Origin of the sequence: Streptomyces sp. KLMMK, assembly GCF_036961605.1 — a bacterium.
Classification (GTDB): domain Bacteria; phylum Actinomycetota; class Actinomycetes; order Streptomycetales; family Streptomycetaceae; genus Streptomyces; species Streptomyces telluris.
In genome coordinates, this window is the sequence record NZ_JBAMDC010000004.1 from 1 (window position 1) to 93543 (window position 93543).

At 72.2% G+C, this 93543-nt stretch carries 90 protein-coding genes and 1 pseudogene; 38 read left to right on the forward strand and 53 right to left on the reverse strand.

The features are described 5' to 3' along the window. From V7793_RS01415 to V7793_RS01425, 3 genes are all read left to right on the forward strand, one after another. The coding region (locus tag V7793_RS01415) for an acetyl-CoA carboxylase biotin carboxyl carrier protein subunit (protein ID WP_335581004.1) at window positions 1–310 on the forward strand (310 nt) is incomplete at its 5' end. A gap of 95 nt (window positions 311–405) precedes the next feature. Then, window positions 406–1380, forward strand: a complete 975-nt coding sequence (locus tag V7793_RS01420; RefSeq protein WP_335581005.1) for an alpha/beta hydrolase — start codon at window positions 406–408, stop codon at window positions 1378–1380. Between the two features lie 95 nt (window positions 1381–1475). Continuing rightward, window positions 1476–2240 carry a DUF6796 family protein gene (locus tag V7793_RS01425; protein ID WP_335581006.1) on the forward strand — a complete coding sequence of 255 codons (765 nt, stop codon included), beginning with the start codon at window positions 1476–1478 and terminating at the stop codon, window positions 2238–2240. A gap of 30 nt (window positions 2241–2270) precedes the next feature. Here the strand turns inward: V7793_RS01425 and V7793_RS01430 are convergent, their stop codons facing one another. Beyond that, complete coding sequence (locus V7793_RS01430) at window positions 2271–2711, reverse strand: SRPBCC domain-containing protein (protein WP_335581007.1); 441 nt, start codon at window positions 2709–2711, stop codon at window positions 2271–2273. A 237-nt stretch (window positions 2712–2948) separates the two neighbouring features. Between V7793_RS01430 and V7793_RS01435 the strand changes: the two genes are divergently transcribed. After that, on the forward strand, window positions 2949–4043 hold the full coding sequence (locus V7793_RS01435; protein ID WP_335581008.1) for a carboxylate-amine ligase: 1095 nt from the start codon (window positions 2949–2951) through the stop codon (window positions 4041–4043). 230 nt (window positions 4044–4273) lie between these two features. After that, window positions 4274–4846: a hypothetical protein gene (locus V7793_RS01440; RefSeq protein ID WP_335581009.1), complete on the forward strand. Its 573-nt coding sequence runs from the start codon at window positions 4274–4276 to the stop codon at window positions 4844–4846. Between the two features lie 18 nt (window positions 4847–4864). Here the strand turns inward: V7793_RS01440 and V7793_RS01445 are convergent, their stop codons facing one another. Further along, complete coding sequence (locus V7793_RS01445; RefSeq protein WP_335581010.1) at window positions 4865–5398, reverse strand: DM13 domain-containing protein; 534 nt, start codon at window positions 5396–5398, stop codon at window positions 4865–4867. Between the two features lie 198 nt (window positions 5399–5596). Here V7793_RS01445 and V7793_RS01450 point away from each other — a divergent pair, with 198 nt between their 5' ends. After that, window positions 5597–6724, forward strand: coding sequence for a baeRF3 domain-containing protein (locus V7793_RS01450; RefSeq protein WP_335581011.1), 1128 nt, complete (start codon window positions 5597–5599; stop codon window positions 6722–6724). Here the strand turns inward: V7793_RS01450 and V7793_RS01455 are convergent. From V7793_RS01455 to V7793_RS01465, 3 genes are all read right to left on the reverse strand, one after another. Continuing rightward, entirely contained in the window at window positions 6718–7392 is a 675-nt protein-coding gene (locus tag V7793_RS01455; protein WP_335581012.1) for an AAA family ATPase, read from the reverse strand. The genes V7793_RS01450 and V7793_RS01455 overlap by 7 nt on opposite strands. A 387-nt stretch (window positions 7393–7779) precedes the next feature. Then, window positions 7780–8649 (reverse strand): isocitrate lyase/PEP mutase family protein, encoded by an 870-nt coding sequence (locus V7793_RS01460; RefSeq protein ID WP_335581013.1) that lies wholly within the window; start codon window positions 8647–8649, stop codon window positions 7780–7782. Between the two features lie 439 nt (window positions 8650–9088). Beyond that, window positions 9089–9337: a DUF1876 domain-containing protein gene (locus V7793_RS01465; protein WP_058043407.1), complete on the reverse strand. Its 249-nt coding sequence runs from the start codon at window positions 9335–9337 to the stop codon at window positions 9089–9091. A gap of 859 nt (window positions 9338–10196) precedes the next feature. On the opposite strand from V7793_RS01465, the gene V7793_RS01470 reads away from it, so the two are divergent. After that, window positions 10197–11684, forward strand: a complete 1488-nt coding sequence (locus V7793_RS01470; protein WP_335581014.1) for an amino acid permease — start codon at window positions 10197–10199, stop codon at window positions 11682–11684. 97 nt (window positions 11685–11781) lie between these two features. On the opposite strand, the gene V7793_RS01475 is transcribed toward V7793_RS01470, so the two are convergent. Continuing rightward, window positions 11782–13323, reverse strand: a complete 1542-nt coding sequence (locus V7793_RS01475; RefSeq protein WP_335581015.1) for a Gfo/Idh/MocA family protein — start codon at window positions 13321–13323, stop codon at window positions 11782–11784. 179 nt (window positions 13324–13502) lie between these two features. On the opposite strand from V7793_RS01475, the gene V7793_RS01480 reads away from it, so the two are divergent. Continuing rightward, entirely contained in the window at window positions 13503–14039 is a 537-nt protein-coding gene (locus tag V7793_RS01480) for a hypothetical protein (RefSeq protein WP_335581016.1), read from the forward strand. 28 nt (window positions 14040–14067) lie between these two features. On the opposite strand, the gene V7793_RS01485 is transcribed toward V7793_RS01480, so the two are convergent. Both V7793_RS01485 and V7793_RS01490 read right to left on the reverse strand, forming a co-directional pair. Next, window positions 14068–14415: a hypothetical protein gene (locus V7793_RS01485; RefSeq protein WP_335581017.1), complete on the reverse strand. Its 348-nt coding sequence runs from the start codon at window positions 14413–14415 to the stop codon at window positions 14068–14070. Between the two features lie 294 nt (window positions 14416–14709). Further along, window positions 14710–14964, reverse strand: a complete 255-nt coding sequence (locus tag V7793_RS01490) for a hypothetical protein (protein ID WP_335581018.1) — start codon at window positions 14962–14964, stop codon at window positions 14710–14712. 376 nt (window positions 14965–15340) lie between these two features. Here V7793_RS01490 and V7793_RS01495 point away from each other — a divergent pair, with 376 nt between their 5' ends. The 3 genes from V7793_RS01495 to V7793_RS01505 all read left to right on the forward strand — a co-directional run bounded on the left by V7793_RS01495 (window position 15341) and on the right by V7793_RS01505 (window position 17221). Beyond that, window positions 15341–16072, forward strand: a complete 732-nt coding sequence (locus V7793_RS01495; protein ID WP_335581019.1) for a class I SAM-dependent methyltransferase — start codon at window positions 15341–15343, stop codon at window positions 16070–16072. A gap of 313 nt (window positions 16073–16385) precedes the next feature. Then, complete coding sequence (locus tag V7793_RS01500) at window positions 16386–16589, forward strand: cold-shock protein (RefSeq protein ID WP_030365760.1); 204 nt, start codon at window positions 16386–16388, stop codon at window positions 16587–16589. A gap of 326 nt (window positions 16590–16915) precedes the next feature. Next, entirely contained in the window at window positions 16916–17221 is a 306-nt protein-coding gene (locus tag V7793_RS01505; RefSeq protein ID WP_335581020.1) for an SCO5918 family protein, read from the forward strand. Window positions 17222–17289: 68 nt separating this feature from the next. Here V7793_RS01505 and V7793_RS01510 read toward each other — a convergent pair whose 3' ends face one another. Continuing rightward, complete coding sequence (locus tag V7793_RS01510) at window positions 17290–17526, reverse strand: hypothetical protein (RefSeq protein ID WP_058043414.1); 237 nt, start codon at window positions 17524–17526, stop codon at window positions 17290–17292. Between the two features lie 355 nt (window positions 17527–17881). On the opposite strand from V7793_RS01510, the gene V7793_RS01515 reads away from it, so the two are divergent. Then, window positions 17882–18412, forward strand: a complete 531-nt coding sequence (locus V7793_RS01515; RefSeq protein WP_335581021.1) for a hypothetical protein — start codon at window positions 17882–17884, stop codon at window positions 18410–18412. 36 nt (window positions 18413–18448) lie between these two features. Here the strand turns inward: V7793_RS01515 and V7793_RS01520 are convergent, their stop codons facing one another. After that, the gene (locus tag V7793_RS01520; protein WP_335581022.1) at window positions 18449–19105 is read right to left on the reverse strand and encodes a TetR/AcrR family transcriptional regulator; all 657 of its coding nucleotides are present in this window, start codon (window positions 19103–19105) and stop codon (window positions 18449–18451) included. Between the two features lie 115 nt (window positions 19106–19220). Here V7793_RS01520 and V7793_RS01525 point away from each other — a divergent pair, with 115 nt between their 5' ends. After that, window positions 19221–19775: an NAD(P)H-dependent oxidoreductase gene (locus tag V7793_RS01525; protein WP_335581023.1), complete on the forward strand. Its 555-nt coding sequence runs from the start codon at window positions 19221–19223 to the stop codon at window positions 19773–19775. A gap of 16 nt (window positions 19776–19791) precedes the next feature. Here the strand turns inward: V7793_RS01525 and V7793_RS01530 are convergent, their stop codons facing one another. The 5 genes from V7793_RS01530 to V7793_RS01550 all read right to left on the reverse strand — a co-directional run bounded on the left by V7793_RS01530 (window position 19792) and on the right by V7793_RS01550 (window position 24431). Then, window positions 19792–20037, reverse strand: a complete 246-nt coding sequence (locus V7793_RS01530; RefSeq protein WP_335581024.1) for a hypothetical protein — start codon at window positions 20035–20037, stop codon at window positions 19792–19794. Window positions 20038–20256: 219 nt separating this feature from the next. Then, complete coding sequence (locus V7793_RS01535; RefSeq protein WP_335581025.1) at window positions 20257–20730, reverse strand: hypothetical protein; 474 nt, start codon at window positions 20728–20730, stop codon at window positions 20257–20259. Between the two features lie 267 nt (window positions 20731–20997). Further along, on the reverse strand, window positions 20998–21642 hold the full coding sequence (locus V7793_RS01540) for a response regulator transcription factor (RefSeq protein WP_335581026.1): 645 nt from the start codon (window positions 21640–21642) through the stop codon (window positions 20998–21000). Then, window positions 21633–23453, reverse strand: a complete 1821-nt coding sequence (locus V7793_RS01545; protein WP_335581027.1) for a sensor histidine kinase — start codon at window positions 23451–23453, stop codon at window positions 21633–21635. Before V7793_RS01545 ends, V7793_RS01540 begins: the two co-directional genes overlap by 10 nt. Window positions 23454–23606: 153 nt before the next feature. Then, on the reverse strand, window positions 23607–24431 hold the full coding sequence (locus tag V7793_RS01550; RefSeq protein WP_335581028.1) for a serine/threonine protein kinase: 825 nt from the start codon (window positions 24429–24431) through the stop codon (window positions 23607–23609). A 140-nt stretch (window positions 24432–24571) separates the two neighbouring features. On the opposite strand from V7793_RS01550, the gene V7793_RS01555 reads away from it, so the two are divergent. Then, a complete protein-coding gene (locus V7793_RS01555; RefSeq protein ID WP_443057824.1) occupies window positions 24572–26890 on the forward strand; it encodes an MMPL family transporter in 2319 nt (772 codons plus the stop codon). A 39-nt stretch (window positions 26891–26929) separates the two neighbouring features. On the opposite strand, the gene V7793_RS01560 is transcribed toward V7793_RS01555, so the two are convergent. Next, entirely contained in the window at window positions 26930–35512 is an 8583-nt protein-coding gene (locus V7793_RS01560; RefSeq protein ID WP_335581029.1) for a type I polyketide synthase, read from the reverse strand. 154 nt (window positions 35513–35666) lie between these two features. On the opposite strand from V7793_RS01560, the gene V7793_RS01565 reads away from it, so the two are divergent. From V7793_RS01565 to V7793_RS01575, 3 genes are all read left to right on the forward strand, one after another. Beyond that, window positions 35667–36776 (forward strand): ABC transporter permease, encoded by a 1110-nt coding sequence (locus tag V7793_RS01565; RefSeq protein WP_335581030.1) that lies wholly within the window; start codon window positions 35667–35669, stop codon window positions 36774–36776. Window positions 36777–37096: 320 nt separating this feature from the next. Continuing rightward, window positions 37097–37846: a transglycosylase SLT domain-containing protein gene (locus V7793_RS01570; protein ID WP_335581031.1), complete on the forward strand. Its 750-nt coding sequence runs from the start codon at window positions 37097–37099 to the stop codon at window positions 37844–37846. A 186-nt stretch (window positions 37847–38032) separates the two neighbouring features. Beyond that, the gene (locus V7793_RS01575) at window positions 38033–38581 is read left to right on the forward strand and encodes a DUF4232 domain-containing protein (protein WP_335581032.1); all 549 of its coding nucleotides are present in this window, start codon (window positions 38033–38035) and stop codon (window positions 38579–38581) included. A gap of 89 nt (window positions 38582–38670) precedes the next feature. Here the strand turns inward: V7793_RS01575 and V7793_RS01580 are convergent, their stop codons facing one another. Next, window positions 38671–40458, reverse strand: a complete 1788-nt coding sequence (locus tag V7793_RS01580; protein ID WP_335581033.1) for a protein-arginine deiminase family protein — start codon at window positions 40456–40458, stop codon at window positions 38671–38673. Between the two features lie 177 nt (window positions 40459–40635). Then, window positions 40636–40992 (reverse strand): LppU/SCO3897 family protein, encoded by a 357-nt coding sequence (locus V7793_RS01585; protein ID WP_335581034.1) that lies wholly within the window; start codon window positions 40990–40992, stop codon window positions 40636–40638. A 397-nt stretch (window positions 40993–41389) separates the two neighbouring features. Here V7793_RS01585 and V7793_RS01590 point away from each other — a divergent pair, with 397 nt between their 5' ends. Further along, window positions 41390–42154 (forward strand): HNH endonuclease family protein, encoded by a 765-nt coding sequence (locus V7793_RS01590; RefSeq protein ID WP_335581035.1) that lies wholly within the window; start codon window positions 41390–41392, stop codon window positions 42152–42154. 120 nt (window positions 42155–42274) lie between these two features. On the opposite strand, the gene V7793_RS01595 is transcribed toward V7793_RS01590, so the two are convergent. The 7 genes from V7793_RS01595 to V7793_RS01625 form a co-directional block, all read right to left on the reverse strand. Then, complete coding sequence (locus V7793_RS01595) at window positions 42275–42790, reverse strand: GNAT family N-acetyltransferase (RefSeq protein WP_335581036.1); 516 nt, start codon at window positions 42788–42790, stop codon at window positions 42275–42277. A 238-nt stretch (window positions 42791–43028) separates the two neighbouring features. After that, window positions 43029–43661 (reverse strand): GNAT family N-acetyltransferase, encoded by a 633-nt coding sequence (locus tag V7793_RS01600; protein ID WP_335581037.1) that lies wholly within the window; start codon window positions 43659–43661, stop codon window positions 43029–43031. Window positions 43662–43739: 78 nt separating this feature from the next. After that, window positions 43740–45065 (reverse strand): glycosyltransferase, encoded by a 1326-nt coding sequence (locus tag V7793_RS01605; RefSeq protein ID WP_335581038.1) that lies wholly within the window; start codon window positions 45063–45065, stop codon window positions 43740–43742. After that, a complete protein-coding gene (locus tag V7793_RS01610; RefSeq protein WP_335581039.1) occupies window positions 45062–45838 on the reverse strand; it encodes a MerR family transcriptional regulator in 777 nt (258 codons plus the stop codon). Before V7793_RS01610 ends, V7793_RS01605 begins: the two co-directional genes overlap by 4 nt. A gap of 145 nt (window positions 45839–45983) precedes the next feature. Continuing rightward, window positions 45984–46265 carry a hypothetical protein gene (locus V7793_RS01615; RefSeq protein WP_335581040.1) on the reverse strand — a complete coding sequence of 94 codons (282 nt, stop codon included), beginning with the start codon at window positions 46263–46265 and terminating at the stop codon, window positions 45984–45986. Window positions 46266–46338: 73 nt separating this feature from the next. After that, window positions 46339–46845, reverse strand: a complete 507-nt coding sequence (locus tag V7793_RS01620; protein ID WP_335581041.1) for a DNA-binding protein — start codon at window positions 46843–46845, stop codon at window positions 46339–46341. Between the two features lie 136 nt (window positions 46846–46981). Then, entirely contained in the window at window positions 46982–47548 is a 567-nt protein-coding gene (locus V7793_RS01625; protein ID WP_335581042.1) for a GNAT family N-acetyltransferase, read from the reverse strand. Window positions 47549–47826: 278 nt separating this feature from the next. Between V7793_RS01625 and V7793_RS01630 the strand changes: the two genes are divergently transcribed. Together V7793_RS01630 and V7793_RS01635 are read left to right on the forward strand one after the other, a co-directional pair. Beyond that, window positions 47827–48006, forward strand: a complete 180-nt coding sequence (locus V7793_RS01630) for a hypothetical protein (protein WP_335581043.1) — start codon at window positions 47827–47829, stop codon at window positions 48004–48006. Then, on the forward strand, window positions 47970–48545 hold the full coding sequence (locus V7793_RS01635; RefSeq protein WP_335581044.1) for a hypothetical protein: 576 nt from the start codon (window positions 47970–47972) through the stop codon (window positions 48543–48545). Before V7793_RS01630 ends, V7793_RS01635 begins: the two co-directional genes overlap by 37 nt. Before the next feature lie 110 nt (window positions 48546–48655). Here V7793_RS01635 and V7793_RS01640 read toward each other — a convergent pair whose 3' ends face one another. After that, window positions 48656–49417 (reverse strand): class I SAM-dependent methyltransferase, encoded by a 762-nt coding sequence (locus V7793_RS01640; RefSeq protein WP_335581045.1) that lies wholly within the window; start codon window positions 49415–49417, stop codon window positions 48656–48658. A 289-nt stretch (window positions 49418–49706) separates the two neighbouring features. Between V7793_RS01640 and V7793_RS01645 the strand changes: the two genes are divergently transcribed. The 3 genes from V7793_RS01645 (at window position 49707) to V7793_RS01655 (ending at window position 51612) form a co-directional block, all read left to right on the forward strand. After that, window positions 49707–50423, forward strand: a complete 717-nt coding sequence (locus V7793_RS01645; RefSeq protein WP_335581046.1) for a TNT domain-containing protein — start codon at window positions 49707–49709, stop codon at window positions 50421–50423. Next, a complete protein-coding gene (locus tag V7793_RS01650; protein WP_335581047.1) occupies window positions 50420–50677 on the forward strand; it encodes a hypothetical protein in 258 nt (85 codons plus the stop codon). The genes V7793_RS01645 and V7793_RS01650 overlap by 4 nt, the downstream gene beginning before the upstream one ends. 77 nt (window positions 50678–50754) lie before the next feature. After that, the gene (locus V7793_RS01655; RefSeq protein WP_335581048.1) at window positions 50755–51612 is read left to right on the forward strand and encodes a maleylpyruvate isomerase N-terminal domain-containing protein; all 858 of its coding nucleotides are present in this window, start codon (window positions 50755–50757) and stop codon (window positions 51610–51612) included. A 36-nt stretch (window positions 51613–51648) separates the two neighbouring features. On the opposite strand, the gene V7793_RS01660 is transcribed toward V7793_RS01655, so the two are convergent. Then, window positions 51649–52836: a multidrug effflux MFS transporter gene (locus tag V7793_RS01660; protein WP_335581049.1), complete on the reverse strand. Its 1188-nt coding sequence runs from the start codon at window positions 52834–52836 to the stop codon at window positions 51649–51651. A 359-nt stretch (window positions 52837–53195) separates the two neighbouring features. On the opposite strand from V7793_RS01660, the gene V7793_RS01665 reads away from it, so the two are divergent. Continuing rightward, complete coding sequence (locus V7793_RS01665) at window positions 53196–53756, forward strand: GNAT family N-acetyltransferase (protein WP_335581050.1); 561 nt, start codon at window positions 53196–53198, stop codon at window positions 53754–53756. A gap of 149 nt (window positions 53757–53905) precedes the next feature. Here the strand turns inward: V7793_RS01665 and V7793_RS01670 are convergent, their stop codons facing one another. From V7793_RS01670 to V7793_RS01680, 3 genes are all read right to left on the reverse strand, one after another. Next, window positions 53906–55009 (reverse strand): PP2C family protein-serine/threonine phosphatase, encoded by a 1104-nt coding sequence (locus V7793_RS01670; RefSeq protein ID WP_335581051.1) that lies wholly within the window; start codon window positions 55007–55009, stop codon window positions 53906–53908. Between the two features lie 221 nt (window positions 55010–55230). Next, complete coding sequence (locus tag V7793_RS01675) at window positions 55231–56454, reverse strand: beta-ketoacyl-[acyl-carrier-protein] synthase family protein (protein WP_335581052.1); 1224 nt, start codon at window positions 56452–56454, stop codon at window positions 55231–55233. A gap of 99 nt (window positions 56455–56553) precedes the next feature. Further along, on the reverse strand, window positions 56554–57039 hold the full coding sequence (locus tag V7793_RS01680; RefSeq protein WP_335581053.1) for a hypothetical protein: 486 nt from the start codon (window positions 57037–57039) through the stop codon (window positions 56554–56556). Window positions 57040–57055: 16 nt separating this feature from the next. On the opposite strand from V7793_RS01680, the gene V7793_RS01685 reads away from it, so the two are divergent. Next, on the forward strand, window positions 57056–57493 hold the full coding sequence (locus tag V7793_RS01685; RefSeq protein ID WP_335581054.1) for a hypothetical protein: 438 nt from the start codon (window positions 57056–57058) through the stop codon (window positions 57491–57493). 142 nt (window positions 57494–57635) lie between these two features. Here V7793_RS01685 and V7793_RS01690 read toward each other — a convergent pair whose 3' ends face one another. Continuing rightward, entirely contained in the window at window positions 57636–58073 is a 438-nt protein-coding gene (locus tag V7793_RS01690) for an ATP-binding protein (protein ID WP_335581055.1), read from the reverse strand. 139 nt (window positions 58074–58212) lie between these two features. Between V7793_RS01690 and V7793_RS01695 the strand changes: the two genes are divergently transcribed. Together V7793_RS01695 and V7793_RS01700 are read left to right on the forward strand one after the other, a co-directional pair. Beyond that, complete coding sequence (locus V7793_RS01695) at window positions 58213–58866, forward strand: HemK2/MTQ2 family protein methyltransferase (protein ID WP_335581056.1); 654 nt, start codon at window positions 58213–58215, stop codon at window positions 58864–58866. A gap of 169 nt (window positions 58867–59035) precedes the next feature. Continuing rightward, the gene (locus tag V7793_RS01700) at window positions 59036–59227 is read left to right on the forward strand and encodes a CDGSH iron-sulfur domain-containing protein (RefSeq protein ID WP_443057825.1); all 192 of its coding nucleotides are present in this window, start codon (window positions 59036–59038) and stop codon (window positions 59225–59227) included. A gap of 48 nt (window positions 59228–59275) precedes the next feature. Here the strand turns inward: V7793_RS01700 and V7793_RS01705 are convergent, their stop codons facing one another. From V7793_RS01705 to V7793_RS01725, 5 genes are all read right to left on the reverse strand, one after another. Next, a complete protein-coding gene (locus V7793_RS01705) occupies window positions 59276–60277 on the reverse strand; it encodes an iron-containing redox enzyme family protein (protein ID WP_335581057.1) in 1002 nt (333 codons plus the stop codon). A gap of 115 nt (window positions 60278–60392) precedes the next feature. Further along, on the reverse strand, window positions 60393–60548 hold the full coding sequence (locus V7793_RS01710; protein WP_168095689.1) for a DUF6131 family protein: 156 nt from the start codon (window positions 60546–60548) through the stop codon (window positions 60393–60395). A 234-nt stretch (window positions 60549–60782) separates the two neighbouring features. Then, window positions 60783–61220 carry a hypothetical protein gene (locus V7793_RS01715; RefSeq protein ID WP_335581058.1) on the reverse strand — a complete coding sequence of 146 codons (438 nt, stop codon included), beginning with the start codon at window positions 61218–61220 and terminating at the stop codon, window positions 60783–60785. 125 nt (window positions 61221–61345) lie between these two features. After that, entirely contained in the window at window positions 61346–61870 is a 525-nt protein-coding gene (locus V7793_RS01720) for a GNAT family N-acetyltransferase (RefSeq protein ID WP_335581059.1), read from the reverse strand. Between the two features lie 245 nt (window positions 61871–62115). Beyond that, window positions 62116–62784, reverse strand: a complete 669-nt coding sequence (locus V7793_RS01725; protein ID WP_335581060.1) for a maltokinase N-terminal cap-like domain-containing protein — start codon at window positions 62782–62784, stop codon at window positions 62116–62118. Between the two features lie 181 nt (window positions 62785–62965). On the opposite strand from V7793_RS01725, the gene V7793_RS01730 reads away from it, so the two are divergent. Further along, the gene (locus V7793_RS01730) at window positions 62966–63508 is read left to right on the forward strand and encodes a DUF1707 and FHA domain-containing protein (RefSeq protein WP_335581061.1); all 543 of its coding nucleotides are present in this window, start codon (window positions 62966–62968) and stop codon (window positions 63506–63508) included. A 40-nt stretch (window positions 63509–63548) separates the two neighbouring features. Here V7793_RS01730 and V7793_RS01735 read toward each other — a convergent pair. Together V7793_RS01735 and V7793_RS01740 are read right to left on the reverse strand one after the other, a co-directional pair. Next, a pseudogene (locus V7793_RS01735) lies at window positions 63549–64250 on the reverse strand (dioxygenase family protein); the annotation flags it as partial. A gap of 36 nt (window positions 64251–64286) precedes the next feature. Then, a complete protein-coding gene (locus tag V7793_RS01740) occupies window positions 64287–65282 on the reverse strand; it encodes an AraC family transcriptional regulator (protein WP_335581062.1) in 996 nt (331 codons plus the stop codon). Window positions 65283–65640: 358 nt separating this feature from the next. Between V7793_RS01740 and V7793_RS01745 the strand changes: the two genes are divergently transcribed. Further along, on the forward strand, window positions 65641–65919 hold the full coding sequence (locus tag V7793_RS01745; protein WP_335581085.1) for a DUF1540 domain-containing protein: 279 nt from the start codon (window positions 65641–65643) through the stop codon (window positions 65917–65919). Between the two features lie 106 nt (window positions 65920–66025). Further along, window positions 66026–66565, forward strand: coding sequence for a hypothetical protein (locus V7793_RS01750; protein ID WP_335581063.1), 540 nt, complete (start codon window positions 66026–66028; stop codon window positions 66563–66565). Between the two features lie 372 nt (window positions 66566–66937). On the opposite strand, the gene V7793_RS01755 is transcribed toward V7793_RS01750, so the two are convergent. The 10 genes from V7793_RS01755 to V7793_RS01800 form a co-directional block, all read right to left on the reverse strand. Next, window positions 66938–67453: an NUDIX hydrolase gene (locus tag V7793_RS01755; protein ID WP_335581064.1), complete on the reverse strand. Its 516-nt coding sequence runs from the start codon at window positions 67451–67453 to the stop codon at window positions 66938–66940. Window positions 67454–67526: 73 nt separating this feature from the next. Next, window positions 67527–68318, reverse strand: a complete 792-nt coding sequence (locus tag V7793_RS01760) for an ABC transporter ATP-binding protein (RefSeq protein ID WP_335581065.1) — start codon at window positions 68316–68318, stop codon at window positions 67527–67529. 10 nt (window positions 68319–68328) lie between these two features. Next, window positions 68329–70536, reverse strand: a complete 2208-nt coding sequence (locus V7793_RS01765) for a prolyl oligopeptidase family serine peptidase (protein ID WP_335581066.1) — start codon at window positions 70534–70536, stop codon at window positions 68329–68331. Beyond that, a complete protein-coding gene (locus tag V7793_RS01770; protein WP_335581067.1) occupies window positions 70529–71899 on the reverse strand; it encodes an MFS transporter in 1371 nt (456 codons plus the stop codon). The genes V7793_RS01765 and V7793_RS01770 overlap by 8 nt, the downstream gene beginning before the upstream one ends. Further along, on the reverse strand, window positions 71896–73797 hold the full coding sequence (locus tag V7793_RS01775; RefSeq protein WP_335581068.1) for an FtsX-like permease family protein: 1902 nt from the start codon (window positions 73795–73797) through the stop codon (window positions 71896–71898). Before V7793_RS01775 ends, V7793_RS01770 begins: the two co-directional genes overlap by 4 nt. Window positions 73798–73955: 158 nt before the next feature. Continuing rightward, window positions 73956–74045 (reverse strand): class III lanthipeptide, encoded by a 90-nt coding sequence (locus V7793_RS01780; protein ID WP_206329932.1) that lies wholly within the window; start codon window positions 74043–74045, stop codon window positions 73956–73958. 66 nt (window positions 74046–74111) lie between these two features. Continuing rightward, window positions 74112–74201, reverse strand: coding sequence for a class III lanthipeptide (locus V7793_RS01785; protein WP_193564165.1), 90 nt, complete (start codon window positions 74199–74201; stop codon window positions 74112–74114). Window positions 74202–74280: 79 nt separating this feature from the next. After that, entirely contained in the window at window positions 74281–74370 is a 90-nt protein-coding gene (locus V7793_RS01790) for a class III lanthipeptide (protein ID WP_256791683.1), read from the reverse strand. A gap of 6 nt (window positions 74371–74376) precedes the next feature. Beyond that, window positions 74377–77043, reverse strand: a complete 2667-nt coding sequence (gene lanKC, locus V7793_RS01795; RefSeq protein ID WP_335581069.1) for a class III lanthionine synthetase LanKC — start codon at window positions 77041–77043, stop codon at window positions 74377–74379. A gap of 367 nt (window positions 77044–77410) precedes the next feature. Further along, the gene (locus tag V7793_RS01800; RefSeq protein ID WP_335581070.1) at window positions 77411–78571 is read right to left on the reverse strand and encodes an ArsR/SmtB family transcription factor; all 1161 of its coding nucleotides are present in this window, start codon (window positions 78569–78571) and stop codon (window positions 77411–77413) included. 673 nt (window positions 78572–79244) lie between these two features. On the opposite strand from V7793_RS01800, the gene V7793_RS01805 reads away from it, so the two are divergent. Both V7793_RS01805 and V7793_RS01810 read left to right on the forward strand, forming a co-directional pair. Continuing rightward, complete coding sequence (locus V7793_RS01805; RefSeq protein WP_335581071.1) at window positions 79245–80333, forward strand: mechanosensitive ion channel family protein; 1089 nt, start codon at window positions 79245–79247, stop codon at window positions 80331–80333. Window positions 80334–80662: 329 nt separating this feature from the next. After that, on the forward strand, window positions 80663–81400 hold the full coding sequence (locus tag V7793_RS01810; protein WP_335581072.1) for a transglycosylase SLT domain-containing protein: 738 nt from the start codon (window positions 80663–80665) through the stop codon (window positions 81398–81400). A gap of 128 nt (window positions 81401–81528) precedes the next feature. Here V7793_RS01810 and V7793_RS01815 read toward each other — a convergent pair whose 3' ends face one another. The 3 genes from V7793_RS01815 to V7793_RS01825 all read right to left on the reverse strand — a co-directional run bounded on the left by V7793_RS01815 (window position 81529) and on the right by V7793_RS01825 (window position 84088). After that, complete coding sequence (locus V7793_RS01815) at window positions 81529–82635, reverse strand: PP2C family protein-serine/threonine phosphatase (RefSeq protein ID WP_335581073.1); 1107 nt, start codon at window positions 82633–82635, stop codon at window positions 81529–81531. A gap of 193 nt (window positions 82636–82828) precedes the next feature. Beyond that, window positions 82829–83296: a hypothetical protein gene (locus V7793_RS01820; RefSeq protein WP_335581074.1), complete on the reverse strand. Its 468-nt coding sequence runs from the start codon at window positions 83294–83296 to the stop codon at window positions 82829–82831. Between the two features lie 159 nt (window positions 83297–83455). Then, the gene (locus tag V7793_RS01825; protein ID WP_335581075.1) at window positions 83456–84088 is read right to left on the reverse strand and encodes a TetR/AcrR family transcriptional regulator; all 633 of its coding nucleotides are present in this window, start codon (window positions 84086–84088) and stop codon (window positions 83456–83458) included. A gap of 139 nt (window positions 84089–84227) precedes the next feature. Here V7793_RS01825 and V7793_RS01830 point away from each other — a divergent pair, with 139 nt between their 5' ends. Beyond that, window positions 84228–85292: an aldo/keto reductase gene (locus V7793_RS01830; RefSeq protein WP_335581076.1), complete on the forward strand. Its 1065-nt coding sequence runs from the start codon at window positions 84228–84230 to the stop codon at window positions 85290–85292. A 109-nt stretch (window positions 85293–85401) separates the two neighbouring features. Here V7793_RS01830 and V7793_RS01835 read toward each other — a convergent pair whose 3' ends face one another. After that, window positions 85402–85890 carry a glutathione peroxidase gene (locus tag V7793_RS01835; RefSeq protein ID WP_335581077.1) on the reverse strand — a complete coding sequence of 163 codons (489 nt, stop codon included), beginning with the start codon at window positions 85888–85890 and terminating at the stop codon, window positions 85402–85404. Between the two features lie 330 nt (window positions 85891–86220). Between V7793_RS01835 and V7793_RS01840 the strand changes: the two genes are divergently transcribed. The 3 genes from V7793_RS01840 (at window position 86221) to V7793_RS01850 (ending at window position 89765) form a co-directional block, all read left to right on the forward strand. After that, window positions 86221–87693 (forward strand): tetratricopeptide repeat protein, encoded by a 1473-nt coding sequence (locus tag V7793_RS01840; RefSeq protein ID WP_335581078.1) that lies wholly within the window; start codon window positions 86221–86223, stop codon window positions 87691–87693. A 12-nt stretch (window positions 87694–87705) separates the two neighbouring features. Continuing rightward, window positions 87706–88761, forward strand: a complete 1056-nt coding sequence (locus tag V7793_RS01845) for a sulfotransferase family protein (RefSeq protein ID WP_335581079.1) — start codon at window positions 87706–87708, stop codon at window positions 88759–88761. A gap of 113 nt (window positions 88762–88874) precedes the next feature. After that, window positions 88875–89765 carry a TIGR03619 family F420-dependent LLM class oxidoreductase gene (locus V7793_RS01850; RefSeq protein WP_335581080.1) on the forward strand — a complete coding sequence of 297 codons (891 nt, stop codon included), beginning with the start codon at window positions 88875–88877 and terminating at the stop codon, window positions 89763–89765. Window positions 89766–89775: 10 nt separating this feature from the next. Here the strand turns inward: V7793_RS01850 and V7793_RS01855 are convergent, their stop codons facing one another. After that, window positions 89776–90867 carry a hypothetical protein gene (locus V7793_RS01855; RefSeq protein ID WP_335581081.1) on the reverse strand — a complete coding sequence of 364 codons (1092 nt, stop codon included), beginning with the start codon at window positions 90865–90867 and terminating at the stop codon, window positions 89776–89778. A 152-nt stretch (window positions 90868–91019) separates the two neighbouring features. Between V7793_RS01855 and V7793_RS01860 the strand changes: the two genes are divergently transcribed. Next, window positions 91020–91718: a hypothetical protein gene (locus V7793_RS01860; RefSeq protein WP_335581082.1), complete on the forward strand. Its 699-nt coding sequence runs from the start codon at window positions 91020–91022 to the stop codon at window positions 91716–91718. A gap of 284 nt (window positions 91719–92002) precedes the next feature. Continuing rightward, a complete protein-coding gene (locus V7793_RS01865) occupies window positions 92003–93514 on the forward strand; it encodes an ADP-ribosylating toxin (RefSeq protein WP_335581086.1) in 1512 nt (503 codons plus the stop codon). The last annotated feature ends 29 nt before the right edge of the window (window positions 93515–93543 follow it).

Sequence of the window (93543 nt, forward strand, 5' to 3'; positions counted from 1 at the left end):
CGCTTCCCTCGGGGCGGCCATCACCCGCACCGGCGCGTCCGGTGGGGCCAAGCCGAAGCGGCGCGCTGCCAAGAAGTCAGGCTTCACGGTCTCCGGCGACACCCTCGCCTCGCCGATGCAGGGCACCATCGTCAAGGTGGCCGTCGAGGACGGCCAGGAGGTCGCCGAGGGTGATCTCATCGTGGTTCTGGAGGCCATGAAGATGGAGCAGCCCCTGAACGCGCACCGCGCGGGCACGGTCAAGGACCTCGCCGCCGAGGTCGGCGCCTCCGTCTCCTCCGGCGCCGTCATCTGCGAGATCAAGGACTGAACTCCTGCAGCCCGGCCCGTCCCGGACGCGGCGACCCCTGCGGGCCGCCGCACCGGGCCCGGACCGCCACACCGACTACCGGTTCTGGAGACCTCATGAGCACCGAGACAGCCGAACCCGCCATCGCCGCCGCTGCTTTCCCCGATCCGGCCCGCTCCGATCCGGCCGGTCCGGCGGGACCGGGCGAGCAGCAGGAGTTGTACCCCGTGGTCCCGGACGTCCGCGTCCGGGACGTCGTGCTGGATGCCGAGGGGGTCGAGCTGTCGGCCCTGATCGCCACTCCGCCGCCGGGGATTCCGCCGCGCGCCACCGTCTTCGCCGTCCACGGCGGCGGCATGCGTGCCGGCTACTTCGACGCCCGTGTCCACCCCGGGCAGTCGCTGCTCACGCTGGGGGCGAGCCTCGGCTTCACGGTCGTGGCGGTCGACCGCCCCGGTTACGGTCTGTCCGCCGAGCGCTTCCCCACGGGCACCACGCTGGCCGAGCAGTCGGGTCTGCTGCACGCGGCGCTTGCCCGATACGCGCTCCGCCACGACACCGGCGCGGGCGTGTTCCTCCTCGCGCACTCCTACGGCGGCAAACTGGCCCTGCACGCTCTGGCCGACGACCGCGGCGCCGCATTCCTGGGAGCGGACATCTCCGGGATCAGCCACCGCTATGCCGTCGACATCCAGGATCCGCAGGCCTTCCACAGCCGCAGGACCTGGAGCCGGCACTGGGGGCGCCTGGACCTCTACCCGCCGGGCGCCTTCCGCGCGGTCAAGCCCCTGGTGACGCCGATGCCGCTGCGCGAAGCGGCCGAAGCCCTGCGCTGGGGCGAGGAGTTCCCCGGGCTGGCCGCCCGGGTCCGTGTTCCCGTGCGCTTCACCTTCGCCGAGCACGAGGGCTGGTGGCGTCATGACGAGGAGACGACCGACTCGATGCGTACGGCCTTCCCGGCCGGCGCGCAGGTCCTCTTCGACCGTCAGCCGGCCGCCGGGCACAACATCAGCCTCGGCTGGGCGGCTCGTTCGTATCACCTGCGCGCACTGGCCTTCTTCGAGGACTGCCTGCTGCCGCACACGATCTGACGGTCAGTCAGCAGGGGCCGGTCGGCCGGGGGCTGGGCCTTCGGGGGAGATCGAGATAGGTTAGCCTCACCTAAGTTGATTGGGGAGGTCGTCTCATGACGTCGAGCACCACGGCCGAGCCGCCGTCCGTCGCGCCGTCACCGCTCGCAGGCCGCCGAGCGGGCGGCGGATGGATGCGCATCGCCGGGCTCTCGGGAGTACTGGCCTCGATCGCCTGGCTCGCCGGGGACGTCCTCCTGCTGGGCAAACCCATGGGGACCGCCGACCACTACCCCCTGCTGGACGCGTACGACGGCACGGCCCGGGACTCGCTGGCGGCCATGCTGCCCGCCTCCACGACGCGGCTGGCCTGGGGGGCGCTGCTCGGCGTCCTCACCGGTCCGCTCTATCTGGTGGCGTGCCGGCACCTGCGGTACGGCCTGCGCCCCGCCCCGCGCCGGTGGTCCCTGCCGCCGTACCTGCTGCTGACCGCGGGCTTCGCGCTGGCCCCGTTCGCCCACGGCTCCTTCTACTACTGGGGGCAGGCCGCCAAGGCGGTCCACGAGTCCGGAGCCCGTTCCGAGGCCCTCACCGCGCTGCCGGGCGACATGGCCACGGTGCTGTTCGTCCCCTACATGGTGCTCCTGGCGTGCTGGGCGGCCGGGTCCGTGTGGATGTCCGCCTGCATCCTGCGCGGGGGAACGGCCTTCCCCCGGTGGATGTGCGTGGCGAACCCCCTGATCCTCATCCCCGTAGGCATGCTCCTGACCAAGGCGCTGCCCGGGGTCGCGGGAACCGCGGTGCAGGGCGCGGCGCTCAGCGTCGGGAACCTGCTGCTCTTCACCCTCTCGACCGCCGTCCTGTGGAAGCGCCGGGGGTGACCGGCGCCGAGGCCGGGGGAGGACCTCGCCTCAGGGGCTGTGCGCCGTCTCCGCCCGCTTCTTCAAGGCCTTGTTGAGGGACTCGAAGTCCGTGACGGTGGCGGTGATGCTCCGGCGCAGGAACGGCACCAGCAGGCCGGTGAACTTCTCGCTCTGCACCACGCGGGTGCCGCCCCCGTCCAGATCCGTGAGGACGAAGCGGTGTTCGCCGCTGAAGAGGCCGGGCAGCACGGTCCGGCCGAGCCAGCGCAGCTCCTCGGCGGAGGCGGCGGCCTTGACTTTCGGACGGAAGGTCATCGGCCGCCGGCCGGTGGGGAACACCCTCAGCTTCAGCCGCCGACCGGGGGCGGCCGTTCCCGAGGCGTGCCGGATGAAGGGATTCCACTCCTCGTAGCGCGGCAGGTCCGTCAGGACCTGCCAGACCCGCTCGGGTGTGGCGGCGATGTCGATCACGGTGGCTATCTCCCGCACCGGCGTCTCCCTTGCTCCGTGCCGCAGGTATCTCCCACAAGGCTCAGTATTGGCCGGATCGGGGCCGTCGGCCTGCCCGGACCGGCGGGGCCGGGTCGTCGCACCGGGCCGTCGCGCATCTGGAGCAGCCGCTGTTACCGGCCGCGGCCACCGGGCACACCTGCAGCAGCGGGCCCCCTCCCGTACCGGGGATCCGGGGTTCCGGCGCGGCCGTGCGGACGAGAGGGCGATGGACGCATGATCACGATGGGGGTGGAGGAGGAGTACCTGCTCCTGGACCCCGTCACGGCGCTGCCGGTGCCGCTGGCGGGCGAAGTGCGTGCGGCGTCCGGCATGCAGGCGATGACCGAGGCGCGGGAGGTCCAGACCGAACTGCTGCAGGCCCAGTTGGAGGCCGCCACTCCGGTCTGTACCGGCCTGGCCGAGGTCGGCGGGCACCTGCTGCGGCTGCGCCGTGCGATCGGCACGGCCGCGCAGAAGGCGGGGTGCCGGCTCGTGGCCTGCGGCACCGCGCCGCTGGCCGGAGGAGCGCCGGTCCCGGTCACCGAGGGGGAGCGGTACCAGGCGCTCCAGGCGCAGGGGGCGCGCCTGGTCGACGAGCAGCTCGTCAACGGCATGCACGTGCACGTGGGGGTGCCGGACCGCGCCCAGGCGGTGGGGGCGCTGAACCGGTTGCGGCCCTGGCTGCCGGTGCTGGTGGCCATGGGGGCGAACTCCCCGCTGTGGCGGGGGAGGGACACCGGGTTCGCCAGCTGGCGGACGGTGGTCTTCGGCCGCTGGCCGGTCAGCGGCCCGCCGCCGCAGTTCGAGGGTCCCGGCGACTACGACCGGCGCGTCGGCGCCCTGCTCGGAGCCGGGGCGATCCTGGACACGGGGCAGCTCTACTGGCAGGCGCGGGTCTCCGAGCGCTACCCCACCCTCGAAGTGCGGGCCCTTGACGTACAGCTCACCGTCGAGGACGCGGTCCTCTTCGCCGGGATCGTCCGCGCCCTCGTGGCCACGGCCCTGCGCGAGGAGCGGGAGGGCGTGCCGCTCGCGCCGTGCCCGCCGGAAATGCTGCACGCGGCCAACTGGCACGCCGCCCGGTACGGGCTGCACCGCGGCCTGATCGACGCCCACGGCCGGCGCCGCGGCCCCGGCGAGGCGGTCGGCGGCCTTCTCGCGCACATCACTCCCGCCCTGGACGAGACCGGGGACACGCGCGAGGTCAACCGCCTGCTGAGGCTCTTCCTCGGCCGTGGCGGCCCGGCCGACCGCCAGCGCCGCGCTCTGGCCTCCGGCGGGCTGGCGGCGCTGGTCGCGCTGGCGGCGACGGAGAGCACGGAGCCCTAGGCCGCACCGGAAGGGCCCGTCAGCCCGTCCCGCTTCGGCCCGGCGGGCACGACGTCCGCCGGTTGCCGCCGTGCGCCCGGCCGCTTCCCGCGCCCCGGCGGTCCCTGCGTGTGTTGACTTCTCCACCACCCTGTGTCACACAGACGGGGATGACGTGTCCACGTCAGTCTTTTCCGTCCTCGCCCCCGGCCCGGCCGGCCGATGCCGTGCCGGACGGAAGGAGCACGGCGATGAATATCCCGAACACACCCGCGAAGTCTGCCCGGCCTTCCCGGCCTTCCTGGCCTTCCCGCCGGCGGACGGCGGCGGCCGCGGCCCTGGCCGCCGTACTGGCAGGAGCGGGCACCGTGCTGGGCGCCCCGCCCGCCGCTGCCGCCGAAGCCGTCACCGTCGCGTACACCTGCACCGGGCCGGGCGCCCCCAGTGGCGTCCAGTCCCTCCTCGTCACCGTGACCGCCCCCGCCACCGTGCCCCGGGGCTCGGCCGCCGACCTGTCCGTTGAGGTCACCACCGCCCTGAACGTCCCCGTCGACGTACCGGCCCGTGCCGCGACGGGGGAGATGGCGTTCCAGCTGGGCGGCGCCGGGTCCGGGTCGGTCACGGCCACCGGGTTCACCAATACCGCGGCGATACCCGCCGGCTCGCCCGTCACGCTCACCGGCGGCGCCGTCTCGGCCCGCCTCGACGCCGCCGGAGCCACGACCTTCACGCCCGGCACGGCCACCGTGCACGTCTTCGGCGTCACCGTCACGTGCGAGGTCTCCGGGACCGCCCCGGTGGCCGCCACCGTCGACGTCACCTGACGGTCAGGCACCTGACGGTCAGGCCCGGGTGAGGGCGGTCGCCCCGAACGAGACGTCGAAGCGGTCGCACCAGATGCTGACGCTGGTGTAGCGGTTCAGGTCCACGTCCGCGGGCAGTGCGTAGTTCTGGTCGCCCTTGTTCCCCTTGAGCGAGCCCAGGCTGACGTGCGCGCCGTCGTCGAAGACGTGCCAGCCGTCGCGCCCGGGCTTCACGGGGGCGTCGCTCAGCAGGACCTTGAGGGCGGGGCCGTTGCTGGTGTCGAGGTTCTCCAGGCGCAGGGTGCGCGTCCCGTCGGGCAGTTGGAGGATGCGCACCTTCCCGCTGGTGCTGTGCTCGTGGCTGATCAGCTCACCGGTGGCCAGCGTCCGCACGCCACCGGCGCCCTCCGGCCGCCCGGTGCCGGTGGCCGCCGGGACGGACTCCCGGACCGTCTCGTCCACCCACAGCTTCCACGGCTGGAACCACACCATGCCCGCGGCTACCGCGAGTGCCCCCGCGATCAGCACTCCGATGACGGCCGGCTTGCGCAGCACCCGTCGTACACGTCCCATTCTCTGCCTCCGAAAAGCCGGCGTATCCACTCACTCCTTACAACGGTTTCCGGCCGTCCGGCGCTCCGGGAAACCCATGACGAAAGTCTTACGGCATCCGTCGGAAGTGGTTCGTTTGGTGGCGCTGGAGTGGCTGGGATACGGCATTTCTGCTGATCTGTAATGGTCCCCGAGGCTGCAGGCGGTAGGAGAACACCCATGGACATCGGCGACCTGACCGACGAGATCCTCCGCGATCTGCGGGGACCGCGTGCCTACCCGGCGGTGTCGCTGCTCGTGCCGACGACCCGGCGCGATCCCTTCAGCCCCGAGGATCCGGTCCGGCTGCGGAACACCGTCGCGGAGGCCAAGCGCCGGCTGGCCGACGACGCGGGCGTCTCCCGGGCCGCCCGGATGGACGTCGAGTCGCACCTGGACGCAGCCGTCGCCGAAGTGGACCTGACGCACGCCAGCGACGGGCTGCTCATCCTCGTGGCCCCCGGCGAGCACCACGTCTGGTACGTGCCGCGTGCGGTGCCCCAGCGCGTGGTGATCGCCAAGACGTTCCTCACCCGCAACCTCGTGTCCGCCGTCCGCGTGGAGGAGCCCTACTGGGCCCTCGCCCTCTCCAAGGGCGAGGCCCGGCTGTGGGACGGCGCCGGCGACGCCCTCACCGAGGCCACCGCGAACGGCTTCCCCGTGCAGCCCGCCCTGCCCGATCACCAGGACGCCATGCCGGGCCGGCACTTCGACATGCCCGTCCGCGAGGAGGGCCACGTCGAGCGCGAGCGGCAGTACCTGCGCACGGTCGCCGCCGCGCTCGCCCGCGTCCTCGAACAGCACCCCCGCCCGCTGTACGTGGTGGGCCTGCGCGAGCTCACCTCGCACTTCAGGGAGGCGCTCCCCAACCGGGCGATCACCGCCGAGGTCGAGAGCGGCGGCGCCCCCGGCAAGAGGGGACACGACCTCCTGGAACTGCTCCGCCCGGCCTTCGCGGAGCGCCGCCAGGCCCGCCGGGACGACGTGCTGCAGCGGCTGAGCGACGCGCGCGGTTCACGCCGCTTCACCTCGGGCCTCGACGAGATCTGGCAGACGGTGCGACAGGGCCGGGTGGCCCTCCTCGCGGTCGAGGACCACTACCAGGCGACCGTCCGCACGGACGGCAACGGCGGGCATCCCCAGCTGGTGGAGGCCCCCGTCGAGCCCCTCAGCGCGGACCCCTCCCTCCACGAGGACGCCGTGGACGAGATCGTGGAGAGCGCGCTCGACAGCGGAGCGGACGTCGAGTTCCTCCCGGACGACACGCTCGCCGGGGAGGACCGCCTCGCCGCGGTCCTGCGCTACTGAGCCACGGAGCGGTCCGGCCGCGGCTCCCGGGAGACCCGGGGCCCCCGGAATTCCAGCGCGGAGACGTGCTCGCGGGTGCCTGCACCCAGGAGCACCAGGGACGCGGCCTCCGCGACCTCCGCCGGCACCGCTCCCTCGCCCTCGCCGCGCCCGGGCGCGGCGACGGAGCGCAGCAGCTTGCGAAGACCCCGGTCGTGCCGGGTGAAGACGCGCTCGCGGACCCAGCGGCCCCGCGCCCGCTGCCCTTCCAGCGCCTGCGCCGTCCCCACGTCCAGCAGCACCAGGTGCAGCTCGTGGCCGCGGAGCCCGGCCTCCCGGGCCAGCCAGCGCCGCATCCAGGGGCGGCTGCCGCAGTCGTGCACCAGAACCGGCCGCCCGCTGCGTACCGCCGCACGGATCCGGAAGAAGTGCTCCAGGCGGGCGCAGGGACGGTAGAGCGCGTACGGCAACCGGTCGGGCATGCGCGCCTCCCACCTCTCGTGGGCGGTGCGCGGGTCGACGGCGGGAGCCGCGGGCGACCAGCGCCGCAGCAAGGTGCTCTTGCCGCTGCCGGGCAGTCCCGACACCACGACGACCGACCCCGCCGGGTACGACAGCACCGCCGGGGCCCGGCTGCCCGGGGCCCGCAGGTCGACCACGCCCTCGGGGCGCAGCCCGGCGACGGGCACGGGTGGGGATGCGGGTGCAAGGGGGGATACGGGGGCGGGCACGGCCCCCCGGCGTATCCCCGAAGGATCCGCCGCCGCGCTGTCTGTGGTCCCGGTCCGGCTCACGGTCTGTCGTCCCCTGCCCATTGCCTGCTGTGTCCGCAGCTCGAACGTACCGCCGAACGGGCGGTACGCGGCCCCGGCGGCCAGAAGCAGGGGCAGTCCTTCAGACGCCGCCGCGCCCCCCGCCGGTTCACCGGAGGCCCTTACCGGTTCACCGGGAGGGCAGCGGCACGGCGGCGGGGCGGCGGCAGGCGCGGCGGCCGTGCCGGACGGAGGCGGTCACAGGGCGGAGCCCGGGGCCGGGCCGAGGGGAAAGGTCCCGGCCCCGGGCAGGCCCCGGGCCGGTCAGCGGGCGGTCGCCGCGGTGATCAAGGACCGGTCGTGGTGGCGGCTGATGTTCTTCTCCAGCAGCGCCAGGCACTCGGCGACGCCGATGCTGGAGGCGGTGTGCTCGGGCAGCCGTCCGTCCCGGGTCCTGAGCTCCGTCAGCGCCCGGTCCATGGCCGACTGCGCGGCGAAGAGGCAGGGGGTGCTGTAGATCGCCACGTCGACGCCGAGGCCGGTCAGCTCCGGCAGTGACAACCGGGGCGACTTGCCGCCCGCGATCTGGTTGAACAGCAGCGGCTTGTCGCCGATGACGTCGCGGACCTTGCGGATCCAGTCGACGCTGCGGACGCCGTCGACGAGCAGGACGTCCGCGTCGGTGGCGGCCAGGGCCTTGGCACGGCGCAGGATCTCGTCCTCCTCCGTGGCGTCGGTACGCGCGACGACGACGAGGTCGCGGCGGGAGTCGAGGACCATGTCGAGCTTGTCCAGGTACTCCTGCAGGGGAAGGATCTGCTTGCCGTCGACGTGACCGCAGCGCCGCGGGCGCTGCTGGTCCTCGAGGATCACGCCCGAGGCGCCGGCGGCCTCGAGCTGCTGGACGGCGTGGCAGGCGGTCTCGGGGTCGACGTAACCGTCGTCGATGTCGACGAGCAGGTGCTGGGCGGGGAAGGCGAGGCGCAGCCGCTGCACGAAGGCGACGATGTCGGGCCAGGCTATGAAACCTATGTCGGGCAGCCCGTAGTGGGAGGCGGCGAATCCGAATCCGGAGACGAACATGCCGTCGTAGTGCTGGGCCGCCACGGAGGCGGAGAACATGTCGAAGATGCCGATGAGCGGGGTGGTGCCGTCCGAGGCGATGGCGTCGCGTAGCCGGGCAGGGTGGTTCACGGTACCCTCCGAGGACTGGGTTGGCGTGTGTTGGCCCCGTTGCGGCCGTTGTCTTTGACGGAAGCCCGCGGCGGCAACGGGAACGTGCGCTGACCGGAGGTCCCTGGGGGCATGCCGTCGCATGGCGCGCCCCCAGGGCCTTTTTGCTGTGGATCCCTGTGCGTACGGCTGCTGTTGATGTGCCGTCAGGTGCCATCGGGAGATTAGGTCAAGAGATAGTCATGCGGCAATATATGCAAGGTAAAGGCGCGTGGGCGGCGATGCATTCACGCCGACCGCACGCGCCCCCGGATGCCTTGCGACCGGCCCCGCCCGAGGTCGCTCCGCAGCTGAACCAACCCTTCCGGACCCGGCCTCGCCCGCCCGCATATGCCGGTGGATCGGCCGGATCTCGCGGGTCGTCTCCCGCCCCGGGGCGCTTCGCCGGGCGCCGCCGGGGCTACTGCTTGGTGAGGTTCCTGGCCTCGGCGCGGCCCTTGAGCTCGAGTTGCTCGGCGAGGTCGCGGAGCGCGCGGGCGCCGGCGATCTCTTCGCCGATGCGGGGCTCGTTCGGGTCCTGAGGGTCGCGGGTGGAGGAGGTGCGCGCCCGGAGCTCGGTTCCGTCGCGCAGCCGGAGGAGGGCGGCGGCCCGGGTGTGGGACTCGTCCTCGTCGAATTCGATTTCTACGTGCCAGCCGGCGACCTGCATGAGTGGACACCTCCGCCGTTCGAGCTTCTGGGGCGGCCAATGTAAGTCGCCGCCGCGCCGCCGCCGCGTCCCGCGCGCCCGGGTGCTCCCAGGTCCACCCGTCCGGCTGCCCGGCCGTCCCCGTGTCGGCTCCCTCCGTATTCCTCCCGCTTTCGCCCGGGGTAGGCGCCCGCCCCTGCTCCGTGTAGCCAGCACGTTTTGCCTGGGGCAAGTAATGCAAGATCACGGACATGTGGCCTTGATCACATCGGTCAGGGGTGTGGCGCGAAAACGGTCATGTACCGGCGTGCCATGCGTGCCGCGCGAATCCCTTTGTATGTCTGGAAAATGCCCGTCCTGCGCACTCTGACCAGCGCAGACCGAGCGCTTACCGGCGGAAATATCAATTCCCTGTGAACTCTTGACGCCGCCCTTACACGCCTCACACCATTCACGGCATGGAGTCCAACGACAGCCGGCCGAGCACCGAGGCGCAGCAGCGCCCCGGCGCCATGCCGTGCCACGGGGCGCACGCGCCCCACGGCAGGCCGGCCCGTCACGCGACGACACCCGGCCGGCGGCGGCCCTTAGAGGGCTGACCTCCCCGCGCCACCCGCAGCGCCCAGGGCGACGGAAGCACCGTCCTCCCCGGGCCCTGCACCCCCCCCACGCCCGCACCTAACGGCCTGCCCTCCGGCAGACCCCTCCCCGGGGCTGCCCCAGGCAGCCTGAGGCACTCCGGCCACAGGCCGGCGGGCATCGCTTCACCCCTCGGAGAAGACCGGCGTCGCCAGCCGGCCCTCCGGGTAACCGGGCCGCTCCCCCTCAGAGCACCACCGCGACCCGGTCCTGCCCCTCTCCAGCGAAGGCGAAGAACCACATGAGTGACCGCACCCTCACTGCGGCCGAACCCCAGCCCGCCGCCACGGCGGCGCCGACGGCCTCCACACACGTGGACGCCGGCGATGCCGGGTACAGCAAGGACCTCAAGTCCCGCCACGTCAACATGATCGCCATTGGTGGAGCGATCGGCACCGGACTCTTCCTCGGTGCCGGTGGCCGTCTCCACAGCGCCGGTCCGTCCCTCTTCATCGCCTACGCGGTGTGCGGCCTCTTCGCCTTCTTCGTCGTGCGTGCGCTCGGCGAGCTCGTGCTCTACCGCCCCTCCTCCGGAGCCTTCGTCTCCTACGCCCGTGAGTTCATGGGCGAGAAGGGCGCCTTCACCGCCGGCTGGCTCTACTTCCTGAACTGGGCCACCACCGGCATCGCGGACATCACCGCCGTGGCCACCTACACCCACTACTGGGGAATGTTCAGCGACATCCCGCAGTGGGTCCTCGCGCTGATCGCCCTCGCGGTCGTACTCACCGTGAACCTGATCTCGGTGAAGTACTTCGGCGAGATGGAGTTCTGGTTCGCGATCATCAAGGTCGCCGCGATCACCCTCTTCATGGTCGTCGGCATCTTCCTGCTGGCCAGCCAGCACAGCGTCGGCGACTCGACCCCGGGCCTGGCGAACATCACCGACCACGGCGGCATCTTCCCGACCGGCGTCATGCCGATGCTGCTCGTCATCCAGGGCGTCGTCTTCGCCTACGCCTCCGTCGAGCTGTGCGGTGTGGCCGCGGGTGAGACCAAGAACCCCGAGAAGATCATGCCGAAGGCGATCAACTCGATCATGTGGCGTGTCGGCCTCTTCTACGTCGGCTCGGTCGTCCTGCTCGCGCTGCTGCTCCCGTTCACCGAGTACGTCGCCGGCGAGAGCCCGTTCGTCACCGTCCTGGGCAAGATCGGCGTGCCGTACGCGGCCGGTGTCATGAACCTCGTGGTCCTCACCGCGGCCCTCTCCAGCCTGAACTCGGGCCTGTACTCCACCGGCCGCATCCTGCGCTCGATGGCGATGTCCGGCTCGGCGCCGAAGTTCACCGGCCTGATGAACAAGGGCCAGGTGCCCTACGGCGGCATCCTGCTCACCGCGTTCTTCTGCGTCCTCGGTGTCGGCCTGAACTTCGTCGTCCCCGCCGACGCCTTCGAGATCGTGCTGAACTTCGCCGCGATCGGCATCATCGGCACCTGGGGCATGATCATGGTCTGCTCCCTGCTGTTCTACCGCCGCTCCAAGGAGGGCCGGGTCACCCGCCCCGGCTACAAGCTCCCCTGGGCCCCGTACACCCAGATCGTCACCCTGGTCTTCCTGGCCGGTGTGCTCGGCCTGATGGCGTCCGAGCCCGGCGCCGGCCGCACCACGGTGCTGTGCCTGCCGATCATCGTCGCGATGCTGGTCGGCGGCTGGTTCCTCGTCCGCGGCCGGGTCGCGGAGACCGAGCGTGCCAACGAGCTCGCCCGTGCGGAGGCCGGTCAGTCCTGACCGGTTGAAGCCGAGCCGGTCCCGACCGGCTGAGAACGACGAGAGGCGCCCGACCCGGGAGACCGGGGCGGGCGCCTCTTCGCGTGCCGGCCGGCCGCTAGGGCTTCGCCGAGTCCACGCCCGGCCGCCCTCCGCGCCACAGCCCCCGAGTGAAGTCCGGGATCTCCTGCGGCGCGCCCTTCGCCCTGATGGAGGCGTGGCTCAGCGGCACCGGCGCGCTCCACGTGGCCGCGTCGTAGACGTCGAAGTCGGGCACCAGCCCCTGCTGCATGCACTGCATCAGCCGGAAGATCATGATGTAGTCCATGCCGCCGTGCCCGCCCGGCGGGTTCGCGTGCTCCTTCCACAGCCAGTGGTCCCACTCCGCGTACGTCCCGAAGTCGCCCCACTCGTCCCCGGACATCTCCGGCTCCAGGTAGATCCGCGGCGGGTAGTCCTCGAAGGCCCCCTTCGTGCCGCCCAGCGCATTCACGCGGCTGTAGGGGTGGGGGTTGCTGACCGCGTGCTCCAGGCGGATCACGCGCCCCCGGGCCGTCTGCACGAGGCTGACCGACATGTCGCTGCCGACGTACGTCTCCTTCCAGCTCGCGTCGCCGGGCGGTATGTGCTGCGCGCGGTAGGCGGCCAGACCCGCGGCGGGGGAGCCGAACGTCGTGATCCGCACGGCCCGGTCCCCGCGGTTGACGTCCATGTAATTGGCGACCGGCGCGAAGCCGTGCGTGGGGTAGACGTCCCCTCTCAGCCGGGTGTGCCACAGCCGCCGCCACGGCCCCTCGTAGTACGTCGGCGAGAACATCAGCTCCCGCAGGTCGTGGATGTAGGCCCCCGCCCCGTGCAGCAGCTCGCCGAACTTCCCCGCGTGCGCCATCCGCAGCACGCGCATCTCGTTCCGGCCGTAGCAGCAGTTCTCCAGCTGCATGCAGTGCCGCCGCGTGCGCTCGGACAGGTCCACCAGGCGCCACAGCTGATCGAGCTCCATGGCGGCCGGACACTCCACCCCGACGTGCTTGCCCGCGGTCAGGGCCGCCTCGGCCATCGGGAAGTGCCACTCCCACGGCGTCGCCACGTACACGAAGTCGACGTCGCCGCGCCCGCACAGCTGCCGGAAGTCGTCCTCGCCCTTGGTGTAGAGCGCGGGCGCCGGCTGACCGGCCGACCGGACCTTGGCCGCGACCTTCTCCGCCTTGGCCCGCACCATGTCGCACAGCGCCACCACCCGCACCCCGGGCACCGCCAGGAACAGCTCCGTCATCGCACTGCCGCGGTTCCCCAGCCCGACGATCCCGACCCGCACCGTGCCGCGCCGCTCGAACGGTACTCCGATCATGGTCGCGCCCTGGCGCCGCGGTGCCGCCGCAGCGGCGGGGGAGGCCGCCGCCGAGGCCGCCCCGAGGCCCAGGCCCACACCGGCGCTCGCCGCGCCCGCGGACTTCAGGACGAGGCGGCGGCTGACGTCGGGGGTCTGCTGCCTGCCTTCCACGGAGGTGTGGGGACCGGGATCCTCGACGCGGTCGACGCGGTCGACGCGGTCGACGCGGTCGACGCGGTCGACGCGGTCGACGCGGTCGACGCGGTCGACGCGATCAGGGTGATCGGGGTGACCGGGGTGCCTGGGGTTCTGCGGGGCTGACTCGTGCATCGGTCCTCCTGGACACAAGGGGCTGATGTGAGTTGCGGCGCGTACGTGAACCTCTCTGACTTCGGTTAGTGACCCTGACGGGTGTGGTGCGTGCTACGCAAGAGGGCTCGCACGACGAGATGCAGCCGGACAGCCGGACGGCCTGAGGGGCTCCGGAACGCCATGCCTAGGGTGGTGGCATGGGTAACGTGTTCGACGGGGCGGGGGACGGCCTCTCCATGTCCAACGGCGGGACGGCTGTCTTCGTCGAGGTGCTGTGGCTGGCGGTATCGGAGCTGGCGAGCCGCCCCTGGGACTTCCGCTTCGCCTCGCTGCTGGCTCTGCAGGACCAGAACGTGATGGGGCGGGGCGTGGTCGGCTTCGACCTGCAGGACATCGACTGGGGGGACACCCCGTCCGAGCAGGCCGAGGCCAAAGGCTTTGTGCTGCGGGTCGTCGACCTTGCACTGCGGCGGCACCGCTGGGACGAGCTGGGATACGAGCCGCCCTACGCGCCCACGTACCTGAAGCACTTCCGGGACATGGTCGAGGCCTTCGTCCCCGGTCCGCGCCCCGCCCGCGGCGGAGACGACGTCTTCCCCGGCCCGGACATGGCCGTGACGGCCTCGTGCGTGCCCCACCGGGTCCTGAACGCCCTGCCGCATTGGGACGGCTGCGTCTTCTGCACCACGGGAAGCGTGCTTCCGCCCCCACCCCCGGCGGCCGCGAACGGGTGAGGGCGGGAGGACGGGCATCCGGCCCCGTTCAGTCTTCGGAGTCCGAGGACGCGTCGTCCTCGAAGAACTGGGTCTCGTAGTAGTCCATCAGCTGCTCGGCGGTGTGCCCGTTCGTCCGGGCGAAGTCCTGGGCGATGGCGGCCGCCCAGTTCCCCAGGGACAACGCGAGCGCCACCACCCCGTCCGTGCCGTGCTCGGCCTCGATGCTCTTGATGGTGGCCAGGTTCACCCACGGCACCACCCCGGGCTCCGACTCCGGCACCGTCCGGCGCAGCAGCTGGATCACGGTGCGCGTCATCTGCGGTTGCAGCGGGCGCAGCCGCTCGCGCTCCTCCTGGATCCTGGCGACGATGCGGGCGCGCTCTTCCCTGTCCACGGTGTTCCCCATTCCCCCCGTCCGGCAGTGGCGAGGGCCCACCGTAGGGCCGGTGCAGGGGACCGGGTGGCGGGATTCGAGGATTGAACACGATCTGTACCCCCCGGTACCCGCGGCTCAGCGGGCGGGCGGGCCGGGCCGGCCGGGCGGGGCGTACGGGACCGGTGTGGACGAGGCGCAGCTCCACCGGCCGGTCAACTGCTCGTCGAGAAAGGTCACCCGGAGACTAATGCTGCACCGCGTGCCGCGGCGCCGGGGGCTCCGGCACCGCGGGCGGCGGCGATGCGTGGCTGGTCACCGGAGGGCGATACGGCTGGAAGCCTCCCTGGGGAGCTTTTCGTTGACGAAGGAGACGGTGTCGCCGAGGGGGCTGTCCTCGACGTTGGCGATACGGGTGACATTGGAGAGACGGTGCATCAGCGGCCGGGGGCTGATCCCACCCCCGCCCCCACCGCCACCGGCCGCCTCGGCGGTGCCGGATGCGGAGACGGCGCCGCACACCAGAAGGGTCGATCCCACAGCAATACGCGTCACGATGCGGTTCTTCATGCTTTGCCAAACGACACATGGGATCAATCGACACGCACTGCATCATTGAGTCTTCTAAGACACATCAGACACATGAAACGCATTATGGATAAAGGGTGGTTGATGCGTCCCGGCCGCAGGCCCGATCCCGCTCGTGAGGCCTTTGGCCGGCGGGTCGGCGAGATCGTCGGGAAACCCGGTCCGGCGCGGCCGGAATCGGCCCCTGAGAGGCCTTCGCCGGGGGTGCGCACGGCCGTTCGCCTCCCTCCTCGGGTGGCACCCTTCCTCTCCGTCCCCGGCCCCCTCACGCGGCTGCCCGCGGCTTCCCCGGAAGGCCTCTGACCTGGGCTTTCATGGCATTCCCGCCTACGATCGAGGCAATGGGAAGGGGGTCCGGATGGACCGGAACATCCGTACGGTGGACGACGTCCTGAGGCTGCTGGACGGCCTGTTCGCGCCGGAGGCCGACCGCTGGACGGCCGGCGCGGCGTCCTGGTGGGACGGCTTCTACGAGGACCGCTCCAGGCCGGTGCCGTTCTTCGTGGACAAGCCCGACGAGAGCCTGGTCTCGTACCTCGACCGCGGCCTGATCGCCCCGGGCCGCGCCCTCGATCTGGGCTGCGGCCCGGGCCGCAACGCGATCCACCTCGCCTCTCGGGGCTTCGAGGTCGACGCCGTCGACCTCTCTCCGGCGGCGATCGCCTGGGCCGAGGACCGCGCCCGGGAGGCCGGGGCCGCGGTGCGGTTCCGGTGCGCCGACGCCTTCGCCCTCGTCGGCGAGGAGCTCGACGGCCGGTACGACCTGATCTACGACTCCGGCTGCTTCCACCACCTGCCGCCGCACCGCCGGATCAGCTACCTCGCCCTCCTCGACCGCGCCCTCGCGCCCGGCGGCCGGTTCGCCCTCACCTGCTTCGCGGCCGGCGGGATGGGCTCCGAGATCCCCGACGCGGACTTCTACCGCCAGGCGCGCCTCCACGGCGGCCTCGCCTATGCGCCCGAGTCGCTGCGCCGGATCTTCTGCGACCTCGAGGAGGTCGACCTGCGCCGCATGCGCGACGAGCCGTCCGAGTCGCCCTCGTTCGGCGAACCCTTCCTCTGGGCGGCGCTCTTCCGTCGTGCGGCGTGACGCGGCATGACGCAGGGTGCCGGGCAGTGAACATCTGCCGTCGTAGCTGCAGAAATAGCCCGGCGGGGGCCCGAATTTTTCACCCGATGGTGGTGCGGAAAAAAATTTCTGCCCACCTGGCGGCGGTTCCGTGCTACTGTCTTTTCAGTTGCAGTTGTGGTTCCCAAAGACTTGCAAGTGTGTCCGGTCGGCCTCCAGCCGACGGAAGCACTTATTTGTATTTCCGGCTTTTCTTTTCCGGACGGGCAATCATCTCGGCGATGCGGGGCCCGCGCAGTGTGGTCCCCGGGTAACGCCCCGAAGGAGATTTATTATGGCTACTGGCACCGTGAAGTGGTTCAACGCGGAAAAGGGCTTCGGCTTCATCGAGCAGGACGGTGGCGGCGCTGACGTCTTCGCCCACTACTCGAACATTGCCACCCAGGGCTTCCGTGAGCTTCAGGAAGGCCAGAAGGTGACCTTCGACGTCACGCAGGGCCAGAAGGGCCCGCAGGCGGAGAACATCCTTCCCGCCTGACGCCTGTGCCTGACGCCCGGCGTCTGACGCGTTGACGTAGCTGGGGCCCGCACTTTGGGTGCGGGCCCCGGCTCGTTGCGTTTCCGGGCAGTTTTTCTGCAGTGGTCCCGGCCCGGGCCGGCCCCCGCCGTCCCGTGGCTCGCTTTTTCTTCGGCTCGTGTGCCGGTGATGTGATTCCTGGACGCGGCCCGTGCCGCAGAGAATTTCTCGATATGTGCTGCACCGGGGAATAAGGTCTGTGCTGTCCGGCGTTTTCCCGCCGGGTGCCGCACGATCCCCCGGCCGGCAGCCCTGCCCCGGATCCCCTCCCACCCCGTTGAGGCACTATGCGCTGTGTCATTGCCCGCTTCCCCTTCGACTTCGTCAAGAGCGAGGTCGAACAGATGATGAAGGGCATCGCGCCCGAGCCCGTCGACGGCGCGTGCGTGGTCATCGGCCGCCGCACCTACCCCGTCAAGCAGGTGGGACAGGTGATCACCAAGCAGGACCGGCGTGATTTCACCGCCGGTGAAGTGACCCGGGCGCTGACGCGCCTCGGCTTCACCTGTCACCCCACGGCCCCCGTCCCGGCCCGCACGTCGCTTCAGGCGACGTCACCGCTGCCCCTGCCCGGGAGCCTGCCGCAGCTCTGAGGGCCGCCTCACGGCCTTGTCGGCCCTGCCGGGAGTCGCGCGAAGCCGCCCTCTCCCGGCCGGCCCGGTCACACCCTGTCCACAATCCCCACCTTTCCCTCGGAGCGGGCGCAGTGGGCACCGCAGTACCAGTGGCCGCCCGCCTCCACCCCCTGGCCGACGATCGGGACCCGGCAGTGTTCGCAGATGGGCGCCATGCGGTGGATGGCGCACGCGAACGAATCGAACGCGTGACGTGAACCGTCCTGGGTCTCCACGAAGAACGCCAGGTCGTAGTCGTTTCCGCATACCTCGCAACGTGCCATGGGCCGCATGGTCCGGAGCGGGGAGGGCCGGGGCAAGGCTATGACGGGCGGGTCGGCGCGGCTGTACCCGACCGGCGGAATCGCGCGGGCCCGCAGAGGGAACGGGAAGAGCCCGCAGAGGGAACAGCAAGGGCCCGGCCGGACGGCCGGGCCCTTCCCGTAGGGGTACGCAGCCTGCCGCAGTTCGGTGGGCAAGTTCGGTGGGCAAGTGCCGGGTCCCGGGCCGGTCGTGGGCGGGTGTCAGGTGCCTGTGCTGCGAGGGAAAAGGGGTTCCTGCGGTGGTGGAGCAGCCTGTTAGGTTGGCTTGTTCTGTTCGGCCGTAGAGGGGAAATTCGTGCGTAAGGTGGCACAAACCGTGGGCGCCGCGCTGATTGCAGCAGTGCTGATGACGGGTTGCGGCAGCGGATCGGACGGCGAGGGCGGGAAGGACGCCGCCAAGACCGGCGACAAGTCCGCGGCGAAGCCTTCGGCGAGCGGTTCCGGGAAGCCCGGGGAGGACGGCGCCAAGAAGCCGGAGCAGGGTGACCCCAAGAAGCCGGCCCCGGGCGGTGGCGAAGCCGACCTGGACGGCATATGGAACCAGCAGAAGGGCTACAACATCGTCCGAGTGACGATTTTCGGGGACCGCGGCATCTCCGACTCCGACAAGGGCGTGTGCAGCGGCCCCGCACAACGCTCCGGCACGACGGTGAAGTTCGACCTGAAGTGCCCCAGCCCCGGCAACCCGCGCACCAAGGGCACCGCGACCCTGGTGGACGGCGGTAAGACCCTGTCGGTCAGCTGGGAGGGAGGCCTGACGGAGACGTTCACCAAGGACCCGATCAAGGTCGAGATGCCCAAGATCGAGGTGCCCAAGATCGAGGTGCCCAAGGTCGACGTCCCGTAGCGGCCCGGGCGGGCCGGTCGCCCGCGGCGCCCGCCGTCAGCGCTCCGCCCCCAGTCGCGTGACGAGGTCGTGCCAGGCGGCCTCCAGGCGGTCGGGCGGCATGCCGCGCTCGACGCCCAGGTGGTGGACGAGGGCGGTGTCGAGGCAGCCCAGCAGCGTGTGCGCGAGGACCTCGGTGTCGCCTGCCACACCCGCCTCGCGCAGCAGCATGGCGATGTGGGCGACGCGCAGGCCGTACGCCGGGACGCCGTAGGTGCGCAGGGGGTCGGCCCGGGTGGCCAGGATCAGTTCGTGGTGGTCGTGCTCGTGGCGGATGACGGCGGGCCCGAAGGCGTGCAGGCGCTGCGCCGCGGGGGCGCCGGGGCCCAGGGGCGGGGGGCCGGAGAGGAAGGCGGCCTGGAGCTGCTGCTCGCGGTGGTCCAGGAGGGCCAGCAGCAGTCCGGTGCGGTCGCCGAAGCGCCGGAAGACGGTGCCTTTGCCGACTCCCGCGGCCGAGGCCACCGCTTCCATGGTCAGGTTCGCGGCTCCGCGCTCGACCAGCAGGCGGGATGCCGCCTCCAGAAGCCGTGTGCGGTTGCGCGCCGCGTCGGCTCGGAGCTGCTGCGGGGGCTCGCCCGCCGGGAGGAGAGTGAGGTCCTTCCGGCCGTCCGGGGCGCCGGACGGCGGCGGCGAGGGGGGAACGGAGCCGGTCATGGGTCCAGCGTAACGTCCCGCCGAAATAACTGGACCGTGGTCCGGATAAGTGCCACAATCCTAAAACAGGACCACGGTCCGGTTTGCTTCCGTCATTATTTTCCTGGAGTTCCTCATGTCTGTTCGCATCCTTGCGCTCGTCGGCAGCCTCCGCGCCGGGTCCCACAACCGCCAGCTCGCCGAGGCCGCGGTCAAGCTCGCCCCCGAGGGCACCGAGGTCGAGATCTACGAGGGCCTGGCCGACGTGCCCTTCTACAACGAGGACCTCGACGCCGAAGGGGTCGTCCCGGAGGCCGCCGCCCGCCTGCGCGAGGCGGCCGCCTCCGCCGACGCCTTCCTGCTGTTCACCCCCGAGTACAACGGCACCATCCCCGCCGTGCTGAAGAACGCCATCGACTGGCTGTCGCGCCCGTACGGCATGGGCGCCATCGTCGGCAAGCGGATCGCCGTGGCCGGCACCGCCGCCGGGCAGTACGGCGGTGTCTGGGCGCAGGACGAGACCCGCAAGGCCGCGGGCATCGCCGGCGGCAAGGTGCTGGAGGACGTCAAGCTGGCGGTTCCCGGCTCCGTGACGCGTTTCGCCGAGACCCACCCGATCGACGACACCGAGGTCGCCATCGCGCTGACCGAGGTCGTCCGGACCCTGGCCGACGCACCCGTCGCGGCCTGAACCGAGGTGGGCGGGGTCAGCGCTTCGGGTGCCTGACCCAGCCCTTCTTGACCAGTTGGTCGCAGTGCCACTTGCTGTAGCGCGCGCTCTCCCCGTGCTTCTTGGCCGCCTTGAGGCAGTCCTCGTACGAGAAGGGCGGCTTGGCGGAGATCGCGTGCACGGCGGAGGGCGGTGCCGGGACGGGTTGGGCGACCGCCACCGGTGCGGCCCATACGCCCGCCATGACGACCGCGGCCAGCACGAAGTTCATCCGACGACGCACAGCGCCCTCCGCTTCTCGCTCTCCTGGTGATTCCTGTGCCAGAGGCACTTGTCACCACCCAACGAGAGCGCGGGCCAAGGGAAGCGCTTCTCCGCTGTCATTCACCCTGAGGTATGAGGTCCGGTCGCGGGCCTCATACCTCAGGGATGCCCCCCGTCGGGCCGGGCCGCCCGTCATGCATCCCCCGTCGGACGGCCCGGCGGCTCGGACGGCCGCGCCTCACACCTTGTGGTAGGCGCGGGCCTCGATCGTGTGCGGCTTACCGCTCAGGGAGATCCGCATGTAGTGCTTCTGGTTGGGCGAGGCGCGGAAGGTGTCCACGTTCATCCAGTCGCCCGTGCAGTAGCCCCAGCCGCCCTTGGCGATGACCTTCTTGTCGCTGCTGCGCACGATGTCGATCTTGAGCTTGGTGCCGTCGCCGCCGTTCCAGCAGCGGGCGTGCGCGCCGAGCGCGTTGCTGCGCGGGACGAAGTCGGCGGTCGCCCAGTACTTGGTGGGGGAGTGCTTGTACGGGCCCCAGATCCGCTTCCAGCTCGCCTGGATGCTGTGGCCGACGCCGGTATCGAGGTCGGCGGTCTGCGTGACGACGCTCCGCGCGGCCGGCTCCGCCTGGGCCGAGGGGGCGGTCACCGCCAGCCCCGCCCCGAGGGCCACCGTGGCCGTTGCGACAGCAAGGCTCTTGCCTGCCTTCATGGCTTCCTCCCGTTGAACGTGCTCTCCGTAGGAGCGGGGAGTGCGGCACCGGGCCCCGGGTCCAGGGCTGCGACCGGCCGTTTCGCGCCGGTCTCCGGACCCTTCGGCCCGTCCCCGCGCTCCCCTTTCGGTGCTCACCATTCAAGGCCCGGACCGCCGTGCACACATCAGGGCCAGCCCTGAAATGCGCGCCCGGCCCCTGCGGACCCGCGGCCGGCGGGGCCGGCAACCGCCTGCCGGCCCTTGCTCCTTGTGCGGCGGCGCACGTCACCCCCGCAGGTACGACAGGACGGCCAGCACGCGCCGGTGGTCGGTCAGGCTCGGCTCCAGGCCGAGCTTGGCGAAGATGTTGCGTACGTGCGTCTCGACGGTCTTGCCGCCCACCACCAGCTGCTCGGCGATCGCCTCGTTGGAGCGCCCCTCGGCCATCAGCGCCAGCACGTCCCGCTCCCGGGGCGTCAGCTCCTCCAGCGCGCTGCCCGCCCGCCGGCGGTGCAGCAGCCGGGACACCACCATCGGGTCGATCACCGACTCGCCCGCCCCCACCCGCTTGATGGCACCGGTCAGCTCCTCGACGTCCGCGACCCGGTCCTTGAGCAGATACCCGAACCCTCGCGCGCGGCGCGCCATCACCTGCACCGCGCTGCCGGCCTCCACGTACTGCGACAGCAGCAGCACCCCGACCTCCGGGCGGCGCCCGCGGATCGCGCACGCCGCCCGTACGCCCTCGTCGGTGTGGGTCGGCGGCAGGCGGATGTCGAGCAGGGCCACGTCCGGCCTTACCTTCTCCACCAGTTGCAGCAGGTCCCCGGCGTCCCCGGTCTGCCCGACCACCTGCACGCCCGCCTCGGTCAGCAGCCGCACCAGGCCCTCGCGCAGCAGGACGGAGTCCTCGGTCACCGTCACGCGCACGGCAGCTCCACCCGCACCCGGGTCCCGCCGCCCGGGGGACTGTGCACCTGCAGGATGCCGCCGACCGCGGCCAGCCGGTCCGCGAGCCCCTGCAGCCCCGAGCCGCGCGCGGGATCCGCCCCGCCCACCCCGTCGTCGGCCGCCTCCACCACCAGCACTCCCTCGCACTGCCGTGCCGACACGCTGACCGCCCGCGCCTGCGCGTACTTCGCCGCGTTCGACAGCGCCTCGCACACCGTGAAGTACGCCGTCGACTCCACCAGCGGCGGGTAGCGCCGGTCCTCCACCGAGACCACCACGGGGACTTGGGCCTGTTCCGCGAGCGCGGTCACCGCCGGGCCGAGCCCCTCCCGGGTCAGCACGGCCGGGTGGATGCCGCGGGCGATGCCCCGCAGGTCCTCCAGGGCCATCCGCAGCGTGCGGTCGGTCTCGGCGACCGTGTGCCGGAGCCCGCCGTCCCCGGCGTCCGCGAGGCGGGCGTCCAGGCGCCGCAGCGACATCAGGGCGAAGACCAGCCGGGTCTGTGCGCCGTCGTGCAAGTCCCGCTCCAGGCGCCGGCGTTCGCGGTCCGCCGCTTCCAGGATGCGTGAGCCGACCGCGCGGGACTCCCGTCCGCGGGCCGCGGCCTGCGACCGCAGCCGGACGTTCTCCAGGCACAGCCGGACCGACGCGCCCACCGCGGCCAGCAGCTGGGGGTCCTCGCCCAGGGCCGCGTCGTGCACCAGCACCGCCGAGGGCCTCTCCCGGTCGTCCAGCGCGGTGACGCTCTTGCCCGATCCCGGGTACGGGCCGCGCAACGCCCGGCCGGCCGGGTCGAGGTAGCCGCCGGCCGCCTCCGACCACAGGCCCAGCCGCAGCGAGGGATCGCCGAGCAGGTGCGCCAGGACGTCCTGCAGCCGCCGCGGCGTCGGATCGCCGCCCACCTCGATCACCACACTGCCCACCGCAGCCCGCCGAAGCCGCATCCGTAACAGCCCCACCACGAACGTCACCGGGACGGCCATCTCGCTCAGGTCCGACAGCAGCGTGGGCGTCGACGCGGTGGGCCCCAGCAGCCGCGGCGCGGCCACGTGCAGCACTTCCCAGCCCACCAGCGCCAGGGCGACCAGGATCGCGATCCACGCCGGCAGCAGGGCCCGGCGCCTCGCGACGCTGCTCGCCCGCCAGTTGCGCACCAGCGCGACGACGACCACCACGGTCAGCAACGCACCCGTCCACCGGTAGCCGAGGTCGATGCCCGGGAACAGCTCCCGGCCGGGCCGGAACAGCAGGGCGTTGGGGCCGCAGTCGAGGCAGCTGAGGTAGGTCGCCTCGCTCTCGGCCGACGGGTCGTAGGTGAGGACGCGCAGCAGCCCGCCCACCGCGACGAGCAGGTAGGCGCAGGCGACCACGCGCCGGGCGAAGACGGTGGTGAGGCGGCCGTCGGGGAAGACCAGCAGCAGATGGGCCAGCACGGCCAGGTTCAGCGCCTCCCACCAGGCGCCGAGTGCGAACAGCGCCGGCACGGTGGTGCCTTGCAGGTTGCCCAGGAACCATGTCACGCCCTCGGCCACCATCAGCCGCCCCGTGCGGTTGGCCGGGCGCCGCCACCAGGCGATCAGCCCGGCCCCGGCGAACGTCCAGCCCACCGCCAGATCGCGGAGGATGTCCTCCTGCGTGGCGCCCGCGCGCCCGTAGGCCCAGGAGCCCGTACAGCCCGCCGCAACGGCCAGGGCCGCCGCACCCGCGACCGCCCGCCCGGGCCTGCCGCCGAGTCCGACCCCCGCACTCCCGCTCCCACAGGAGCCGGCTCTGCCCAGAACCCCACCCACGGGCACCACCATAGGGCAGGCGCCCCGCAGGCCGACGTAAACGCGGGCGCGTGTCCTGCGGTCGAACGCTCTTTTGTCGAGGGGTTGTTCAGAATCTCAGGAGATGCGGACGCCCGGTGCGTACGCCGTGGCCGCCGCCGGGCACGCCCGGGGTCATGACCGGCACCGGCCGGCGGCACGCCACGCCGCGGCGAACCGGCGGACCGAAGCGAAACGCTGCCCGGGGTCGGCCCGGGTGGCGCGGTGGAGCACACGGAGCCGAGCCGGGCTGCCGCGCCAGGCGCCTTCGTCGTCTCCTGCGTCGAGCAGCAGCCGGGCGGCGCGACCGAGCGCGAAGACGGTGGTGCGCACGTCGATGGTCGCGCCGCGCTCGTACTCCTCCGGTGCCATGAACCGCCGTGACCCCGGCAGCCGGTCCTCCTCCAGGACGAAGGGTCCCGGGCGGTACTCGTCCAGGTCGACCAGGCGCATGACGTTGCCGGTAAAGTCGTACAGCAGCGCGCCGTCGTAGAAGTCGACGGCCACGTAACCGGCTGCCTCCACGGCGAGGTGCGCGCTCAGGACCCGTTCCCACGCGCGCGTGGCCAGAGGGAGCGGCAGCGCGCGGAAACGCGCCATGGCACTGCCCGGGGCGATGCGGTCCGCGGGGCCGCCGGCAGCGGGGTGGTAGAGGACCTCGCCCTCGTGCCACGGCATGACCACCGCCCAGTTGCTGCGCACGGCGATCCGGTGCACCTGCGGGACGATCACCGGGTGTCTCACGGCCCGGTGAAAGGACCACGCCCGGCGGAGCGAGATCCTCGCGCCGTCCGTGGTGCCTTCCTTGACGAACCACCGTTCTCCGCCGGGGAGCCGGACGCCGTAGGACACGCATCCCGAGTCCTGATCCCGGAAGGCGGTGAAGACCGTGCCGGCTCGTTCGAGATGCGCCTCCACGGAGGAGAGTTCGGTGACGTCCAGTAACGGGTGAAGGGCCATGAGGTCATCGTTTCACCGGCAGGATGCCCCTCCCTGCCGCGCCGGACGGGAGCCGGCCATTCGACCGGGCACCGTTCGTCGTTCACCCGTTCTTCTCCGAGAACGTGCCGATTCCTGCCGGCTGGTTTCCCATGGCAGGTGTGTCCCCGCGCCAGCCCCCGGCCGCTCCGCACGACGGCGCCGCGACGAAACGCCGGCAGCCGCCGCCCCCGCGGGGGCTGCTGGGGCGGCTCGGGCACTGGTGTGCGCGGCACTTCGTCGTCGTCATCGTGCTGTGGCTCGCCGCGCTCGGCGGAGTGCAGGTGCTGGAGCGGTCCTTCGGCGGGGACTACTCCGACGACTTCGCGCTGCCCTCGGCCCAGTCCCAGGACGGCCTCGACGTCCTGAAGGCCCACGATCCGGCCGCAGGCGGCTACAGCGGGCAAGTGGTCCTCCACGATGCCGCGAAACCCCTGACGGCCGTCAGCGGTCAGATCAACCAGACGGTCGCCGACCTGCAAAAACTCCCGCACGTACTGTCCGCGCAGAACCCCCTGCCGCCGCCCGGCGCACCCCCCGCGCGACCGCCCGGCACCCCCAACACCGGACCGCTGTCCGACGACGGCAAGACCGCCTACGTCACCGTACGGTTCGACTCGCCGCCCACCACCCTCGGAGCCCCGTACCTGGACGGCGTCGACGACGCCGTGAAACCGCTGCGCACGGCCGGGGTGCAGGTGGAGTACGGCGGGCCGCTCGGCGAGCTCGCCCGGCCCGAGCCCGACGACAGGAGCAGCGAGCTCATCGGCTTCGGCGTGGCGATCGTGGTCCTGCTGGTCGGCTTCGGCAGCGTCATCGCAGCGGGCGTGCCGCTGGTGACCGCGCTCGCCGGCGTCGTCACCGGCCTGGGCGTGCTGTCCCTGCTGGCCGCGGCCTTCACGTTCGCCACGGTCTCCCCGACGCTCGCCACGATGATCGGTCTGGGGGTGGGCATCGACTACGCCCTGTTCCTGCTCACCCGCCACCGCCAGAACCTCATGGACGGCATGGACCCGGCCGGAGCCGCGGCCCGCGCGGTGGCCACCAGCGGCCGGGCCGTCCTGGTCTCCGGATGCACCGTCATCATCGCGCTGGGCGGCTTGACCGTCTCGGGCGTGTCGTTCATGGGCAAACTGGGTGCGGCGGCCGCCGTGACGGTGGTGTCCGCCGTCGTGGGGGCGCTCACGCTCGTCCCCGCCCTGCTCGGCCTGACCGGCTCGCGCATCGACAAGCTGCGCGTACGCACCCCCGTCGCGGAAGGCACCACCGGCGAGGGGACGGACGGCGCCCGGGAAGCGCACGGCACCTGGCACCGCTACGCGCAGCGCGTCGAGCGCCGGCCCTGGTGGTTCCTGGCAGCCGGCGTCGTCACCGTCGCGGTCCTTGCCATCCCCGTGTTCTCCATCCAGCTCGGCCACATCGGCGACGGCGCCGACCCCACGAGCTTCACCGACCGGCGCGCCTACGACCTGACGGCCGAGGCCTTCGGCCCCGGCGCCAACGGCCCGCTGACCGTCGTCATCGACCAGAGCGGTGTACCGGCCGCCGACCGGCCCGCCCTGGCGAGCAACGCCGCGAAGGCCCTGACGGACGTCCCCGGCGCGGCCACCGTCACCCCGCTCAAGCCGACGCCCGACGGCGATGTGCTCGTCGCCACCGCCTTCTCCGCCACCGCGCCGCAGGACGCCTCGACGACCGGCCTCGTGAACCGCCTCAAGGACGAGACACTGCCCGAGGCGGTGTCCGGCACCGCCGCGCACGGCTACGTGACCGGCACGACCGCCGCCCAGGTCGACTTCCTCGACATCCTGTCCGCCCGGCTCCCACTGATCATCGCCACCGTCGTCGCCCTGGCCTTCCTCATCATCCTCATCGTCTTCCGCGGCATCCTGGTGGCCCTCAAGGCGGCCGCCCTGAACGTCCTGTCCATCGCCGCCTCCTACGGCGTGGTCGTCGCCGTCTTCCAATGGGGCTGGGGCGGCCCGGCCCTGGGCGTGTCGGGCACCGTGCCCATCGAGAGCTACGTGCCGATGATGATGTTCGCCATCGTCTTCGGACTGAGCATGGACTACGAGATCTTCCTGCTCTCCCGCGTCCACGAGGCGTGGCTGCGCACGGCCGACGCGAAGGGCAGCGTCGCGCACGCGCTCGAGATCACCGCCCGGGTCATCACGTGCGCCGCCCTCATCATGGTCAGCGTCTTCGCCGCCTTCATCGCCAGCAACAATGTCGTGATCAAGATGCTCGGCCTGGGCCTGGCCGTGAGCGTCCTCATCGACGCCACCGTCGTCCGCCTCCTCCTCGTACCCGCCGTGATGACCCTCCTCGGTCACCGCGCCTGGTGGACGCCGCGATGGCTCGACCGGGCCCTTCCCCACCTGGACGTCGAAGGCGAAGGCGAGGACACGCCGGATTCCGGGCGGCGCAGCGGCGCGCCGTGACGGCTCCCGGCGTCACCCATGGCGGGACGGCTCCCGGTGTCACCCCATGGCGCGGCCCGGGGTGCTGCCGAGCCAGGACCGGATCGCGTCGGCCGTCGTGCGGGCGTGTTCCTCGAAGAGGGTCCAGTGGTCGCCGGGAACCTCCACGGCGGTGTGCGGCGCCGGCCAGGACGGCTTCGCGGGGCCGCCGCCCCGCGTCCCGCTCGCGGCGCCCGGATGCACCGGAGGGAGCGGCTCCCTGGCGCGGATCAGCAGCGTGGGTACCTCCGTAGGTTCGGGTCGCCAGCCGCGGGCCATACGGGTGTAGGCGCCCAGGGCGGCGATCGCCATGTCGTCCACGACGGTGTCGAACCGCTCGCCCAGCTGGAGGGGGAGACGGGCGGGCATGGCGAGCAGCCACGGCTCCTGCTCGCGGTCCGGGGTGACGTGGTAGGTGTCGGCGATGACGAGGCCGGCCGGCGGCGTGCCCGTCGCCGCGAGCCGCGCGGCGACCGAATGGGCCGGGTAGCCGCCCATCGAGTAGCCGAGGACGGCGAACGGGCGGTCGCCCAAGTGCTCGCGCACGGTGGCGGCATGCAGGTCCACCAGGGTCTGCCAGTCGCGCGGGACAGCGTCGCCGTGGGCGGTGCCGGGGTGGCGGATCTCGACGACGTCCCGCTCGCCGGCGAAAGAAGCGGCCAGCGCGGCGTACCACGGCCTCCCGAGATGGGGGGAGAAGCCGGGGAAGCACACGAGTGCGGGGCCGCCGGCGCCTTCGGCCAGGGTGACCGGGGCGAGCTCGTGCCGGGAGGCCTCGGCGGGGCCGAAGGAGGGCAGGGCGAGCGAGGCGGTCACCAGCAGGTGCATCGCCGAGACGACGTCGCCCGTTCCGCACACCCGTCGGTAGAGGGAGGCGAGGGTCTGCGGCGGCCGTGTCCCTCCGCTGGGGGCGGGTCCCCTGGTGGGTCCCGTGGCGGCGACGGCGGCTTCGGGCGGGGGTGCCGGGGTGCCGCCCAACTCCTCGTGCAGATGACCGTCCAGCTCTGCGTACAGATGACCGGCCAGCTCCGCGACGCTGGGCCGGTCGAACGTGACGGTGGCGGGCAGCGGCAGGCCGGTGAGCATCCCGAGGCGGTTGCGCAGCAGCACCCCGGTCAGCGAGTCGAAGCCCAGCTCGGTGAACGGGCGTCCGGGCGCCACAGCCGCCGCGTCCGGGTGCCCGAGCACCGCGGCTACCTCTGCACGAACGAGATCCAGCAGCGTGGGCGCCCGGTCGGCTTCCGGCAGTGCCGCGAGCCGTCCCCGCCAGGAACCGGCCGCGTCATCGGGGCCGGTGGCCGCTCCTGCCGCGGAGCCGGTGCCGTCCGCGCCGTCCCCGGACCCGGCGGTCGGGCGAGCCGGGCGAGCCGGGTGGACCGGGCGCACCAGCCCGCGTAGGGGAGGTGGGAGGGGCTGCGTGGCGGGACCTGCGGGACGGGAACGGGCCGGCAGCAGCGGAGCGAGCACAGGCTCGCCCCTGCCCAGCGCGGCGTCGAACAGGGCCAGCCCCCGCCCGGGAGAGACCGCGCGCAGCACGCCGCCCATGGCCCGCTCGGCACCCTCGGTGCGCGCCGCCATCCCCTCCCCGCCCGCCCACGGACCCCACACGAGGGAGAGCGCGGGCAGGCCGAGGGCGGTGCGGTAGTGGGCGAGCGCGTCCAGGAAGGCGTTGGCGGCCGCGTAGTTGGCCTGGCCGGGATTGCCCAGCAGCCCGGCCGCCGAGGAGAACAGGACGAAGTGCGACAAGTGCAGATGCCGCGTCAGCTCGTGCAGGTGCCAGGCGGCATCCGCCTTCGGCCGCAGCACCGCCGCCAGCCGCGCGGGCGTCAGTGCCTCCAGCACGCCGTCGTCCAGCGCTCCGGCCGTGTGTACGACGCCGCTCAGGCGGTGCGCGTACTTCTCGACGACGGCCGCCAGCCGGGCACGGTCCGCCACGTCGCACGCGATCACGTCCACGCGGGCGCCTGCCTCCTCCAGCGCGTTCTGCAACTGCCGCGCCCCGGCCGACTGCAAGCCCCGGCGGCTGACGAGCACCAGGTGCCGGACCCCGTGCCGGGCGACCAGGTGCCGTGCCAGCAGACCGCCGAGGGCTCCGGTGCCGCCGGTGAGCAGGACGGTGCCGCCGCCTCCGCCTGCGAACCCGTCGGCCGTAGGCGATCCGGTGGGGGAGCCGGAGGAGGAATCGGAGGGGGAGTCGGTGGGGGAGCCGGAGGCGGAGAGGACGTCAGAGGCTGTCAGGCGTGGGACGCGGACCACGCCGTCGACGAGGGAGAGCTGGGGCTCGCCGGTGGCGACGGCGGCGTGCAGCATGCGCAGCGACTCGGGCCTGCCGTCGGTGTCGACGACCGTCAGGCGCCCGGGATACTCCGCCTGCGCGGAACGCAGCAGGCCCCAGACGGCGGCGGCCGGCAGGTCCGGTACGGGGGAGGTGGCGCCACAGGTCACCACCACGAGGCGTGCGCGGGGTGCCGCCGGAGCGGACAGGTGCGTCTGCAACAAGTCCAGGGCGCGGGCCGTCAGACGGTGCGTCTCCGCGGCGGGGTCCGTGGCCGGGGAATCGCTGTCCGATGACGGAGCGAGGGAGACCACGACGGCTTCGTTCCCTCTCCCGGTGAACGCGGCAGGTGTGGCTGGCGTGGCAGGCGTGGCAGGCGTGGCAGGCAACGCGGAACGCAGGCCCAGGTCGTCCGGTGCCGCCACCGACAGGGAGATTCCCTCGCCGTCGGCCGGAACAACGGCCCACCGCAGGCTGTACAACCCTCCGTCACCGTTCGCCCCCGCGGCCGCGGCACTGGTGGACTCCGGCAGCGGGCGGGTGGTCAAGGACTCCACCCGGGCCACGGGCTTCCCGGCGGGGTCGGCCAGGTCCACGGCGACGGTGTCCGTGCCGGTGGCCCGTAGGCGCACGCGCAGGGTCGTGGCCCCGACGGCGTGTACGGTCAGGCCGCGCCAGGCGAAGGGCAGCCGGGCGGGACCGGCGGACGGCGCGGCGAGGAGTGCCGTGTGCAGCGCGGCGTCGAGCAGGGCGGGGTGGATGCCGTAACGGCCTGCGTCGGCGCCCGCCGCTTCGGGCAGCCGCACCTCGGCGTACACCTCCTCGCCCGGCCCCTGCCAGGCGGCCGTGACGCCCTGGAAGGCGGGGCCGTACGCGTGCCCGGTGCCGGCCAGACGCTCGTAGGCACCGGTCAGGTCCACCGGCACGGCGCCCGGGGGCGGCCATGCGGAGGCCCGGTCCCGGCGCTCGCCGCCCGTCTCGGAGGCCGGGCCGAGCCGCCCGGTCGCATGGTGTGTCCAGGCGCCCAGCGGCCCCGAGTCCTGCGGGCGGGAGTGGACGTCGGCGGTACGCCGTCCGGAGGCGTCCGGCTCGCCGAGGACCACCTGTACCTGGACGCGGTCGCCGGAGCCGGGCAGGGCCAGCGGGGTCGTCAGCACGAAGTCCTCCGCGGTGTCCAGACCGCAGGCGTCGCCCGCGTGGAGCACCATCTCGGCGAACGCGGCCGCGGGTACCAGGACGTGCCCGGCGACGACGTGGTCGCGCAGCCACGGGTGGGCCGCGGTGGAGAGGTCGCCGGTGCAGAGGAGTCGCTCCGTGCCCGGGACGGTGGTCATCCGGGGCAGCAGGGGGTGGTCGTCCCGGGCCGCCGGGTCCGGGACGGGGGAGGGGGCGGTGGGGGCGTCCAGCCAGTAGCGCCGCCGCTGGAAGGGGTACGTCGGCAGGTCCACCCGCCGGGCGCCGCTGCCCGCGTACACCCGGTGCCAGTCCACGGGCAGACCGTGGACGTGCAACCGGCCGAGCGCGGCGAGGACCGCCTCCGCCTCACGGGCGCCGTCCCGTGCGGTGGTGATGAACACCGGCCGCTCGGCCCGCTTCCCGGCCCGCTTCCCGGCCCGCTCCTCGGTCCGCCCCTCGGCCGGTTCCTCGCCGGCCGCGGCCAGTCCGGCCATGGCGGCAGCGGTCAGCTGTGCACCGGGCCCGACTTCGGCGAAGGCCGTCACCCGTTCGTCGTGGGCGAGCCGGTGCACGGCGTCCCCGAAGCGCACGGTTTCGCGGGCGTGGCGCACCCAGTACGCGGCGGAGCGCAAGTCGTCCCCGGCGGCCTGGCGCCCCGTCAGCGTCGACACCACCGGGATCCGCGGCGCGTGATACGTCAGCCGGGCCGCCACTCGTCCGAACGCATCCAGCATCGGCTGCATCAAGGGCGAGTGGAAGGCGTGGCCGGCCCGCAGGCGCGTGGTGCGACGCCCCCGCGCGGCGAAGCGGGCCGCGACGGCGAGCACGGCGTCCTCCTCGCCGGAGAGGACGACCGAGCGGGGGCCGTTCACCGCGGCGACCGCCACGCGGTCCGTCCGGCCCGTCTCCTGCCGGCCTGTCCGGCGCTGCCGGTCGGTCAGCTCCTGCAGCTCCTGCAGCTCCTGCATGGCCTCGTGTTCGGAGGCTTCCAGGGCCACCATGGCGCCGTTGCCGGGCAGCTGCCGCATCAGCCGGCCCCGGGCCGCGACCAGTTCCACGGCGTCCGGCTCCGACAGGACCCCTGCAACGTGAGCCGCCGCCAGCTCCCCGAGGGAGTGGCCGGAGAGGACGTCCGGCCGCACTCCCCAGGACTCCAGCAGCCGGAAGAGCGCCACCTCGAAGACGAACAACCCGGTCTGCGCGAAGTCGGTCCGGTCGAGCAGAGCGGAGTCGTCGGTGCCCTCCTCCGCCCACAGCACGGAGCGCAGGGGCCGCTCCAGGCCTTCGGCGTCGAACCGGTCGCACAAGGCGTCGAAGGCGGCGGCGAACGCGGGGAAGGCGCCGTGCAGTTCCCGGCCCATGCCCGGCCGCTGCGAGCCCTGGCCGGAGAACAGCAGGGCCAGTCGCCCGGTGGAGGTGGCAAGCATCGCCTCGGTGCCGGTGCCGGTGCCAGGGCTGCCGTCAGTGCCAGGGCCGGTGTCGCCGGCTCCGGCTGCCGACTGTGCGTCCAGAGCACTCAGCAGTGCCTCGCGGTCCGCTCCGGTCACCGCCGCCCGGTGGGTGAGCGCGGTGCGGGTCGTGGCCAGGGAGAACGCGACGTCCAGCAGGGCCGGCCGGGATTGCTTCCGCAGCAGAGCCGCCACCTGGGCGGCCCGTGCGCGCAGAGCTTGCGGGTCTGCGCCGGAGAGCAGCAAGGGCGGCACAGGCCTCGGGCGCCCGGGGGCGGTGGCGGCTGCGTGGCCTTCCGTTCCCGCGCTCGTTCCGCCCCTCGTTCCGCCTCCCGTTCCGGCTTCCGGTCCTTCCTGCTCGGCGGCGCTCCGGGGGGCCTCTTCGAGGATGACGTGGGCGTTGGTCCCGCCGATGCCGAACGCGGACACCCCCGCCCGGCGCGGACTGCCGGGCGCCGGATGCCATTCCTCGTGCTGCGCCAGCAGCCGTACGGTGCCCGACGACCAGTCCACACGGGGGGACGGCTCTTCGCAGTGCAGGATGCGCGGCAGGCGTCCGTGGTGCATCGCAAGGACGGTCTTGATGACCCCGCCGACACCGGCCGCGGCCTGGGTGTGCCCGATGCTGGACTTCAGCGCACCGAGCCACAGCGGGCGGCCGGGAGGCCGCTCCTGCCCGTACGCGGCCAGCAGCGCCCGGGCCTCGACGGGGTCGCCGAGCGCGGTACCGGTGCCGTGCGTCTCGACGGTGTCGATGTCGGCCGGGCTCAGCCCGGCGTCGGCCAGTGCCTGACGGATCACCTGCTGCTGGGCCGGGCCGCTGGGGGCGGTGAGGCCGTTGGAGGCGCCGTCGGAGCCGACGGCCGAGCCACGCAGCAGGGCCAGGACCGGATGGCCGTTGCGCCGGGCGTCGGAGAGGCGCTCCAGCAGGACCACTCCGGCGCCCTCCGCCCAGCCGGTGCCGTCGGCCGCGGCCGAGAACGGTTTGCACCGGCCGTCCGGCGCCAGGCCGCGCAGCCTGCTGAACGCCACGAAAGGCGCCGGGGTGGCCATCACCGTGACGCCGCCGGCCACCGCCAGCGAGCACTCGCCCGACCGCAGCGCCTGCGCCGCCCAGTGCATCGCCACCAGGGACGACGAACAGGCGGTGTCGACCGTGACGGCGGGCCCGTGCAGCCCCAGGGCGTACGCGATACGGCCCGACGCCACGCTGCCGGTCGAACCCAGCGCCAGGTGCGCCTCGAGCGCGTGCGGGCCCCGGTGCAGGAGACGGCCTGCGTAGTCGTCGTGCATCACGCCGACGAAGACGCCGGTGTCGCTGCCGCGCAGCTCCGCAGGGTCGATGCCCGCCCGCTCACAGAGCTCCCAGGCGGTCTCCAGCAGCAGCCGCTGCTGCGGATCGGTGGCCGTCGCCTCCCGCGGGGACATCCCGAAGAACGCCGCGTCGAAGTCGGCCGCCCGGCGCAGGAAGCCGCCGCGGCGCGTGACGGACGTGCCGAGCCGGTCCGGATCGGGGTCGAAGAGCTCCGCCGGGTCCCAGCCGCGGTCACCGGGGAGGTCCGAGGTCGCGTCGACCCCGTCCACGAGCAACTGCCACAGCTCCTCCGGGGATTCCGCGTCGTCGCGGGCTCCCGGGAACCGGCACGCCATGGAGACGATGGCCACCGGATCCTCGGGCGCCCTGCGCGTCTTTCCGCCGGGTGTACGGGCTGCCGCCGGGGCACGGCCGTCGAGCAGTACGGAGTGCAGGAACTCCGCCACGGCGCCGGGCGTCGGGTGGTCGAACACCAGGGTCGCGGGGAGCTCCAGTCCCGTGTCCGCGCCGAGCCGGTCGCGCAGCAGGACGCCTCCGAGGGAGGTGATGCCGGAGGCGCTGAAGGGACGCCCTGGGTCCAATTCCTGCTCGTGCCCGGGCTCGTGTGCCTGTGCCCGTTCTTGTGCCTGTGCCTGTTCCGGCACGCCGGCGGCGTCCGCCGCCCGGGCGAGGACGAGGCGCAGCAGGGTGTCGTGACGGTCGGACGCAGGCAAGGAGAGCAGCCGCCGGCGCAGGGCGGACGCGGCGTCCTCACGCGCCGCAGCGAGCCGTTCGGCCAACTGCCGGGCCAGCGCCGGGCGGTCGGTCTTGCCGGAGGGGGTACGGGGGACGGAGCCGGTCCCGTACACCTCGTCGGGCACCTTGAAACCCGACAGCCGCTCCCGGCACACGGCGCGAACCCGGTCGGTGTCGACGCCGTGCGGCCCGGGGACCACGAAGGCGACCGGCACTTCGCCCAGCACGTCGTGCGGCCTGGCGACGACTGCGGCGTCCGCGACGCCGGGGCAGCCGAGCAGCACATGCTCGACCTCGACGGGGTTGACGTTCTCGCCTCCGCGGATGATCAGCTCCTTCACCCGGCCGGTGACCAGCAACCGGCCCCCGCGCACGTGGCGTCCGAGATCCCCGGTGCGGTACCAGCCGTTCCTGAACGCCCGTGCGGTGTCGTCCGGGCGGTTGTGATACCCGATCATCAGGTTCGGACCGCGGACCCAGATCTCCCCTTCCGCCCCGTCGGGGACCTCCTCGCCACCGCCGGGATCACCGCGGGTATCTACGTCCGGATCAACGTCGGGTTCGAGTCCGGGATCCCCACCGGGGCAGGTCAGCCTCACCTCAACGCCGGGTACAGGCAGAGCGCCGGGGCCGTCGTCCCGGGGGTCGCCGCCCGGCCTGTCGACCGCGATCTTCCCGCACGTCTCGGTGCTGCCGTAGCCGTCGAGCAACGGGGCACCCAGCAGTTCCTCGACGTCTGCCCGCAGCGCCGGGGGACACGGCGCGCCCGCGGTGACGCACAGCCGTATGCCGGACGGCAGCTGCGGCACGCTGCGCAACGCCTCCGTGAGCAGGTGGTAAGTCGCCGGTACTCCCGCCACGACCGTGCACGGCTGCTCGGCGAGCGCCTGCGCGACGCTCGCGCCCCGGTCGAGGAGGCGGGCGCTCGCCCCCACGGAGAGGACCCCGAGCAGGCACAGCGAGTGCGCGTAGGCGTGGAACATCGGCAGCGGCCACAGCAGCCGGTCTTCCCGCTCCAGACCCCACAGCGGGACGTAGGCCGCCGCCACCGACCACAGTGCGGCGCGCTGGCTGGAGACGACGCCCTTGCTGCGCCCGGTGGTGCCCGAGGTGTAGAGGATCCAGGCGGGCTCGTCCAGGCCGAGGTCGTCCCGGGGCGCCCGTCCCGGATCCGTCGCGGCCAGCCGTTCGAAGGCGTACGTGCCTGCGGGCTCCCCGTCCGGCACGGTGTCCGTGCCTGTCACCACGATCCGTGTGCGCGGGCGTGGTCGGGCGGATGCCTCCGGCCCGGGTATCGGGGACCGTCCGCCCTGCTCGGTGATCACCGCGACCGCCCCGCTGTCGTCGAGGAAGTGCGCCAGCTCCGCGTCCGCCGCCCCGGGATCCAGCAGAACGCCTACGGCCCCCGCCCGCAGGACCGCGAGGAATCCCTCCACCACCTCCACCCGGCTGCTCAGCCGGAGGGCCACTCGGTCGCCCCGCCGCACCCCTGACCGCGCGAGGTGACCCGCCAGCCGCGCGGTCCGCTCCTCCAGCTCCCCGTAGGTGACGCTCCGCCGTGCGTCCTGGAATGCGGTCTTGTCCGCCATCTGCGCCGCATGCGCCTTGAGCGCCTCAGGCAGTGCACGGATCAACTCGTCCCGGATCTCCGCCATCCCCCACCCCTCCGGCCACCACGGGGCGAAGGACACAGCGCGCCCGCTCGCACACCGTACCGAGTGCTGAGGCCAAACTCCGGGGTGATCGGCCCCATCCCCCGGGCGGACCACGGGCCGTGCCGTGTCCGGATGACCTGCATATCGTGACCGCATGGGTCGCGACCCCATGGGCGAAGAGAGCGGCGGCGGCACTCCCCACGGCCCCGCCCGCCCCGCCGACCCCACCGGCGGGCGGGAGCGCGCCCGCCACTGCTGGTCGGCGTTCCGTCACTCGCCGTTCTTCCCCGCCACCGTGCTCGTGCTCATCGTGGCCGCGGCCGCCGGGCTCTTCGCGGGCTCCTACACCTACGCCATGGCCAATCCGACCCCGCACAACATCCCCACCGCCGTCACCGGGGTTCCCGTGTCCGAGATCAAACGGGCCGAATTCGTCCAGGGCATGGAAAGGGCGCTGGGAGCCGAGCTCCGGTTGCGTCACTTCGCCACCTACGAGGAGGCCTGGAACGCGGTCGAGGACCAGCGGGTATACGCCATCCTCCAAGACCGCCACCACGCGGCCGAGCTGGACGTCTCGGGGGCCTCCGGCGCCACCGTCGCCCAGCTGCTGACCGAGACCGCGCCCCAGGTCGGAGAGGAGATCGGCATCCCCGTGGTCGTGCGGGACGTCAACCCCCTCCAGAAGGGCGACCCGCGCGGCCTCGCGCTCTTCTACATCACCCTGGCGTCCGTCATCGTCGGCTTCGTCGGGGCCATCCAGCTGAGCGTCCACGCCCGCGAGCTCAATCCGGCCGAACGCATCGCCTTCACCGCCGCCTATTCCGTACTGGGCGGCTTCACCATCGCCGCGATCGTGGACTGGGGGCTGGATGCGGTGCGGCTGCCGTTCGCGGAGTCCTGGCTGATCCTGGCGCTGACCATGTTCACCTCGGCCATGGTCTTCACCATGTTCAACGCGCTCATCGGACGGTGGGCCATGCTGCCCACCTGGGGGCTGATGGTCCTGCTGGGCAACCCGTCCTCCGGCGGCGCCGTCTCCTGGCCCCTGCTGCCCTCGCTCCTCGGCGAGATCGGCCGCTGGCTGCCGCCGGGAGCCTCGGTGAACGCTCAGCACACGGCCGTCTACTTTCGGCAGCACCAGCACTTCCTCCCGTTCGCCGTGCTCATCGCCTGGGCCGCCGTTTCCTGCACGGTCTTCTGGATCCGGCGGCACCGCCACCCCGGCGGGCGGGAGACGGCGGGAGCAGCCGCAGCCACGAGCTGAAACGGCCCGCCTTCCTGCTGACGCTGTGCGTCTTCGTGCTCGCTTTGTGTTGTTTCGGGGGTGGTGGCGTGTGAGGCCGCCCATGAGGCCCGGATCACTTACGAATCCCGGTAGTGAACAGCCGCGGGTGAATACGGGGACAGGGCGGGTAATCGCGCGCCGGCAATGAAGGAGCGTAGTAGGTCACAGCCCTTGTCAGGCGTTTTCGCCGCCGCTAACAATTACGGGGTCGCTGGGCGCCGTCGACCGAGAAACGGCGCTTGATTTCTGCGCCGCTTCAGGGCCGGGCGACATCCGCGATTGGAAGGTTCAGCTCAGTTATGCGCTCCACCGTCTCCGCTTATGCCCGTCTGCCGAAGGTTCACAAGTTCTCCGTTGCCGGTATTGCCGCGACCGGTGCTGCTGTCGTTGCGGTGGCTGTCGCGCCGCATGCTTTCGCCGCTGATGCCGCTCCGGCTGCTGCTGCGGTGAAGCCGGTGGCGTGGAGTGCTGAGGCTTTCGGTGAGACGCAGCAGGGTGAGCTGGAGAAGCAGGCCGACGCTGCTGCCAAGGCTGCTGCCAAGGCCGGCGCGGACGCTGCGGCGAAGGTGAAGGTGGCCGAGGAGCGTGCTGCCGAGCAGGCTGCCAACCGTTCCACTGAGCGCAAGGCGATTGCCGCCAAGCCCGCCGCCAAGCCGGCTGCCAAGCCCGCTGCCCCGGCGAAGCCTGCTGCCCCGGCCGCTCCGGCCGCTCCGGCGAAGAAGGCTTACGCCGACAATCTTGAGGGCTGGATCAATGAGTCCCTGGAGATTCTGCGGGCGAAGGATATTCCGGCTTCGTATGACGGCATCAAGCGGAATGTGCTGCGTGAGTCGACCGGTAACCCGCGTGCGATCAACGACTGGGACATCAACGCGGTGAACGGTGTTCCGTCGAAGGGTCTGCTGCAGATGATCGACCCGACGTTCAAGGCGTACCACGTCGAGGGCACGTCCTGGGACATCTACGACCCGGTCGCCAACATCACCGCTGCCTGCAACTACGCCGCTGACAAGTACGGCTCGATGGACAACGTCAACTCCGCCTACTGATCAGCACCGATCAGCGCACAGCTTTCAGCACCACCCCGCACTCCGCCGAGGGCGGTGGCACCCCCGCACCGACCCGGGGCGCCACCGCCCTCGCCGCATATCCGGGGTTCCCGTGACCCGGGAGGAATGGACGGGCCAGGATGAGGTAGCCGGAAAGCAAAGACGTTCGAACGCTGGAGGGACCCGATGTTACGGAGCAGCCTGCGCAGGACAGCGGCCACGGCCGTGGCGATAGCGGCGACGGCCGCGACCGCCGCCGCCCTCGGCGGTGCGGCGACCGCCTCGGCCGCCCCGGCCGCCGGGCGGACCCCGACCTGCGACGTATCCGCCCTGCGAGCCTCACTGTCCGACAAGGGAGGTCATCAGCACGGCATGTCCCACGAAGGCACCGTGCTGGTGCTCACGAACACCTCCGACCGTAACTGCGCACTGCGCGGCTACCCCGGCCTGCAGCTCGAGAACAGCCGGCACAAGGCCGTCGACACGAGCACCTCCTGGGGGAGCACCTACTTCGTCCCCGACCCCGGCAAGAGCACCCTGCTCCTGCAGCCCGGCGGTTCCGCGGAAGCCGCTCTGGCATGGGCCCATGCCGACGCCCCGCGGATGGTGAAGGCCGGCTACCTGCGCATCACGCCTCCGGCGTCCCGTGACCATCTGACGATCCCGTTCGACAAGACGGTGACCAACGGCGACCTCTCCGTCACCGCCTTCACGCGCAGCATCACCGTCTCCTGACGCTTCCCGGCGGACTTGCCGGTCCCGCTGCCCGGACGGAACCGGGCAGCGGGCCGCCGGCGGCGGCCGGCCACGGGCGCCCGCAGCCGTTACGTGATCTCGCGGAGGGCGTTCGTGGCGCAGTGCACTTCGCCGCCGCCGAGGTGCGCCCAGGAGAAGTTCTCCACCCAGTGCACCCGCACGCCGCCTCCGGCCAGGGCGCGTTCGGCCTCGGCGCGGAAGAGGTCACGGCCGGCGACGCGCGGGCCGTGCGGGGTGGGGGCGGCGAAGTCGCGGGCGGTCAGGGACAGCCCGTTGGCGAGGGCGGGGGAGAGGGCTAGGTGGCGACGCGGCTGTCCCGCGCCCGAATCGACCCTGTAGTAGAGGACCGGGAGCCGGACGATCTCCTGTGGCTTCAGCCCGGTCTCCCGCAGCAGGACGGCGAGTTGTCCGTCGATACGCCGGGCAGCGTCCTCGTTGTCACCGGCGTGCTGCTCGTAGCGCAGGAACTCGTCGACGGTCGGTTTGGCCTCCGCGACCGTGTCGGCGAAAAGGTGCTGACCGCCCTCGCCCGCCCGCCGGGCCTGTTCGAGCAGGGCCACGGCCTTGCGGGGGTCGGAGACGGCGAGCGTCCAGCCGCGCGCATTGTCCGCCCGCACGACGTGGACGGTCTCGTCGACGTGGCCGACCAGCAGCCAGGAGGTGTCCAGCACCACCGCGGGCTGCTGTCCCTGGGCGTTCAGCATGCCGACGAACGACGGGTCGGGACGGCGGTCGGCGCTGCTGCCGTAGAGAACCCGGCCCTGCGGATGCCCGGCGTACGGCGGCAGGGACTCGAAGTTGCCCGTGAAGTTCAGCAGTTCGTCGACGTTCTTCTCGCGCCGGGATGTGGGTGTGTACTGCTGGACGACGCCCACACCGGGACCGCGCAGGTCACGGTAGAGGAGCCGTCCGGCGCGGCGGAGGCTCGCGGTGCGGCCGTCGGCGGACGTCCAGTAGTTGGGGGAGCGCAGCAGGATGCGCAGCGTCTGCCGGCCGTGGGACGTCATCTTGGTGACGTAACCGGGCTCGGCGATGTCCTGGCGCCAGATGTCCTTCCACCACTGCGCGGTGCCGGGCTGGAAGCGCACGCCGCTCTCGGGAAGGCCGGACTCCTTCGCGGCTTTGCGCAGGGAGTCCGCGAATTCCCGCCACTGGCCGGGAGGCCGCGTCGCGGCAGGGACCTCCACGGGCTGCCCCTCGCCCGGGCCCGGAGCGGCGGCGAAGACGTGCTGGGCGCGCTGCAGGTCGTGCTGCAGAAGCACCGGCGCCACGTGCAGGGCGGCCCGGGCCGTGCGGGTGATGCCGCGCTGCGTGACGGTCAGGGTCACCTCGATCCGGCCGTCCCACCGCTTGCCGTCCCGCACGATGTCACGGCCCTCAACCGCCAGCTGCACCCCGCGCCGCAGTTCCCCGGCGCTCAGCCGTCCGTCGGCGCCCAGCGATACGTACTTCCCGTCGCGCACCACGAAGATGCGCGCGTAGGGGCGTTGTGCGGCGGGCAGCGAGACCCGGCCGCCGTCGGCATGGCCGCTCGTGGTTATGGGCGTCACTCTCAGCGGGGTGAGGTCTTCGGCATCGGCGGCGCCGTTGACCACCTCATCCTCGGCGTCGTTGCAGGCGGCGAGCCGCTCGTCGACGGCCACGTCCAGCCGGTCCAGATCGCCGGCGTGCACGGTGCAGCGCCGGGCGTCGTCGTCGAGATTCGGCAGCACGGTCGTGCCCTCGGGCGTGCGCAGCTCGGGTCGGGCGGTCACGGCGGAGGCCTGGGCGCCGGCAGGAGAGGTGAGCGTGGAGACGACGGCCGCACAGGCCAGCATTCCGGCCACGGACGCCCGCCTGGTCAGGGGACTTTTCATGCCTTCACTGTCGCGTCGCCGGGCCTCGTCCCACATCGGCCACCGGGTGGAACTCCGGTTGCATCCTTGTGTCCAGCCCAGGGGGGAGCTTCTCCACTCAGGGGTGGAGATCTGCACCATGGAGCCCCGGGAGACGACCGGGGCTCCATGCAATCGCGGTGCTGGAAGGCCGTTGCCTCAGACCTTGTTGAAGCACAGCGTGTAGTCGACGCCACGACTGACGGAGTACTGGATGCCGTAGTCGAATGCCGGGCCGCATTTCTTGTCGGGCCCGTACAGCTTCTCGCCCATCTTGTACTCGGCCTGGCCGGAGCCGCAGTCGACGATTTCGGGAACCGGCTTGCCCTTGGGGTCCTGGATCTTGACGCAGTCGCCGATGTTCGGGCTGTGCTTCTTGTTCTCCTCGGCCTGTGCGGCCTGTGAGGCCTCCTTCTTGGCCTTACCGCCGTTGGGGTTGGTGTTGTAATCCCACACGTACCAGGCTCCGCCGCCGAATATCGCCAGGACGACGACGGCGGCGATCGCTCCCTGCAACGGACTCCCCTGCCGCTGCCGGGGTCCCCGCTGCGGTTGCGGCTGCGGGTATCCGTGAGGCGCCTGCGGATACCCCTGCGGCGGCTGGTTCTGATAGGGCGGCGGTGGTGCGGACATGGTGGAGCTTCCCCGTCGTCGACTGCAAAGAGCGAAGATCAACGTGATGTTGACCGGTGAAGGTTACCTTCCGGAACCTCATCGTCAATCGGCAGTGCCGACCCGTGGCGCCGGTCCGGTCCTGCCTGTTGCCTCCGATGCCGGTGATGCAGGCAGGTATGCCGCATGCCGGATTTGCCGTATAGAGACTTCAGTGGCATTTTCGTTCTGTTTGTGGATCTGTCTGGCGGGCAGCTTGGCAGCGGAACCTTCCGGCGATGGGCGGGGGATGACGGTAGTGATGAAGTATCAGGTGCGGGTCGGTGCAGGGGTGGCGCTGGTGTGCGCGGCCGGGATGGTGCTCGCAGGCTGCGGCACGGACAGCAAGGACAGCAAGGGGGGTGCGGACGGGGCGAAGTCCCCCGGCCGCAGTACGCCCCCTGCCGCTTCGGTTTCGCCCCCGGGGCAAGGATCCGGAGACGGGAAGCCCGGCGGTGCCGGCGGCGATGGCGGGATTCCCGCCCTGCCGTCGTCAGGGGACGCGAAGAAGCAGCTGAACGGGCTGACGGTGGCCAAGCCCCGGCCGATGACCGGCTACAGCCGCGACAAGTTCCCGCACTGGGCCCAGCAGGGCAACAAGTGCGACACCCGCGAGACGATCCTCGGGCGCGACGGCAAGGACGTGAAGCGCGATGCGGAGTGCCGGGCGGTCTCCGGCACCTGGCAGAGCCTGTACGACGGCAAGACCTTCACCGCGGCCTCCCAGGTCGACATCGACCACATCGTGCCGCTGGCCAACGCCTGGCGGTCGGGCGCCGACCAGTGGAACACGGACCGGCGCAAGGCCCTCGCCAACGACCTCACGCACCCGCAGCTGCTGACCGTCTCCGCGGCGACGAACCGCAGCAAGGGCGACCAGAGCCCCGACCAGTGGCAGCCCCCGGCGAAGACCGCCTGGTGCGCCTACGGCCGCGCCTGGACCTCGGTGAAGTCCACCTACGGCCTGACCGTCACCGAGGACGAGAAGAAGATGCTCACGACGATGCTGGGCACCTGCACCTCGTGATCGGGTGACCGACTGCCGTCTGCCGTCGGCCCGTCCCCGGGAGAGGCAGCCGCCGGGCGGGACGTCTTGACGCCCCGCCCGGCGGCCCCGGTCAGGCGGTCGGCTCGGATCGGATTCGGATCAGATGCCGAACGGCGCCGCGTAGCGGACGGTACCGGCCGGCAGCGGGTGGCCGGCGTCGAGGGCGAGGGCCATCATGGCCTCGTCCGGGACGTCGATGGTCAGCCCGATGCCGTGGGCCGAGGCCCGGGTGAAGCCGAACCGCGGGTAGTACGCCGGGTGCCCGAGGACGGTGACGAAGCGCTCACCCATGCCCTTCGCGGCCTCCAGCGCAGCGCGAATGGCTGCGGAACCGGCGCCGGTGCTCTGGTGCTCGGGGAGCACCGAGACGGGAGCCAGGCACAGGGCCGGGACGTCGTCGATGTGGCAGCGGGTGAGCAGCGCGTGGCCGACCGGCTTGTCGTCGCTGCCGGTGGCGACGATCGACAGGCCCTCGATCCACGAGGAATCGGTGCGCAGGGTGTCGACGAGGTCGGCTTCCATCGGGGTGTCGAACGCGGCGAGGACGATGTCGCGGACGGCGGCGATGTCGGCGCCGGTCTCGGCGCGCGTGATCCAGTCAATGCGATGAGTCATGACGGTACGGAGATCCGTTCCATGGTGATGTTCGTATGGGTGTCGCCCCGCGAGCTCACGCTCCCGGCAGGGCAGGACAGGATGCGGTCAGACCGTCGCCCGGGACGTGAGGATGGTCCGGGCGCTGTGCACGACAGTGGCCTTGAGTACGGTCATCAACCTCACCTCCCGAAATCTCCCGCTATCGGATACGAACGTCGAAAACTCTACCACCCGTGGGTGGGTGCCGGCTCGCGGATTACGGCCTGTAGACGCACGCCGCGAGCCGGGCGTGCGCCTTCCAGCCGAGCGTCTCGTACAGCGCGCGCCCCTCGTCCGTCGCTCCCAGGACGCCCACGGACGCGCCCCCGGCCACGGCGTGGCCGGCGAGCGAGCGCATCACGAAGGCGCCGAGGCCGCGGCGGCGGTGGGTCTCCTCGGTCACCACGCGGTCGACGACCGCCTCGTGGCCGAGCAGGGCGACCTGGCCCTTGGCGGCGAGTTCGCCCGCGGCGTCGTGCACCCGGACGTAGGCGACGCCGTCGCTCGTCTCCAGGGACGCGGTGTAGCCCTCGGGCGGGACGGGTTCCGTGGCCGACAGGTCCACGGCCATCAGATGGCCGGTCTCCTCCTCGTCGACAACCCAGCCCCGAGGCAGCCACGGCCTGACGTCCTCGGGCTCCGCGGGCGCCTTGAGCCAGGTGTGCGGCACGCCGACCGATGCCGCGGCCGCGCGCACCGCCGACTCGTGGGCCTCGAAGAGCACGTGGCGCCCCGTCTGCTCGGCCTGCCCCACCTCGATGTAGGCCCCCCAGGGCTGCTCGACGGGCCGCGGCGTCCGCCGCGAAAGGGCCCAGCCCGACGCCCACGCCCTGACAAGATCCGAAACCACGACGCCTCCCGAAGTAACCGTCACTCACCAGGAGTGCACATTACGCGGCGCCATGAATCACAGCACTTTCTTTTCCTCTCACGTCCTCCACGCCGTGCCCCGCAGCCGCCCGATCTCTTTGACGACCCTCGCCGCGCCGTCCTCCGCTTCCATGTGGCGTGCGGCCTCTGCAGCCCGCTTGCGGTACTGCGGTTCGCCGACAGCCCGCTTCACCGCTTCCGCCAGCCGGTCGGCGGTGAGTTCCTTGTACGGGACGGGGGCGGTCCCCGCGCCCAGGGAGGCGATCCGCCCTGCCCAGAACGGCTGGTCGGCCGTGACGGGAACGGGGACCGCGGGCACTCCCGCGCGGAGGGCGGCCGCTGCCGTTCCCGCGCCTGCGTGGTGCACGACCGCGGCGGTGCGCGGGAAGAGCAGAGTGTGCGGTACGTCCCCGACGGCCAGCACGTCGTCGTCCCCCGCAGCGGACAGTCCCGCCCACCCGGCCTGGAGGACACCGCGGACCTTGGCCTTGCGGAGGGCCTCCACGGCGATCTCGCTCAGCCGCTCGCCCTCGCCGGCGCCCATGCTGCCGAACCCGATGAAGACCGGGGGAGGTCCCGACCGGAGGAAGTCGTCGAGTTCCGTGGGGAGCTGCCGGTGGTCGGGACAGTGGGGCCACCAGTTCCCGACCACCTCCAGCCCCTCGCGCCAGTCCCGCGGGCGGGGGACGAGCAGTGTGCTGAAGCCGTGCAGGACCGGCCAGTTCGCCGCCTCCTGCCGTCGGCGCACCGCACGGGGGCAGGCGGGCGGCAGGCCCAGCCGGGCCCGTAGATCGGCCACCGCCGTCGCGTGGAGCCTGTCGACGACCCGCAGGGAGACGCGCCCCGCCGCCCTGTTGCCCCAGCGGCCCAGTGAGCGGCTCCCGCCCACGACCGGCCCGAATGCGCCCGTAGGTGTCACCGGCTGCAAGTACACGCCGATGCTGGGGATGCCCAACGATTCCGCGACGTGCCAGCCCAGCGGAGCTGTGGTGGTCGAGAGCAGCAGCAGGTCCGCACCTGCCGCGGCGACGTCGGCGATGCCCGGCCCCAGCTCCTGGATGAAGGCCGCCGCCCTGCGCATGAGACCGGCGTTGCCGCCGCCCGCCTTCCCGCCGTCCGCTTGCCGGCCTGCTGTCCCGTCTCCATCTCCGTCCGCCTCCCCGCCCGTAGCTCCTCCCGATCCGCGGGTTCCGGAGGCCCGGGCCGGGGCCCGCGGATCCGCGGGCAGGCCGCGGAACTCCAGCCCGCTGTCCGCCACCAGGCCGGCGAAGGAGCCGGGCGCGGCGAGGGCGACCTCGTGGCCGGCTTCCCGCAGACGGACACCGAGCCCGGTGTAGGGCGCCACGTCGCCGCGGGACCCGGCGGCCAGGATGAGGATCTTCACCGGTCCCGGCTCCCCTCGGCGTTGGCGTGGATCGCCGCGCGGAGGAACCGGTCCAGGCCGGGGCGCTGCTCGGACGCGGGCACGACGAGCGCGAAGGCGCGGGAGTCCTCGACGTAGTCGTCGGCGATGCGGCAGTGCATCTCGGGCGGGCACGGAGTGAACCAGCGGCCTATGTGCAGGCGGTGCTCCTCGGCCAGCTGCAGGACGCGGTCGCCGTCCGGGGCCTCCTCCGCGTCGAAGGCGGCGATCAGCCGCTTCCGCCAGGCGGCCGCCTCGGCCATGATCTGTCGCCAGTCCTCCTTGGTGTGGGCCGCGGCCCGCGCCATCGACTGCCGGTGGCCTTCGCTGTGGCCCCACTTGAGGTGCGCGTCCGTCGCGTAACTCAGGTCGAAGGCGACTTCGCCGAACACCTCGAACCGTTCCCCGGGCGTCAGCTCCACGCCCGTCCGCTGCACCTCCATGGCACGCTCGGCCACCTCGACCAGCCGGTGCAGCCTGTCGATCTGCTCGTGCAGCGTCCGGTGACGCTCCCGCAAGTGGTCCAGCGCATCGGCCGCCGGATCCGCCATGATCGCGCCTATCTCCTCGAGGGAGAAGCCGAGCTCCCGGTAGAAGAGGATCTGCTGGAGCCGCGCCAGGTCCGCGTCGCTGTAGAGCCGGTAGCCGGCGGGGCTGCGCTCGCCGGGGCACAGCAGCCCCGCCTTGTCGTAGTGGTGCAGCGTACGGATCGTGACCCCCGTGAACCCGGAGACCTGCCCGACCGAATAACTCATGGACCTGCCCTTTCTCTCGGGCGCCATGCTGCGGCCTGACGTGGGGTGAGGGTCAACCGGAGTACGGTCGTGCCGCGCTACGCCCGGGAGTCCTCGGACGCCGCGCGCGGGGTATTCCCGAGCACGAGCAGCGAAGCGTCGGCGGTCAGCTCCGCGGCTGTTTGGGGACGACCAGTTCGCGGCGCAGGGACATCACCAGCGTGCCGTGCTGGTTGCGTCCCCGGGTCTCCACGGCCACCTGCCCCCGGCCCTCCCGCTCGGGGATGTCGGCCGTGGCGAGCACCTCGCTCTCCGCGTAGAGCGTGTCCCCGTGCATGACCGGCGCGTGGTGCTCGACCTTCTCGAAACCCCGGTGCGTGATGGCGCGTCCGGCGACGTCCGCCTCGGACAGGCCCAGGAGCAGCGAGAAGATGTAACTGCCGATCACCAGGGGCTGCCCATGCGCGGCATGTCAGTCCCCCTGCTGCTTCCGCCGCAGGCCATTGGAGCACGTCTTCTTCTTACTGTTCCTTCTGTCCCTTCGGGCCCGGCTCCGTGTCGTACGTGGTGGTGCGGCCGACCAGGCGCTCGTACCGCTGGCGGGCGGCTTGCGGGGTGCTGAGCCCCAGGCCGAAGGCGATCTCCTGCCAGGTCATGCCGCGCCCCCGCGCCATCTGCAGGAGACCGGCCTCCAGCTCGTCCATCTCGCCCCGGGCCGACGGAACGAGGCTCAGGGCGGCGGTGATGTCGGTGCGGTCCACCTCCGGCTCACCGTCGACGGTCTGTGCGGCCCCGCTGAGCAGGAACGACACGAGCCGGACGGCTTCGTGCGGCCCGAGGACGGACGGGTGGGTCTGGCGGCGGCGCTGTTCGTCGGTGGCCGCGTGCCGCTCGGCGATACGGAACAGGGACGCGTAGACGCGCTGTGCTCGCGCCTGGTCCGCGTGCGGGGGCGCGAAGGGGTCGGTGGGCTGGTCGGTCGGTTGGTCGGTCGGCTGGCCTGCGGGCTGATCGGGAATCGACGGCATGTGATCAGGATGCGGACGCACGTGAGGTGTTGTCAACTAGACGTTGTAAACAACTTGTTCAAATGCGTCGACGGTGTCACCAGCCCTCTCTCGGCAGAGCCGGCCCGGCCTGCCCCCGCTACGGCTACGGCTACGACTACGACTCGGTTCGCGGTCGACCGCCGGTAGTAGCAGCGCCTGCCTGGAGGCGGTAGACCACGTTCTTGCGGAGCGGCCCCTCGGGCACGGTCAGGTCGTCGAAGTCGTCGGCGGGGTCGTACGTCATGCCGATGCGGCGCATCACCGCCCGCGAGCGGAGGTTGGTGGCCGTCGTCACTGCGAGGATTTCCGTCAGGCCGAGCTCGCCGAAGCCGAATTCCACGACGGCGAGTGCGGCCTCGGTGGCGTAACCGTGGCCCCACACCGGGCGGGCCAGGCGCCAGCCGGCCTCCACTCCGGTGAACGGCATGTCCTCCTCCACCGGGTCCAGTCCGGCGAACCCGATGAACTCTCCGGTGGCCACGACCTCCACCGCCCACCATCCCCAGCCGCGCCGCTCGAGGTCGGCCCGGAAGTGGGCGACGGACGCCTCGCTCTCCTCCCGGGTGAGTACCTCGGGGAAGTACCGGCGCACTTCGGGATCGGCATTCATGGCCGCCCAGGGGGCGAGGTCGGACTCCTGCCACGCACGGAGCACAAGCCGGTCAGTTCGCAGTCGGGACATCTCGCCAACGTAATGCGGCCACGGTCGCCGGGCCATCGAATATGCAGGCGGTACGGGCCCCTTAAGGGGGCGCACCCTTCTGGGGGACCGGAAGGCCGTCTTTTCTGTCCTTCCTTGGACGGAGGCTTCGCTGGTCTTTGCGGACGATGCCCCGCCGTGCACCTGCCCCCGATCGTGGAAGGGAGAGTTCACCTCCGTATACGGAAGCCGGCGACCTGCGGCTCCAGTCGCTGACGCATCGCGGGTGCAACGCTCGCTTCGTCGGCACACCCGACTACGTGCGCGTGGTCAGCTCGACCGAACAGGTCGTCGATGCCGTGCAGCAAGCCGTACGCCAGGGCAAGCGCATCGCCGTCCGCAGCGGCGGGCACATCCTGGGCGGCGGATACAGCGCGCTCTGTCCCGCCGCCACGGCCTGGGCGTGGACCACCTTGAGGCCGTCGAGGTCGTGGTGGTGAACAAGGACGGCGAGGCGCGCAGCGTGGTGGCCTCCAGGGACCCCGCCGATCCCCACCGCGACCTGTGGTGGGCGCACACCGGCTGCGGGGGCGGCAACTTCGGCATCGTCACCCGCTACTGGTTCCGGTCCCCCGGCGCGAAGGGCTCCGACCCCTCACGCTTGCTGCCCCGGGCCCCGGAGTCCGCGCTCACCTTCAGCGCCTCATGGTCCTGGAAGGACCTCGACCGGAGCTCCTTCACCCGGCTGGTGCGCAACCACGGCAGCCGGCACGAGCGCAACAGCGCCCCCGACTCTCCCTACGCCGGGCTGTTCAGCGTCCTGATGCTCAACAACCGCAAGTCAGGCACCGTCGACCTGGTCGGGCACCTGGACTCCACCGGATCCGGCGCCCGGCGGCTGATCGACGACTACGTGGCAGCCGTCGGCCGCGGGGCCGGGGCGCAGCCCACCCGGAGCCACGTGGAACGGTCGTGGCTGCAGGCCGCCGCGAGCGTGGAGGAGAGCCAGGCGGGATTCTTCAAGGCGAAGGCCGCCTAGGATCCGTCTGCCCCGGTGACGCCCCGGACGGTTGTTCCGATGCCCCCTTCCAGCACCGCCGGTTGGACAGCGGATCCGCGCCCTTCCCGCGGCGCGAGCCCGGCAGGTGCTCAGGGCCGCGTGGCCACGAGGAGGTCGACGAGGTAGCTCTCCTCCACGGTTCCGTCCGGGAAGTCCTCACGGAGGCGGGTGTGCTCGTCGGCGAGGAAAGTCCGGGACCTGGCCCGGCCGAGGACGAGCAACGCCGAGTGACTGCCGATGTTGGCCAGGTGCGTCTCCAGGGGAACGGTACGGCTCCAGCGCACCTGGCGACGCGCGACCCGTAGGCCGGAGAGGCCCGCGATCTGCACGGCGCGGGCGTCGTCGGGGCGCGTTGCGGGTGACGGTTCCGCTCCGCAGAAGCGCGCAAGGCGCTCGTCCTGGGCGGCTATCCAGGGCACGTCCAGGGCACTGATGTTCCACCAGAGGGCGAGCGCGCCGCCCGGGCGCAGGACCCGCAGGGCCTCGGGAACGGAGCGTTCGGTGTCGGTCCAGTGCCAGGACTGCGCGTACGTGATGAGGTCGCGGGAGGCGTCGGCAAGGGGCAGGGCGTTGCCGTCGCCGCGGACGAGCGGCACGCCGGGCAGCGCGCGGCGGAACTGGGCGGCCATGCCGCCGCCGGGCTCGACGGCGACGACGTCGGCGCCGCGCTCGCGGAGCAGGACGGTGGCGATTCCGGTGCCCGCGCCGACATCGGCGACACGGGAGCCGGCCAGGGGGCGCCCCGTGAGCTCTTCGACGGCGTCGAGGAGGGCGGGCGGGTAGGAAGGGCGGTTGGCTGCGTACTGGGCGGCGGCCGAGTTGAACGACTCGGAGCGTGAGACGGCAGACATCCGCTCAGGCTAGCCATCCGCCCGGGCCGACGACGACCACCGCGCGTGCGGAACAGGAACGCCCCCTTCACTTGGCTGATCTTGGTCTGCCTCACGGGCCGCGGTCCGGGAGAGCATGTGTGAAGGGTGAGGGGTGAGGGGTGAGGTTTTCGATGCGTTCGTGCCTGGTGCCTGGTGCCTGGTGCCTGGTGCCTGGTGCCTGGTGCCTGGTGCCTCGTGCCTCGTGCCTCGTGCCTCGTGTTCGTGCCTCTCACCTTCCTACGAGTCCCATGTGCAGAGGGGAAATTGAATGAGTGACAGAAGCCGTCTCCTGGCGGCGGTCACCGGCGCCGTCCTCGCCGGCTCGCTGCTGACCGGCCCGGCCTACGCGGCGCAGGACGCGGGAGACCGGGAACGAATATCCGCGGCCACCCAGGAGCCGGCCGGCGCCACGAAGGCCGCCGACCTCCGGGCCAAGCTGTGCACGGGCGCCCTGGATCCGAAGAACCCGCAGCTCGGCCCGGCCACCAACACCCTGCCGGGCCCGTCGGAGAAGCCCGTCGGCCCCCTGCTCAGCGGCTACGACAGGACCGGCGGCCTCAAGCCCGACAAGTTCCTGAGCAAGTACTGGACGGGAAAGCCCACCTGGAACTACCCGCCCGACGACGGTTTCGCCACGCGCGGCGGGAAGCTCGACAAGAACAGGACCGCCCTCAAGCCGGGCCAGAAGCTGGACCGGTTCGGCCACGAAGGCGGCAGTTTCCTGGCCCCGGCCGGCGCCCGCTACTCGCAGCGCGCCCTCCCGCCGGACAGCCTGCAGACCATCGACGAGAAGTACCCCTGCAACTACCACGTCTACACCGTGGCGAAGTCCTTCACCGTCTGGCAGGGCGGCATCGCCCCCTGGTTCGAGCAGGCCGGGGGCGGACAGCAGATCCAGCTCGACCCGGAACTGGTCCCCGGCGCGCCCAAGCCCAAGCTCAATGTGAAGTGGCTGGTCGACAACGGCTACCTCAAGCGGACGTGACGGAGCCCGCCGGCCGGCGGACGGCACTCGCGGCCCTGCGCGCGGCCGGAGTGCCCGGCCGGCTCTACCGCATCGAAGGGGTTCACGAGCCCGAAGTCCTGCTGCCGGACTTCCACTTCCTGCGGTTGCGCGACGGGAGCTGGGAGACCGGGCTCTTCGAGCGCGGGGAGTACGTCGTCACTGCGCGCTTCCCGGAGGCCGAAGAGGCGGCCGCCTGCCGGCAACTGCTGCTTCAGCTGCTCCCGGACGGCTGATTCCAGGGATCCTCTATCGCGAGCGGCAGGCCGGGAGTAGCCTGCGGGCGTTTGTCCGCCGTCAGGGGGTGTGTGCCGTGGGTGCCGTCGCGAGCGTCGATCCCGTCGCCGAGCACGAGAAGGCCCGCGCAGCCCTGCGCGCCGTCATCCCGCGCCTGGCCCGTCTCCTGCGCGCCGCCCCCGACCTGGACGCACCCTCCGGTGTACCGCTGTGGACGGTGGGCGACACCGGAGCTCACCTCTGCGCCGTGTACCTGGCGTTCTGCTCCGCCTTCACCCATGAGTTCGCGGGCTGGGACGGCGTGCTGCCACCGGGCGACGGCCCGTTCGCCGAGCGGATCACGGCGGTGAACGCCAAGTCGATCGGGCTCCTGGACGCGGACGAGCGCAGGCACCTCGGCGACCTCGTCACCGAGCGGGGGGAGAGGTTCCTGCAGGTCACCCGGGATCTCGTCCCCGGCACACCCGTCGCAGCCCCCTGGTACGGGCAGCAGGTCGTCCTGACACTGGCGAACGCGACCGGGCTGATGCTCAGTGAGAGCCTCCTCCACGGTCTCGACGTCGCGCGCGGTGCTCGCATCGCTTGGGCGATCGGAGCGGACGAGGCACGCCTGGTGATCGGCCAGGCGATGCCGGCGGTGATGCCGCTCGCCCTGGACGAGGCGAAGGCGCGAGGGGTTCGCATCGCGTTCGGCGTCGTCATCAAGGGCGGTCCGCGCCTTGCGGTCGTCGTCGACGACGGAACGGCGACGGTGACCCGCGATGCGCCGCCCCGGGCCTACGACTGCAGGATCACGGCGGAACCGACCGCGTTCCTGCTGATCGGCTTCCGGCGCACGCCGCTGTGGTCGGCGATCGCCCGCGGCCGGATACGAGCCGGCGGACGCAGACCGTGGCTGGCCCTGCGCCTCGGCGAACTGATCGCCGGCCCTTGAGCCCGGTTGCACTCGCCGGCACCCGGGAGACGGCCGTCAACGACCGTCCGGCAGGACGGGACTTGCCCTCCGGGTGAGGGCCAAGGCGGCGGAAGCGAGGGCGGCCGAGACGGTCATGCCCAGGAACATGGGGAACGCGGTGTGCTCGCCGCCCAGCCCGACCAGCGGAGCGGCCACCGCTCCCAGCAGCCCCTGCCCGGCCCCGAGTACGGCGGAGCCGGCACCGGCCGCGTGGGGAACGCGGTCCAGGGCGAGCGCGGTCGCGTTGACGGACACCAGGCAGATGCCGGCGAGCGCCACGTACACCAGCCCCAGTGTGAACGTCAGGGTGAGGGCGTCGGCCAGGGCGAGCACGGTGAGCGCGCCGGAGGCGGTGACCATGATGTACAGGCCGGTGCGCAGGAGCGCTGCGGGGCTGAAGCGGCCGACCAGCTTGGTGACGGCCACGGTGGCCAGGGCACCGGCGACTCCGGTGGAGGCGAAGGCCGCGGACGTCTGCCCGACGCTCAGGCCGAGCAGGTTCTGGAAGAGGAACGACGCGCCGCCGAGGTAGCAGAAGAGCACGGCGAGGGAGAGACCGAAGGAGAGGGCGTAGCCCAGGTAGGCCCGGTTCCCCAGCACCTCGCGCACCGCGCGCGCCGTCGCGGCCGCGCCTCCCCTACGGCGCCGGTCCCTGGGCAGGCTCTCGGGCACGGCGACGGCCGCGGTCACGACCGCGAGGACCGTCGCGGCGGCCAGGACCCAGAACACCGTCCGCCACCCGCCGCTCTCGATCACCACGCCACCCGCGACGGGCGCGACGACCGGGGCGAGACCGGTGAGAGCCATCACGATGCCGAACAGGCGCGCCGCGGTCTCGCCCCGGGCCACGTCGGCTATCACGGCCCGGCCGATCACGACGCCGGCGGCACCGCTGAAGCCCTGGACGAAGCGCAGGACGACCAGCCATTCCAGCGACGGCGCGAGCGCGCAGAAGGCCGTGGTCACCACGCATGCGACACCGCCCGCCAGCAGCGGCAGCCGCCGGCCGCAGCGGTCGGAGAGCGGGCCGAGGACCAGCTGGCCGAGCCCCATGCCGATCAGGAAGGCGGTCAGGGTGAGCTGGACGCCCGATGCGTCGGTGTGAAGATCGCCCGTCATCTGCGGCAGCGCGGGCAAGTACATGTCCGTCGCCAAAGGCATGACGAAGGCGAGCAGCCCAAGGGCCGCGATCAGGACGGGCATCCGATATCTCCAGACAGGTCGGGCGAGTGTGCTGTGCCGGACAGCAGGCCGCCGCCGGTGGCTCCGGAAGGGCCACCGGCCGAGCGGGGGGTGAGCGTCATCGAGCGCTATCGCTGTCCGGGATCCCGACCGTAGAATCGGAGACCTCTACTCCGCTTCCTTCGCAGGACCGGAACTGCAGCGTCCGCTGGTCCTACTTCCCGGGCACCGGGCTCCGTCGGACCGGCGCGCCGGGTTCACGGGCGACGGGCGCCCGGAGTCCTAGGGCCGTGGTGGATCCGTTGCCGCGCACGGCCCGTGACACTCTCATGCGAAGATCCTTTCGAAGGTGTGCCGGTTCCGGACCGCGGAAGGTGACGATGTACGCGATATCCCTGGGCGACGACGGTGCGGAGCTGCGCCCGGTCGAGCCGTGGCAGGCCGGGGAGTTCCTGGCCCACATGGACCGGGGGCGGGAGTTCATCGGACAGCACAACGGACTTCCCGACGTCGTCACGGACCTGGAGTCGAGCCGGGCGTTCCTCCGGACGTACGCGGAGAGGGCCGCGGCCGACACCGGACGCCTCTACGGCATCTGGTCGGACGGCAGGCTGGTCGGCGGTTTCCTGCTGCGGAGGCTGGACTTCGCGCAGGGCGTCGCCGAGGCGGGCTGCTGGCTGGAGCCGGCGGCGGCGGGCAGGGGCCTGGTGACCCGGGCCGCGCGCGTGGTCATCGACTGGGCCGTCGAGGAGCGCGGCATCCACCGCGTGGAGTGGTGGGTGTCGACGGAGAACGCGCCCAGCATCGCCGTGGCCCGGCGGCTCGGGATGACGAAGGACGGCGTGCTGCGGGAGAGCTTCCTGTACCGGGGGAAGCGCCACGATGAGGAGATCTGGTCGGTGCTCGCGCCGGAGTGGCGGGCGGCCAAGCAGGCGTCTTGAGCCGTGAGCCGTGAGCCGTGAGCCGTGAGCCGTGAGCCGTGAGCCCTGACGCCCGAGAGTCCTCAGATTCGAGAGCCCTGAAGTTCGAGAGCCCGGGGCCTGACGGCTCGCCCCCGCCCGCGGCCGGTCGGCCGAGGCGCGTCAGAGGCTCACGTCCCCGCGCTCCGGTTGACGGCGAGCAGTACCAGGTCATCGGTGATGCAGCCACCGGTGTGACGGCGCACATCGGCCAGGACGGCGTCGAGCAGCGCGTCCGGAGAGGGAAAGCCGCGCCCGGTCAGCCGGGCGACCGGGTCGTAGAACGTGTCGGACCGGTCGCGTGCCTCGCTCAGGCCGTCGGTGTACAGGAACAGGGTGGTCCCCGGCGGGAAGGGCACGGTATCGGTCCGGTCCTCGACGGCGCCCAGCTCCGTGAGGCCCAGGGGCAGGGCCGGCTCGGACGGTTCCACGCCGCGGACCGCGTCGCCGTGCAGGAGCAACGGCGGCGGGTGCCCGCGGTTGATCAGCCGCAGTTCGCCGCCCGAGGGCGGGATCTCGGCCAGGACGCAGGTGACGAACCCCTCGGTGCGCTCGGGCCCCGGCCGCCGCTTCGCTTCCCGCAGCAGCGCCCGGTCCAGCCTGGCCGCGATCCGTACGAGCGTGGGTTCGTCGTCGGCGGCCTCCCGGAACACGCCGAGCGCCACGTCCACCGCCTTGACCGCTTCCATGCCCTTTCCCCGCACGTCGCCGACCAGGCAGCGTACGCCGTACGGGGTGTCCTGAACGCCGTAGAGGTCACCGCCGATCTGCGCGTCCTTCACGGCGGACTGATAGCGCACGGCGATCTTGTAGGGCCCGATCGAGACCGGTGGCCGCGGCAGGATGGCGTCCTGTACGGCGAGGGCGATCCTCCGCGCGGACTGCAGCCGCACGTTGCTGTAGTGCATGAGGCGGTTGACGACGACGGCGATCGCCGAGACGGTCGCGACCGCCGTCAGCTCGCTGCGGCCGCCGGAATCTCCGATGAAGCCGAAGTGCGTGAGCATCGCGAAGTCGGCGGCGCAGGCGGCGACGGCTGCCAGGATCGTCGCGCGCAGTGACAGCAGTGCGGCCGCCGCCATCGGCGCGGCGGTGTAGAAGGCCTCGGCGCTGAAGCGCGGAGGGGTGTTGTAGTCGAGGACGACCCCTCCGACGAGCAGGGCCACCGGCAGCAACTGGAGGTGGCGCAGGAACCAGCGCCTCTCCACGATGCGCCCTGCTTTCGGTGCCCTCACGCGCCTGCTCCTGCTCGGTCGTGCCGTAGGACCGGACCCGTACGACACGCTCAAGCATCCTCGGGCCCGATTGCCGCTGCCAGTCATCGTGGGGCCGTATGGGTACGTGCCGGAACCCCCCCCGGCTGCGCCGTCACGACCGCTCCGGACGGACCGGCGGTCCCTCGCTCCGGCCCCGGCAGCTTTGACGTCGGCCGGAGCGGAGGACCGGCCGGTACGGGTCAGGGCGCGGGCGTGAACACCAGGGAGGCGTTGTGCCCGCCGAAGCCGAAGGAGTTGGTGAGCGCGGCCGTCAGCTTGCCGTGCCGCGGCTGTCCTGCGACGACGTCGAGTTTCACCTCCGGGTCGAGGGTCTCGAGGTTCTGCGTCGCGGGGATGACGCCGTCGCGTACGGCGAGGAGCGCCGCGAGGGCGCCGATCGCGCCGGCGGCGCCGAACAGGTGGCCGGTCATCGACTTGGTCGCGGTGACGGCCGGGTGCGTGCCGATGGCCTCGGTGATCGACCGGGCCTCGACGAGATCGCCCTTGGGGGTGGATGTCGCATGGGCGTGGACGTGCTCGACGGCCAGGGGATCCAGCCCCGCGGAGGTCAGGGCCATGCGCATCGCGCGGACCTGGCCGTCGGGATGCGCGGCAGTGATGTGGTGGGCGTCCGAGGTGACGCCGGCGCCGGCGAGCGTCGCGTGGGCCCGGGCCCCCCGCGAGGCCGCGGACCGGGCGCGCTCCAGGACGACCACGACCGCGCCCTCGCCGATGACGAATCCGTCGCGGTCGGTGTCGAAGGGGCGGGACGCCTGCCCGGGCGCGTCGTTGCGCGTCGAGTGAGCCTTGGCCTGGGCGAAGCCGGCCAGCGGCAGCGGGTGGATGCAGGCTTCCGTACCGCCTGCCACGACCACGTCGGCGCGGCCGAGCCGGATCAGGTCCAGGCCCATCGCGATGGCCTCGGCCCCGGACGCACAGGCGCTGACGGGGGTGTGCGCACCGCCGCGGGCCCCGAGGTCGATGCTGACCCATGCGGCCGGGCCGTTCGCCATCAGCATCGGGACGGTATGGGGCGACACGCGCCGCACTCCGGAGGCTTCGAGGATGTCGTCCTGGCCGAGCATGGTCAGGGCGCCACCGGTGGCCGTGCCGATCACGACGGCGAGCCGCTCCGGATCGACGTCGGGCCTGCCCGCGTCGGCCCAGGCCTCGCGGGCGGCGACGAGCGCGATCTGCTCGCAGCGGTCCATGCGGCGGGCCTGTACGCGGTCCAGGACCTCGGTGGGCTCGGTCCTCAGCCTGCCGGCGATCTTCACGGGCAGGTCGGCCGCCCACTCCTCCTCGATCGCGCTGATCCCCGACTGCCCGGCCAGCATCCCCGACCAGGTTGAGGCGACGTCCCCGCCGAGCGGAGTCGTGGCTCCCAGGCCCGTGACGACCACATCATCGGTGTGCGTGCTCACTGAGCGAACCCCCTTTGTAGTAGAGATACAACTCCCTGCAGAGCCGGCTGCGGGAAGTGATCGACTTGATGGTCACTCTGCCAAGGGGGTAACGGGCAATTAGATGTCGTGGCCAACGGAGTTCGGCGTCCGGGATTTGTAGGAAACGATCATTCCCAGCCTTGGGGTCTCACCCGTACGGCGGAGTCGCGTGTACGGCCGGAGGACCAGCGAGCGGTTCCGGATTCCGGCCGCCCGGTGGGCGGGTCCGGTACGGGCGACGGACGCCCGGGGTCGGCCCCGTTGGAAAAGATCGGAGGCGGCGCGCCCCACCACTCCACTCCCGAGCTGCGCTCCAGATCGGAGAACCTCCATGCAGAAGAAGGCCCTTCGTACCGTCGCGCTCCTCTCCCTCGCCGTCGCCTTGACCATTCCGGCCGGTGCCGCGGTGGCGACCACCTCTGCGCCCGACCCCGGCCCGAAGCGGACGACGGTCGATTCGGCGACGGTCGATTCGGCGACGGTCGATTCGGCGACGGTCAATTCGACGCCGGTCGATTCGGCGGCCGTCGGGTCCGTGGCCGCAGAGACGACCTCTTCCTCCATCCAAGGGGAAGCGCGCATGGGCTATCCCGTCGACGGCCACGACATCCGGGTCTCGGTCGACGCCCGCAGCACCTTCGCCCAGGGCAACAAGCCCCTGCAGTCCGGGGGAACGTTCCGCATCTTCCACAAGGTGGAGCATCCGGGCGGCGAGCCGGAGGTCTACTGGGGTGACTTCAAGGTCGACTGCCTCACCACGGGCGGCCCCACCGCAACGGTGACCGGCACCCTTGAGCGCACCAGCCCCGGACACCCCTGGCGGACCCACCTCGAACCGCACGTCCGGATGGGGGTGAGCTTCTACGTCCCGGAAGGCGAGGGCGGCGGGCCCGCCCGGATCGGGCTGTCCGGGGCCTCTTTGAAGAAGGAGAAGAAGCCGCCGCTCACGCCGTGCATGGCGCCGGCTGCCGACTCGCCCGTCGTGGCCGGCGGCTACACCCTCAAGGACAGGAAGTAGGCGCTCCGGCACGGTGGCCGGAGCGGGTTCGCTGCACCGGTTCCACGGGTCTCCGGCTTCTACGGCATCTCAGGCTTCTACGGGATCTACGGGATCTACGGGATCTACGGGATCTGCGGGATCTGCGGTTTCCGGGGCCGCGTCACCTCAGCGGCACCTTCTTCAGGGGGAGCGAGCCGGTCGGCCGCGCATGGGCCGGTTGTCCGCCCCGGGCGGCCGACTTCGCCGTCTCGCCCACGAGGGACCCTGCTGATCCCGCCATCCGGCCGACGGTCCGCTGGGCCGCAGCCGTCGTGTGCTTCACGGTCCCGCCGGCCGCCTTGCCCGCCGCAGGAACCGCCTTCTTCACGGCCTTGCTCCCGACGTCCCCGGCGATGCGCGTCGCCTTCTGCACCGCGCCGTCCACGGTGTTGCCCAGACTGCCCGGGTCGATCGTCGTCAGCCCGCCGAGGTCCGGGGAGGGCGCCGAACCGGCAGCCTGGGCGGCGGTGGCCGATCCGAACGTCAGAGCGGCTGCGGCCATGGCGACGGTGGTGAGGACTCGGCGCATCGACTCTCCTGCAGAGATACGAGTGGGCATGTCATGACTTGTAACGACCGGCCGGTCTTCCGGGACACGCGGCAGCCCGCACGGACGCCCTCCGGCCCCTGTGCTCACCCAGCGGCCCGAAGGGCCTACGGTCCGCTTACCGGCCCTCCCGCCGGGGTACCCGAGGGAAATGCGTTTCTTCCGGCTTCCCGGGGTCTATGTGCCCCAGGAGGACACAGCACTGCTCCTGGAAGCCTTCTCCCGGGAGCGGGTGGATCGCGGCGCGGCGGTGCTGGACGTGGGGACCGGCTGCGGCGTACTGGCCGTGGCGGCGGCACGGCGCCGCGCCCGGGCCGTCGCCGTCGACGCCTCGTGCCGTGCCGTGCTCACGACCCGCCTGAACGCGCTGCGAGCAGGCGTGCGCGTGCGGGCCGTCCGGGGTGACCTGCTGACGCCCGTGTCCGGCGGGCGCTTCGATCTGATCCTGGCCAACCCTCCGTACGTGCCGGTGCGGGGCGGCCGGAGGCCGCTGCGCGGCCCCAGGCGGAACTGGGCCGCGGGAGCGGACGGCCGAGCCCTCCTGGACCGGCTGTGCAGGGGAGTGCCGGGGCTGCTCCGACCCGGCGGAGTGGTGCTGATGGTGCACTCGTCCGTGTGCGGGCCGGAACGCACCGTGAAGGCGCTCGAGAAGGGCGGGCTGACCGCGGAAGTGACCGCCCGGCGCACCGTGGCGTACGGCCCGGTCATGCGCGGTCAGACCCCGTGGATGCGGGAGCAAGGGCTGATCGGTGCCGGCGACGTCCGGGACGAACTGGTGGTGGTCCGTGGCGAGCACCTCGCTTGAAGGACCGGCCGGATCTCAGGAACCGGCGGGACCTGAGGAACCGGCCGGATCTGAGGAACCGGCCGGACCTGGGCAGTCAGCCGGACCTGAGGAGCCGGCCGGCCCCGGCCCAGGACCCCGGCGCGGCCCTCCCGGGCGGGCGGATACGGGCCGCGGCGAGGCGCGGCGGGTGTGGCAGGAACCGGGCGGGCCGATGCTGATCGAGGGGCCGGTGGAGTTCGTGACGGAGGACGGCAAGGTCGTCCGCTCGGACCGGCCGGTGGTCGCCGTGTGCACCTGCCGTCGGAGCCGTCTCTACCCGTTCTGCGACACCAGTCACCGCCGTCGCCACCGGCCGGACGGGTCTTCCCGGGAGCCGTGACGCGCACGGAATCCGACGAACCTGGCAGTCTCGGCGTGCGCGCAGCCGTCAGAGAGGACGGCGCACCGCGGAACCACCGTCGTTCCACGCCCCGAGAATGTGGTCTTCGAGACGGTCCTCGAGCCAGACGGTGGCGTCGATCCCGAAGACGATGTCGTTCGTCAGCCCGGGATCGTCCGCCTGCAGGCCGCCGATGACCTCATGACGTACCAACTGCTCGTGCACGGCGTCCGCTTCGACGTGTTCGGCGTAGAAGTGACGGGCCGCGGGGCCCGCGCCGAGCCTGTCGATCGCCTGGACCAGGCGCCGGGACGAGGGGGACGACGTGATCTCCACGGCCGCGAAGTGCCCGGCCAGCGCACCGCGCAGCGACCGGTGCAGCCCCAGCAGGGACATCAGATTCACCACGGCCAGTGCGGGTGCCGTGGCTGCTTCCAGGTAGCGGCCGTACGCCGGGTCGAGGCCGAGCTCGCTCATCGCGGCGGCGAAGAGGCCCGCGTGGATGCGGTCGGCCCGCCCCGCGCCGAACTCGTCGTACTCCACGGCCACCAGCCCCGCCTTGGCCCTCCCGGTCAGCCGCGGGATGGCCCAGGCGTGCGGGTCCGCTTCCTTGAGCTGGTACAGGGAGCGCAGGACCACGTACTCGCGCAGGTGCTGCACCGTGCCCCCGTCCCGCAGGAAGTGCGAGACTCCTTCGCCTTCGGCGGGCTCCAGGAGCAGGTCCCGCAGCGCGGAAGCGACGTCCGGATGGACCGGGACGTCACCGCGCAGGGCGAAGAGAAACGCCCGTTCCAGTGCTGCGCGCAGGCGGAGCAGCTCCGGGTCCCATTCCCATGCGTCGTCCACGCCGTCGAAGCCTCTGTAGTGGAGCTCGTAGCAGAGGTAGAGGGCGAGGTGGAGGTCGTCTCCGTACGGGTCGGAGCTGCGAACAGCGCCGTCGGGAGCAAGGCCTGGCCGCCCTCCGGGCTCGCCGCCGAGCGCACCGATCACCGCCTCGGACAAGGTTCCGCGTGCGTCGGGCAGGCTCGGCACCCTGCTCCCTTCCGTCACGGCTCGCCGGCGTTCGCCGGCAGGCACAGCGTGACCTGACCGCCCGCCCTGGTACAGGCGACGGCCGGAGACCGGCTGTTGCGCTTACCGCTGTTGCACCTGCCGGCAGCACCGGCTACCAGTAGTGCTTACGTCCGCCGACCGCGTGCCCCACTGCTCCGAGGACCCACAGGATCAGGCCGATGACCAGCAGGATGATGCCGATGGTCCACAGGATCGAGATTCCGGCCAGGAATCCGATGATGAGGAGAATGACTCCGAGGACGATCATGGTGTCCTCCGATGTGACGGATATCCCCTGCTTCCTACTATCTTCCCCGGTCGGCCTACGCGCCACTTCTTCCTGTTCTCCAGGACTTGCCCGACGGCCGTCCTTGAGAGCGCGTACCCACCCGGGCCTCGCCCAGACCGCGTACCCGCCCTCGGCGGCCCGGCACGAAGACCGCGAAGCTGACCGGGAAGCGCTCGCGGGCGCTGGACAGGGGCGTGCCGGGCGGGACCGGCTTCACTCCGGCAGGCCGAGCACCATGAGGACGACCGTCACCGGCGGAAGCAGCGCACACCACGCGAGGTACCTGCGTGCCGTGGCGTAGCGCATGCGGCGCGGAAGGAGCCAGGACGTCAGAAGCAGTGCCGGCGTACCGATGATCGTGGTGAAAAGGCTGCACTCGACCAGGGCAAGGGCGCCGTCGAGCGCCCGGGAGCAGTTGTCCGGCCCGCAGCTGTCGGTGGCCATGGGAGCGAGCGAGCCGAACAACACGGCCACAGGAATGACCAGCACTGCGAGCACCGTGGCCCACAGGGGTGCACTCGAGGCGTTGTCGTCACGATCGGCGGGGCCGCCGGTACGGGCTTCCCGTATCTGCTCGGCGGCGTCCTCGGCATTGGCGTCGGCCCACGCCCGCCGCAGCTCGACGTCCTCGTGCGTTCCCTGGTTGTTCATGGGGCCAGTGAACCCTCCGCACAGGCCGCTGCGCCTCGGTGCAGCTACTCAAAGTACGCAGGTGCGCGTACTCATCCGCCGGGTGCGGGGGAGCTGGGGAGAGGGGGGAGAAGACGGGGCCTGCGTCAGCGGAGTTCGCCCTCCAGGAGCCCCATGACGATCATGTCGTGCCACTTGCCGTCCCGGCGGAAGCACTCCCGCTGGCGGCCCTCCTCGACGAAGCCGACCTTCTCGTAGACACGCCGGGCCGAGACGTTGTCCGCGACGACGGTCAGGGCGATCCGGTGCAGGCGCATCTCGTCGAAGCCGTACCGGCAGATCACCCGCATGGTGTCGGTCGCGTAGCCGCGGCCCCAGTAGTCCTTGTCGCCGATCCGCAGATCCAGCTCGGCCGCGCCGGTCTCGGGGGCGGCATCGCGCAGCCGTACCGACCCGATCAGCCGCGGTGCGTCGAGCGGCTCTATGCCGAGGAACGTGCTGGCGTAGGAGTTCCGCGGCAGCTTCTCGAAGCGCTCGGCGATCCGGGCGGCGGACTCCGGATATCCGCCGAACATCCAGCGCCCGACCTCGGGGTCGTTGTTCCACCGCCATATGAGCTCGGCATCGGAAGGCTCGAAAGCGCGAAGCCGTACAAGATCTCCGGTCAGCATGACGGCAAGGCTAGCCACCCCCGGAGCTGCGCCATAGCCATTTCTCCCTCCGTCGAGGCCCTCGCCCCTTCCCGCCTCGGAGGAGGCCTTGGCGCGCCCGTGAAGGGCCTGGAGTCGGACCAGCGCGATGTCGGCGGCCCCGCCGGCCTTCGGGGCAGCCCGGGTGGCGGGACCCGGTGGCGGCTGACCGCTGCGAAAGGCGCCGGACCGCCGGCTCGGCGCCCCGCGAAGCGTGCTTCTGCGGCTCAGGCCTGCGGGAGGTTCCGCAGTACGGCGAACAGTCCTCGGGCACGGGTGCCGTCCGGGAGCTGCCAGGAGCCGCCGACGTGGCCCGCCCCTTCGGGGAGGGCGTCGGGGGCGTCGGGGCCGGGCTGCAGGACCCGGTGCAGGCGCAGTACCGCGCCGTGCAGGGCGGACAGTTCGGTGGCCTCTGCGCCTTCGGCCGTGGCAGTGACGGTGAAGTCCGCCGGGGCCGGTCCGGCAGCGGTGAAGGAGCGGGTGACCTCCCGGTCGGGGGTGTCGCTGACGCTCTGGTCCTGGGCCTGCACCCGGCCCTCGACGAGGGCGAGCAACTGGGCGACCAGCACCGGGTCATGGCAGCCGTCGTAGACCCAGCGCCGCCCCAGCACCCCGTGTTCCATGGTGCCGACGAGGGCGTCGTCGCCCACCCCCTCCAGCGGGGCACCGCGGTAGGTGAGCGGCGCCAGGTAGGCGACCGGGGCGGTCCCGGAGGTGTCGGTGACGACGATGAACTCGATCCCGACCTCACCTTGCGGGTCGTCGAGCCGGAAGCCACCGGACCTGGTCAACTGCGGTTCGCCTGCGCCGCCCCGGTACCAGGTGCGGGAAGGGAGCCAGGCGGTCAGCAGCTCTCCCTTGGTCGGCTTGAGGGTGGTCTGGTGGATGACGGCCATGCTGTGCTCTCTCCTCCGTCGGACGGCGTGCCGGCCCTGACACCTTCCCATCCCCGCCCGGTGCGCCCCGTGCCGGGTGCTCCCCGGCGACGACACGGCCGGATCCGCTGATTGCCCCTCAGTGTCGTGCGTCTGTTTGATTTTGTGGACAGGGCGGGGCCGAAAGCCGAGAATCACCTCCATGACGTCTCCTGAGTTCCGTACGCGCGTGACACGGCCTTCCGAGGCCGATCGGGAGCGGGCCCTGGCGGTCCTGCGTGACGGCACCGGCGACGGCAGGCTGTCCCACGACACGTTCATGCGCCGCATGGACCTCGTCCTGACCGCCCGCACCAGTGCCGAGATCGAGCTGGCCATGGCGGATCTCCCCACCCGCGGACGCTTCTCGGACTTCATCCTGCGTACGGTGAGCCGTCTGTCCGCCTTCGGGGCCCACGTGCGCGGAGCCTGGCGCGGTGCGCGGCTCCCCGGCCTCCGGCTCCCCGAGCCCGGTACGAAGCCGCTCACCATCGGCCGGGCCCCGGTCTCCGACCTGCGCCTGGAGGACGACACGGTCTCCCGCCGCCACGCGGAGCTGCGCTGGCTCGACCACGGCTGGCGCCTGACGGACCTCGGCTCCCGCAACGGCACCTACGTCAACGGCCTGCGCATCGCCGGGTCCGTCCGGGTCGGCCCCGGCGATCACGTCGCATTCGGCGACCTCGGCTTCCGGCTGTCGGTCTGACGGCCGGGGCCCGTCCCGGCCGCCGACCGCGCCGCTACTTCCCGGGCCCGCCCGTGTTCACCACGAAGTCGAAGGTCGCCTGCTTCGCCGGGCCGGCCTGGCGGACGTTCATGAGCAGGGCGGCGTCGAAGAGCGGGTCGGTGTTGTTGCGGGGCTCTCCGGGGAAATAGAGCTGCGTGGTGAGGAGAGGGCCGCCGGGTGCCTGCACCTTGACGTGGAGGTGGCGCGTACGGCCCGGATAGAGGCCCGGCACGATGGTCGTCAGCTTGAACGCGCCCCGGGCGTCCGTGTACTGGTGCCCCCTCATCCGGAAGCCGCGGTTGTCGTACGCGCCCGCGTCGTCCGCCTGCCAGAAGTCCAGCAGGGCGTGCGCGACGGGGCGGCAGGTCAGCCCGAAGACGAAGCCCTCGACCGTGAGGCGCGTGCCCCGCGTCCCCGGCTCCAGCAGCGAAGCGCGCTCGGGCGAGTCGGGCTTGAAATAGGGGCCTTCGATCTGCGGCGGTGTCGGGTCGTCCCCGTCGTCGCAGAAGGGGGTCGGCCGGAGGGGTGCGTCCGAGGGCCGGTGGTCCCGGGCGAGGGCCACGCCGCCGCCGAGCAGCGCGGGCAGGGGCACCGCCACGAGTGCCGCCTTGAGCAGGGTCTTGCGGCTGACCGTGCGCCGGCCTATGGCCTCCGCGTCCCCGGTGCCTCCGGTGATGCCGGTGCCGCTGGTGTCGCCGGGCCGGGCGTGATCGTCCGTCATGGTCCGCCTCCTGGGGTGAATGGCTCACCGACGAACCTAGGGAGGCGGGCCCTGCGGATCGATGGACTCCGCTGGGCAAACATGGTGATTCCTCAGGCTTACCCGGGGCCCTGCCTCCTCCGACTCCTCCGGCTCCTCCGTCACCGCCCTGCGGCGGAAGTCCCCCGGGCTGAGGCCGGTCTCGCGCCGGAAGAAGCGGCAGAAGTACGCGGGGTCGCTGAAGCCCACGCGCCGGGCGACCTGGCCGACCCCCAGAGAGGAACCGGCCAGCAGCCGCTTCGCCTCCAGGGTCCGGGCCGCGCGGATCAGCTCGCCGGGCGTACGGCCGGTGGTTTGTTTGACGGTCTCGTTCAGATAGCCGACGGAGACGCCGATGCGCGCCGCGTACGCCCCGACCGACCGCTCGGCACCCGCGGTGCCGGTGAGCAGCAGGCCGAATTCCCGCGCGACTTCCGCGGCCCGGCCGGCCGCCGCGTCGGGTCTTCGCGCGCCGGGCAGGCGCAGGGCGCGCACGAGAAGGATGTGCAGGTACGCCTCCAGCACGGAGGCGTAGCCGTCGGCCTTCGCGGCGAACTCCGCTGCCATGGCCCGGATGAGCGAGCCGATGCCCGCGGCGTCGCCGTCCCCTTCCGAGGGCGCGGCGGGGAGCCGGAGCCAGTGCTGCTCCGCGAGCGTGCGCAGCAGCTGCCGGTCGCCGGGGCGTGCCAGCAGGAAGTCCTCGGTGAACAGCGTCAGGACGCCGCGCAGTCCCGACACCTGCTCCCAGTAGTGCACCTGTCCGGGCAGGATGACGCACAGGTGGGGAGGGCTGAGGGGCCTGCGGACGAGATCGATGACGTGGGCTCCCGAGCCGCCGGTCACGTAGACGATCTCGTAGAAGGTGTGCCGGTGCGGGTAGCCCGCCCGGGAGTCGGGGCCGAGGGCGTCGAAGGAGCCCATGGCGAACGGCGGTACCTGCGGCGGTGCGACCTGCAGACGGTGCAGGGGAAGGGGGTCGGGGTGCTGTACCCGCTCGCGTGCCGGTGTGGTCATGTCGCTCCGCCTCCGTCCTGTACGGCCCGCCGGCGTTGCGGCCGGCCTGCCCGCTCCGGTCGTCGTCCGGTCCCGGCTGCGCCTCGGTGCCGGCCCCCGCGCCGCGCGTGCTGCCGGACCGGGTCCACGGTCAGCTGACCCCGTGGCGTGCGGCCCGGTCAAGGGGCCGGGGAGGAGGCCGTATCGGGGGTGTCCCTTGCGGCGGCGGGCGCTCGTCCCGGGCTCCGGCGGGAGGGCTCCCGCTTCCGGGTGAACGGAGCGGATCACCGGTGTCGCCGTCCGGTGCCCGAGGAAGGCGTCGTGGGAACGGACCAGGGGGCGCCGTGCCGGACGTCATGCCGAGGAGAACGCCGTGGAAATGCCGCAGGTGAGCCTATGTCAGGTGGACGAGTGCGCGTACAACCAGGACAGCGCCTGCCACGCTCTGGCCATCACGGTGGGCGACGCGACGCACGCCCACTGCGACACGTACTTCGTCTTCCCGTCCAAGGGCGGCGACGCCTCCGCCGTCGGCCGGGTCGGCGCCTGCAAGATGTCCGGGTGCCTGCACAACGTCGGCCTCGAATGCCAGGCGCCCGGCATCACCGTGGCGTCCTTGGGGCCCTCGGCGGACTGCCTGACGTACACGGCGAGATAGCCCTCCCGGGCGGTGTCCGGTTCCGCCCTTGGAGGTTCTGTGAAGAGCGTGGAGAATCCCCACCGTTACGCCATCGCATCTCATGTCACATCAGTGAGGAGAAGCCATGCGCTCGGTGAAGACGGCCCTCGCTCTCGGTGTTGCGGCCCTGGCCGCGGCAGCAGGGAGCGTCGTGACCCCGGCTGCAGCCGCGACGCCCTCCGGGGACGCCAACGGCAAGGCCATGACCTGGACCCTGCTCGCGGACGGCCCCAGCGGAACCGTGCAGGTGGGCGGCGGCCCCCTGAGCAATCCGTACCAGGGTGACACCGCCACGACCACGGCCCTGCCCGTCCTCTGCCTGAGAGTCGACGGCTCGCCGGCCCCCGCCGGCATCACGCCCGGCTTCTACGCGGGCTGGGCGCGCGGAGCGGTCGCGGCCACCAATCCGATCCGCGGCACCCGCCTGACCAGCCGCGCGGTCGCCGACGGAGTCTGCGCGAACAACTTCGGAACGGGCTGGCGCATGGCCGAGTTCCACGACGGCAGATACGGGCCCAACCTGGAGAGCTCGGGCGGCTGGAGCTACTGGGCCTACGGGGACGTCCCGGCCGGGACCCGCTTCTGGACGGCCATCAATGACCAGCCGGCCAACCCCTGGAACTGACGCACCACGCGCCTGCTCAGTCCGCGCCGGGCGAATCCGCGGCAACTGCTCACTGCTCACCGCTCACCGCCCGGCGCGGACGGCTCCCGTTCGCCGCGTCCGTCAGAGCCGCGCCCCAGTTTGCGGAGCATCGCGCGCCTTCTGTGCGAGCACCATCCGGCACCGCCGCCGGAACTCATGTGGCGGATCCTCATCGAGTGGGACGGCTGCACGCGATGGCTGCTGCTGGACAAGCCCGGCTTCCCCCTGCACCGCCTGGCCGCTCTCGCGGACCGCTCGCCGACCCCGCAGACGCGCGGTACGCGGCACAGAACCCCCGGCCCTCTCGTCGGCCGACATGCGCCGGCTCCTCGACGAGGCCGGCGTCGTCGTCTAGCGGTCCCGGCCCGCCAGGTGCGCCCGGCCGTCGACGAGATAGGCGGTGTGCGCGCCGCGTTCGGCCTCCAGGGCGGCCGCGACCCGGCGCCGCAGAGGTTCCGGGAACCGCCCCAGCGCCGTCTCGTCCGGAACGAACTCGGCCGCCCGGATCTCCTCCTGCTGCAGGACCAGATCGCCGGCCCGCACCTCCGGCTCGCCGGGGCGTGCCGCGAAGATGAACACGATCACCGGGCGGCCCGGTCCTGCCGCCGGCACGTTGTCCACCGCCAGCAGCCGGCCGATGCGCAGCCCGCGCAGGCCGACCTCCTCCTCCGCTTCCCTGGCGAGCGCGGACAGCAGTTCCTCGTGCTCCACGAGGCCGCCGACGATGTCCCACCCCGGCTTGTACGTGGGCTCGACGACCAGCAGCCGGTCACCGTCGTCCCGCACGAGCGCGTCGACCGCCACCAGCGGCGCGGGATGCTCACGCAGCCACCGGAACGGATCAGGGTCCCGCTGCGCCGTGTCCATGCGCCTATCCTGCCCGCGGAGCGGGCCCCGTGACGGCTGTTCGGCGCAGATCGCCGCGGGGCCGGCGGTCCGGTCACAGGTTGTCGAAGCGCTTCATCCGGTCCAGGATCTGGTCGGCGTTCGGGCGGTGGAGTTCGTCGGTGATGCGGCCGTCGGCCAGGAAGACGACGCGGTCGGTGTAGGCGGCGGCCGCCGGGTCGTGGGTGACCATGATGATGGTCTGCCCCATGTGGTGGGTCAGGTGGGCGAGGAGGGAGAGGACTTCGGCGCTGGTGGGGGTGTCGAGGTTGCCGGTGGGTTCGTCGGCGAAGACGATGTCGGGCCGGCCGGCGAGGGCCCGGGCGCAGGCGACGCGTTGCTGCTGCCCGCCGGACAGCTCTCCGGGGCGGTGTCCGAGCCGGTCCGTGAGGCCGAGCGTGGTGACGACCTGATCGAGCCACTGCCGGTCCGGGCGGCTGCCGGTGATGGCCAGGGGGAGGGTGATGTTCTCCGCCACGGTCAGGGCGGGCAGGAGGTGGAACGCCTGGAAGATGAACCCGATCCGTTCCCGGCGGAGGCGCGTCAGCTGACGCTCGGAGAGGCCGGCCAGATCGGTGTCGCCGATGAGGGCCCTTCCGGACGTGGGCGTGTCCAGTCCTGCGAGGCACTGCATGAGCGTGGATTTGCCCGACCCGGAAGGGCCCATGATGGCGGTGAAGTGCCCCTGCTGGAACGCCACGCTCACGCCGTCGAGGGCTGCGACGCGGCGTGCTCCGCTGCCGTACACCTTGGTGAGGTCCACCGCGGAAGCGGCCGGCGGGGCTGCCGGCGGATGGTGTGCGTAGGGCTGGTGTGCCGGGCCGTGGCGCAGGTGTGCCCAGGTCATGCGGTGCTCCTCAGGACGGTGCGGGTGCGGTCGGCTGCCGGTGCGCCCGGAGCGGGGAGGGCGCGTTCACGTCGGTGGCTGGCGAGGGGGGCTCCGGTCCCGTGGGTGCGGCGAGGCCGGTGCGGGTGGCGAGGAGGGCCAGGACACGGGCGCTGAGGGTCGTGGCGGCGGTGCCGGTGCGCCCGTGGTGGCCGGTGCCGGGCTGGTGGTCCAGGAGGACGGGCTGCCGGCCGGAGTTCGCCTCCTGGAGCCCGGCGCAGAGTTTCCAGGCGTGCCAGGGAGGGACCCGTGCGTCGTTCCCCCCGGTGATCAGGAGCGTGGCCGGGTAGGACTCGCCCTGCCGTACGTGGTGGTAGGGCGAGTACGCCAGGAGCGCCGCGAGCGCGGCCGGGTCATCGGGATCCCCGTACTCGTCGTGCCACAGGCGGCCCAGGCCACCGCCGGAGGTGTAGCGGGCCATGTCGGTGAGGGGCGCGGCGCAGGCGACGGCGGAGAAGAGGCGAGGGACGCGGAGCGCGGCCGCGGCCAGCACCAGGCCGCCGTTGCTCGCGGCCAGGCCGGCGAGCTGTCCCGGCGCGGCCTCGCCCTGGTCGACGAGGGCGCGCGCGGCTGCGCACAGGTCGTCGACGGTGCGCGACTTGCCCGCGCCCCGCCCCGCCGCCGCCCACTCCGGGCCGAATTCGCCGCCGCCCCGGGCGTGCACCCAGGCCACGCGCCCTCCGGCGGCGAGCCAGGCGGCGAGGACGGGGTCAAAGGAGGGTTCGAGGGGGACACCGAAGCCGCCGTAGACGGTGACCAGGACCGGGGCCGGGCCGGTCCCGGTGGAGGGCGGGTCGCAGACGGTGACGGGGAGGGAGGTTCCGTCGCTGCTGACGGCGGTCGAGGTGCGGAGGGGAGAGCGGCCTGCCGGCGGGGTGACGGGTGGTGTGCCGGGGGTGAGGCGGTGGCTCCAGCAGCCGTCCCGCGGGTCGTCGGCCAGGATCCACAGTGCGTCGCCGGGACGGCCGTCATCACCGTACGAAGAGGGTCCGATGCGCAGCCGGGCGTGCCAGGTCAGGACCGTGGTGCCCCGGCCGTCCGCTTCGGTCCTCGGCTCGGCAGGAACTGTGTCCTCGGCGCGCATGCCGTCCGTGGGCGGCAGGCCGGGCAGGCCGGGCAGGCGGGGCAGGCGGGGCAGGCTGAGCAGGCCGATACGCCGGGTGGTGCCGTGCTGCCTCAGGACGGCCAGGCAGGGAGCCGGCCCCGGCCCCAGGACGCGCAAAGCCTTGACCTCTCCCGGCGTCGGCCCGGCATCGGCGGTGCGGGGGAGCGGGGCGGGCGCTGTGATGTGCCCGCGGGCCACGTCCGGCAGGGCAAGTGCCGAAACGTCCGGGCCTGTGGCGAGGTAGAGACGGTCCGTGCCGAGGGCGAACGCGGTGATACGGAGGTCGTCCAGGGGAAGGGGCTGCCAGCCGGGCGTGCCGTGGCCGTCCCAGAGGGTGCACCACCACTGTGCCGAGGGCGCCTTCGCCGTCCGGGTGCGCAGCAGCAGATGGCCGCCCGGCCCGCAGCGCAAAGTGATCCTCACCGGTCCGGGTACGGGAAGCTCCACGGTCCGGTCCGGATGCCGGGCCGCGCTCCGGGCCGGGTCATCGCCTAAGGGGCGGGCGCGCAGGGTGTGTTCGGTCCGGGTGCCGGCGCTGTAGAGCAGGAGGTCACCGGCGTAGGCCACGGCGGGGTGGGGCGAGGCGTCGGGAAGGTACGCCGCGGGTGTGCCGCCGTCGGTGGGGATCAGGTGCAGGCCGCCGTTCTCGTGCCCGTCGTGGTGGAGCTGGACGAGCAGGGCGCGGCCGCGGGGGTCGGGGTGCCGGCCCGCCGTCCTGGTGGGCGAGGGCTGGTCACCGGTGTCCAGGAGGATGCGCTCGCGGCCATGCCGGTCGGTCGCGCTGAGGAGCTCGCTGCCGGAGGCGCTCAGCCGCTGCCGGAACAGCATCCCTCCGGCTTCCACCGGTGGGCTCAGGAGACGGCCCGCGGTGGCGGTCTCGATCCTGCGCAGGAGCGCTTGCCAGCCGCGGTCATCGGTGCCTTCACGGTGGCCCTCGAGCAAGTGCTGCTGTGCCGTCAGCCACGCGCGCGTGCGTGATGAGTCCTCTTCCAGCCAGCGGTAGGGATCGGCTGGTTCTCCGGTCCGCCCGTCCGGCCGGGTACCGTCACAGGCCACCGGTACGCCGTCAGCCACGACCGGCCTCCACCGCTGGAGCTTGCGCTGCCGGAGCTTGCGCCGCCGGAACCTCCCCGACGCGGGCCTTCTGCGCATCTGTGGACACCTGCGCATCCGTGGACATCTGCGCATCCGTGGACATCTGCGAGTCCGTGGACACCTGAGCGTCCAGAGACTGCTGCGCCTCCGCCGTCACCGTACGGCGGGCGGTGGTGAACCAGCCCACCACGGCCAGGAGGACGACCAGGGCGGCCGCTGCCGTGACCGTCGGCCCCAGGCCGAAGGCGTGCGCGCTCGCACCGGCGAGCGTGGGCCCGAGCGGAGCGACGGCCTGGGAGAGGAAGCCGCTGGCACTGTGGACGCGCCCCTGCAGCCGGGGCGGTGTGATGCGCATCTGCATCGAGGAGAGCACCACCGTGATCACGGGGCCGCCGGCGGTGGCGAGCGCCAGCATGAGGGCCGCGCCCCACGTGCTGCGGACCGTGGCGAAGCCGAGCAGCGCGAGGGCGATGACGGCGGTGGCCAGGGCGATGCCCCGGCCCGCGGGGAGTCTGCGCGCCACCGGGGCGGCGATCAGGGAACCGGCCACCGCGCCCGCGCCGAAGCAGGCTGTCTGCACGCCCACGGCCACCGAGCCCGCGCCGGTCCTGTCGCACGAAGCGATGACGACGATCAGCAGGCCGTTGAAGACGAGGTTGAGGACGGTGGCGTTGAGCGCGCCGTAGCGCAGGAAGGGGGACCGCCACAGGAAGCGCAGGCCCTCTGTGACGGCCCGGAGCGCAGGCTGCTGCTTGCCGGTGGGGCCTGCTTCGGCGGGAAGAAGGAAGGCGCAGCAGGCCGCGGTGAGGTAGGTCAGGGCGTCGGCGGCGAAGACCCAGGCAGCGTTGGCCCTGAGCAGCACGCCCGCCACGAGGGGGCCGACGATCAGTGCGAGTGCGGCACGGCTCTGGACCAGGGCCAGGGCGCGGGGCAGGAGGTCGGCCTGGACGAAGGTGCGTACGGCCACGTTCTCGACGGGGGCCAGGGTGCTGCCCACGGCGCCGAGGAGGAAGGCGGCGGTCAGGAGCGCGCCCGGGTGGACGGAGCCCGCCGCCCGGAGCACGGCCAGGGCGCCCAGCACCAGGGCGCCGACGGCGTTGCCCAGGAGGAGGAGCGTGCGGCGTTCGTAGCGGTCGGCGAGCACCCCGGCGGGCAGCCGGGCCGCCACGATCCCCAGGGACAGCGCGGTACTGGTGAATCCGGCGTGCCGGACGTCGCCGCTCACCTGGTAGGCGACCATGGGCAGGGCGATGACCGAGGCCGCCGTGCCCACGGCGGAGGCGGCCTCCCCGCTGAACAGCAGCCAGAACCGCCTGCCCAGCTTCTGCTTCGGCTGCTTCACGCCGCTCTCCTTGCGAACTGTTGCCGGACGGTGGACATCGGGTGGGCGGTCATCACCGAGGGCAGGGCGACCGCCAGGACGGCGGCGGCCAGGACCGCCGCGGTCCACGGCACGTCCAGGGCGGGCAGCGCCCCGGTGCCCAGGGCGGCGGCGAAGGGGACCAGGCAGGCCAGTGCCGTGGCGGCCGCCAGCGCCGCCCCGACGGCGGCCGCGCCGAGCGCTTCGTAGAGCACGCAGCGCAGTAGCTGGCCTCTGCCCAGCCCGAGGGCGCGCAGGTGGGCGCGCTGGGCGCGGCGGTCGCGCTGGGCCAGGGACGCGGTGTTGGCCGCGGCCAGCAGCGCATAGCCGCTGACGACGGAGACGATCAGGCGCGAGGCGAGGTCGTCGGCGGGGTTGCGGGGCTTGAGGTCGTCGAGGTACTGCGCACGGGAGGCGACGGTCTGACCGGTTTCCTTCGGCCAGGAGCGGTACGCACCGCTGAGCAGGATCCGGTCGGCGTACGGTTCCCGGGTGTGCTGCAGGGCCGTGGTGCGGGCGATGACGAACGCCGGGAAGGCGAGGTCGCGTTCGTAGACGGCGACGAGGGTCAGCTCGGGGCGGGACCCGTCCGCCAGGGCGAGCCGGACCTTCTGGCCGAGCCGCCAGTGATGGGCCTCGGCCTGGCCGACGCCGGCGGCGAAGGACCCCTCCCGCAGCGCCGACAGCCGGCCTTCGCGTTCCTTGAGGTCCAGGGACTTCACGAGCGCGGAACCGTCGGCCCCCCAGGCGTCCACGGGAGAGGGCTGGTCGTCGAGAGACGTGGCGGGGGCGGTGATCCGCGTGGACACCAGCACCGTGGCGGTGACGCCGGAGGGCGCGGCGGGCCGTGCGGGAAGCCGGTGCCCGGGGCGGGCGGTGACCACGCCGTCGGCGCGCAGCCCGTCGCCCGTCTGGCGCGCGACGGCCTCTCCCATGGTGGCGCCGGTGCCCATCAGGCAGACGGCGATCCCCACCGCGAGCAGGACGGGTACCGCCATGGCGGTCGTCCGCGCGGGAGCCGCCCGCAGCCCTGCGGCGGCGATGCGTCCCACCCGCCGGTCCGCGATCCGCAGGACGGTGCACACCGGCCGGGTCAGCAGGGGCACGATCCACGGCGCGAGGACGGCGAGCGTGGGGATGAGCACCAGGGCGAGACCGGGGGCGACGGCGGCCCGTACCGTTGAGGGGAGTCGGGTGAAGGCCATGACGTACAGCAGCGGAACGCACAGCATCACGGCCATCGTCAGGCCGGTCAGCAGCCGCGCCCGGCTGCGGCGGGACGCCAGGGACCCTTCCGTGTCCTTCATGAGCGCGCCGGGGCTGACGCGCCCGGCGGCGAAGACGCTGGCCATCGCGGCCAGGACGGCCACGGCCCCGGTGGCGACGCACACGCCTACGGCCGTGCCCCAGACCTGGCCCGAGGAGGGCAGGGAGGCCGCTTCGGGGAAGAGCTCGCGGTTCACCGGAAGACGTCGCCCCGCGTGTGCCAGGGGCAGCATGCCCAGGGCTCCCACGGCGGCCGCGGCGACCGCGAGCCGGGCCACGTCACCGGCGACCAGGCGCCGCAGCCGCCCGGCCGTGACGCCGAGCGCGCGCAGGACGGCGAACTGCCCGAGCCGCTGCCCCGTCCACAGCGACACGGTCGAGCCGATCACCAGCACGGCGCACATCAGCAGCATGGAGAGCAGCAGGGAGAGCAGATCGCGGGCGTCCTGGGCCTGGGCCGCCGCCACGGAGCGGGCGGGGAAGTCCGCGCGGCCCGCACCGATCAGGAGCAGCGTGCAGGCGCCCACTCCCGCCGCCGTCATGGCACAGGCCACCGCGGCTCCGGCCAGGCGGCCGGGGTGGGCGCGCGCTTCGGCGAGGAAGAGGCGGCGCATGCGCATCGGTCCGGCGAGGGGGCGAGAGGGACGGGACGCCTCGGACACTGTCTTCTGCCCTCCACAGTGCGTAAGCTGGAAGCAGCGCAGGGGAGGCCACCCACATTGTGGCCTCCCCGCGCTCATTTACGGCCGGTGCGACCGTTCATGACCAAGCGTCAGTGGCACACGACGACGCTGACGGAGCTCAGGGGAGCGTCGAGGACAGTCTCCTCGTCGAGCTCCTGCAGAGCGAGAATGTTCAGCATTCCTTGTCACCTCCTTCGGGGGCGCGGTGGGGAAGGGTCGGTCCCGGTCTGCGCCGGGGCGGTCTCTCAGTGGCAGCCGCCGAGGCTGATGGTGCTGATGGGGGCGTCGACGATCGTCTCCTCGTCGAGCTCCTGCAGGGCCAGAATGTTCAGCATGTCCGTACACCTCCTTCAGGGGTGTGGTGGTGCGGTGGGAGAGGGTCCGGTCCGGTCCCGGGCTGCGCCGGCCGCGGTGTCAGTGGCACACCACGACGCTGACGGAGCTCAGGGGAGCGTCGAGGACGGTCTCCTCGTCGAGCTCCTGCAGAGCGAGAATGTTCTGCATGTCTTCTCACCTCCTCTCGCAGGCTTGTGGGGCCGGGTGGTCCGGAGCGTCGCTCCCGGCGGCCGGCCACCCGCAGGTGGGGTGAGCGCCGGGGAGCAGACGGCTGCCGGGGTTCTGGGCGGCGACGAGCGCGATCACCGCGCCGGCGGAGCCGGTCGCCAGGTCCGTCGAGAGACGGACCAGCTGGTCGCCGTGCAGGACGTGAGCGTCCTCGTACGGCGCCAAGTGCAGGGAAAGGGCCCGCAGATGGCTGTCCAGCTCGGCTCGCCACCGCCCCGTACGGGCCGGGGCGTGCGAGAGCAGGTACGCCAGTCCGGAGCGGCCGTTGAACAGCCCGCCCTGCAGGACGATTTCCACTGCGCCGGCCCGGGCGGCGCCGGCCACGATGCCGTCGGCACCGGCTGCGGCCGCCTGGGGCGGGGGAAGCGCGAGGGCGGCCATTGCGACGCCGGCGGAGCCTTCCGCCAGGTAGGGCAGCAGCCGGCTCGAACTGTGCATCTGCAGCATGCCGTCCACGTCGCGGGCGTGCACCAGGTCGCAGCGTACGGCGCGTTCGGCCGCCGCCGCCCACTGCAGGTCTCCGGTCACTTCCGCGCAGCGGGCGAACAGCACCGCCGGTCCCGACCAGCCGTACATCAGCCCCGGCCGGTCCAGCAGTCCCTTGACCCCCACCTGTGCACGTACCCGCAGGGCGAGGGCGAGCGCTTCGTCCTTGAGTCCGGAGTCCAGGAAGAGATGGGCAATTCCCGTCAGTCCGCCGAACAGACCCGGTGAGGCGGGCAGGGGGCCGGCCAGAAGGCGGTCGACCAGGTTCGCGCCCTGCGGGTGTCCCAGGCGGTGCAGGATCCACGCGGCACCTGCCAGCCCGTCGTAGAGACCGGGCGGCGCGTCCAGGGGAGCCCGGCGCGCGGCATCGACCAGCCACTCCACGTCCTCTCCGGAAACTGTGCTTCCGGCGGCACGTTGTGCCCACAGCACGCCGGGCGTGCCGTACGCGAGTCCCAGTGAGGCGCCCGGACGGTACCCGGTCACGTCGCAGGGGTAGCGCCGGTCCTTACGGCCGGGGTCGGCGGAGCGGGAGATGCCTTGCAGCAACGTTTCCGCGGTCGGAGCGGTCGGAGCGGTCGGACCGGTCTGAGCGGTCTGAGCGGTCGGCTTCGGCGGGTCGCCGATGCCGCCCGGCGTTCCTGCAGCTGTTCTTGCGGGCGTTTCTGCGGGCGTTCTTGCGGGCGTTCCGGAAGGTGGCAAGTGGGGGCGCAGCGTGGGGGACAGCGCCAGGCGTTCGGTCATCTGCCGAAGGAACTCCGCCGGCAGGGAAGGGAAGGAAGCGCGGGCCAGCTCGATCAGTGAGCCCACGGCGCGGGGGTTGCGCAAGGTCAGCACGGTGAGGGGGACGAGGGCGGCGAGCTGGCAGCAGCCCAGGGCGAACAGATCCGCCTCGCGCGGATCGGTGAGGGCGGGGTCGGCGAAGCCGGGCGCCCCCAGCGCGGCACTGCGGACCGAGCCGACCGAGGTGGCGAGCTCGAAGTCCACGAGCGCCACGGTGCCGTCGGGCCGGATCAGGATGTTGCGGTGGTGGAGGTCGCCGAAGGCCACTCCGGCCTCGTGCAGCGCCCGTACGCATTCCGCGACCTGTTCCATCCGCTCGACGACGGAGGCGGCGAAGCGGTGACGGGCCGCCGCGGTGGGCCGGTGGCGGGTGAGCGGGTGCTCGCGCCCCAGCCAGGCGCTGACGGTCTCCCCTTCGACGTACTCCATGGCGAGGTAGTGGTGTTCCCAGGCCGTGAAGGAGCCGTACCGGCGCGGGACGAACGGCAGGTGCCCGAGTCTGCCGAGGACCTCGTCCTCGGTGCGCAGTCTGGCGACCGCGTCCAGGCCGTTGGCGTCGAGGCCGGCGTACGGCCGGGCCTCCTTGAGGACGACTTGTCCGCCGTCGCTGCCGGCCGCGAGGTACACGCCCCCGCCGTTGGAGAAGTGGAGCGCCTTGCGGACCTCGTAGCCGCCGAGCGAGGCCGATGCTCCATCGGCTGCCGGCTGCTCCGCGAGGAAGTCCGGGACGCCGGCCCACGGGGGGACGGTGAAGACCGGGCGGCGGGGGTCGGGCACGAGCTGCCCCTGAGGGGTGCGCATCGCGGGGACGCGGGTGCCGTCGGCGAGCTCGCACCACATCAGCGTGAAGGCCCCGTAGCGGACCGACACCGGGCCGTCGTTCCAGCGCCGGTCGGACAGTACGTACGGCCCGGGCCGCCCGTGCATCGCCGTGCCGAGCTCCTCCAGGGCCGTGCGCAGCTCGTCCGTGGTCCGGGGGTAGACGGTCACCGCCTTGCCGCTTGCGGCCCGGTGGGCGTACTTGGTGTTCATCGCGGCGACGATCTGCCGGCTGCGCAGGAACTTCCACGGAAGCCCCAGCCGCCGGCAGACGTCCCAGGCCGCCTCCACCGTCTCCTCGGCGGCGCCGGGCGTCGCACTCACGTGGATCTTCCAGCCCTGCTCCGGCAGCCGTGCGGCGTCACCGGGCGTCAGGAATTCCCATACGCCCTGGTGTTCCCGCCGCCATCCGGAGGGAATTTCCCGCACCGAGAGGGAGAACAGGGAATCCGAATCCTGGCAGCGGTCCAGCGGCTCGTACCACGTGGAATCTGCGATGGTGTACGCCTCGTACCTCGGATCCATGGTGCCCTCCCGCCGTGCTGCAGGCGGCATCTTCTTATGCCGTCGTCAAAGTATGAAAAGGGTTACCGGATACCGGAGTTCTTCGTGCGGTGCTTCCGGTGCTTCCGGTGGGCGGAACGCTTTTCCGTTCCGCTACGAGAATCCTCCACCCACTCACCGTCGCCCGGCAATCGGCGTAAGTTCACGCTTAACCGGAGATCTACCATCCGGTAATGCCGGGGGCGAGCGGCCCGGATCCGTATCGTCAAGCGATTTCCCTTGAATTCCTGAGAGTTGTCGCGGGTGGCCGACCGGACAGGCGCGCGGTATCCACAACGCACGTGTTCGCCGAGCAGCCGGGGAATGCCGGCGTCCCGGAGACGAGCCGTCACAGGGCCACCGCTGCTGCCGCGGGCGCCCGTCTGTCCCGGACCTGCGGCAACGCCGCCCCGCGCAGTGCGGGTTCTGTCAGGTGTCGTTCCGTCGGGTGCCGCTCAGCCGGGCGCCGTTCGGCCGGATGCGGCTCGGCCGGGTGCCGCTCCGCCGCCTCGCCTCGTAACAGGAGGTGGCCGAGACGGGTGACGGTGTGGATCGCATGGCTGCGGTTGCGACGCGTCGAGACCAGGCCGGCGGCCCGCAGGACGGCCATGTGCTGACTCACCGCGGCCGCGGACACGCCGAGCCGTTCCGCCAGCTCGGCGTTGGTACAGCCCTCGCGCAGGGCACGCAGTGCGGCCGCTCTGGTCCGCCCGACCAGGGCCGCGAGGCTGTCCGGCCCGCACTGCGGACCGGCTGCCCGTCCGCCGCCCAGCAACCGCGTCAGCTCCTCCGGTCCCGGGCGGTCGGGAAACACCAGGACGGGGGCGCGGTGCGCGCCCTGCCGAGCCGGCGGGAGCACATGCCCTGCGCGCTGCAGGAACAAGGACGGAGCCAGCACCAGCCCGCTGCCGTCCAGTTCCCTCTCTCCGGAACGTACGCCTGCGATCTCCAAGGCCGGTGCGTTCCAGCGGATTCCCGGACCCAGCGAGTCCAGCAGCACTTCCACGCCGTCACGGCACATGATGTCCCGCAGGGTGTCCCGGACCTCGCCCAGATAGGCGCGGATCCGTCCCCAGTGCGGAGCGACGGCCATCTGCTGGAAGTCCTGGACCGCGGAACGCACGGACACGGCGGGAACCCCGGCCCCGTTCGGGGGAAGCACGGTGTGCCGTCCCCCGCCGGTACATAATTCCAGCAACTTTCCCGGCCCGCCCGGAACCCGGATCAGCGTCGCGACCCGCTCCATTCTCGGATCGGCCCGGCGGCCGCCTCCGCACACTCCTTGCCGCCATGCGCGAAAGCCCTCTCCACGGCCTTCCCGGAGCGCCTCCAGGGCGAACAGCGCCTCCATGGAGAGGAGATCCGATTCACTGATCCTCACGCGTGCCAGGTCGTCGACCGACAAAATGATGCGATACATGAAGCGGCCCCCGCAGCGATCGGCTCCGCCTGGATGCGCGGCGACGTCCCGGTGCCGGCGGACGGAGCGTTGGCCAATGCTGATGTGCATGGTTCCCGGCTCCCGGACCGCACGGGGGATGGATAATCGAGTCCGTCACCTCAGCAGACAGGCGCCGGAAGCGACACGGTGACCTCCTGCCGCCGCTTGCGCACCCGTTCGTCTCCGCTGTCACGCCTGTCCCGTCGTCCGTCCGCTCAGTCGCTGTCGGCTCAGTCGCTTTCCGGTCAGCCGCTGTTCGGTCAGCCGCCGTCCGGCGGGCAATCGGCCCCGCCCGCGCGATCCGCATAGGACCCGACGGCCGGGAGGCCACCGCCCCGGACCCGCACACGCTCACGCGGCAAGCACCCTCCGGGCAGGGGTCCACCGGGCGCGACGCCGGCCTGGTCCGCGCCCGGCTCGCCCTCACCGCATGGCGGCTGCTCGACGACTGACACCTTGTCACCCGCCCCACCCGCCCCACTCGCGCGTCCGTGAGCTGCGCCTTCCGTCGGCGGGGCGCGGTTCACTGACGGAGCGTCGGAACTGCCACCCGGGCGTGCAGGTGTGAAACGGGCGTGGTGCAGGATGACTTCTCGCGCCGGGTCGAGCGGAACTGCCGTACCCCTGCGCGAGCACGATCCGTCGGGACAGACAGGTACAAGGTGACGAATCATTACTCCGACCTTCCGGCGACAGCGCACGACGCCGCCGCTCCCTCCTCCGCAGGGCGGGGAGGACACCGGTGAACCGGGATCTGACACTGCATGACATCATCGTCGCCGGCATCGCCATCGCCGCGGGCCTGGCCGTCGCCCTCGTGCTGCGGGTGGTCCTGCGCTGGCTCGGCGTGCGCGCCCTCAGAACCCGCTGGCAGGGCGACGACATCATCGTCGACGTGCTGCGCACGCTCGCACCCGGCTGCGCGGTCGCGGCCGGTGTGGCCGCGGCCGCCGGAGCCCTCCCGCTGACCCGCCAGGTCGGTCACGTCGTCGACGAGGTGCTGATGGGCATCATCGTCCTCATCGCGACGTTCACCGCCGCCCGGGTCATCAGCGGACTGGTGCGCTCCATGGCGCAGTCCAGGTCGGGTGTGGCCGGATCGGCCACGATATTCGTGAACATCACGCGCATCGCGGTCCTGGCGATGGGCTTCCTCGTCATGCTGGAAACCCTCGGCATATCCATCGCCCCGCTGCTCACCGCCCTCGGCGTCGGTGGCCTGGCGATCGCCCTGGCGCTGAAGGACACCTTGGCCAACCTCTTCGCGGGCGTGCACATCCTCGTCTCGAAGACGGTCCAGCCGGGCGACTACATACGACTCAGCAGCGGTGAAGAAGGCTACGTCCGCGACATCAACTGGCGCATCACGGTGGTCGAGCAGCTCAACAACAACCTGGTCATCATCCCGAACGCCAAGCTGGCCGGCACGAACATGACCAACTTCAGCCGGCCCGAACAGAAGCTGTCCGTCACGGTGCAGGTGGGCGTCGGCTACGAAAGCGACCTGGAACGCGTGGAGCGGATCACCGTCGAGGTTGCCGAGAGCGTGATGAAGGACGTCGAGGGCGCCGTCCCGGACCACGAGTCTGTCGTGCGGTTCCACACCTTCGGGGACTCCCGGATCGGCTTCACGGTGATCCTCGGGGTCGGCGAGTTCAGCGACAAGTACCGCATTAAACATGAGTTCATCAAGCGCCTGCACCAGCGCTACCGCACCGAGGGCATCCGCATCCCCGCTCCGGCCCGGACCGTCTCCCTGCAGCAGGCCACGGAGACGCCCACGGAAACCACGATCCCGCACCCCCGCGCGTCCCTCGACCAGGCTTCCTGAGCGGCCCTGGAGCCCCCGGAAATCCGCTGACGCTGTGCGTCTTCGTGCTCGCTTTGTGTTGTTTCGGGGGTGGTGGCGTGTGAGGACGCCCATGAGGCCCGGATCACTTACGAATCCCGGTAGTGAACAGCCGCGGGTGAATACGGGGACAGGGCGGGTAATCGCGCGCCGGCAATGAAGGAGCGTAGTAGGTCACAGCCCTTGTCAGGCGTTTTCGCCGCCGCTAACAATTACGGGGTCGCTGGGCGCCGTCGACCGAGAAACGGCGCTTGATTTCTGCGCCGCTTCAGGGCCGGGCGACATCCGCGATTGGAAGGTTCAGCTCAGTTATGCGCTCCACCGTCTCCGCTTATGCCCGTCTGCCGAAGGTTCACAAGTTCTCCGTCGCCGGTATTGCCGCGACCGGTGCTGCTGTCGTTGCGGTGGCTGTCGCGCCGCATGCTTTCGCCGCTGATGCCGCTCCGGCTGCTGCTGCGGTGAAGCCGGTGGCGTGGAGTGCTGAGGCTTTCGGTGAGACGCAGCAGGGCGAGCTGGAGAAGCAGGCCGACGCTGCTGCCAAGGCTGCTGCCAAGGCCGGCGCGGACACTGCGGCGAAGGTGAAGGTCGCCGAGGAGCGTGCCGCCGAGCAGGCTGCCAACCGTTCCACTGAGCGCAAGGCGATTGCCGCCAAGCCGGCTGCCAAGCCCGCTGCCCCGGCGAAGCCTGCCGCCCCGGCCGCCCCGGCCGCTCCGGCGAAGAAGGCTTACGCCGACAATCTTGAGGGCTGGATCAATGAGTCCCTGGAGATTCTGCGGGCGAAGGGTATTCCGGCTTCGTACGACGGCATCAAGCGCAATGTGCTGCGTGAGTCGACCGGTAACCCGCGTGCGATCAACGACTGGGACATCAACGCGGTGAACGGTGTTCCGTCGAAGGGTCTGCTGCAGATGATCGACCCGACGTTCAAGGCGTACCACGTCGAGGGCACGTCCTGGGACATCTACGACCCGGTCGCCAACATCACCGCTGCCTGCAACTACGCCGCTGACAAGTACGGCTCGATGGACAACGTCAATTCCGCCTACTGATCAGCACCGATCAGCACCGATCAGCGCACAGCCTTTTAGCACCACCCCGCACTCCGCCGAGGGCGGTGGCACCCCCGCACCGACCCGGGGCGCCACCGCCCTCGCCGCATACCCGGGGCCCGGGGCAGTCACAGAGGGCTGCGGCGGATGGCGACCAGTGCGACGTCGTCGTTGAGGGCCCCACCGGCGTGGGCGAGCAGGTCCTGGCGGATGCGCTGGATCAGGCGCCGCGGTTCGCGTTCGTTCCAGGAGGCGAGGCGCTCGGCGAGGGGGTAGAAGGCGCCGTGGGCGCCGCGGGCCTCGATGACCCCGTCGGTGTAGAGCAGGAGGAGGTCGCCGTCGCGAAAGGCGAAGTCCTCGGGTTCGTAGTCGGCCTCCGTCGTGGGTGTGCCCAGGCCGAAGGGCAGATTGGGGTCGGCGACCGCCAGGGTGACGACCTCCCCGTCGCGGACGATCAGCGGCGGCGGATGGCCGCAGCTGATGACGTGGACCAGGGGCCGGTCGTCGGGGATCTCCAGCACGGCCGCGGTCACGAAGCTCTCGCCCGCCGCGAGCTCGTCGGCGGGCTCCTCCGCGTCCCAGTAGACGGTGTTGTGGAGGTGGGCGACGAGGCGGGGGAGGGGCGGGAAACGGTGGGCGGCGGCGCGGAAGGCGCCCAGGAGGAGGGCGGCGTCCCCGACGGCGTCCAGTCCCTTGCCGCGGCAGTCCCCGATCATGACGCGGGTCGCGTCGCGGGCGCGCACGGCCGCGTAGAGGTCGCCGCCGATCTGCGCCTCGGCCTCGGCCGCCGTGTACGCCGAGGCGAGCTCCAGGGGGCCGATGCGGGAGGGCAGGGGCTTGAGCAGGACTTTCTGTGCGACGTCGGCGATCCACCGGGCCCGGTCCAGTGCCTCTTCGTGGCGCTCGCGCAGGGCGCGGAAGGCGACGATGAAGCAGACGGCCAGGAACAGGGCTCCGGTCTGCGTCTGGTGATCGGCGGTCGTGGTCCGGCCGAAGATGAACCCGAGGGCGATCTGGGCGCCCACGGCCAGGGCGCCGATGAAGGCGGTCAGCCGCTTGCCGCCGAAGGTCGCGGTGAGTGCGGGGGCGGCTACCAGCAGGGGGCCTAGGTGGATGTCGGGGCCGGTCACCAGGTCGGTCCCCATGATGACGGCGATGAGCACCAGCGGGGCGGCAATCAGCGCGCGCCGGCGTCCCGCGGAGCCGGGGTCTGCCGGGAGGAACCGAATGCGCATGTCCCTTGCTTACCTCCCCACCCCCTCTGCGCAGCTCCTGCGACACGGGCCGATGCGCAGCGGTCCACCGGGAGCGACCGGGACCGGTCCCGGAGTCCGGTCCCGGTGATCATGCCCCCGAGAGGCCGTATCCGCAGCGCATCCGGGCCCGGCTGACCCGGATGCGCGACGGATGCGCGACAGATGCGTGGGATCAGTGGTTCGTGCCGGAGGCCCAGATCGCCTGGCTGCCGTCGTAGATGACGACATTGCCGTCGTCCTGCACGACCAGGCGCGAGCCCGGGTGTCCGGCCGTCCTGGACGACCAGACGGCCTTGCCCGAGCGGGTGTACACCACGAAGTTGCCGTCCTCCTGGAAGGCGGCTCTCCACCCCTTGCCCACGGTTCTGGAGGCCCAGCGGGCTCTGCCGAACTCGTCGTATATGACGAGGTTGCCGTCGGACTGCATGACCAGATTGGCGGTGTCCGAGGCCAGGGACTGGTTCTGCTCCAGGGTGAACGGGGCGTGGACGGTACGGGTGGCCTGGGCGCCCGGCCCGGCCGCTGCACTCGCTGCGGCCGGGGCGGCGTGGCCCGAGGTCTCCGCGGCGCCCGCCTGCCCGGCGAGGGCGACGACGGTGAGTGCGGCGGCTGCCAGCAGTGTGGTGGTCCTCTTACTCACGAAAGGTCCTTTCGTCGAGTGGTGCGTTCACCGGCCCCACCGGCCCCGGCGGCCCCGGATGAGGCGCCTGGGCAGGGGACCTGAGTGGGGGACTGCACCGGACTTTTTCACCCGCCGTGTGCCGGATGCCGCCGTTCGCCTCGCGATGACGCATTCGTTTCACTGTTTGGCCGGAGCCTCGGCCGTGACGAAGGCTCCCGCCTGCGCGGCTGCTACCGCGACCGCCGCTGCCCGGTCCGCCGCCGCTTCGTCGAGTACCTCGCCCGTGGTCAGCAGGCGGTAGTAGAGGGGAGCGGAGACGGCCCGGACGACCTCGCGGGTGTCGGTCCCCCCGGGCAGTTCGCCCCGCTCGACGGCTTCCCGGACGCAGGGCTCCCACTCCGTGACGCGGGTGGCGTAGAAGAGGCGGAGGGCCGACGCCGCTTCGTCGTTGCAGGTCGCGGCGGCGATCACCGCCTTGAAGAGCGGTCCCTGGCGCGGGTCGGCCAGCGTGCGCTGCACGAGGCGGGCATTGGCGCGCAGGTCGCCTTGCAGGGTGCCCGTGCGGGCGCGCGGGAGGGACTGCTCGGCCATGTCCGCGAGCAGGTCGGCGACCAGGGCCGCTGGCGTTCCCCAGCGGCGGTACACGGTCGTCCTGCCGACGTCCGCGCGCCGCGCCACGTCGGCGAGATCGAGGCCGGACAGCCCGCCCTCGGCCAGGGCGTCTCCGGCGGCCTGCAGGACTGCGGCTCGCACGCGGGCGGTGCGCCCGCCGGGGCGCACGGTTCCCGGATCGGCACTCCTGGACTCCATAACGGGACTCCTATTCCATTAGGGGCTCGGTCTCTGCTACGGTGAACCCATCTTAACGGGACGCCGATCCCGGTAGTGCTGCCGCCCGGGCCTGCACGGCGCAGGCGGGGCACGAGGGGACAAGGGGAAGGGAACCGCTGTGGAATTCCGACGACTGGGCGCTTCAGGACTGATGGTTCCGGCGCTGAGCATGGGCGCGGGCACGTTCGGCGGGCGCGGAGAGCTCTTCGGCGCCTGGGGCGACACCGACGCCGATGAGGCACGCCGCCTCATCGACATCTGCCTCGAGGCGGGTCTCAACATGTTCGACACCGCCGACGTCTACTCCGCCGGCGCTTCGGAAGAGGTGCTCGGCGCCGCGCTCAAGGGCCGCCGCGACGAGGTCATCATCTCCACCAAGGCGGGGCTGCCGATGGGCGACGGCCCGGCGGACGCGGGCACCTCCCGCTCACGCCTGGTCAAGGCCGTCGAGGACGCCCTGCGCCGCCTCGGCACCGACTACATCGACCTCTTCCAGCTCCACGCCTTCGACGCGGGCACCCCCGTGGAGGAAGCCCTCTCCACCCTCGACGACCTCGTACGGGCCGGGAAGATCCGCTACACCGGCGTCTCGAACTTCGCCGGCTGGCAGCTGATGAAATCCCTCGGCGCCGCCGACAAGCACGGCTACCAGCGCTACGCCGCGCACCAGGTCTACTACTCCCTCATAGGCCGGGACTACGAGTGGGAGCTGATGCCGCTCGGCCTCGACCAGGGCGTCGGCGCCGTCGTCTGGAGCCCCCTGGGCTGGGGACGCCTCACCGGCAAGATCCGCCGGGACCGGCCGCTGCCGGCCGGCAGCCGTCTGCACGCCACCGCGGACTACGGCCCTCCCGTGGACGACGAACTGCTGTTCCGGGTGGTCGACGCCCTCGACGAGATCGCCCTCGAAACCGGCAGGACCGTGCCGCAGATCGCCCTCAACTGGCTGCTGCAGCGCCCGACGGTCTCCTCCGTCATCATCGGCGCCCGCAACGAGGCGCAACTGCGGCAGAACCTGGGCGCGGTGGGGTGGAACCTGACCGCCGATCAGGTGGCGAGGCTCGACGCCGCGAGCACCACGACCGCGCCGTACCCGTACTTCCCCTACGAGCGCCAGGAAGGCTTCGCCCGGCTCAACCCGCACCCGGTCCGGCGCGGGGTGAGCGCCGCCGGTGAGGCGTAGGCGGCGGAAGGGCGGGGGACGGCCGCGGGGCCGCCCGCGGCAGATCACCGTTGACGGCCGAGGGCCGACGGTGATCTGCCGCGCCGTGCGGCGACGGTGAGGAAAGGCGTCAGGCGGGCAGGGCCGCTTCGATGGCCGAGACGACCTCGGGGGCGTCGGGCTCGGTCTGCGGGCTGAAGCGGGCGGCGACGCTGCCGTCCCGGGCGATGAGGAACTTCTCGAAGTTCCAGCGGATGTCGCCGGTGTGACCCTCGGCGTCCGCGGTGCCCACGAGGGCGGTGTACAGGGGGTGCCGCTGTTCGCCGTTGACGTCGGTCTTCTCCGTCATCGGGAAGGTCACGCCGTAGGTGGCCGAGCAGAAGGAGGCGATCTCCTCGGCGGATCCGGGCTCCTGACCCATGAACTGGTTGCACGGGACGCCCAGCACCGTGAAGCCGCGCGGCGCGTAGGTCTCGTGCAGCTTCTCCAGCGCCGCGTACTGCGGGGTCAGGCCGCACTTCGAGGCGACGTTGACGACCAGGACGGCCTTGCCGCGGTACTGCGCGAGATTCGCGGGGCCGCCCCGGAGGGCGCCGATCTCCACGTCGTGGATGGACACGATGGCTCCTTGGCTCTTCTGCTCGGCTGCTGCATGATCAGGTCGACTTGCCTGTGGGCCAGTATGCCCCCAGCCGGCCGGCACTCCGGGGTCCGGTCGTCCACCCCCGCCTGGTCATCCGGAATGCTCGTCCGGCCTCCGGCCTCCGGCGCGGCCGCGGGAGGCCGCTTCACGACAACCCCGCGATCATGCGTCCGGGCGCGCAGGACCGGGCAGGCATGTACTGCCGTCGCCGCGGCGCCCGGCCGGGCGGAGTGGCCTTGTCACGGCGGCTGTCACGGCGGTCGAGCGGGAGGAGTGGGAGTGGGAACGGACCGGCATGCTCAGGCGATGACGTTCACCGGCACCGATGCGGTGCGGCACTACGAGAAGGCGCTGGAATCCCTGCTCTTCTTCCGCTCCGAGGTCGCCACCGAGGCGGAAGCGGCGGTCGCCGATTCGCCGCGCTCGGTCATGGGCAACGTCCTCCTGGCGTACCTCGGTCTGCTGGGCACGGAGGAGAAGGACGCGGCGGCGGCGCGGAAGTCCTTCGAGGACTTCCGCAGGGGCGTGCATCTCTCGGAGGTGACCCCGCGGGAGCGGATGCACATCGAGGCCGCCTCGTCCTGGCTGAACGGCGACATCCTGGGAGCCGGCCGCGTGCTCGGCGAGCTCCACGTGGCCCACCCGCGGGACGCGCTGGCCCTGGCGGTGGGCCACCAGACCGACTTCTTCACCGGCAACGCCGTACTGCTGCGCGACCGCATCGGCGGGGCGCTGTCCGCCTGGGACGAGGACGACCCGCACTACGGCCTGCTGCTCGGCATGTCCGCGTTCGGCCTGGAGGAAGCGGGCCACTACGCGCAGTCGGAGCAGGTGGGCCTGGCGGCCGTGGAGCGCAACGCCCGCGACGTGTGGGGGATCCACGCCGTCGTGCACGCCTATGAGATGACGGGACGGTTCGCGGACGGGATCCGCTACCTGGACGACCGGACGGCCGACTGGGCGGACGGCAATTACCTCAACGTCCACAACTGGTGGCACTACGCCCTCTACAACCTTGAGGCGGGCCGCACCGGCCGGGTCCTCGACGTCTACGACGCCGTCCTCCACAACGAGGAATCGGCCGGGCTGGCGATGGAGATGCTGGACGCGGCGTCCCTGCTGTGGCGGCTCTACCTGACCGGCGACGCCAATGGCGCCGGGTCCGGCACCGGCACCGGTACCGGACCCGGCGCCGACGTCGACACCGGTGACCGCTGGGCCGTGCTCTCCGACGCCTGGACGGCACGGCAGGACGGCGCCTACTACGCCTTCAACGACGCGCATGCCGTCATGGCCCACGTAGGGGCGGACCGGATGGCCGAGGCCGAGAGCCTCATCCGGGACCGGGAGGCCTGGGTGCGGCAGGCCGGCCCGCACACGGCCGGACTGTCCAACGCGGCGATGACCGCCGAGGTCGGCCTGCCGGTGTGCCGGGCGTTCGTCGCCTACGGCAAGCGCCGCTACGACGACGTCGTCGGCCTCCTGCTCCCGATCCGGCACCGAGTCGCGGCGTTCGGAGGCAGCCACGCGCAGCGGGACGCCGTCCAGCGGACCCTGGTGGAGGCGGCCGTGCGCAGCGGGCAGCACGACATCGCGCGCATGCTGCTGAGCGAGCGCATCAACGTGCGCCCCCTGTGCCCGTACAACTGGGGCGCGCAGGCCCGGCTCGCCGAACGGCTCGGCGATACGGCGGGGGCCGGCGCGGCGCGACGCCGTGCCGCGCAGCAGGCGCAGGCGCAGGCACCGGCACCGGCGGCAGCGCCGGCGGCCCGGGCCTGAGCCGGAGTGAGCATGATGAGAACCCTGACCTTCGTCGTCGGCACGGGCCGCAGCGGATCGACCGCTCTGTCCCGTATCGTCAACGCCCACCCGGACGTCCTCAGCCTCAACGAGTTCATGGCCTCGGTGGGCGACACCGCGTTCCCCGAAGGCAAGGTGACCGGCGAGGAGTTCTGGCAGCCGCTCGCCCGGCCCGTGCCGCGCTACGAGCGGCTGATCCGCAGCGGACTGCCGCTGCCGGAGTTCCTCTACCCGCGCCGCCCCGGGCGGTACGCGTCGGAGACCACCGGCATCCCCGCGCTCTCCCTCATGGTGCTGCCCCACCTCACCGACGACCCGGACGCACTCCTCGACGAACTGCGCTCAGCGGTCGTCCCCTGGCCCGAACGCACCGCTGCCGAGCACCACCTGGCGCTGTTCGGCCTGCTCTGCGCACGGTTCGGGCGCACGGCCGTCGTGGAGCGCTCCGGCTACTCGACGCGCTGGGTGCCGCAGCTGCGGGCCGCCTTCCCGCACGCGCGATTCGTGCACATGTTCAGGGATGGTCCCGACTGCGCCCTGTCCATGAGCCGCCACCCCGGATTTCGCACGATCTGCCTGCTGCGCGAGATCAAGGCACGGGCCGGCGTCGAAGACCTCGCCGACCTGACCGACGAGCACGTGCGCGCGCTCCCACCGGACCTGGCGCCGCTGCTCGGCGACCGCTTCGATCCGGCCCTCGTACGGGACCGGGACCTGCCCCTGCGGACGTTCGGCGCTCTGTGGTCGGACCTCGTCATCCAGGGCGGGGAGTTCCTCGGCCCCGTGCCCGCGGACCGGCGCACCACCCTCGCCTACGAGGACCTCCTCGACGCCCCGCGCGAGGAACTGACCCGGCTCGCCGAGTTCGCCGGCGTCGAACCGGTCCCGCAGTGGCTGGACGCCGGCTGCGCACTCCTCGACCACACCCGGCGCGGCTCCGCCCGGAGGCTGACGGCGGCCGAACTCCGCGAACTGGGCGAGAGCTGCGCCCCGGGCACCCGGGCCCTGGAAGGCATCCGGGCCGCTGACCGCGCGGCATCCGGGTGACATGCCACGGGTGACGCGCCACGGGTGACAGACGACGGGTGACAGGCGACGGGTGGCGGGAGTCACAGGCGCGGTTACCGGCTCCCGCCCGCCCCTCCCGCCACGATGGCTTCATGGAGATAGGTATTGCCTTGCCCCAGTACGGCAGCCATGCCCGGGCCGAGTCGGTCGCGGGGTTCGCCCGGGACGCCGAGGCCGCCGGATTCGACTCGCTGTGGGTCGGAGACCGTGCGCTGACCCCCGTGGACCCCAGTGACATCTATCCGGGACACACACCCGAGAACCCCTACCCGGAGCAGTACAAGACCTTCCTGGACCCCCTCACCGTGCTGACCGTCGCCGCCACGGCCACCAGCCGCGTGCGGCTCGGCACCAGCACCCTGACGGCTCCCTGGCACCCGCCTCTGCTGCTCGCCCGGACGCTCACCTCGCTCGACCACGTCAGCGGGGGACGGCTGGACGTCGGGCTCGGCGTCGGCTGGTTGCGGGACGAATACACCGCCGTCAACGGGGACTTCGGCCGGCGGGGCGCCCGCCTGGACGAGATCCTCGACGTCCTCTACGGCATCTGGAGCGAGACGGAGTTCGCCCACGACGGGCCCCACTGGACCATTCCCCGCGCCCACGTCGGCCTCCGCCCCGTCCAGCGGCCCCGCCCGCCCGTCTACCTGGGCGGCTTCTCACCGGCCGCGATGCGCCGCATCGGACGCCGGGCCGATGGCTGGGCCGGCGTCGCCCTGGCGCCCGGCGTCCAGGCCGGGCTGTGGAGCGTGGCCCGCCGGGCGGCGGAGGAGGCCGGCCGGGACCCGGACTCCCTGCGGCAGCACATCCGTCACAACCCGCGCCCGGGCGACTCGTCCGAGGACATCGCCGCGGTCCTCACCGGAGTACGGGACTCCGGCGCCGACAGCTGCTTCGTCGACCTGCAGCAGTGCGTCGCCGGGCCGCAGGAGGCGCTGGACCTCGGAGTCAAGGTGCTGGAACGGGTCCGCGCGGGCGGCTGAGTCCCGGCGGTCAGGTGGCCGCAGCCCCGGCGTCCGCCGGCTCGAACGCCTTCAGGCCGCTCGCCAGCTCCAGGAGGGTGTCCTCGGCCAGATCACGCAGGAAGGCCGGGCACACCCATCCATCCAGGGGCTCGTCCTCCTGGTCTGCCTCGTCCTCCTCGTTCCACCCGTAGTATTCGGCGATCTCGGCCCGGCCGCCGGGGCTGCGCAGGAAGTAACCGACCTGGCTCGCGTAGTCCGGATCGTCGGTGTCGGGATGCTCGCCGGGGGCGTGGGTGCACGGACGGTCCTCCAGCAGCGGAAGGGCCTCCTCGATCCCCTTGACCATGGCGTCCAGTACCGAGCGGTCCGTGATCCTCTCCGAGGTCGCGTACCAGCAGGTCGCGTTCATGGTCACGAGGTAGCCGGCCAGCACTCCGCGGGTGGGCCGGGAGGGAAGGCGGGCGGCCTCGCCCTTCAGGTCCTCGTGCGGATCGCCGTAGGGGTAGTCGTTCACGATCCCCGAGAGGGTGCTGATGCGGCTGTGGTGGTACCCCGGTGCTCCCACGGGGATGCGGCGGACGGTCAACGGGGCGATCACGTCCGCGGCGAGCCGTGCCCACCCGGCGACGTTGCCGGGGCACAGCACCCTCTCGGGGTCGACGGCGGCGACGTCGGAGTCCGATTCGGTGTCCGATCCGGATTCGGAGTCCGAATCGGATTCGGAGTCGGCGTCGGCGTCCGGCGCCGCGAGCCGGCCGGTCAGCAGTCCGGTCAGCAGTCCGGTCTCACCGTTCCAGACCTCGTCCTCCAGCGAGTCCATCCCGGCCTCGTACGGGTGGCCGTCGTGCGAACAGGTCCGGCTGCCCAGCGCTTCGACCGCGGCCCGAAGGGCGTCGAGGGCGGCGCGCTCGGCCTCCTCCTCGGGGCGCCAGGCGAGGTAACCCGACATCGCCACCAGCCCGGACACCCAGATCCGGGCCTCGTCTCCGCCCGGGTCGGCGGCGAGCCGGCGGGCGCAGTCCAGGACGAGAGGTACCGCTTCGTCCGCGGGAGACGTGGGGTGGACGCGCTCCCAGGCGGCGGCGAGCCGGGCCACGCTCGGGTCGGTTGTAATGATCATGCCCCGTAGGACGGGGCCCATGTCCCGTACGGTTCCAGGCTGCCCGGACCCGTGAGCGCGCCGATGGTTGCCCGGGCCGCCGTCGTCGAATGAGTATGCGACTGAGTATGGGTGCTCAGGCCTGGGCACCCCGGATCCCCGATGCTTGGATCATGACGACGACGCCTCACCTCGCCTTTCCGCCCGCGCCCCCGGCGCCCGCTCCGGCCGGTCGGCCGGGCCACCGCCGGAAGCTGGTGGCCGGCGCCGTGGCGGCACTGGTCCTGCTGCTGGTCGCCGGGATCGCCGCCGGGTGGTGGCTGACGCGTGAGGAGGACTCCTCGCCCTTCGCCGGCCGGCCGCGGGTGACGGACGGCGCGGCCGGGCTCTCCTACGCGATCCCCGAAGGGTGGGAGCACGAGGAGGGGAAGAAGCTGATCGGTGCCTTCACCTCGTCCGTCACCAAGGAACATGCCGGCACCGGGACCGGCTCCGGCGCGAGCGGTGAGGGTGGCAGCACCGTCCTCGCCGGCCGTGCCGCGGCCATGCCGCAGGCCGCACTCCAGCAGCAGGCGGAGCGGGCCGCCCGGTCGAACGCGGTCTTCTTCTACCCCGAGGGGAGTTCCGAGGTCGCGGAGTCCCGGCCGACGACGGTCGGCGGCCGCCCCGCGCACACGGTGGCGCTGAGGGTGAGCGAGGGCAAACGCGGCAGCGCGGTCCCGGAGGGCGCCGGTGGCACGGGCCATCTCCGCCTGACGCTCATCGCGGTCGACGACAGCCGCTCGGCCTTCCTCCTCGGCATCGCCCAGCCGGGCGGACCGGTGGAAACGCGCGAGGTGGACCAGGTGATGGAGAGCGCTTCCCTGGACTGAGCCTGCGAGAAACGGATCAACCCCCTCCGGTTGGCGGGGGTCAGTCGGCCGCCCGGCGGGGGCCTGAACACCGACTGCCCTACTTGGGGCCAATATTCCCGGGTGTCCTCCTACGGCAGGATCATCATCAACTTCCGCATCACCCCTCATGTCCCCCCTAACAGAGGAGCAGTATGCGTGTTGCGATGAGACGGACCGGGCCGATGGGCCGGACGGGGCAGGTGAAGCCTGCGAGACAGCGAGCTGCCTTTCAACGCGTCTTCGCCACCACGGCGTTCGCCGGGATGATGGCGGCCGCCTCCGCAGAGCTCGCCCACGCCGCCCCCGTCCCCGCGCCCGGCGGCGACCGGATATCCCAGGCGAAGCAGACCGGTCTGGAAGGCTTCCACGGCTACAAACCCGGCCACCTCGACTCGATCCTCGAAGGGCTGCGCCCCGTGGGCACCGCCGGGAACCACGACCCCAACTGGAAGGGGCTCTACCTCGCCGAGACCACCGGGCACGCCGCCGGATACAGCACCGATGAGGCCGGTACGGCGGCCGGCGGAGTGGTACGGGTGACGCTGCCGGACGAGGTGAACGTGGCCACAGTCCACCTCGAGCACAAGGCGGACGAGACCGACGACGCATTCCTGAAGCGCCAGCTGGACTTCGTCAAGAACGAGTTCGGCGTCCCCGACGGCAAGCCGCTGATGGACGCCCTCGGCGAGAGGAACACCGTACTGAAGATCGCCGACGACGGGACCGGCCGGAGCGAGCTCATCGTCCCGTGGAAGATGGCGGAGCGCGGGAAGGCCGAGAAGGCCGTCGAATTCAGGGGGAGGAACTCCGCCCTGGACGCCGCGATCTACGCGGCGGCCCCGGCCAACTGCCTCGCCCCCACCGGGCGCGCCAAACGGTCGGCGGACCGCTGCCTGCCCGTGGACTGGGACAAGGTCGAGGAGAAGGCCAAGGCCACGGCGAAGAAGGTCGCCCAGGACGCCGAACACATGGAGCGGCTGCCGAAGCGCAACCCGAAGGGCCCGACCTGGGGCGAGGCGCACTCCACCGCGGAGCTCACCCACGCCAAGGTCCGCGCGGTCAGCGGCACCCACGTGGCCGCCACCGCGGCCGGCGTCGGGACCTGGGTCTACGGCATGGCGAAGACCTTCTCCGACAAGGACGCCACCACCCTCGATAAGGTCGCCGTCACCGGCGCCGTCGTCCCCGGGCTCGGGCAGGCCCTCGGCATCGCGGACGGGATCCGGCACGGCGACCCCGAGGCCGTCGCCGTCAACGCCGTGGCCCTCGCCGCCCTCGCGGCCGCCCAGGTCGTACCCGTCGTCGGCGAGGTCGTCGACGCGGCCCTCCTCGCCGAGCAGCTCGTCGAGGTGCTCGTCGACGTCTTCCGCGCCGCGACGGCCGACCCGCCCCCGGCGCCGCGCCTCGGCACGGGCGCCCTGCCGATCCTGCCCGTGCCGCGCGCCGACCTGCCCTGCAGCGTGTGGTGGACGTACATGGACGTCCTCTGGGAGACGGCCGGGAAGGTCCCGGCGGACGAGAGGGTTCCCGCGAAGACGCAGGTCGTGGTCAGGGAGCGCGGCGGGAGCGAATACACCTACCCCGTGGCCGACGGGAAGTCCCCCGGCTGGCTGGTCCCCCACGGGCTCGGCTCCAGCCGGACCTTCGACGTCTTCTACCGGCTGAAGACGGACCAGGGCCGGGTTCTGGAGTCGAAGCAGCGCGCCGTCGTCCAGGCGAAGGCCGAGGTGGCCCAGTGCAACACCCTCGTCTGGAACGAGGACTGGCAGCGCTGACGCGCACGCGGGCACGGCGCGCCGTGCCT

Excerpts from the sequence above, each read along its gene's own strand:
- V7793_RS01420 (WP_335581005.1), top strand. The coding sequence starts at position 406 with ATGAGCACCGAGACAGCCGAACCCGCCATCGCCGCCGCTGCTTTCCCC.
- V7793_RS01425 (WP_335581006.1), top strand. The coding sequence starts at position 1,476 with ATGACGTCGAGCACCACGGCCGAGCCGCCGTCCGTCGCGCCGTCACCG.
- V7793_RS01435 (WP_335581008.1), top strand. The coding sequence starts at position 2,949 with ATGATCACGATGGGGGTGGAGGAGGAGTACCTGCTCCTGGACCCCGTC.
- V7793_RS01440 (WP_335581009.1), top strand. The coding sequence starts at position 4,274 with ATGAATATCCCGAACACACCCGCGAAGTCTGCCCGGCCTTCCCGGCCT.
- V7793_RS01445 (WP_335581010.1), bottom strand. The coding sequence starts at position 5,398 with ATGGGACGTGTACGACGGGTGCTGCGCAAGCCGGCCGTCATCGGAGTG.
- V7793_RS01450 (WP_335581011.1), top strand. The coding sequence starts at position 5,597 with ATGGACATCGGCGACCTGACCGACGAGATCCTCCGCGATCTGCGGGGA.
- V7793_RS01465 (WP_058043407.1), bottom strand. The coding sequence starts at position 9,337 with ATGCAGGTCGCCGGCTGGCACGTAGAAATCGAATTCGACGAGGACGAG.
- V7793_RS01470 (WP_335581014.1), top strand. The coding sequence starts at position 10,197 with ATGAGTGACCGCACCCTCACTGCGGCCGAACCCCAGCCCGCCGCCACG.
- V7793_RS01475 (WP_335581015.1), bottom strand. The coding sequence starts at position 13,323 with ATGCACGAGTCAGCCCCGCAGAACCCCAGGCACCCCGGTCACCCCGAT.
- V7793_RS01480 (WP_335581016.1), top strand. The coding sequence starts at position 13,503 with ATGGGTAACGTGTTCGACGGGGCGGGGGACGGCCTCTCCATGTCCAAC.
- V7793_RS01490 (WP_335581018.1), bottom strand. The coding sequence starts at position 14,964 with ATGAAGAACCGCATCGTGACGCGTATTGCTGTGGGATCGACCCTTCTG.
- V7793_RS01495 (WP_335581019.1), top strand. The coding sequence starts at position 15,341 with ATGGACCGGAACATCCGTACGGTGGACGACGTCCTGAGGCTGCTGGAC.
- V7793_RS01500 (WP_030365760.1), top strand. The coding sequence starts at position 16,386 with ATGGCTACTGGCACCGTGAAGTGGTTCAACGCGGAAAAGGGCTTCGGC.
- V7793_RS01505 (WP_335581020.1), top strand. The coding sequence starts at position 16,916 with ATGCGCTGTGTCATTGCCCGCTTCCCCTTCGACTTCGTCAAGAGCGAG.
- V7793_RS01510 (WP_058043414.1), bottom strand. The coding sequence starts at position 17,526 with ATGGCACGTTGCGAGGTATGCGGAAACGACTACGACCTGGCGTTCTTC.
- V7793_RS01520 (WP_335581022.1), bottom strand. The coding sequence starts at position 19,105 with ATGACCGGCTCCGTTCCCCCCTCGCCGCCGCCGTCCGGCGCCCCGGAC.
- V7793_RS01525 (WP_335581023.1), top strand. The coding sequence starts at position 19,221 with ATGTCTGTTCGCATCCTTGCGCTCGTCGGCAGCCTCCGCGCCGGGTCC.
- V7793_RS01535 (WP_335581025.1), bottom strand. The coding sequence starts at position 20,730 with ATGAAGGCAGGCAAGAGCCTTGCTGTCGCAACGGCCACGGTGGCCCTC.
- V7793_RS01550 (WP_335581028.1), bottom strand. The coding sequence starts at position 24,431 with ATGGCCCTTCACCCGTTACTGGACGTCACCGAACTCTCCTCCGTGGAG.
- V7793_RS01560 (WP_335581029.1), bottom strand. The coding sequence starts at position 35,512 with ATGGCGGAGATCCGGGACGAGTTGATCCGTGCACTGCCTGAGGCGCTC.
- V7793_RS01565 (WP_335581030.1), top strand. The coding sequence starts at position 35,667 with ATGGGTCGCGACCCCATGGGCGAAGAGAGCGGCGGCGGCACTCCCCAC.
- V7793_RS01570 (WP_335581031.1), top strand. The coding sequence starts at position 37,097 with ATGCGCTCCACCGTCTCCGCTTATGCCCGTCTGCCGAAGGTTCACAAG.
- V7793_RS01575 (WP_335581032.1), top strand. The coding sequence starts at position 38,033 with ATGTTACGGAGCAGCCTGCGCAGGACAGCGGCCACGGCCGTGGCGATA.
- V7793_RS01580 (WP_335581033.1), bottom strand. The coding sequence starts at position 40,458 with ATGAAAAGTCCCCTGACCAGGCGGGCGTCCGTGGCCGGAATGCTGGCC.
- V7793_RS01590 (WP_335581035.1), top strand. The coding sequence starts at position 41,390 with ATGAAGTATCAGGTGCGGGTCGGTGCAGGGGTGGCGCTGGTGTGCGCG.
- V7793_RS01595 (WP_335581036.1), bottom strand. The coding sequence starts at position 42,790 with ATGACTCATCGCATTGACTGGATCACGCGCGCCGAGACCGGCGCCGAC.
- V7793_RS01610 (WP_335581039.1), bottom strand. The coding sequence starts at position 45,838 with ATGAGTTATTCGGTCGGGCAGGTCTCCGGGTTCACGGGGGTCACGATC.
- V7793_RS01620 (WP_335581041.1), bottom strand. The coding sequence starts at position 46,845 with ATGCCGTCGATTCCCGATCAGCCCGCAGGCCAGCCGACCGACCAACCG.
- V7793_RS01625 (WP_335581042.1), bottom strand. The coding sequence starts at position 47,548 with ATGTCCCGACTGCGAACTGACCGGCTTGTGCTCCGTGCGTGGCAGGAG.
- V7793_RS01640 (WP_335581045.1), bottom strand. The coding sequence starts at position 49,417 with ATGTCTGCCGTCTCACGCTCCGAGTCGTTCAACTCGGCCGCCGCCCAG.
- V7793_RS01645 (WP_335581046.1), top strand. The coding sequence starts at position 49,707 with ATGAGTGACAGAAGCCGTCTCCTGGCGGCGGTCACCGGCGCCGTCCTC.
- V7793_RS01660 (WP_335581049.1), bottom strand. The coding sequence starts at position 52,836 with ATGCCCGTCCTGATCGCGGCCCTTGGGCTGCTCGCCTTCGTCATGCCT.
- V7793_RS01665 (WP_335581050.1), top strand. The coding sequence starts at position 53,196 with ATGTACGCGATATCCCTGGGCGACGACGGTGCGGAGCTGCGCCCGGTC.
- V7793_RS01680 (WP_335581053.1), bottom strand. The coding sequence starts at position 57,039 with ATGGAGGAAGAGGTCGTCTCTGCGGCCACGGACCCGACGGCCGCCGAA.
- V7793_RS01685 (WP_335581054.1), top strand. The coding sequence starts at position 57,056 with ATGGGCTATCCCGTCGACGGCCACGACATCCGGGTCTCGGTCGACGCC.
- V7793_RS01690 (WP_335581055.1), bottom strand. The coding sequence starts at position 58,073 with ATGCCCACTCGTATCTCTGCAGGAGAGTCGATGCGCCGAGTCCTCACC.
- V7793_RS01695 (WP_335581056.1), top strand. The coding sequence starts at position 58,213 with ATGCGTTTCTTCCGGCTTCCCGGGGTCTATGTGCCCCAGGAGGACACA.
- V7793_RS01710 (WP_168095689.1), bottom strand. The coding sequence starts at position 60,548 with ATGATCGTCCTCGGAGTCATTCTCCTCATCATCGGATTCCTGGCCGGA.
- V7793_RS01715 (WP_335581058.1), bottom strand. The coding sequence starts at position 61,220 with ATGAACAACCAGGGAACGCACGAGGACGTCGAGCTGCGGCGGGCGTGG.
- V7793_RS01720 (WP_335581059.1), bottom strand. The coding sequence starts at position 61,870 with ATGCTGACCGGAGATCTTGTACGGCTTCGCGCTTTCGAGCCTTCCGAT.
- V7793_RS01725 (WP_335581060.1), bottom strand. The coding sequence starts at position 62,784 with ATGGCCGTCATCCACCAGACCACCCTCAAGCCGACCAAGGGAGAGCTG.
- V7793_RS01730 (WP_335581061.1), top strand. The coding sequence starts at position 62,966 with ATGACGTCTCCTGAGTTCCGTACGCGCGTGACACGGCCTTCCGAGGCC.
- V7793_RS01740 (WP_335581062.1), bottom strand. The coding sequence starts at position 65,282 with ATGACCACACCGGCACGCGAGCGGGTACAGCACCCCGACCCCCTTCCC.
- V7793_RS01745 (WP_335581085.1), top strand. The coding sequence starts at position 65,641 with ATGCCGCAGGTGAGCCTATGTCAGGTGGACGAGTGCGCGTACAACCAG.
- V7793_RS01750 (WP_335581063.1), top strand. The coding sequence starts at position 66,026 with ATGCGCTCGGTGAAGACGGCCCTCGCTCTCGGTGTTGCGGCCCTGGCC.
- V7793_RS01755 (WP_335581064.1), bottom strand. The coding sequence starts at position 67,453 with ATGGACACGGCGCAGCGGGACCCTGATCCGTTCCGGTGGCTGCGTGAG.
- V7793_RS01760 (WP_335581065.1), bottom strand. The coding sequence starts at position 68,318 with ATGACCTGGGCACACCTGCGCCACGGCCCGGCACACCAGCCCTACGCA.
- V7793_RS01775 (WP_335581068.1), bottom strand. The coding sequence starts at position 73,797 with ATGCGCCGCCTCTTCCTCGCCGAAGCGCGCGCCCACCCCGGCCGCCTG.
- V7793_RS01780 (WP_206329932.1), bottom strand. The coding sequence starts at position 74,045 with ATGCTGAACATTCTCGCTCTGCAGGAGCTCGACGAGGAGACTGTCCTC.
- V7793_RS01785 (WP_193564165.1), bottom strand. The coding sequence starts at position 74,201 with ATGCTGAACATTCTGGCCCTGCAGGAGCTCGACGAGGAGACGATCGTC.
- V7793_RS01790 (WP_256791683.1), bottom strand. The coding sequence starts at position 74,370 with ATGCAGAACATTCTCGCTCTGCAGGAGCTCGACGAGGAGACCGTCCTC.
- lanKC (WP_335581069.1), bottom strand. The coding sequence starts at position 77,043 with ATGGATCCGAGGTACGAGGCGTACACCATCGCAGATTCCACGTGGTAC.
- V7793_RS01800 (WP_335581070.1), bottom strand. The coding sequence starts at position 78,571 with ATGCACATCAGCATTGGCCAACGCTCCGTCCGCCGGCACCGGGACGTC.
- V7793_RS01810 (WP_335581072.1), top strand. The coding sequence starts at position 80,663 with ATGCGCTCCACCGTCTCCGCTTATGCCCGTCTGCCGAAGGTTCACAAG.
- V7793_RS01815 (WP_335581073.1), bottom strand. The coding sequence starts at position 82,635 with ATGCGCATTCGGTTCCTCCCGGCAGACCCCGGCTCCGCGGGACGCCGG.
- V7793_RS01825 (WP_335581075.1), bottom strand. The coding sequence starts at position 84,088 with ATGGAGTCCAGGAGTGCCGATCCGGGAACCGTGCGCCCCGGCGGGCGC.
- V7793_RS01840 (WP_335581078.1), top strand. The coding sequence starts at position 86,221 with ATGACGTTCACCGGCACCGATGCGGTGCGGCACTACGAGAAGGCGCTG.
- V7793_RS01845 (WP_335581079.1), top strand. The coding sequence starts at position 87,706 with ATGATGAGAACCCTGACCTTCGTCGTCGGCACGGGCCGCAGCGGATCG.
- V7793_RS01850 (WP_335581080.1), top strand. The coding sequence starts at position 88,875 with ATGGAGATAGGTATTGCCTTGCCCCAGTACGGCAGCCATGCCCGGGCC.
- V7793_RS01855 (WP_335581081.1), bottom strand. The coding sequence starts at position 90,867 with ATGATCATTACAACCGACCCGAGCGTGGCCCGGCTCGCCGCCGCCTGG.
- V7793_RS01860 (WP_335581082.1), top strand. The coding sequence starts at position 91,020 with ATGACGACGACGCCTCACCTCGCCTTTCCGCCCGCGCCCCCGGCGCCC.
- V7793_RS01865 (WP_335581086.1), top strand. The coding sequence starts at position 92,003 with ATGATGGCGGCCGCCTCCGCAGAGCTCGCCCACGCCGCCCCCGTCCCC.